Genomic DNA, 100,660 nt, shown 5'->3' with positions numbered 1-100,660 from the left:
GTTCCATAAATCGATGTAAACACACAAGAAAATGAGCTGGACTGCGATAACACAAAACTTGTAGGTCAGGACTCCGGATTTAGGGGGCCTAGCCGTTTTTACATTTAAGAAGCCCAAAGTGAGGGGATTTAGTAAAATGAACTGCACTTTTGCAGTTGGGAGCAAGATGCGAGCATGGAATGGATTCGTGCTCAAAAGCAAGGATGTATAGAATTGGGCGTATGTGGAAAACCTTTCGAATAAGGGGGAGGTTTTCTCATGCGCCAATTTCATTTCTGGCACAAGTTTAGTACACGCTGTTTGCTTGCAGGATTGCTTGTATTTACGATGGCAGCAGATCTGCCGGCTGGGGGCTTCCAGCCGCAAAGCATATACGCCAACCAGCAATATCGGAATTACGCAGAATGGCTGGAGCTGAAGCAATCGCAGCAACTGCAAGCGGTAAGAACAACACGACAATACCAATATCAACGGGGCATCATGATGAATCCGGAACATAAACAGGCTGAACAAGCTCAGCCTGAACGCAAGAAAAAAGCGGTGGAAACCGTCAAAGTACTGGCAACCGGTTATACCGCCGGCTATGAATCCACCGGCAAGAAGCCCAACCATCCGCAATACGGCATTACGTATTCAGGTGTTCGGGTGCGGCGTGACAAAGATACCGTCTCGACGATTGCTGCCGACTTAAAGATTTTTCCAATTGGTACGATCCTTTATATTCCGGGGTATGGCTACGGTGTTGTTGCTGATAAAGGCTCAGCAATCCGCGGGCACAAAATCGACCTTTATTTTGACACCATCAAGCAGGTTTATAAGGAATGGGGCAAAAAAGAGGTTGAGGTCCAGGTGGTCCGCAAAGGAGACGGCAAGTTAACCGAAGAGATGCTGAAGGAGCTTGGCAAAGCGATGGAAGTGAACAAGGAAATTCCCGAAAACCTTTGGGATAAGGCGATTTAAGCTTCGCTCACTTTCGCTTTTTCGCTCGCATAATTCATCTTCCCAGTTCGCATAATAAGGTTCGTGGTCCACGACTAGGGGCTGCGAAAACGCCGACGAATCCACAAAATTGGCGTATGCGAGAGGGAGGTGAAGAATCATGGCAAATCAAAAGAAAGCCGCTTCTCCAGGTTACAAAACACCGAACGAGAAGTTTAATGAGGAATTTGCTGAAGAAAGCACAGCAACCGTTGCTCAGAAAGCGAAAGCTTCTCGCAATGCAACGACTCCAGTGAACAAACAACAATAATGATCGCATAGAGCGAAAAGAGCGTCCCGATAAGGGGCGCTTTTTACATATATTCCCTTTCTCCTCGGTCTCGAGACCGATCAAGCTTTCCATCCCGCGCCGCTGTTCATCACCTTATCCTTCAGGTAAACTGGCATTAGTAAGAGGCAGTCCATTGGAGGTTACGATATGAGAAATGGGTTATTTGGAAGATTAATTGGAGGGATGGTGCTGGTCGGGATCGGGGGCGTGTTTCTTCTGAATCAGCTCGGAGTGACCGATTTCAGCATCGGTGAAATATTCGCGACTTACTGGCCCTTGTTTTTGATATTAGGAGGGTTAGCGAACTTAACTAACGGCGGCTGGCGGGGCGGTAACTTTATCGGCAGTGTCGTATTACTGCTCATTGGCGGGTATTTTCTGGCTCGCAATCTGAATTTTATCGACTTAAGTCCGGGCGACTTTTTCCGCTTCTTCTTCCCGGTGATATTAATCATCGGCGGGTTGTTCGTCATATTCAAACCGTGTGATCCGGATCGGCGCAAACGGCGCGACGATTTTCCGCCGCCTCCGATGCCGCCGCTTGATCCACCGCCGCCAACATTCCATCCGGAGATGGAGTCTCCGCTGGATTCGATTTTCGGCTCGATGGAGAAGGAGAAAGAGAAGGAAGAAGCAGCGAAGCAGGAAAAATCGCGGTTTTCCTCTCCGAATTTCGGACACCACCAGCAGGATAGCGGTTTAGGAGGTCATGGACCGGTCATCCAGAAGAGTGGTTTTATCGGTGATGTTCACTTGGGTCAGGATTATTTCCAACTGAAACCGATGAATATCTCTCATTTTATCGGCGATACGATTATTGACCTGACGAAGGCACAAATTCCTTACGGGGAAACCAAAATTAACGTTTCGTCCTTCATCGGCGATGTAAAAGTGTTCATCCCTGACGATATGGATATCGGGATTGTGGCCACTTCCAGCGCGTTCATCGGCGATTTGAAAGTGCTGACGCAGAAGCAAGGCGGCTTCATGAGCAGCGTCACCGCGGAATCTCCGTATTATGGCGAAGCCAGCAAGCGGATTAAGCTGATTGTCAGCGTATTTGTCGGCGACGTTAAAGTGAACATGGTAGGGTAACCTGATGATTGTGCGGCGGATCTTGATGAATACGAAGTGGGAGCTGTTGTGTTATTTCTTGCTCACCGGCAGCCTGACGGCGGTTGCCTTCTATATCGGAACGACGACCGGGGTCATCGTAGTTAGCGATTCCTCGGTGTGGATTTACGATATGGCAGGCATCGTCGTTTTGGCGCTGATTATTGGCTATATCGCTGGTCGGCGCATCCAGGGGAAGATCGATCACTTGCACCTGAACATGCTGCAGGTCGCCAAGGGGAACTTATCGGTGCGGATGCCGGAAACGGCAGATCAGACCTTTAACGGAGTGTATCAGGAATTTAACAACATGATAGAAGCCATGGAGAAAAAAATGCAGCTGCTTCAACAGCTCGGCGAGCAAGAGGTTGTTGAGAAGGAGCAGGCTGCAGAAAAAGCGGTGCTGGAGGAACGCAGACGGCTGGCCCGCGATTTACACGATACCGTCAGCCAGCAGCTCTTTGCCATTCATATGGCGGCTTCCTCTTTGCCGAAGGTGCTGGAAAACAACGCAGCCCAGGCCGAAACGGTGCTGAATCAGCTGATCCAGATGTCGAATACGGCGCAAAAGCAGATGCGTGCCCTCATCGCCCAGTTACGTCCAATGGAGCTGGTTGGCAAATCATTGGCTGAGGCGTTGGATCAGTGGTTTCCTGACTATTGCCGGCAGAACGGACTCAAAGGGATTAAGGATATGGACATCCAGGGGGATATGTCGGAAGCGAAAGAACATCAGCTGTTCCTTATCATCCAGGAAGCGATGGCGAATATTGTAAAGCATGCCGGAGCCAGCATGGTCAGCCTGTCGTTGCGAGAGGGTCCGCGTCAAGTGGTGCTGAGTATCAGTGATGACGGGCTAGGCTTTAGCAACACGCATCAAAAACAGGGCTCCTACGGGTTAACGACAATGAAGGAGCGGGCGGAGAAGCTTGGCGGCCATGCGGAAATCATTAGTAAGCCTGGAGCAGGAACGACAATTCGGGTGCATATTCCGAAGTTTGAGGAAGGAAAAGGGGGAGCTGCGGATGAGCAAGATCAAGGTGATGATCGTTGATGACCATGACATGGTACGAATGGGGTTAAAGACGTATTTGATGCAAGACCCGGGGTTTGAGGTGATCGCCGAGGCCGGAGACGGGCGTGAGGCGGTAGAGATGTTGGAACGCGGATTGCCGGAGGGGCTGCCCGACATCATTCTGATGGATTTGATGATGCCGGAAATGAACGGAGCCGAAGCAACCAAGGAAGTGCGGAATCGGTTTCCGGATATGAAAATCGTAATTCTCACCAGCTTCCTGGAGGATGATCTCGTTGTGCAGGCGGTTGAGGCCGGCGCGGTCAGTTATGTGTTGAAGACCGTCTCCGCCGAGGAGTTGATCTATGCGTTGCAAGGAGCCTACCGCGGGATGCCAGTAATGACTGGCGAAGTGGCCCAGGCTCTCACCCGCGGCCTTCGTCAGCGTACCGTACAAGGGGATGACTCGGGGATGACCGAGCGGGAGAAGGAAGTGCTGCTGTTAATTGCTGAGGGAAAAAGCAACAAGGACATCGCCGAGGAGCTGCATATCAGCATTAAAACAGTCAAAACCCACGTCAGCAACCTGCTGATGAAATGCGAGCTGGAGGACCGCACGCAGTTGGCAATCTATGCCCACCGGCAAGGTTGGGTAGGGCGTTCATAGATTGATTATACGGAAATAGCGCCTGATGGGGCGCTATTTTTTAATCTGTAATGCACCATTCTAGCTTTTATCTCCTTTTTAATTGTTTTTAATGTATGTTTAAGGTTTCTGGTACAGAATAAAAATCAAGAAAGCAAGAAAAACAAGTTACCCCTGAACCACTCGGGGGAAGGAGGTCAATCAAGATGGATGATCAAAAAAATAAATCGAGCCAACCTTTTGAAGAGGACACGAACAACACCAATGAACCGAAGCGTCAAGAATCTTCGGAGTCGAGCTCTTCCTATTATTATTCTTACGGACCTTTTCAATCCTATGGAAAAAACAACGAGGAGTCTGGACAATCAACTGGATACTCGCAGAGTCAACCTGAAGAAGTAGAAGTGACGAAACCGCAGCCGCTGAAACCTTATCCTTCTTCCTATGAAATGATTCGCAGCGCGGCTGAATCCACAAGCGGATCAAATGGAGATGGACGCAGCAGCTTGCCGGCTGCCAAAAGTGCGAACTGGCAATACAACACTAAACCGCAGCGTAAATCCTCCGTTCGTTCGGTGATCGCCGGTGTCTTAGCCGGCATGCTGATCATGACCGGCGCGATGTTTTATGCGGACCGTGCGAACTTGTTTACCCCGGATCAGGCGGCATCCTCTTCGGTACCGGCATCAAGCAATACATCCAATAGCAGTGGTTCCGATTTGTCCGGCAAAGCAACGGCTGCACTGTATCCGGTAACGGATTCAGGTGAGGTGACGAAAGTTGTGAACCAAGCAGGTCCGGCTGTTGTTAAAATTGAAACGTTAACGGATGCCAGCAAGCAAAGAAGCAGCAACCCGTACAGCAACGATCCTTTTTACCGTTACTTCTTTGGCGATGACTTCTTTGGCTCTGGCGGCAATGGCAGCAACAACGGCGGTTCCTCTTCGGGTTCGAGTCAACTGGTGCCGACAGGGATCGGATCGGGATTTATTTTCGATAAAACGGGCTACATCTTAACGAATGAACACGTGGTGCATAACGCCGACGTGGTGCAGGTTACCGTCCAAGGTACAGATAAGCCTTATGAAGCTAAAGTGCTGGGTACCAGCTATGAGCTGGACTTGGCCGTACTGAAAATCGATGGTGATAATAACTTCCCTTCGATTCCGTTGGGCAACTCGGACAACACGCAGGTTGGGGAGTGGCTGGTTGCGATCGGGAACCCGCAAGGCTTTGACCACACGGTAACGGCCGGGGTGCTGAGCGCGAAGGAGCGCGACATTAAGATCGCCGGAGAAAACGGCGAGAAAGACCGCGAGTACGAGCATTTGCTGCAAACCGATGCTTCGATTAACCCGGGGAACTCCGGTGGTCCGCTCTTGAACCTGAACGGTGAAGTCATTGGGATTAACGTCGCCGTCAGCTCGGATGCACAGGGGATTGGTTTTGCAATTCCAACCAGCACGGTGACCGAAGTGTTGGAAAAACTGAAAAACAACGAGAAAATTCCGCAAAAACCGGTACCATTCATCGGAGCAACTTTGATGACGATGACCGAGGAAGTTGCGAAGCAAATGCAAACCGACGTGAAGGAAGGCTCCATTGTGACGGATGTGGTATTCAAATCGCCTGCATATAACGCCGACCTGCGTCCGTACGATATCATTACCGGAGCGAACGGAACGAAATTTGCGACCAAAGAGAAATTGATTGAGTTTATTCAAAAACAACAAGTTGGTGCGAAAGTCACGCTCAACGTCGTGCGTAACGGCAAGAACATTGACCTTGAAGTTACGATTGGCGATAAGAACGAGTTTACCAACGTAAACTAATTCGCACAGGAAGCAGCCAAGGCGGTAGAGGCGGCAGGAGCAACCTGCCGCCTTTTTGGCTTCCAGATGCGGGTTAGCCGTTCGATTTGGTACAATGGAGAGAGTAGAGCTTGCTGCATGGCAAGCGGAAGGCAAAGGAGAGATAGCTCGTGAGATCGGCGATTTTGGTCATAGATGATGATGAGAAAATTACGTCGATGCTGCGGCGCGGCCTCGCATTTGAAGGCTATGACGTGTATACAGCTCAGAACGGAGCGGAAGGACTGTCCATGATGCTGAGCGCCGACCCGGATTTGATTATTTTGGACGTAATGATGCCCAAGGTAGATGGATTCGAGGTCTGCCGTCGGCTGCGCGAGGGCGGAAGTACTGTGCCGGTGCTGATGTTAACCGCCAAGGATGAGGTCGAGAACCGGGTAAAAGGCCTGGATATCGGGGCCGACGATTATCTCGTCAAACCGTTTGCGCTGGAGGAGCTGCTGGCTCGGGTTCGGGCATTGCTCCGACGGAAGGACACGGGCGTCGGGTCCGGCAGCCAGCGTTTGATCTTTGAGGACATCATTATGGACCTGGATTCCCGGGAGGTGACACGGGCTGGTCAACGGCTAGAGCTGACGGCGAAGGAATTCGAGCTGCTCCATCTGTTCATGCAAAATCCGAAACGTCTGCTCACCCGAGATTTAATTATGGATAAAATTTGGGGGTACGACTACAGCGGGGAGTCGAATGTGCTGGAGGTCTATATTGCCATGCTCCGTCAGAAGACGGAGGAGCACGGCGGCAAGCGCGTCATTCAAACGATCCGCGGGGCCGGTTACATCCTGAGAGGAGAGGCTTAAGTATGTCGATCCGGCTGCGGCTAACTGCATGGTATACCGGAATTTTGGCCGTCACGTTGATCCTGTTCAGCGCTTCGATCTATGGACTGGTTAGATACAATACGTATCAGGAAGTGAGAAACCGGTTGGAGGATCAGGCCAATCGGATTAAGAACTCCCAAAGCTACAGCATCACCCAGGGGCTTGACTTGTATTTGGATCCGATGCAGGCGAATCGGTTGGAGGACGCCCAACTGTTTGTGCAGATCCACAATTATACGGACGGTCACACGCGCTATTCGCAGAACTTGCTGAATTGGAATATGAAGTTTCCGGTTCCCGCCGGGGATTCGGTGAGCAAAATTGCGGGCTTTAAACGAGTGCAGTTGTACAATCATTCCTTCTTGCTGTATCAGCTCCCGATCACCTTGGATAACCAATTGATTGGCTTAATTCAGTTAGCCGCTTATACGGGCGCTGAAGACAAGCTGATGGGCCGGATGAGCACCGTACTGCTATTTGGTTCGATCGTTACGATTCTCGCAGCCAGCTCGCTGGGGTATTTTCTGGCGCGCAAATCGATGGCACCTATCGGTAAGGTCATTGAGGCGGCCAACGGTATTCAGACCGGGAATGACTTGAGTGTCAGAATTGACTACGAGGGGCCAAACGATGAAATCGGCCAGCTGATCGGAACCGTGAATAACATGCTGGCCCGAACCGAAGGCTTCTACAGAGAGTTGGATGAAGCGTATTCGGCTCAGCGCCGATTCGTCTCGGACGCTTCCCACGAACTGCGAACGCCGCTGACGACGATACGCGGCAATGTGGATTTATTAAAACGGATGTGGTCCCAGGATGTGGAGCAGCGCAGTCCAAGCGAAGAAGAGCAGGTGCGCAGCTTCTCATTGGAAGCGGTGGACGACATCGCCGCAGAGTCCGAGCGGATGAGCCGACTGGTGAACGATTTGTTGTCACTTGCCCGGGCCGATGCAGGGCAGACGTTAACGAAGGAACACATCCAGTTGGCTCCGGTCGTGGAGGAAGTGGTCCGCCGGGCACAATTTTTGCCAAGGAAAGCGGAGTGGGTCCAAGGAGATCTGCAAGCGCTGGACGGCGTGACGGTAAATGGCAGCAAGGATTATTTGCAGCAGATGCTGTTTATTTTTATTGAAAATGCATTTAAATATACCGAGCAGGGCAGTGTCACGATCGATGCGATTCGATCCGGGGGGCAAATTGGCATCCGCATTGCGGATACGGGCATCGGAATGGATCGCAGCGAGGTACCGCATATTTTTGAACGCTTCTATCGGGCGGATCCGTCTCGCGGGATGATACAAGGGACTGGATTGGGCTTGTCGATTGCCAAGTGGATCATCGACGAGCATGAAGGCTCGGTGGAAGTGTTGACCAAACGCGGTGAAGGGACGACCTTTATCATCTGGCTCCCTATTGTCTTTAATGCTCTGCCGGAATAGTTTATAATAGAGTGGCTCCCCTCCGTCAGGAATCTGGGGGATTAGAAAGTAGGGATAAAGGATGGAAGTCATTAAAATTACACCGCGCGGTTATTGCTACGGCGTTGTAGATGCGATGGTTCTGGCTCGTCAGGCAGCGCAGAACCTGGATCTGCCGCGACCGATTTATATACTTGGCATGATTGTGCACAACAGCCATGTCACGAACTCCTTTGAGGACGAGGGAATTATTACGTTGGACGGTCCGAACCGTCTGGAGATTTTGAACAAGGTAGAGAGCGGGACGGTGATTTTTACCGCTCACGGGGTGTCTCCAGAGGTTCGCAAGCTGGCCCGGGAGAAAGGGCTCACCACAGTGGATGCCACTTGCCCTGACGTCACGAAGACCCATGTATTAATTGAGGAGAAGGTTGCCGACGGATATGAAGTCATCTACATCGGCAAGAAAGGACATCCTGAACCGGAAGGTGCGATAGGAGTAGCTCCAGGCAAGGTCCACCTGATCGAGAAGGAAGAAGAGATCGATCAGCTTCATCTCACCGCTGACAAAATCGTCATCACCAACCAAACGACGATGAGCCAGTGGGATATTAAGCATATTATGAAAAAATTGCTGGAGAAATATCCGAGCGCTGAGGTGCACAATGAAATCTGTCTTGCGACCCAATTGCGACAGCAGGCAGTTGCGGAACAGGCGGGTCAGGCTGACCTCGTGATCGTGGTCGGCGATCCGCGGAGCAACAACTCCAACCGCCTCGCTCAAGTGGCTGAAGAGATTGCCGGAGTGAAGGCGTACCGCATCGCGGACATTACAGAGCTGAAGCGTGAATGGCTGGAAGGGGTCCGCAAAGTAGCGGTCACCTCGGGGGCATCGACGCCAACGCCAATTACGAAGGAAGTCATTCAGTATCTGGAGCAATATGATCCGGAAGACCCGTCAACTTGGGAGATCGTTCGTACGGTAAATCTAGCGAAATTGTTACCTCCTGTGAAGGTCGGAGCACGAAACAAAGGTGAATAAACAATAGATTCATAGAGCTGAAAACCGCGTCCCATCGCGGTTTTCATGCATTTACCAACATTTATGGGGTTCAATAGAAGTCGATTCATGTTATACTCGTTGTAGAAAGGTTACAAAAATGTAACTAAGAGATTCACTACAACGAAGGAGATGATCGAATGAAATCGAATCGACTGAAGCGTTTGGTAACAGGTGGACTTACTGCAATGTTGGCAGCAGCAATCATTGTACCAGCATCGGCCTCGGCGGCCTCGAATACAATTACGACGAAAACCTATACGACCTATAAGGTATATACTACGTACGGCACGAATGCAAATACTTGGACGAACTACTTCACCATTCCTTGGAATCAATATTATCCAACGAAGCCGGTCCAAAGCGGTAACCAAGGCACTACGGGCGGCCAGACGCAATCTGGAACGAAGCAAGGCACGACTCAAGGTACAACACAAGGTACAACACAAGGTACTACGCAGGGCACTACCGGTAATACGCAGGGTGCGGTAACTGACAAGTCGCAATTTGCAACGGAAGTGATCCAACTGGTAAACCAGGAGCGTGCAAAGCAAGGCCTGAAACCGCTCACCGGTGATGCCGAGCTGAACAAGATGGCATTGGCGAAAGCGAAGGATATGAGCGATAACAACTACTTTAGTCATACGTCTCCAACGTACGGCTCCCCGTTTGACATGATGAAGAAGTTTGGCATTCAATTCGGCTATGCAGGCGAGAACATTGCCATGGGGCAAAAAACGCCGGCTGAAGTCGTCAACGCTTGGATGAACAGTGAAGGACACCGTGCAAATATTCTGAACGCGAACTACAACCTGATTGGGGTTGGCTATTACAACGGGTATTGGGCACAGGAGTTCGTCGGAAGATAAGCATCTTCACGAAAGACCGGAGAAGAGTTCTCCGGTCTTTTTGTTTTTGTCCGTGGGAGGGGCTAGGCGCCCTCTTATTTGCATTATCCCTTTTGATAAGGGGCAGAGATGAAATTGTATTAGAAGAAAGGTCGGCTTATTCCACATTTGCCTATAGTGATTAGGGTTGACGGGAGAGATGAATTCGGCTATAGTTACTTTAGTGGTTAAAAGCTTAAAAGCACACAAGCGTTCAAGCAAAACAGTGATTGTGCATTCGTATATTTGTTTTTAGCTCGTACACGCATCGCCTAATAGAAGAAAGGATGGGATCGAATTGATCGTTATTACTTCAAACCAAACCCCTGAGGAGCGCGTTCAGGAGATTATCGCTGTTATCGAGAAGGAAGGCCTGCAGACCCATGTATCACGTGGGAAAGATCGGACTGTGATCGGATTGATCGGTACGATTGAACCAAAGCTGGCTGAACATCTTCGGCAAATGAAGGACGTTGAGAATGTCATCAAAATTTCAAAATCTTACAAGCTGGCCAGCCGGGACTTCCATCCTGAAAATACGGTCATTTCGATCGGTGACGTTAAGATTGGCGGTGACGAGCTGGTTGTGATGGGCGGCCCTTGTGCCGTAGAATCGCCGGAACAAATCGATGAGATCGCGCGTCTCGTAAAAGCAGCCGGCGGACAGGTGCTGCGAGGCGGTGCATTTAAGCCGCGTACAGGTCCTTACAGCTTCCAGGGCATCGGTGTAGAAGGCCTCATTATGATGGCGGAGGCAGGCAAGAAGCATGGTCTGTTGACCATTACGGAGGTCATGACACCGGAATATGTGGACGTGTGCGCTGAATATGCCGATATTCTGCAGGTGGGTACGCGTAACATGCAGAACTTCGATTTGCTGCGCAAGCTGGGTACGATCAACAAGCCGGTACTATTGAAACGCGGCTTCAGTGCGACTTATGATGAGTTCCTGAACGCGGCCGAGTACATTTTGGCGGGCGGGAATCCGAACGTTATGTTATGTGAACGCGGGATCCGCACGTTCGAAACGTACACCCGTAATACGCTGGATCTGTCGGCAATCCCGGTGCTGCAGAACCTGAGCCATTTGCCGGTGATCTCTGACCCGAGCCATGGTACGGGCCGCCGTGAGCTGGTGGAACCGATGACGAAAGCCTCCGTAGCTGCCGGCGCAGACGGTCTGATTATCGAAATGCACACCGATCCGGACAACTCGATGACCGGTGACGGCGTACAGTCTTTGTTCCCGGACCAGTTCGCTGCGTTACTTCAAGATTTGGAGAAGTTGGCGCCATTGGTAGGTAAACGTTTTGATACCCCAAAAGCTGCACTTCGCGTGTAAGATAGGCCAACATGTGCAGCGCTTTCACAGATTTTATAAAATCCGAAAGCCCATTCCCCATGCGGTGAGTGGGCTTTTATACTATTTGTCTATTATTTTGTACTATGCGTAATAATACCTTATTTTGCGTGTAAAAATACCTTACATAACTATTGACGACTTCACCCCCATAGTCCTATAATGACGACATAATCATAATAAAGGATGAACGTTAAACGCAAAAATAAGATTTAATGTTCGTGATTTGGGGAGGAAAGATTATGTCAGCAGAGATCGTTTTAAAAACAATCAAGGAAAAGCAAATCGAGTGGGTAGATTTCCGATTTGTTGATCTGTCGGGACGTCAACATCACATTACACTTCCTGCGAGCCAAGTAACTGAGGAAACCTTCGTAAACGGCGTTGCATTCGACGGCTCCTCGATCCCTGGCTTCCGCGGTATCGAAGAATCCGATATGGTTATGATGCCAGACCATGGTTCTGTATTTGTTGATCCTTTTACCGCACATCCGACGTTGAACGTATTTTGCGATATCTATACGCCGGACGGCGACCGTTATGAGCGCGACCCGCGCAGCGTAGCAGTTCGCGCAGAAGAGTACCTGAAGCAAAGCGGCGTTGGTACCGCAGCATTTTTTGCTCCAGAATCCGAGTTCTTTATCTTTGACGATGTTCGCTATGAGAGCAGCATGAACAAAACGTTCTACTCGGTAGATTCCGAGGAAGCGATTTGGAACACGGGCCGTACGGAAGAAGGCGGCAACCTGGGTTATAAAGTGCCGGTTAAAGGCGGCTATGTACCGGTTGCACCAACCGACAAGCAACAAGACATCCGCAGCGAAATGTGCCGTTTGCTTGAAGAAGCGGGCATTCAAGTAGAACGTCACCACCACGAAGTAGCAACTTCCGGTCAAGCGGAAATTAACTTCCGTTTCGACACGCTGTTGAAAACGGCAGATAACCTGATGGTCTACAAATATATCGTGCATAACACGGCTGCTCAATTTGGTAAAACGGCAACGTTTATGCCGAAGCCGCTCTTTGGCGATAACGGCAGCGGGATGCACGTTCACCAATCGATCTTTAATGGCGATACTCCTCTGTTCTATGAAAAAGGCGCTTATGCCAACTTGAGTGAAACTGCTCTGCACTACATCGGCGGGATCCTCTACCATGCGCCGGCGATCATCGCCTTCACGAACCCAAGCACGAACTCGTTTAAACGCTTGGTACCTGGCTTCGAAGCTCCAGTAAACCTGGTATTTTCGAAGGGGAACCGTTCGGCTGCGATCCGGATTCCGGTTGCTGCCGTAACGCCAAAAGGCTGCCGTATCGAATTCCGTACGCCAGACTCCACGGCGAACCCATACCTGGCCTTCTCCGCTATGCTGATGGCTGGTCTCGACGGGATCAAGAACAAAATCGATCCGGTGAAACTGGGCTATGGACCGTTCGACAAGAACATCTACGAGCTGTCGGATGAAGAGAAAGCAACGATCCGCAGCGTTCCAGGTTCCCTGGACGAAGCGCTGAACGCTTTGGAAAACGACTATGAGTTCTTGACTCAAGGCGGGGTCTTCACGAAAGCGTTCATCGACAACTTCGTAGAAATGAAACGCGCTGAAGCGAGAGCCGTTGCAGTTCGTGTACATCCTTACGAATTTGGTCTTTATTACGATCTGTAAGTCGAATAAAGCTATCATACAAACAACCTCCCCATTCAAACGGATGGGGAGGTTTTATTTTTTGCGACTTGAAACCCTTTACAAACCGAGAGATAGATCAGATAATGAAGTTATCGAAACCGGTTTCGACCCTTTTTGAAATTGGTTTTTTTGAATTCAACGAAAGGGATGAGGGAAATGGCGACAAGCGGCTGGAGATTTGAGGGGAACGAGGGGGTGTTTCGGCTTGAGCAGCCTGAGTTAAGCAGTTATTTGTATTTTCCTTTGGTGAATGAAGCGGGGATGATGTCCTCGGTATCTCCCAATTTGCATGGGCAAGCGACAACCGGACATAATTCATTCCTGCTGGAACCGATCTCGGTGGAGAGCTTACATAACTCCAAAGCGGCTCGGAACTTTTGGATCTATGTTGATGGTTATGGGGCTTGGTCTGTAACGGGAAATTCCGCGCGTCAAAATGCGGCGTTATTTTCAGAGGAGAAAGAGAACACGTCGCTGGAAGCCGGGTTCCTATGGCATAAAATCACCCGGGAAAGCAATCGTCTAAATTTAAGAGCTGAAATCACCAGCTTCGTTCCTGTGACGGACGATAAAATCGAGCTAATGAAAGTTCGGCTGACCAATACCGGGGATCAGGAGCTCGCCATCACCCCAACTGCTGCGATTCCGCTGTATGCGCGTTCTGCTGACGATCTGCGGGATCACCGGCATGTGACCTCATTGCTCCACCGGATCTATACCTCCGCTTACGGCGTAGAGGTTCAACCGGCGCTGTCGTTCGATGAGCGCGGGCATCGTGTGAACAAAACGGCCTACGGCGTCTTTGGAGCTACGCAGGACGGTACCCCTCCGATTGGATTCTTCCCGGTGACCGAGGACTTCATCGGTGAGGGCGGGGCTTTAGACTGGCCGCAGGCGGTGGTTGACCATCGCCAGCCAGATGTTGAAGCAGGCGCAGAGATCGAGGGATATGAGGCGGTCGGCGCGCTCAGGTTCGCTACGACCCAGCTAGCACCGGGGGAATCGGTGGCCTATGTCGTAGCCATGATGATCGCTGATGACCGAATTGATACGAAACGCATGGCAGCTGCCTATTTGTCTGAGGCGCGATTTGATGAACTGCTGGAGGAGAACGAAGCTTATTGGCTGGGGAAGCTCGATACGCTCGCTTTTCATTCCGGGGATAAACAACATGATCTCTGGCTGAAATGGGTGACACTACAGCCGATTTTGCGCCGTTTATATGGAAACTCATTTCTCCCATATCATGATTATGGACGCGGCGGACGCGGCTGGCGTGATCTATGGCAGGACTGTCTGGCTTTGCTGGTGATGGAGCCGGATGAGGTGGGGCATTTATTGTATAACAACTACGCCGGCGTGCGGATCGACGGCAGTAACGCAACGATTATCGGCGCGAAGCCGGGCGAATTTATCGCTGACCGTAACAATATTCCGCGGGTATGGATGGACCATGGGGCTTGGCCGCTGTTAACGACGCTCTTGTATATTCATCAGAGCGGGGACCTCGGCTTTTTGCTGAAGCCGCAGACGTACTTCCGCGATATTTTCACTAAACGCTGTAAGGAACGGGATCTGTCCTGGACGCCGGAGCAGGGGAACAAGCTGTTGACTCAGGATGGGCGGACTTATGAAGGAAGCATTTTGGAGCATATCCTGCTGCAAAACATCGTGCCGTTCTTTAACGTAGGCGAAAATGGCAATATGAAGCTGGAAGGCGCAGACTGGAACGACGGATTAGATATGGCGCCGGAATGTGGGGAAAGCGTCGCATTTACGGCGTTTTATGCCAGCAATTTGCGGGAGCTCTCCGAGCTGCTTCCTCGATTAGCGCAAGCGCCGGGAGGAACGGACACGATTGAGATTGCCGAAGAAATCGCCGTGCTGCTGGATAGCCTTGACACGCCGGTGAACTATGACAGCATTTCGGCGAAGCAGAAGCTGCTGGAACGTTATTTTGATTCCGTTGTGCCTGCCGTTAGCGGGCGGAAGCGGAAGTTTAGCCTACAGCAAGTGGCAGAGGATCTTCGGCGGAAAGCGGATTGGGCGTTTGAACATTTACGGAAGCAGGAATGGATTCGCAGTGCGGAAGGGTTTGAGTGGTTTAACGGATATTACAACAACGATGCTGTACGGGTGGAAGGAGACCATCCCAACGGGGTGCGCATGACGTTAACCGGACAAGTGTTTACAATTATGGGCGGTATTGCGACCGAGGAGCAAGTTGGCAAAATCACAGCAGCGGTGGATCATTATCTCAAGGATGAACGCATCGGTTACCGGCTAAATTCGCGGTTTGGTGAAATTCAGCAGAATTTGGGGCGGGCGTTTGGGTTTGCTTTTGGCCATAAAGAAAACGGGGCGATGTTCAGCCACATGACGGTGATGTACGCTAATGCGCTATATAAGCGCGGGTTTGTCCAGGCTGGCAAGCAAGTACTGGATTCCGTTTACCACTTGTCCGCGGATTTTGAACGCAGCCGGATGTATCCCGGGATTCCGGAATATATTAACGAACGGGGCCGGGGCATGTATACTTATTTAACGGGATCGGCCAGCTGGCTGCTGTTGACGCTGCTGACGGAAGTATACGGGGTCAAAGGCGATTACGGCGATCTGCGTCTGGAACCGAAGCTGACGGCAGAGCAATTTGATGCAGCGGGAGAAGCGTCCGTGATTACCAGTTTCGCCGGACGTCAGTTGCAGATTGTTTACCGTAACCTGCAGCGTGCCGAATACGGGGACTATCGAATTGGTCAGGTTGCCCTCAATGGCGTAACACTGGATTCCAGTTCTCGTGAAGGGGGCTGCCTTATTCCGCGTCATGTGATCGAAGCGCTGCCGAAAGGAGCTGTTCACCGGATAGAAATAACGCTAACTGCGTAATAGATAGGAAGGGAATCCATGGCTTATTATTTAAAAAACGACCGATTGCTCGTTGAAATTGCCGAGCTCGGAGAAGCGTACCAAGGCACCAGGTTCGACGGGACCGGAATCATCACAGGCGTTAAGCTGGATGGACAACATCAATTCTGTGTGCCGGAAAGCTTGACGCCTGGAACCGGTACGGGAGGCATTGGAATTTGCAGCGAATTTGGCATTAAGGAAGCGATCGGATATGAAGACACCCGGGTGGGGGAGCAGTTCCCCAAGCTGGGTGTAGGCTTGCTCACACGGCCGGATGAAGCGGAGTACCTGTTTTATAGGGATTACGCCTGCCAACGGTTTGAGACTCAGGTGGAGCAAAGGGGCGAGCAGCAGATTTGTTTTACGACCGAGCCTGCGGAATGCCGGGGATACGCAGTACGTATGCAAAAAAACATCGAGATTTCCGATAATCTCCTGTCTGTGACCTACACACTGGAGAATACCGGAAGCCGGGTAATTACGACCGATGAATACAGCCATAACTTCCTTGGTATGGATGGGTATGTGGTAGGTCCAGATTACGTGCTGAAACTGCCGTTTGCTCCGGAGATCTGGAGCGATGATCCATCGACGCTAGAGGGCATAGTGTTTGAGGGGGATCAAATGAGCTGGGAACGTCGTCCAGAGAAGGACTTCTATTTCCGGATGACTCCCTTCGACGGACGTGAAACCCCTTGGCTATGGGAGCTCAAGCATCGGCCCAGCGGACTGACTGTGCGTGAGCGAAGCAAGCTTCCGTTAAGATCAGCCGCCGTTTGGGGGCATGGTCATGTCATTTCCCCGGAAATGTTCGTTGCGGTCCATGTGCCACCGGGAGAACGACAAAGCTGGACGCGGAATTACGAGTTTAGCAGTATTTGATAAATGATTGATCTTCGTATAGTTCACATGACCCATGAACAAAGAGAATCATAAAACGTTCATCTCTTTCCCTTGATGAAGCGTTAATGTGTCAATTCTGCAAAATAGTGAATTTTTGCGAAATAACGGGTTGCTGGGAGATCGAATAGTTGCTATGATAATCGATAATTATATTCGAAACCAGACATCGATTGTAAAGGGGAAGGATGGGAGAAATGAGTAACAGAGCTTATAACTTTAATGCGGGCCCAGCCGCATTGCCGCTGGAGGTCTTGGAACGGGCCCAGGCCGAGTTCGTTGATTTCCGTGGGACAGGCATGTCGATTATGGAGATGTCCCACCGGGGAGCCGTCTATGAGTCGGTTCATAATGAGGCAGCTGAACGGTTGCTGAAGCTGTTCGGCCAACCGTCCGGTTACCAGGTGCTGTTCCTGCAAGGCGGGGCTTCCACCCAATTCGCCATGCTCCCGATGAACCTGCTTACAGAAGGCAAGAAGGCCGGCTATGTAAAATCGGGCAGCTGGGCGAACAAAGCGATTAAGGAAGCCAAGCTCATCGGCGAAACGTTTGTTGCAGCATCCTCGGAGGAAGATAAGTACATGTCCCTTCCGGACCTCAGCAACCTGAATCTGCCGGAGAACACCGCGTATTTGCATGTCACCTCTAACGAAACGATCGAAGGTACGCAATACCGCGAGTTCCCGGACACCGGCAGCGTTCCGTTGATTGCCGATATGTCCAGCGATATTTTGTGCCGTCCCTTTGATTTAACTCAATTTGGCATGGTGTATGCCGGAGCGCAGAAGAACCTGGGACCATCTGGCGTAACGGTGGTGATCGCTCGCGAAGAGCTGCTGCGGGAGTCTCCAAAGCATCTGCCAACGATGTTCCGTTACGATACGCATGCTGAGAATAACTCGCTGTACAACACTCCTCCATCCTTCTCGATTTATATGGTGAACGAAGTGCTGAAGTGGATTGAAGAGCAAGGTTCGCTTGAGGGAATCGAGAAGAAGAACCGGGACAAGGCTGATTCTCTGTATCAAGCGATTGATGCCAGCGGCGGTTTCTACCGTGGTTGTGTCCGGCCGGAGAGCCGTTCGATCATGAACGTGACCTTCCGCCTGGCGAACGATGAGCTGGAGAAGCTGTTCGTGAAGGAATCGGAGAAGGAAGGCTTCGTGGGGTTGAAAGGCCATCGCAGTGTCGGCGGCCTGCGCGCTTCGATTTATAACGCCGTTCCCAAAGCCAGCATTCAAGCTCTTGTCGAATTCATGGAACACTTCCAAAAAACGCACGGATAAAGTTCGCAGCAGGGTTTCCGTCAGATGCCCTCTGCTGATCCTAAGTACCCCCGACTTGTCTGCATGCAGGCGAGTTGGGGTTTTTTAGAGTCAAAATTTGATATAATGATCAAGTCCGGTTTATGACGCGGCCGGGTTTATTTTTTAATGACGAGGAGTTCGATCATCATGGCGTTACATATTGTGCTGGTGGAGCCGGAAATTCCGGCCAATACAGGAAATATCGCGAGAACGTGTGCGGCTACGGGCATACATCTGCATCTGGTACGTCCGCTTGGATTCCGCACAGACGATGCGACGCTGAAGCGGGCAGGCTTGGACTATTGGTATGCGGTGCATATTGAATACCACGATTCGTTTCAGGAAGTGGAGGAGAAATATGCGGGAAGCCGCTTTTTCTTCGCTACGACCAAAGCTAAGAAGCGTTATACGGATTTCAAGTTCCAGGATGGGGATTTCTTTGTGTTCGGTAAAGAGACGAAGGGCTTGCCGCCGGAGATATTGGAAGCCCATCCCGACACGACGATGCGTATGCCCATGACCGACAAGGTCCGTTCGTTGAACTTGTCTAACTCGGCGGCAATTATTGTGTATGAAGCGCTGCGCCAGCTGGATTTCCCCGGGATGCAATAATTCCGATTCGGGGAAGGAGCCTTTGATGAGGGCGTGGAGCCGGCGGTTGCTTGGCTCCTGAACCCTTGGGGTGATGGGGAAGAAGGCTGATGCGGGAAGAATCAACCTTCGCTGACATGCAAATCGGTGTAGGATAGAAAGTAGAGGATGAATCTAGGCAAAGTTGCAGGGAGGACGGCTGAACGTCGATCGATTCTCCCTCAGCTTAAGTGCCATCGACACTACACGGGGAATGGGGCGGTGGAGCAGTTATTGGTGAAGTACCATAGTTAAGGTCGTGCAGGCAAGCCGGAAAAAAATTAAAAACATGGAACTTTAGCAGGAATCCTAAAAAAAATAGCGAAATATAATAGATTAGGTATTTGGTTCTATTTTTACATAACTAATTTTTCAGGAGAGGTGTACAATTTTATGAAACCTGCTGGTGTGGTCCGTAAAGTGGATCAACTCGGGAGAATCGTGTTGCCTAAGTCACTTCGCAAGAGATATCAAATGAACGAGGGAGATCCCGTCGAGATTTTGGTTCAAGGGGATCACATCATTTTGGAGCGTTACCGGCCGAAATGTGTATTCTGCGGATCGATGGAACACGTTAGTGACTTCAAAGAGCGGTCCATCTGCAATCAATGCCTGGTCGAAATGAGCCAACTGTCCTAGTCTCGATCCAGGACATTTGATGGGTTTATCGGCCTTAGAGCGTAAGCCTAAATGAGCTTCCTGTGCGGGAAGCTTATTTATTTTGTCGAAGTTGCTCGTATGGGGGCGGTTTTGATATTCAATTGGGCCCTAACGGACCGTAGAGACCTTATTTGGCGATTTCCCGGTTATTTCCCGTTGTAACGGACCCTAATGACCTTATTCGCCTATCTGAGCAGGGATGGCGGGATTTTTCTGCAAAATAAGGGCTTCTCAGTCCGTTAGAAATCGGAATGTTCGCAGAAGGGAGTAATAACGTCTCTGAGGTCCGTTAGCATGGGGACGTCGGAGCAACATGAGACGATTTGAAAACAACGGAAGGCCCGGCTGAATCCAAGATTCGAAGCCAAGCCTTCTGCATTTGAAATAACTTCGTGATGGGAAGTCGCCCTTTTGAGTGACCGGTAAAATGAAGAGTCAAAAGGGCGGGTTATCAGCACCGAGAAGGTTGGAAGAAGCTTAGGGACTGAGTAGCGGAGCGTAGCAAGGGGCTACGAGAGCAACGGAAGGCCCGGCTGAATCCAAGATTCGAAGCCGAGCCTTCTGCATTTGAAATAACTTCGTGATGGGAAGTCGCCCTTTTGAGTGACCTCTTAAAGGCCTTTGGTTTTATCGTCGTTATAGGCTGCAGTCAAAATCCCGCACAAAAACATCGCCAAAACGAGTGCAATAATCCAGAACGTTAAAGAGAATGACAAGCCGAACACCTCCACGTTGTACTCCTTCCCCTATTATACCCGGCAATCGTCCAAAAATAAATCAAAATGTGATGGATTTCATAGACAAGTTGCTTGTGGAAGAAGACGTTGGTAGCGGCTCATTTAAAAAACAAGAAATGCGTGGGCACAGGCCGAAGTGCGCCGTCGGACGGGTGGTTGATCACCCGGCCATTGACAACCAGGGAGGAGGAGCCTCCGCCGTCCAGGTTGTAGGCGTCCTGTACGCCCAGGTTCGCCAGTTTGTTTTGCAATTCTTCCAGCGTTGCGCCGGAACGGCCCTTTTCATTATCGCCGTCGACGACCAGCACCAGCAGCTGATCATCCTTGTAATTTCCGATCACCGTGCGCGGCGCCCGCAGCGGGGAGGTCTTCCACTTATCCGGGATCGGGAGCTTAACTCCATTTTGCAGCAGGATGGGGACAAAGGAAGCGCCGAACTTTGGTTGCAGCTTGTCCAGGCTCTCCTTGTTCTTAAATTTGCCGCCGATCAATTGCCCCGACTGATTTAGTCCAACGAAAAATAAATCCTTATAAGAAGGCTCAAAGCCGTTCACGTATTGCCCGTTGAGGACCGTAGTGCTCAAGGGGTAGCGTTGCCCGCGGGAATCGGCAAATCCGCCGGCGTTAATGCCGGCAACCGCTCCGTAGCGCTGCACTGCTTGCTTCGTCGTTTCCGCCCCGCCCAGCCGATCTTTGCCCAGCGTCATTTTCATGGCATCCGGTGACTTGAGTCGAATCTTCATCGCATACCCGCGGTACGTGCCGGGGTTCACTTTGTAGAGCTCGATGCGAATCCGGTCGCTTTGGATCGTCTCAAATGGTACCCCTAACTTGGAGGTGATCCGCCGATCGTAGATGGATTCGGGTTTGGCGGATACCGTCTTGGCATTTTTGACGATGTCGCTCATGGTTTGGGTAGTCTTCTGGTAGAGCTCGGCCGTCTTTCGGATGGAGGAAATGGTCGTCTTGGCGTCTTTCTCCGCTTTCGTTAATCCTTCCGCGATGGAGGCGGTGGTTTGGAAGACGTCCGCTTCGGGCGTGATGGGGTGCGGTGACCGGTTCCATTGAATCGCGGCCCCGCTGACGAAGAGAGCAATCAAGAGTCCGATCAAAGGTCCAGTAGCCAGCAGAAAAAAACGGTTGATTTGTTTAACTGGTGTGATCATTTCAGCAGATCCATCTTTTTCTGTAGTGCGGCCAACTGTTCCTTGACCTCGCTTAATTGCGAGAACAATTTGTTGCTGTTATCCGTTTTTTCGCTGGTGTTGTCCTTGGTGAATTCAAGCAATTCGTTGAACGCTTGCACTTTGTTTTGCAATTCCTGAACTTCCTCGGACAAAGCGGTGAGCTGGGCAGTATAATCGGCTTTCATGAGCTCGGCTTCGCTTTGCCATTTGGCGTCCAGCTGGTCAATCATCGATTGCTTCAAATGGTTGCTATACATATAGGCCGCAGTGACACCGGCACCGATCAGCAGGATCCAGATCAGAATAATCAGGGCTACGGAAGGCCGCCGTGTTCTCCTGCTGCGACTCGTTTCGGTGACGGTTGCAGATTCCGTAGAGTAAGGCATGGAGATTCACCTCTAAACATAGTTTCGTACGTTTTGTGCAGCTTTCATTCTATCATGTCGACACGAGGTTCGCAAAAATGATAGATTTGCCAATTCTTCGCCAAAATCAAGCACGACGCAGGGTTTGGCTCCTGTTGTCTGGGAAATTTGTCCTGCAGTACAATTGCAGATACAAGTGAAATGGAAACGGGGTGTTCTTGTGGACACGGGCTTGGAAATGCTAAAACGTCGGCTGCCGCCGGTCTTTGCCCAGGAAATCGAGGATGGGGTGCGGGGGGGCCGCCTCATTTCATTAGCAGGGCTGCATGGGAACGGGGGCGGCGTGCGGCTGGAAGGGATCTCCGCTGCGGACGACCAAGGACAAAGCGGATCGAAGGAAGGGCGCCGCGATGCTGGCGCCTTGCTGGAATGGTTGGCTGAGGCCTATGAAGAGGCCGAAGGCATCCGCACGGACCCGCAGCAATGGTTGCTGGCTGAAAGCGCTGATGGGGCGCTTGATTTGCTGCTGCGGGTGTTGGTGCCGGGCGGCGGCACGGTGCTCGTCGAGACGCCGGCCGCCCCGGAGGCGCTGGAGCTGATGCGCCGCCGCGGAATCCGCGCGGTCCCGGTAGCCTGTGACCGGGACGGCATGCTGCCGGACGATCTGCGGCGGAAATGCGAGCCGTCCGGAGGGCGGCCCGCTTTCATCTATGTGACGCCGCATTTTGCCAACCCGTCCGGCCGGGTGTGGAGCCGGCAGCGCAAGCTGGCGTTGCTGGAGCTCAGCGAGCGGCTGGGGGTGCCGATCGTCGAGGATGATACGGCGTGTTTGGTGCCGCTCGCGGAGGGGGTTTTTGCCACGGGAAGGGGAAAGCGGATGAAGGTGTCCGCTGCAAAGGCAAGTACGAAACCGGAGGAGGGGATCCATAAGGACGGAGAGGCAAAGCGAGATGCGGGAAGTCATCCCATTTCGGGTGCGGCGGAGACCAAGGACGGGGTTGGGAAGCGGCGTGAAACGGAAAATAAGCCTGAGGCAGACAATCTTAGAGGGGCGGGCTATCAAGAAAACCGAGTTGAACCTGCGGCAGAAGATACGGGGATGAATAGTAGTGAAAGTCCAGGAAAGGGGGGTGCCAAGAGCAGCGGCCTACGCGGGGAGCTGGGCGTGGGACCGAGGGTGGAAGTGAGGGGCGAGCCGGACGTAGACCTGAAGTCAGAATTGCTGGCAGAACAAAGCGGTGTAAATGAAGGAGTGGCTGAGGGTAAGAGCCTGGCCGTCAGGCAGGTTGAGAGGGAAGCCGAGGGACACCGCCGAGTCGAGAATTTGGGCGAGGCTGGGGCTGGTGCGGATACCACGTCGCTGTATGCGCTGCGCCAGCAGGCGGGACTGTGGGGAGCCGAGATCGTCAGCCTCGGCTCTCTGGAGCGGACGCTGACGCCGCAGTTGCCGCTGGCCTGGCTGCGCGGCGAAGCGAAAACGATGGAACGGCTGCGCCAAGTTCCATCGCCCGGCAGCTCCAGCGCCGCGGGTGCGGCCGTGGCCGAGCGAGCCCGGCGGCTTCACGCCTGGCTCGCCCAGCCGCCGGGGCGCGGGCGCGCCGCCGCCGCCGCAGCTGCGGCGGCGTATGCCGCGCGGCGCGCGCTCGCGCTGGAGCTGCTGCAGGCGCCCGCTTGGCGCGGCGCCTGTGTGGAAGACCCCGGCGGCGGGCTGTTCCTCTGGCTGCGCCTGCCCGCCGGGGTCTCCAGCGAAGCGCTGCTGCGCGCTTCGCTGTTGGAAGGCACAGCGTTCCTGCCGGGGACGCTGTGCTATGCCAAAGAGCCGGATGATCGCTTCATCCGGCTGACCGTTGCCGCGCATGATCCGGCGCAGCTGCGCGAAGGGCTGGCGCGTCTTACCGCCGCTCTCGCCGAGTTCACGGTGCGTTCTGTGGACTAATCCAGAACCAAACCACTGAATCGCTCTTATCTCTGTTCCTTTTCTGTGGTCGCTGCCGCCCGCCGCCAACTGTCCACGACATGGGCGTACTGGCGAAGCCCTTCTTCGCCAGCCGGTGTCAACGCATATCGCCCGCGCACCACGCGGCGGAACCAACCGTAATAATCGCGCTGCAGGATCGCGGCGGCGCTGCCAACGCCGCTGCGGTCGCGCGCGTCCTTGGGCGACATTTCACCGCCGCCTTCTTCAATGGCGAGCGCCACGCGCAGCGCCCGTTCGCGGTAGGCTGTCACCAACTTGGTGCCGGTACTGCCGCCAACGTTGTAGTCGCCGCTGCGCTCGTGGAACTCGTGAAGCAGCTTCTCCACTCGGCGCTTAACCACCTTCGGCCCCGGCAAGTATAGGGCGCCGTCCCCCGGCTGACACAGGACTTCCACGAAGGCAGGTTTTGTTTTATATCGAGTGACCGTGATCAACCCGAGTCCCAACCTGCGGCATAGCATCGTAATTTCGCTCCATCGCTGGTTGTGCGCCCCTTTTTTGGCGCGATTCCGCTCTACGGCTAGATACACATCGGAGCTTAGGCGCTGTCTCTCCAACCCCTGCAGCAGCAGGGGAAGATTAAACGTCTTTTTGATCTCCACAATCAGCGGCTCATCGCGATCCGGCCGAACGCCAACCAAGTCGCAATGCCGCACTTCCCCCTTAATCACATACCCTCGCTCCTCAAAAAAAGCCTTCAACGGAGCGTACAATTCCGTCTCATGCTGTACCGCCATGACGATCCCCTTTTCCTCTTCGTTCCCATGATCCTGTTCAAGATTATATCACAAAGCAAAATCCCTACTTTTTCCATCTGAATATTTTCATCGGAAAAAAGGTCAACTTCTCTCTCCCCAGCGCATAGGTATGTAATACACTTTTTTATCGTGGATGCTCCATATCTGGTCACGCAAGTTCTAAAGATCGGGGACGCGGGAGAACCCCTAAAGCGGGAGTACAGGAGGTACCTAACATGGACATTTTTGAGCGAATAGCGGCTTATCGGGCGGAAAGCGACTCCTTGTCGTGGAGCGGCACATTTAAAGATTATGTTGAACTGTTGGCCAAAGACCCTTCGCCGGCGATGACCGCCCATGCCCGGGTTTATGAAATGATTAAATCCTACGGCATTGAAGAAGTAGACGGCCGAAAAAGGTATAAATTTTTTGAGCAGGAAATCTTCGGTCTGGATCGGGCCATCGAAAAGCTGGTCGAGGAGTATTTTCACTCCGCTGCTCGTCGGCTTGACGTACGCAAGCGGATTTTGCTGCTAATGGGGCCGGTCAGCGGGGGCAAGTCCACCATTGTAACGCTGCTGAAGCGCGGGCTAGAGAAGTTTTCCCGGACCGATAAAGGGGCGGTGTACGCCATCGCCGGGTGCCCGATGCATGAGGACCCGCTGCACCTCGTTCCGCATGAACTCCGGCCGGAAGTTGAGCAAACGCTGAAGGTTAGAATCGAAGGCAATTTGTGCCCGGTGTGCCAGATGCGACTGAAGACGGAGTATGGCGGCGACATCGAGAACGTCAGAGTCGAGCGGGTGCTTTTGTCCGAAGAGGAACGGGTGGGGATCGGCACGTTTAGCCCCTCGGATCCGAAATCCCAGGATATCGCTGATTTGACTGGCAGCATCGATTTTTCCACCATCACCGAATATGGTTCCGAATCCGATCCGCGGGCCTACCGCTTTGACGGTGAGCTGAACAAGGCCAATCGCGGCCTGATGGAGTTCCAGGAAATGCTGAAATGCGATGAGAAGTTTCTATGGAATCTGTTGTCGCTGACCCAGGAAGGGAATTTCAAGGCGGGGCGGTTTGCGTTGATCTCGGCGGATGAGCTGATTATCGCGCACACCAACGAAGCGGAGTACAAAGCGTTTATTGCCAATAAGAAAAATGAAGCCTTGCAGTCGCGGATGATCGTCATGCCGATCCCTTATAACCTCAAGGTGTCCCAGGAGGAGAAAATTTACGCCAAGCTGATCGCCCAGAGCGATATGAATCACGTTCATATTGCGCCGCATGCTCTGCGGTCCGCCGCGATTTTCTCCATCTTAACCCGGTTAAAGGAGACGAAGAAACAAGGCGTCGATCTGGTGAAAAAGATGCGGCTCTACGACGGAGAAGAGGTTGAAGGATACAAAGACGCCGATTTGAAGGAACTGCAAAACGAGTACCTGGAAGAAGGCATGTCCGGCGTCGATCCGCGTTACGTCATCAACCGGATTTCCAGTGCGCTGATTAAGCAAGATTTGCATTGCATGGGCGCACTTGATATTTTGCGGGCTATCAAGGACGGTCTCGACCAGCATGCTTCGATTACAAAGGAGGAACGCGAGCGTTACTTGAACTTCATCAGCATCGCCCGTAAGGAATACGACGAGATTGCCAAGAAAGAAGTGCAAAAAGCGTTCGTCTACTCGTTTGAGGAATCGGCGCGTACGTTGTTCGAGAACTACCTCGACAACATCGAGGCGTTCTGCAACTGGACCAAAATCCGCGATCCCCTTACCGACGAGGAGATGGATCCTGACGAGCGGCTGATGCGCTCGATCGAGGAGCAGATTGGCATCTCGGAGAACGCGAAGAAGGCGTTCCGGGAGGAAATTTTGATCCGGATCTCTGCGTATTCGCGGAAAGGGAAGAAATTTGAATATAATCACCACGACCGGCTGCGGGAAGCGATCGAGAAGAAGCTGTTCGCCGACCTGAAGGACATCGTTAAGATCACGACTTCAACCAAAACGCCGGATGAAAATCAACTGAAACGCATCAACGAGGTCAGCAAGCGGCTGATCGACGAGCACGGCTACTGCCCGGTGTGCGCCAACGAGCTGTTGCGTTATGTCGGCAGTTTGTTGAACCGGTAAAGCGCAGCAGTTGCAAGGTGGAGGGAGATCCCTCCACCTTTTTTGGCGTGCTTGGGGGTGTATAGCAAGTTACTTCACGTCCACCGTGCGCGCTTGCTCACTACTCGATCGAATCATGCCTCACCACGTCGCATTCACCTAGTAACTATTTAGATTCAAGCTCCGTCACGTCGCATGCCCCCACCAACGAAACTAGATTCGTATCCCTGTCGTCTCTCCCCACACCAACTAACTGGATTTTCTACCGTTAATTTTGAGCAGGGAAGGCGATTTGAACCAATTAACTGGAAAAAGTACCGCTAATATCGCCTCAAACCCGCCAATCCAATAAAATCGTCCAAATTAACGTTACTTTTTACCGCTAATCCTCTCCAAAGCGCAAAAAGAGCAAAATTAACGGTAGGATTTACAGCTAATTCCCCTTCGAGCCCCAGCCTAGCTCCAAGCGAGCCCCAAGTCGAGCACCGCGACGAGCTTCACGCTAACCATCACCGCCTACTGGGTATTCGCATACGATAATCTGAACTTGAAACGTTGGAGGCGAAGAACGAATGAGTGTTCAACCATGGGGTTATCCGCAGCATCAGGTCGTTTATCAGGCCAATCCGCAGCATGTTCAGCACTTGCGGACGGTTCGTAACCAGGTGCACGACATCTGCCGGCAGCATATGAATCAACGGGTGCGTATTGAAACGATGGATGGTCATGTGCATGTGGGCCGAATCGTGGGCTGCCAAGGCGGGTTATTGCAATTGGCTGTTCCGCGGCAAGGGGGCCAGCGCGCCTTTGGCGTTCCTTATTGGGGGCTTAGTCCCAGTGATGAGACCATTTTGACGCTGGTTCTCTACGAGCTGCTGGTCATCGCACTGCTGTCCTGATGGATTCTTAAGGGGGCATACCATACTGAGTGCTCCCCAGATCAAACAAGAGCCGCCAGATCAATTGATCCGTGCGGCTCTTTCTGTTAGTTTGAAACCATAGGGGGCGATACCTTGGAAAAGAGTAACCAACTTATGATCATCGTTGCTGCCATCGCAATCTTAGCATGCACCTTCTGGGCCGGATATGCGATTGGCTTGAAGCAGAGGGCACCTATGGATCCTTCTGCTGTTCAGCAAGCCATTCATTCCAGATGGGTTCAGGCTGACACGCCGCCTTCGCCTGCGGTGACCGTACAAGGAAAGGCCATCGAAGTGGTTAGGGGTGGTTACTCGTGGTGTAAGCGCGTATATTACAGCAAAGGCAGCTGTGTCAGCGTGGATTCCAGCATTCTTGAAACCGAGCCCGTTGAAGTACCCGCAGGCGCTCCAATCGATACCGAAGCGCCCAAGGGCATCAAGGAATTTACGCTAACGGGGGTGGATTCAGCAGGCGGGGCGCTCGAGCATCCCTACACGGTCCCGCAAGAGAAAGGAATCTATAAGTATCGCATCCATTGCGAATGGTTTCTGGATCAAGGCCAAAGTGACTTTTATTTCACCTTAAAAGTCACATGAACTCAAAGTATCTTCCTTACATGCTTCTGCCCGTCATAAGAGAAAAGCGCCCGTTTCTCCTCCACCACCGTCTCCAGATGCACCGGGCGGCCCCATAACTTGTATACGTAAGGGAGTGTATGCTCCAGATACTTCAGGTCCAGCTCAATTCCTTCATATTGATGCTTCAGCAGCAGCTCGCCGGAGCGCAGGTAGTCGCCGTCTTGGACAACGATGTAGGGCGAGCCGCCGTTGACGCGGGAGGCGATCAACTGGTCGCGGACATTTTCCCATGACTTGTCGGTGATTTTCCACTCCGGACCTTGCTTCTCGAAAATATACAAGTCCAGATCACGGACGAGATCCTTGGTCAAATAGCTGCGCAGGAAGGAAATATCCGAATCGAGCTCACGCACCTCGAAGATTTTCTCACGGCCTTTTCCAGGCTCCCGGCCAAAGCGGAGGCGTTCCTCTTCGGTCGGGTTATCCCAGCGGCGTTCGATATCCTCGAAGATCTTGAGCCCGAGGTAATACGGGTTCAGGCTTTGCCGCGACGGCTGGACGACCGAGGCGTTCAGCTTGGCGAATTCGACCGTTTCGTCGCTGGTGAGGTCCAGCTCACGGATGATGCGCTGATGCCAGTACGAAGCCCATCCCTCATTCATGATTTTCGTCTCCATCTGCGGCCAGAAGTACAGCATCTCCTCCCGCAGCATGCTCATGATGTCCCGTTGCCAGTCTTCCAACACTTCGGAATATTCCTGGATAAACCAGACGATATCCTTCTCCGGCTCAGGAGGGAAGTGGACGGCGGCCTCTTTAGCGTCGTCGTTTCGTCCGCTCGAAGGTTCATCAAGCGCCCAAAGATCGTCGTAAGGCCCTGCTTTCACCGAACCTTGCCGTCCTCCCTTTGCCCGCCGAATCTTTTCTTCCATCTGCTGCCGTTTATCATACCGCATCGGCTTGATCAGCTGCGGGTCGACGTGCTCCTGGATTGCCAGCACCGCGTCGATGAAGCTCTCCACCGTTTCCGCACCGTAGGCCAGTTCGTACCGGCTAATTCGCTCAGCGGTGGCGGCCATGCTCTCCACCATATCTCGGTTGGTCGCGGAGAAGCGCACGTTATTTTTAAAGAAGTCGCAGTGGGCGAGCACGTGGGCGATGATCAGCTTGTTCTGGATCAGTGAATTGCCTTCCAGCAAAAAGGCGTAACACGGATTCGAGTTAATGACAAGCTCGTAGATTTTGCTAAGTCCAAAATCGTATTGCATCTTCATCTTGTTAAACATTTTGCCAAAGCTCCAATGCGAGAACCGGGTTGGCATTCCGTAAGCACCAAACGTATATATGATATCGGCGGGGCAAATTTCGTAGCGCATCGGATAATAGTCAAGACCAAACGAGTCGGCAATTTCCATAATTTCCGCAATGGCATATTCGAGCTGTTCTAATTCGCTGCTCAACTGGCGGCACCTCCTTCGCGCTTGTGGAAGAACCGTTTTAACGCGTTGTAAACTTCGCCTTTTTCCTTAATGACGTAATACATGAACTTCTCTTGCTTGATCGTCCGGTAGGCAGACATCAAGGTGCTGCCGCGATTGTACTGGTTGACCTCCCCGTAGCCAAACATGTTGCTGCGCTTCATCAGCTCGCCAATCAGCTTGACGCAGCGCTCGTTATCGGAAGTTAGGTTATCCCCGTCGGAGAAGTGGAAAGGATAGATGTTGTAGCTGGACGGCGGGTAACGGGTGTCGATGATTTCCAGCGCTTTTTGATAGACCGAGGAACAGATGGTGCCGCCGCTTTCCCCGCGGGTGAAGAACTCTTCTTCGCTGACCTCCTTGGCCTCGGTATGATGGGCGAGAAACACAATTTCGACCTTCTCGTACTGACGCCGCAGGAATCGGGTCATCCAGAAGAAGAAGCTGCGCGCACAGTATTTCTCGAACGCCCCCATTGAACCGGATGTATCCATCATCGCAAGGATCACCGCGTTGGAGTGGGGCACAACGACGTCCTCCCATGTTTTGTAGCGGAGATCGTCCGGCGTAATGCCGTGGATGCCAGGAGTTCCGGCGGTGGCGTTACGGCGCAGGTTCTCCAGGATCGTACGTTTCTTGTCGATGTTGGACATGAGGCCTTTTTTGCGGATATCGTTAAAGCGGATAGATTCGGTTTCCAGATCTGCCTTGTCTTTTTCCTCGATATAAGGCAATTCCAACTCTTCGAACAGCATATCCTCCAGTTCTTCGATGCTAATCTCCGCTTCAACGTAATCGTAGCCCGGCTGATCACCGGCTTTGCCGCCTTTCCCGCCTTTTCCACTATCCTTCGGGCTGTCTTGGCCGAGTATGTCTCCCACCTCGCTGCTCCCGTCGCCTTGGCCAACGTGCTTATGTTTCTGGTAATTATGGATGAAGCGGTACTCTTCCAAATTGCGGAGGGGGACCTTAATGATCTGCTTGCCGTCAGACATGATGATATTTTCTTCGGTGACGAGATCGGGCAGATTTTGCTTAATGACCTCTCTCACTTTCTCCTGATGACGTTGTTGATCCTGATACCCTTTCCGGTGCAGCGACCAGTCCTCTTTGGAGACGACAAAGTTATATCGATCAGGCGTTGGCATAGATGAACACCTCCATATCGGGATTTCCCGGTACGCTAGATTTTGTGGATGTAAATAAAGTATATTCACGGAGAGGTGCGATATGTGAGCGAGCTTGCGCTCGTTTGGAACAATCAGACTGGAAAAAGGCAGAGATCCGGGTTAAGCTGGATATCAATGAGGGAGGCTGCCAAAGGAGGTCGCAACGGGTGCAAATCAATCAAGTTTGGCTAAACTTATATCAAGCTGCGGATCAATTTAAGAAGCTGGAGCCCTGGGTATGGCTGACAAACGTTCATTTGTTTGGCGTGCGCAGTCCACGGGATCACCGCATCGGATATTGCTGTGTAATGGGGAGCGGTAAGGAAATGTATGGACTGGCCGTTTATTTAGGAACGGGGGGCTTGCAGACGGTACTCGAGATGTTAAATGGGGAGTTCACCGGCGACCCGCTGTTTGCCCAGCATTGTTATATGCTGTCTTTTGGCAGCCGAGATGAGTTGTACCCAGAGGAATATGAACGGCTGAATGAGCTTGGTTTATCCTATCATGGCAAAACCGCCTGGCCGTCCTTCCGCCTCTACGAACCAGGATACGTGCCCTGGCCGCTGACTCAGCGGGACGATATGGTTTTCTTGACGGAGATCCTCCACCAAGCGATCGAGGTGTGCCTGACCTATCGACAGAATCCCGATGTTTTGTTAGCAGGTAATGGGGAACGGTTTCTCGTGCGAGTCCCGTTGACGGGGGGAGAAGGCGACACGATGCAGTGGAGAAGCGAATGGCAAAAGCCGGATCCAGCCGATCAATGGCAGCCCGCCGGACGAGCGGCCGTAGTGGACGAACTGCGGATGGTGAAAGCCCGGCGCGCGGTCACCGGCGATGCGGGGATCTGGGAGGTCGACAGCTTTTATATCCCGATGCCGATTGAGGAGGAAGGCCGGCCGTTCTACCCCACCTTGAACATCATTGCAGATCAAGAGACCGGGCAAATTCTGCACTACGGGTTAACTCCACGGAAGGAAGCGTCTGAGAATCTTGCAGAAGGCTTAATCGCGCTGATCGAGATGCATCGGGTGAAGCCAACGCGGCTTGCGGTCCGTACTTCGCAGATGGAGGAAGAACTGGCGCGGGTGATCGCAGGCTTTGGGCTGGTCAGCCGGATTGAACCGCATCTTCCGGCGATTGAGGAGTTTCAGCGATCGGTGGGCGGCAAGCTGTTCTAACTAGATATAATCAGATTGATCACCGGGATTCCAGCGTTGTTACTGAGAGTCCCGTTTTTTGTGCCTTAAGCGCCAAAAAGGAAGGCCGGGGAGAGTCCCTGGTCTTCCTTTTTATTTTGCATAAAACTTATGCCAGCTTCTTCGTATACAGGATACCGATCGTTTTGGCGCCGCAATGGCTGGAGATGACGCAGCCGGCATTGGACACCGCAACTTGGCGGGCGTTCGTCTTGGCTTCTAACGCTTCCTTCAGCACCTTCGCGTCCTCATCCGCCAAGGAATGCGTTACGAAGATGAGATCATCATCCATTTCAGATAGATGGCTAAGCGCATTGTTTAACAGCTGATCGAGCGCTTTGTCCCGGCTGCCGCGAATTTTGTATGCTGGCGTCATTTTGCCGTTCTCGACCTTGATCACAGGCCGAATTTTCAGCAGACTGCCAACGATGTTCTGCATACCCGAGCAGCGACCACCCTTATACAAATAATCCAGCGAATCGATGACAAATTCGGTTTCGACTTGCGGACGAACGGCAGTCAGCAGGGCAACGATTTCTTCAACGCTCTTGCCTTCTGCAGCAGCGTTAACGGCTTTCATCACCTGCAGACCGATGCCGCTCGATAAATTCAGGGAATCGAACACCGTCACCATGCCTTCGGCAAATTCGTCTGCGGCAATCAGCGCATTTTGGTAAGTCGAGGACAGCTCCGAGGACAAGCTGATATAGAGAATTTTCCGGCCTTCCTCAATATGTGGACGAAACGCCTCGATAAAATCTGCCGGTGACGGTGCCGCCGTCTTAGGCAGCTTGCCCGTCTCATCGACTTTCTTGTAGAGCTCAGGCACCGTCAGATCGATTCCGTCCTTGTAAGTTTGTTCCGAAAACGTCACATACAGAGGCACAATGCCGATGTCGTACTGCGCAATCCATTCAGCGGGGAGATCGCAAGTGCTGTCTGCAAAAATTTTAATGGAACCCATATAAATCCTCCTAAACGTCTTTGGTTATCTATGGGACTTATGAAGCCGCCGATTTTCTTGCATACATAATCGCGACGGTATGGGGGCCGCAGTGGCTCGAAATGACGCAGCCAGCTTCTGCAACAGCGACTTCTCGTACACCGGTCTGCTCCCGCAAAATCACGGATAACCGATGGGCCTCTTCCTCCGCGAGCGTATGTGCGACAAAGATCAAATCCTCATCCATCTGATCTTTGTCGGCCAGGGCATTATCAAGCATGAGCTGCACGGCTTTCTCCTTGCGGCCTCGTACTTTGTAAGCCGGGATGATGTTCCCGTCCACCATCTTCAGGACCGGACGAATCTGCAGCAGGCTGCCCATGATGTTCTGCATCCCGGAGCAGCGACCGCCTTTGTACAAATAATCCAACGTATCAATGACAAATTGTGTCTCCACTTGGGAGCGTAAGGCGGCAACTTGTCCAGCGATTTCTGCGGCTCCCCACCCTTGCTCAGCCAGGCGTACGGCCTTCATGACCAGCATCCCGATCCCGCTGCACAGCGTCAAGGAATCTACGATATGAACTCGACCCTCGGGATATTCCGCAGCTGCGATAAGCGCGTTCTGATAGGTGGACGACAGCTTGGACGACAAGCTGATATACACGATGTCCATTCCTTGATCGATGTAAGGGCCAAAGGCGCTCATAAAATCTTTCGGGGACGGTGCTGTTGTCTTGGGCAATTGTCCCTCGGCCTCCACTCGGCGATAGATATCGAGCGGGGTAATGTCGATGCCGTCCCGGAACGTTTCATTGCCGAATACGACGTAAAGCGGAACCAGGCCGATATCGTACCGTTCGACCCAGCCAGCTGGCAGATCCGAGGTACTATCCGCAAAAATTTTCACTTTAGACATAAACAGTCTCCTTGGTTAGTTGATCCAAATTCGATGTAATGTAAAGAAGAACTTTCATCCATTCTATCAAAAAGAACAAGACAAGGAAAAGCCCCAAGACCGACCAAAGACCCGCGGGGTTTGGGGCTTTCGGCAGTTGTCCGCGATGGACGCCGCCGATTCGAGGGAAAGCTTACATGGTACCGCGTTATCCTAGACCGTGAGGCTGCCAAGCACGATCAAAAAGATGAAGAGAACTAATGGCAAGACCGAAAAAATCGTGCCTAGTATCGCAAACACTTTCCTCCGATTTCGAATCGCCAGGCCTACGATGCCTAGAATCAATCCGACCAGATCCAATACGCCGGAAATGAGGAACAGCAAAACGCCAAGCACTGTCCCGCTTCGTTGCATCAGGTCTGCGGCGATGGCCTCCGCAGGCTGGTCCACGAGATCCATGGCTGTAGAAATAATCAGTGCCAGCGCAGCGATATAGCCAATTACGGCAAGTAAGCTGAGTACGAAGGAGGCGATGCCGGGGCCGGAGAATTTCATCCGGTTTGTTGGCTCGTGGGGGGCAAAATAGGGTGATACAGGATCTTGCTCCGATTGACGATAATCCATCCCAAAACTCCTTTAATTGACATTATGTAATGTAAACCTATTCAAGACCATCTTCAAATATCCTCCTGAAATTTGCAAGGATATTTTTGGTTGAAACGGTGGTGGAAATCAGGCAAAGCCCTGCGGTATGATGGACACGAAGGTGAATGGACATGATCAGAAAGGGTGAAATCAATAGTGCAGCGAAAATATGCGGGGATCGGAGCGATTGTCATGCTTCTCTCTGTAGCGTTTGGTGCGTTTGGCGCTCACATCTTGAAAGAGCGGATCGGGGAGGCTGCCATAAGCACGTTTGAGACCGGAGTCCATTATCAAATGATTCATGGCCTTGCCATGCTGCTGACCGCGCTATTTGCCGCGAAGTGGGGAGACTCTAAGCGGCTGTTGTGGAGTGGACGGCTGTTTCTGATCGGCGTGATCTTATTTTCTGGCAGCTTATACGGCCTTGCCGCCTGGGACTTGCGATGGCTTGGTCCGGTGACACCGCTTGGCGGCGTGTCATTTCTAGCTGGCTGGCTGCTGCTCGCGCTGGAAGCCTGGAAGGCAGCACCTCGGGCGGGGGCATAAAACTTAAGGAGATGCAAGATCGAAAAGGGCTGGCGCAACCTGCATCCACAGGAACGCCAGCCCTTTTGGCTGCATTGTTCAGATATTTTTTACGTATCCAAAAAATCGATGATCTCGCTTAGCTTCAGTGTGTAGACCTGCTTCTCGTCGACGTGGTATACACTCACAGCATAAGTTTCCGGAAGGAAGTTTAGGATTCGGCACGGCATACTCGTCCGCTTCCCGTTACGATTGACGTACAAACGGACAAGCTTATTGCCTGTAATGTAGCTTTGAATCCAGGCTTGGAATTCATCGCTTGTGGTCAACTCCTTGAAGTTGCTCGAAGCCGGCTCGCTTTTCTTCTTCTCCACCGCAGCGGATGGCTTCGTCGTTTCCTTACCGCTATTCTTGGCCTTTTCGGCTTGGGCGGTATCAATGCGGGACTGCTTACGAGAAGCCAAGGTAGATTCAATGATTCGTCCCAGCTCGATTCCGGAATTAATGCGGTAATCTATAATGTCAGGGCTGTCGTTCAGCAGCTTCATCAGCGCTTGCAGAGCCACCGGGTTCGTTGTCCCTTTGACTAGAATCTCGACGTTAAATAAATAGCCCAATTCGTCATCTTGTTTCTGATGTTGACCGGTTTGATTTTCCATAATTCCCCCACAGTTTTCAAGTTGGCAGAGAAAGGTCGTCCTTCTTCTGTTGAAAATCCTCAATAATAATAGCACCACTATGACAACAATCATAGCCCAAATTTCAAGAAATTTACACAAATCTATACATCTTATGGATCTTTTGTTTCGTCCTCCCGGAATCAGGGTAAAATAATGACAACTTTTAATTGAAGAAAGCAGGGGATAAGGATGAGCAAATCGGAAGCTAAACCGGCAAAGAATACGAAGAAATCCAGCCTGGAGCAGCTGCTGAATGAACAGGTTGCTAACCTCAACGTGCTTTATGTCAAACTGCACAACTACCATTGGTATGTTAAAGGGACGAACTTCTTTCGGCTGCACGCCAAATTTGAGGAGCTATATAATGAAGTTACTGAACAAATGGATGCCATTGCCGAGCGGATGCTCGCACTGAAGTGGAACCCGGCAGCTTCGCTGGAAGAGTATCTGGACCTGGCCACCATTCAGGAGGCAACCGGGAAGGAGGAGCCGCAGGCGATGGTTCAGCATGTGCTTGAGGACCTGGCGACCTTAACGGAGGCGTACAACGAAGGGATTGGTCTCGCGGATCAGGTGGAGGATAACGTCACCAGCGATTTGTTAACCGGTTATCTTGGCAAATGGGAAAAACAGATGTGGATGCTCCGGGCTTACCTGGATTGATAGATCTTCTCTGAGCCAAAGGCAGAGATCACGCATTCCAAGAGGGCTTGGCCGCAAGCGCGGGCCGAGTCCTTTTGCATTGTCTGGGATGACGATATTGCATAACAATGAACATCCGCCGTCATACGTTGCTTATGGATATAAAGTAGGTTAGAATGAAATGAGAATCAGTGAGAATCACTTAGAATTATTCTAATGTGATAATTGTTATGATATAATGGCAAGAACAAGGGCGGCGGCCCTAAGCAAATAACGTTAATTTTCGTGAATGGAAGGAGCAGTTACATGGCAACGCATTTTGTAGTTGAGGGTTTGAAAGCAACAATCGAGGAGAAGGAGATCCTGAAAGGGATTAACCTTGAGATAAAAGGCGGGGAAATCCACGCCATCATGGGACCAAACGGAACCGGGAAAAGTACGCTGGCTTCTGCGCTGATGGGCCATCCGAAGTATGAAGTTACGGATGGTAAAGTGACGCTGAACGGGGAAGACGTGTTGGAGATGGCCGTTGACGAACGCGCCCGCGCTGGGATGTTCCTGGCGATGCAATATCCTAGCGAAATCGCTGGCGTAACGAATGCAGACTTCCTGCGCAGTGCCATTAATGCCCGCCGCGGCGAAGGGAACGAAATCTCCCTGATCAAATTCATTCGTCAAATGGAAGAGCAAATGAAAGTGCTGGAGATGAATCCAGAGTTTGCGCACCGTTATTTGAACGAAGGCTTCTCCGGCGGGGAGAAGAAGCGGAACGAAATTTTGCAAATGCTGCTGCTGGATCCGAAGATCGTCATTCTGGACGAAATCGACTCCGGTCTTGACATCGACGCTTTGCGGATCGTGGCTAATGGTGTTAACTCCATGCGCAGCGAAGACCGCGGCTTCTTGATTATTACTCACTATCAACGTCTGTTAAACTACATCAAACCGGACTTCGTTCACGTGATGATGCAAGGCCGTATCGTGAAATCCGGCGGTCCTGAGCTTGCCGAACGCCTGGAAGCGGAAGGTTACGATTGGGTCAAAGAAGAGCTGGGTATCGTGGACGAAACAGTTGGTCAAGAAGCCTAATCGGAAGGAGGAGTAAAGAATGACGACACAAACCGTACTTCCGGTAGAAGCGGAGCAACTCAAACAACTGTCCGCGAAGCGCGGCGAACCGGACTGGCTGACCGACAGCCGGACGAAGGCGCTGCAGCTGGCGGCGGAACTGGAACTGCCCAAATTGGAGAAGACGCGGATTGACCGCTGGGATTTGAGCAACTTCGGAACCCTTGCTGAAGCTCGGGGTGAACATACGCAGCAGTTACCTGACAGCATTCAATCGCTGGTGGAATTGAATGAGCAGAGCAATCTGCTGGTTCAACGGAATGCAGATACTGTATTTACCAAGCTGGCACCGGAGCTGGCAAGCCAAGGCGTGATCTTCACCGATTTGGAGACCGCCGTGCGGGAGCATGGGGATCTGGTGAAGGCGCACCTGCACAGCGTGATCAAGCCGGATGAGAATCGCTTGGCCGCTTTGCATGCAGCTTTGTGGAATGGCGGAGTTTTTCTGTACGTTCCGAAGAACGTGGTGATTGATACGCCGCTGCAAACGATTTTCCTGTTGGATGACGCGAGCTCTTCGTTCACGCCTCACGTTCTGATCGTGGCGGACACGAACAGCCAAGTTACCTACGTGGATAACTATATTTCTGTAAATCTCAATGGAAGCATCGTGCATAACGGTGCAGCCGAAGTGGTGGTGAAGCCGGGCGCCAAAGTCCAATTCGCGACAGTGCACCATTTGGCTGAGCAAGCAACGGATGTGACCTATCGCCGTGCTGTTGTTGAGAATGACGGCAGCATCGAATGGATCATCGGCGAAATGAACAATGGCGATTCGGCGAGTGAGACACTGTCGATCTTGAAAGGGAACGGCTCGAACTCGGATGCGAAGGTCATCGCCGTTGGTTCGGGGAAACAACGTTTGAACTACACGACGAAGGCCGTCCATTATGGGAAGAGCTCGAACAGCCAAATGATTACCCGCGCCGTAATGCGGGAAGAAGCTACTGCGATTATTAACGGGATCACGAAAATCGAGAAAGGTGCCACGAAAGCGGACGGTCAGCAAACTGAGAAAGTGCTCATGCTAAGCCCGAAGGCTCGCGGTGACGCCAACCCGATTCTGCTGATTGACGAAGATGACGTTTCCGCAGGACACGCCGCTTCCGTTGGGCAGGTGAACCCAGAGCAAATTTACTACTTGATGTCCCGCGGGATTACCCGTGCAGAGGCGGAACGCTTGGTCATTTACGGCTTCTTGGCGCCGGTCGTTTCGGATATCCCGCTGGAACCGTTGCAGAAGCAACTGCAAGGTCTAGTGGAAAGGAAGCTGGGACAATGACTATCCATGCTGAAGAGCTGAAGAAGCAATTCCCCATTCTGCAGCAAGAGATAAACGGGCATCCGCTCGTTTATCTCGACAGTGCGGCTTCCTCGCAGAAGCCGACGGTCGTAATTGAAGCGTTAAAGCATTATTACGAATGGGATAATGCGAACGTGCATCGCGGCGTGCATACGCTGGGCAGCCGGGCGACCGATGCTTATGAGAATGCCCGCGAGAAGGTAGCCAGATTTATCGGGGCTGCGCGCCGGGAAGAAATTATTTTTACCCGTGGCACTACGACCTCGCTGAATTTGGTTGCATCCTCTTACGGAGCAGCGAATGTCGGAGAAGGCGACGAAATCGTTATTACTCCGATGGAACATCATAGCAATCTGATTCCTTGGCAGCAATTGGCGTTGAAGAAGAAGGCTGTATTGAAATATATCCCGCTGCAGCCAGACGGTCATATCGATTTGGCGGATGCGGAGAAGACGATTACCCCCAAGACGAAGATCGTGGCGACCGCTTACGTATCCAACGTCCTTGGCGTTGTGAATCCGATCAAGGAGCTCGCAGCCATTGCTCATCGCAACGGGGCGGTTATGGTCGTTGACGGCGCGCAAAGCACCCCGCACATGAAGGTTGACGTACAGGAGCTGGATGTTGATTTTTATGCTTTTTCCGGCCATAAGATGTGCGCACCGACTGGAATTGGGGTACTCTATGGTAAGAAGCAACTGCTGGAAGCCATGGAGCCGATCGAATACGGCGGGGAAATGATCGATGATGTCGGATTGTATGAATCAAGTTGGAAGGAGCTTCCATGGAAGTTTGAAGGTGGGACGCCGATTATCGCAGGTGCGGTTGGATTGGCGGCAGCCATCGATTTCCTTGAAGGCATCGGACTTGAGGAAATACACCGTCACGAGGCCAAGCTTGCCACTTATGCGATGAACCGCCTGTCTGAGATTGAAGGGCTGACTCTTTATGGACCGCGCGAGCGCGAAGTGGGACTGATCACCTTCAATCTGCTGGACATTCATCCGCATGACGTTGCGACCGTGCTTGACGCTTCCGGCATCGCCATCCGGGCCGGACATCACTGCTGCCAGCCGTTAATGCGTTGGCTTGAAGCCAGTGCAACGGCTAGAGCGAGTCTGTATTTATATAATACGGAACAGGATATCGACCGACTGGCGGAAGCTTTAATCCAAACAAAGGAGTATTTTGGATGATGCAACTAGACGACTTATACCGCCGTGTCATTATGGATCATTATAAAAATCCGCGGAACCGCGGGAAGTTTGAGGAAGGCGCGCTGACGGTTGATCTGAACAATCCGACTTGCGGCGACCGCATTTCCTTACAATTGATTGTGGAAGGAGACGTCGTCAAGGACGCCCGCTTTACCGGGGAAGGCTGCTCCATCAGCATGTCGTCGGCATCGATGATGACGGAGGCTGTCAAAGGTCGGACGATCCAAGATGCACTGGAGCTTGCTGGACGGTTCTCCCGGCTGATGATGGGAGAGACGGTGGAGTTTGACGACTATGAAGATCTTGAGGCCTTATCCGGCGTTAGAAAATTTCCTGCCCGCATCAAATGCGCTACATTAGCTTGGAATGCGCTGAAAAAAGGAATCCAAGCGGAAATCTAATCCCCTGAGGAGGTAGCCGAACATGGCCAAGAAAGCACCGGAATTAGAAGAGTATAAATACGGTTTCCGGGATGAACACAAGGCGATCTTTCAATCGGGTAAAGGTTTGACCCGTGAAATCGTAACGGAAATCTCCCGGATCAAAGGCGAGCCGGAGTGGATGCTTAACTTCCGCCTGAAATCGCTGGAGCAATTCGAGAAAATGGCGTTGCCGCGTTGGGGCGGTGACTTGAGCGAGCTCGATTTTGACGATATTCAATACTACGTGAAGCCATCTGAGAAACAAGGCAAGACATGGGAAGAAGTTCCGGCTGAAATCAAAGAAACGTTTGATAAGCTGGGGATTCCAGAAGCCGAGCAGAAGTTCCTGGCCGGTGTCTCCGCGCAATACGAGTCGGAGGTCGTATACCACAGCATTCAGAAGGACCTTGAAGATCAAGGGGTTATCTTCATGGATACAGATTCCGCATTGCGTGAGTATCCGGAACTGTTCAAAGAGTATTTCGGGACGGTAGTTCCTGCTGCGGACAACAAGTTTGCAGCTCTGAACAGCGCCGTATGGTCCGGGGGCAGCTTCATTTACGTGCCGCCAGGTGTGAAATGTGAAGTGCCGCTTCAGGCATATTTCCGGATCAACTCCGAGAACATGGGTCAGTTCGAACGTACGCTGATCATCGCCGATGAAGGCAGCTTTGTACACTACACCGAAGGCTGCACGGCGCCGATCTACAGCACGAACTCGCTGCATAGCGCGGTCGTGGAAATCATCGTGAAGAAGGACGCGCGCGTTCGCTACACGACGATCCAGAACTGGGCACCAAACATTTATAACCTGGTTACCAAACGTGCGGTAGCCGAAGAGAATGCTACGATGGAATGGGTTGACGGCAATATCGGTTCGAAGCTGACGATGAAGTACCCGGCAGTTATCTTGAAAGGCCGCGGCGCGAAAGGTAGCGTACTGTCCATCGCCGTTGCCGGCAAAGGCCAACTGCAAGATGCCGGTGCGAAAATGATCCACTTGGCGCCGGATACCACATCGACGATCGTGTCGAAGTCGATTTCCAAACATGGCGGCAAGGTCACTTACCGCGGTCTCGCTTCCTTCGGCCGTCAAGCGGAAGGCGCGAAATCGAACATCAAATGCGATACGTTGATACTCGATAACGAGTCGACGTCGGATACGATCCCGTACAACGAGATCATGAACGACAACATCACACTGGAGCATGAGGCGACCGTATCGAAGGTGTCGGAAGAGCAGCTATTCTATCTGATGAGCCGCGGTCTGACCGAAGAAGAAGCAACGCAAATGATCGTTATGGGCTTTATCGAGCCGTTCACGAAAGAGCTGCCGATGGAATATGCTGTAGAGATGAACCGCTTGATCAAGTTCGAGATGGAAGGCTCGATCGGTTAAAAATAAGACTGCTTAGAATCCGTAGAATTTTCTGCGGATTCTTTTTTTTATTTGCTCGAATCTGCCCTGGGTATGATATCAAAACAGTCCGAACGTTGTTAAGTCACAATGAAAAAGAGAAGCCCCTGAGCGAGACTTCTCCTTTTTGTACTTATTGACGGATCGTGACACTGGTTCCGATCGGCACGATCCGAGCGAGTTCGATGACGTCTGGGTTATACATTCGGATACAGCCGTGCGAGACCTCTTTGCCGATGGAGGAAGGATCATCAGTGCCGTGGATTCCGTAATGGGGTTTGGACAAGCCCATCCAGTAAGCGCCAAACGGCCCGCCGGGATTGGGAGCCTTGTTGACGATCGTAAACGTTCCTACTGGGGTTTGCGTAAGCATTTTTCCGATCCCTACCGGAAAGCCACGAACAACGATGTCGTTATCGAGCAGATACAGCATACGATCCGATAAATCAACGATAATGCGGTAATTGGGCATGTGAGCGCGCCTCCCGTTGTTTTATTGCTAATGTATGACGGGTAGGCAAGAGTGGATTGGGCGAATGCGTAAGCGTTCCTGATTCAAGAATTCTGGGTAAAATAAAACCCGGAAACCTATGCAGGCCCGGGAGAATTCCGTATTAGAGATATACTTCTGCGATTGAGGTTTCGCGTTCTTTGGACAGGTCGGCAAATCGGGAATCCGTCTTGACCAGCGGACGGAAGAAGTCCGTTTGATTCGTCATGACGATAGAACCGATCTCGCCGGTGCTCAGCATCACTTTCTTGCCGATGAAGTTCGGCAACAGATGACGGATTAATGCTTGTGTAGGCTCCGGGCTCAGCTGGCCGAAGCTGAGGCTGTTCAACTCGCGCAACACCGACAGCAGCTCTTGCTTCGAGCGATAGACTCGGTTGGAGGTCATCGCCGCATACACGTCTGCAACCGCGGCGATCTTGGCGAACGGATGGATATCCTTGCTTGTTAAGCCATGCGGATAACCGCTGCCGTCCTCCCGTTCGTGATGCTGCAGCGCCACCAAGGCCGAAAGCTCGTCTCCGGTAGAATTGAGAATAATGTCATGACCGTATTCGGAATGACGCTTCACTTCTTCGAATTCCTCCGGCGTCAGCTTGCCGGGCTTGGATAAAATGCTCTGTGGGACCTTGCTCTTGCCGATATCGATCAAGTAGCCGGCTTTCCCAGCCTTGTAGGCTTCTTCCTTAGGATACCCTAACCAGGAGGCGATATAATAACTGAGCATGCCGACTTGCATGGAATGATGGTAAGTATAATTGTCACCGTCACCAATCATCAGCAATAAAGAGACGACGTCCTTCTGGTTATCCAGTTCTGAGATCATCGGCTCTAACAGCTTGTCCACTTTCGCTTCGTCGATCGTCCCGTTCGTTAGCGCTTTCAGGAACAGTTCCTCGAAACCGTCAACGGCTTCATCCATATATGGCTTGGCCCGGAAGGCAGGATCCGAAGGGAATTCGGCGTCTAAGGTTTGCGGTTCGATATCTACGTAGTCGATCCCATGCTGCATTAGCTTAACGATGGAATCGCTGCTCAATTCACAGCCTTTCTGCAAAACAAAAACACCGAAATGATTAAATACATCATTTTGAAGACGGTCACCTGGACTGAGATCCATAATATGTACTTTCAAAGACGATGACACCTCGTAATCTTCCAGTTTTTCTTAATCATATCAGGAAACAACTGGCATGACAACGAATTTGTAAGGTTGTCAATCGCCCGAAAGGAGGTGTTCTCCCGGTACACGAGGGTCCCAAGGACCAAGACCGTGGCCCTTCCATCCGGAACCGTCTTCCCAGATTTCCTTCTTCCAGATCGGGACAATCTGTTTAAGGCGTTCAATAGCGTAACGGCTGGCATCATAGCATCCGGCCCGGTGCGGAGCGGATACGGCGATGACAACGCTGATTTCCGCGATATCCACGCGACCGATCCGGTGGCTGATAGCACAGCGAGTTCCTGGCCAGCGCTCTGCGATCTCATCACCGATTTGACGCAGCTTGGCTAGGGCCATCGGCACATACGCTTCGTATTCGAGATGTACGGTACGTTGACCTTGTGTCCATTCCCGGGTAGTCCCGGTGAATGTGAGAACGGCGCCATGGTCGGGACTGATGACCTTCGCCGTAATCTCCTCCACGGACAGCGGTTCTTCCGTGATAATGTAGAGTTGATCCTCTGCTGCGTCAGAAGCATCACCTGAACTTGATTCGCCGCCGGATACCGGCGGGATCAGCGCGATCTCGTCCTCCGCATGGATGGGGGTATCCCCTGCAGCGTACTCTTGATTGACCGCAACGAAGGAGGCGGAGATCAATGCAACTGCCGAAGGGTAAGCCTCAGCCAACGCTTCCTTTAATGAGGCTGCCGTAATTGGACGTTCTGGATAAGGATATACAAAGCTTAAGGTTGACGTACCGATCCGGTCCGCCAACCCGGCAAAAAGAGCAATTTGAATATTCATAGGAGTCTCCTCGGAATGGTTTGTTAGTAATATACATTATAACAAGACAACGATCAATTTTAAGGTATATAATACACATTGAACTCTAAAATTTAGAATAAGCCGAATAGATTGAGAGGGCAAGGAGGTAGTGCTTATGCCGGAGATGAACCAGGAAACGTTAACGATACTCTACACCAACGATATTCACAGCCATTTTGAAACGATGGGGCGCATCGCGGCGATGATTGATGAGTTGCGTGCCGAGGCGCCGGCTTCTACGCTCCTTCTCGATATCGGCGACCATATGGACCGGGCGGCGCTCGAAACGGAAGGGACTTTAGGACAGGCCAACGTGGACGTGTTGAACCTAACGGGATACGATGCGGTAACGATCGGCAATAATGAAGGGCTGACCTTTACGCCGGAAATGTTGGGCCAGGCTTACGCTGGCCTGCATAGTTCTGTCGTATGCGGCAATATCATCGAGATGCGGACAGGGCAGCCCCCGGCGTGGATGCAGAGTCGTCTCATTATACGCAAGCAGGGGTTTAAGATCGGGCTGGTGGCTGCGACAGCTGCGTTTGCCGAGTTTTATGAGCTGCTGGGCCTGGAATCCCTGAATCCGTTGGACACGATCGCCAGGGATGTAAGTCAGCTGCGCGATGAGGTCGATCTGGTTATCGTGATGTCCCATTTAGGCCTGCCGATGGATCGGCAGCTGGCTGAGACGGTTCCGGGCATCGACCTGATTATCGGCGGTCATACCCATCATCTGCTGGAGGAGCCGCTGCGTATCGGATCGACGGTGATCACGGCTGCCGGGAAGTTCGGCAACTACTTAGGTAAGGTTGTTGTTCACCGGGAGGCCGGAACCGGCCGTTTATCGATGGACGGCATTTGCCTGCCTGTCGGGGAAGGGCCGAAGCTGGAGCAGGTAGAGGCGGCCATCGCCCTGCAGCGAGAAGCAGCCAAGCTCCGTTTGAATCGCACGGTTGCGGTGACGGATCGCGAATTGCCGGTGTCTTATGAGGCGGAATCGCCGTTTGGTAATCTGCTGGCTCAAGCTGTGCGCCGCCATACCGGCAGCGAATTCTCGCTGGTGAACAGCGGTCAGCTGCTCGCCAGCCTGCCAGCTGGAGAGATCAGCGAAGGAATGCTGCATGAACGGTGCCCTTCGCCGATTAACCCATGTACGATGCGACTGTCCGGCGAAGATATTTTGGCGAGTCTGGAGGAATCGCTGCTTGAGGAGAAGATGGGCAAATTCATTATGGGATTTGGCTTTCGCGGGAAGGTGCTTGGCGGCATTTGCGTTGACGGATTGGAGATCGAATACAACCCTGACGCTCCTCCCTTCGAACGGATCATCCGGGCAAGCGTTGCGGGCAAGCCATTGCGGAGCGACCAGACGTATCTCGTAGGCACGCTGGATATGTTCACCTTTGGCGTCGGCTATGAACGATTAAAGCGAGGTACGGAGAAGCGTTATATGCTCCCTGAATTTTTGCGCGATTTGCTCCGCTTTGAGCTGCAGACGGCCGGTGCAGTGGATAACTGTTTTCAATCCCGTTGGAAAAAAGTAGAATAGCTATAGCGCGAAGTCACACTCGATCAGGAGGAACGAATGAGTTTTATTGTCTCGATTATTTTAGCCATTGTCGAAGGTTTAACCGAGTTTATTCCGGTCTCGTCAACGGGACATATGATCTTAACTGCCAAGCTGATGGGGTACGATGATCAGTCGCCGGAAATGAAAACCTTTGAAATCGTTATTCAGTTGGGTGCGATCTTGGCCATGGCCTGGGTCTACCGGGAACGGATTTTAAATCTTCTGGGCTTAAGCAAAAAAATAACGGTTGTGGACCTAAACGCCCCAAAAGGCCGTCTGAACTTGATCCATGTTCTGCTGGGGATTGCGCCAGCGTTGGTGGTCGGCTATATCTTCCGCGATTTTATCAAAAGCCTGTTCAGCTCGCAGACGGTATTGTGGGCGCTGGTTGTTGGCGGCATATTCATGATCTTTGCCGAATGGTTTAATAAGAACAAAGCGGTGGTTACCGCGCAAGAAATGGATCAGCTGACCTACAAGCAAGCGCTGCTGATCGGGTTGTATCAATGTATTTCCGTGCTCTGGCCCGGCTTCTCCCGGTCTGGATCCACGATCGCCGGCGGCATGCTGAGCGGTGCCAGCTACAAGGCGGCTGCGGACTTCTCGTTCTTTATTGCGATCCCAATCATGTGTGCAGTGTCCGCTTACGAAATGCTGGATTCATACCGCTATTTAACATCTGAAACGATCGGGTATTTCTTGATCGGTTTTGTGGTTGCTTTTGTGGTGGCCTATGTGGTTGTACTGGCGTTCTTAAAACTCATCCAAAAGGTACAGCTTCGCCATTTTGCTTATTATCGGTTTATTTTGGCGGCCTTGTTCTGGATCTTTATTATGCGTTAATTCTGTTCAAAGACCGACGATATTTCAAGCTGGAATGAAATCCAGGAAAAAGATTTATAATGAGGACGGGAGAAACGTCTTCTTACACAGTAGATATGTCCGCTTTTCGCTCTCCAGCTGGATTGCGGGAGCGGACGGATTAGAATGGTGGTAGTGGAAAATGAGAAAACAGACGATAGTGATAAATGAAGGCACTCGGCCAATCAGCCCGAGTTATGATCCGTGGGATCCGATTTTGTCCCTGCGGGAGTTCGGGCGGCATGCCTTAACCAGCGTTGAGCTGACGGTAACGAATCTGTGTAATATGCGTTGCGAGCACTGCGCGGTTGGTGACAGTCTCGTCCTGAAGGAGCCGGAGCAGCTTCCGCTGCCTCTGATACTGAAGGCGTTAGATGAAGTTGAGCATTTACAGACGATCAGCATCACGGGCGGCGAGCCGACATTTCGGCGCCAAACCGTGGAGGAGAAAATTATCCCGATCCTGAAATATGCCAAGGAGCGCGGGATTCGTTCGCAAATCAATTCCAATCTAACCTTAGACTATGAACGTTACGAGAAGTTGCTTCCTTATTTGGATGTGATGCACATCTCGTTTAACTATACAAGCGAACGCGATTTCCATGAGATCGGATTCGCCCGCAGCGGGCACCCGGTTAAGCCGGAGGTCGCTTATAAAATGTACGAGACGATGATTGAGAATACGCGCAAATTAAGCGATGCGGGCATGTTCGTGTCGGCCGAATCGATGATTAACTATCGAACGCACCGCAAGCTTCCAGAGATTCATCGTATGATTGTAGAAATGGGCTGCAAAAGACATGAGGTCCATCCGATGTATGCGGCCGATTTTGCTGAAGGGTTGCCGGTGCTCGCGTTAAGCGAGATGCGAGCGGCGATCCACTCGTTGCTGGACGCTCGGGATCCGGACATATGGATGCTGTTCGGAACGCTGCCATTCTTTGCTTGTAACGGGAATGAGGAAGACTTGGAGCTGCTGCGCAGACTGCGGAAAGAGCCCAACGTGACCGTTCGCAATGATCCTGATGGACGTAACCGTGTAAATGTGAATATGTTCACCGGGGATGTGTTTGTAACGGATTTTGCCGCCATCCCAGCCTTTGGGAATGTGCGAGAAGGGAAGCTGGATGAAATCTTCGACCGTTGGCTGACAGAGCATCCATTAAATCAGAAAGTCAACTGCCACTGCGATGCGGCCGGCTGCTGCGGTCCGAATCTCTTGGTCGCGGATATGTATTATCAAGACATTGATTTCAAATCGCGCAAAGCGGCTGCTCTATAAGGTAGAACTAAACTAGGAAAGAGGCGTATGACATGCCGGTAGCCATCGATGCTCATACCAATTTTGAAATCGGCAAGCTAATATGGAACTTACTGATCGTCCTGATTCTCGTCTTCTTAAACGGATTCTTTGTGGCTGCTGAATTTTCGCTCGTGAAGGTTCGCCAATCCCGGCTGACCCAATTGGCCCGGGAGGGCAACCGCCGGGCGAACTACGCGCTGAAGGTCAATAAACGGCTTGACACTTACTTGTCGGCAACACAGCTTGGCATCACGCTAGCTTCACTGGGTCTCGGGTGGGTCGGAGAACCCGCAGTGTCCGAGCTGTTAATTGAACCGCTGATGCATAAGATGGGCGCAACCGATCCTACCTTGATCTCCACGGTCTCGGTAGCGGTCGGTTTTGCGATCATTACGTTTTTACATATTGTTATGGGGGAGCTGGCACCAAAATCACTGGCGATCCAAAAGTCGGAAGCAACGTCCCTATGGCTGTCTTGGCCGTTGTTGATGTTTTATCGCATTTTCCTTCCTGTGATCTGGCTGCTGAATACGGCGGCGAACGGTGCGCTTCGGTTGATTGGAATTGAACCGGCCAGTGAGAGCGAAGCGGCGCATTCGGAGGAAGAGATCCGCATTCTCATGGATCAGAGCGCCAAAAGCGGCGTCATCGATCAAGATGAAATGAAGCTGATGGACAATATTTTCGACTTCTCCGACATGCTGGCCCGTGAGGTAATGCTGCCGCGGACGGATATGGACTGCTTATACACGAATTTGAGCTGGGAAGAGAATATGAACATCGTCGCCAACACGAAGCACTCGCGTTATCCGGTTGCCGTCGAGGATAAGGACCAGATCATCGGGTTCGTACATATTACCGACCTGCTGCTGCCTGATCCCGAGAAGCCGCTTCGTCTGGAGGAGATGGTCCGACCGATCCTGAACGTACCGGAGTCGATGGAGATCAGCCAGGTCCTTCGATTGATGCAGAAGAAGCATTCTCAGGTCACGCTGGTCGTCGATGAATACGGCGGAACAGCCGGCCTGCTGACGGCAGAAGAAATTCTCGAGGAGATCGTTGGCGATCTCCATGACGAGTTCGAGGATGAACGTCCGGATATCGAGAAAATCACCGACGATGTCTATTCGGTGGACGGCCGCTTGTTAATTGAAGAAGTTAACGAATTGGTTGGCAGCGACATCGAAGACGACGAAGTGGACTCCATCGGCGGCTGGTTGTTCAAGGAGTTGGAAGGAACCCCGGCCAAAGGTAAAAGAAAGCAAGTCGACCGCTTCTTATTTGAGGTTGAAGAGGCCAGCCGGTTGCGTATCACGCGCGTCAAGGTCATCCGTCTTGTCGTCGAGGAGCCGGATGAGGAAATTGAAGAGGAATAACGCCGGACAAGCTTCATCCGGCATCACGCTGTCTCTGGGTTCAGGGGCAGCGTTATTTTTTTTGTAAAAATACGTCTATTTCGGTTCATTATTTGGGCGATTGTCATATGTTATAGGTAGGATGCAGGGAAAATTTGGTGGCTTGCCTGCATGATCATGCTTGAAGTAAGGAGGAAGTTTCTTTGAACCATCCTCAGGAACGTGTGTGGACCCCGTTTATCGGCCCATTCGACCCGTGTCCGCCGATCACGCAAAAAACCTACAGCACCCCTCCGCAGCTGTTTATCCACTTCCAACCTCCGAATTTGCCGCAGTTTAGCCCGATGGACGCCTTAAGACACGGAACGTTATGGCCAGCTTTGTACAGCCCTTATGAATCCAAATGGGGAAAAGGACGGTGAGCCCATGTCGACAAATCCTAACAATCAACCGTTCGACCAGGAGTATTACGAGAAGCTTGAGAAGCTGCAAGCGCTGGACTTCGCACTGGTAGAGCTGAATTTGTATCTGGATACGCATCCGGATGATCTGGCCGCGATCCAGCAGTTTAATCAGCTGACCCAAGAGCGGACGCAGCACGCAAATCATTTTCAACAGTTGTACGGCCCGCTGCAAAACTTCGGGCGCGCGTATTCGAAATTCCCGTGGGAATGGTCGAAAAGCCCTTGGCCTTGGCAGGTGTAGCAACCTGCCTTCCATCTGTGACGGGAAGCTAAAGGAGGTTAAACAGGCGATATGTGGGTGTATGAGAAAAAGCTGCAATACCCGGTACGCGTCAGCAAATGCGATCCGCGGATGGCCAAACTGCTGATCGAGCAATACGGCGGTGCTGATGGGGAGCTGGCAGCAGCGCTGCGTTATCTGAATCAGAGATACACGATCCCTGATAAAGTGATTGGGCTCTTGAATGACATCGGGACGGAAGAGTTCGCCCATCTCGAAATGATCGCAACGATGGTCTATAAGTTGACCAAAGATGCGACACCAGAGCAGCTGAAGGCGGCGGGATTAGACCCGTATTATGTAAACCACGATAAGGCGCTGTTTTATGAGAACGCGGCAGGGGTGCCTTGGACAGCGTCGTACATCCAGGCCAAAGGGGATCCCATCGCCGACCTGTACGAGGACATTGCGGCCGAAGAGAAAGCGCGGGCTACATACCAGTGGCTCATCGACATGACCGACGACGTGGATATCCAGGACAGCCTGAAGTTCCTGCGTGAGCGGGAGATCGTGCACAGCCTGCGGTTCCGCGAGGCCGTGGAAATTCTGAAAGAGGATCGGGAGCATAAGAAAATCTTCTAGTTTCGGAAATGAACTTATTTTTTATCGTAGAAGGGGATGTGATGATGGCCAAAAACAAACGTGGAAAATCACTTTGGAATTTACCTTCGCGCGGTCGCGGCACTTGTCCGGTGTGTGGAAGCACGCGGATTAAGCTGTTATACGTCAAAAACACCAGCTCAGGGCAACAGCTGAAAGTTTGCAAGAAGTGCTCGAATGCCTCGCAGGCCAGAATTGATGCAGCCGGCCAGCAGGCAGGTTGAAGTGAAGAAGGAGCAGGGAATGAAATCGGAGAAGGGCGGCTATGTCGCTCTTCTCTTTTTGTATTACATTATCACTCATTATGGAAATACTAATATCTAACCCGCAGATGAGCAGCTGAAACTAAGGATATGTTAGCAGATCCGTGGTTTATTTAGAAGGTGGATGGTTTATACCGCTTTTTAACGAAATTTTTAAAAAAATGAGCCCAAACGAGGTTTGAGAAGTTTTGTGCTTTAACAAACTAGCAAGTATAATTATGGCGGAATATTTCTTACTTAATGTCAGTCGGTATAAAAAAGTAAGATATAAACTATTTATAAGTTGACTATATAAAAGAAAGGAACATGCCGGATGAAAGCAGCAATCATTCATGCAAAAGGGCAATCCCCGGTTTATGGTGAATTTGACACCCCAGTAGCGACCGATGGTAAGGTATTAGTTCATGTGAAGGCTTCAGCGTTAAGTAATTTGAGCAGAGCTCTCTCAGAAGGGAACCACTACAGTGCAGATGCCGTTTATCCTAAGGTTGCAGGTGCCGAAGGGGCTGGAATTACGGCTGATGGTCAACGTGTTTATTTCTTATTGCCAGAAGCTCCATATGGTGCACTGGCCGAGCAGACCCTTGTTCGACCAGATTACATGGTGAAGATCCCCGATACAGTCGATGATATTACAGCAGCTGCCATTCCGAATCCAGCCATGTCAAGTTGGGTCGCATTGAATGACCGCGCCCATTTACAACCGAATGAAACGGTTTTGATTAACGGTGCTACAGGCACTGCGGGGCGGCTTGCTGTTCAAATTGCGAAGCATCTTGGTGCCAAGAAAGTTATTGCAACGGGTCGAAATGAACGTGAACTTCAAGAGCTACATGCTTTAGGTGCTGATGTCGTTGTCCCATTTCAGTTGGATGGCACGGAGGGTGTTCAGAAGTTTGAAAAGGCATTAGAGGAACAGTTTGCTGAAGGTATCGATGTGATTATCGACTATTTGTGGGGAGAAAGCGCTAGATCCATTATCATGACTGTTTATAAGTGTATTCCTAAGGGGCATATCGTACGTTTTGTGAATGTTGGCGCGTCTAGTGGCCAAGAAAATATTGATTTGCCAAGCTCAGTGCTTCGTTCATCAGCTGTCCAAATACTGGGTAGTGGTCTGGGGAGCGTAATCATGCCTAAGTTTTTTGAGGCAATTCGAAATGTTTATGAAATAGTTAAGACAGCAAATCTACAAGTTAATACAAAGGTTGTACCACTTTCATCGGTTGAGAGTGTTTGGGGTGACTCTTCTGGTAAACCGCGTATTGTGTTTACCATCAATTAAGCTAATCCGGCATTTCGATTTCAGAGATAGGAGAAGACGGCTAGGGCCGCTCTTCTCCTATTTTAGATAGCGGAACTTTTCAGTCGAAATCCCCCATTTTATCTCCTTTTTCACAAAATAATGCCATAAAAGTCCTCTATTTTCTCGATTTACAAACGCACGTGAGAAATAAGGCCAATTTTTACCGCTAACAGGAATTTAACGTCCCCTCAATCTTGATCGATCGGGTGTCATTCCAACGAATTTTATTTTTGATCTGAAAACCAATAATATAGAATAGAGAACTTATTCACAACGAATTATACAAAGATAGGTGATGATGAATGAATTTGTTGGAAAGGTGGACACGTGGAGCAAAGTTTGTTTTGATTCTGCTGGCCATCGTGTATGTATTCTCCCTTGTGAGGCCGTTTTTTCGTCCAATGGAGGCTGTGATCGGGGCCCTGATGATTCCGATCTTGCTGTCCGGTTTCTTTTACTATTTGCTTCGTCCTCTCGTTCAGTACATGGAGAAGCATAAGATACGTCGGTCTTTGGCGATTCTGATCCTTTATGTCGTCTTGGCGATCTTGGCGATGGCCTTTATCGCGGTAGTCTGGCCGATGTTGCAAGCCCAATTGATTAATTTAGTACAAAACATCCCTCAGTTTATCAGCTTGCTTGAGGAGCGATTGCAGGAATGGGGAGATCTGCCGTTCCTAGCGTCCATTCTTCCTTCTGACTCCGGATTAGCCGCTGATTTTTCGAAGTATTTGAGCCAGGGGATTACCTTCTTGACTAATTACTTGAGCAGTTTCTTCACTTTCCTGTCCCAGTTTGCGATTGTGATGTTTACGTTCCCGATTCTGCTCTACTACATGCTGAAGGAAGGCCATCGCTTCAAACGCAGTCTGGTCAAGCTCTCGCCCATTCGCTATCGGAAAGAAGTGTATCGTGCTGCCACTGAAATGGACAAGGCGTTAAACGATTATATTATCGGCCGGGTGATCGTCAATGCCGCATTGGGTGTGCTGATGTTTATAGGCTTCTTGATCATCGGACTGCCGTATGCGCTGTTATTGACGACGATTGCGGTGATTATGAATTTTATCCCCCTGTTTGGGGCGATTATCTCGGCGATTCCGATTGTTATTATCGGTCTCATTGAGTCGCCGTCTACCGGCATTTGGGCGTTGGTGATCATTTTGGTGGCGCAGCAGATTCAGGATAATGTGATCTCCCCCTACGTGTTTGGTAAAAAGCTGGACATCCATCCGGTAACAACGATTTTGCTCGTATTGGGGAGCGGTAATTGGTTTGGCATCATTGGAATGTTGATCGTCATTCCGGTGTATATGCTGCTGAAAATTGCCTGGAGGCGGATTTACAAGCTGTTCCTCCGATCACAATGGGAAACATTGTGAGCCACTGGATCGAGTTCATATAGGCTCAATTGAAATACTTAGCTCAGTCATAAAGGTCTAGACGATAGAGATATCGCTTTGGCCTTTTTTTATTTGGGTTAAATAAGGGACGAACCAGGAAAAGGAAGGATAAAAAAGCTCTTTATGATAACCGGTTGACATATATTGTGTCAACCGGTTATCATAAAGGTGCGCAAATCGTGAAGGCGCATACAAAAGATGATTAGGAGGAAGGGTCTTGAAGAAATCAAAAGGGTTAAAATTGACGGTTTGCCTCGTGCTGCTGATGTCTCTTTTAGCAGCATGCTCAAAGGGCAGCGATGCTAACAACAATACTCCAGTTGCGGCAAACAACCAGGGTGGAAAACAAACGGAAAAAGAAGTGAAGCTTACCTTCTTTAACACCTCGGCTGAGGTAAACGAAGTATTCGAGAAGTTGTTCCAAACGTACCATGAGCTTCACCCTAACGTTACCGTTGAATTGATTCCGACGCCGATCGGCGGAGCGCAAATTGAGAAATTCCAATCCCTGTTGGCTTCCGGCAATCCGGCTACCATTGCTAATCTTGATGCGGGTACTATTTTGCAGTATAAAGATTCGTTCCTGGACTTGGAATCGGAGAAGGCCAAATATGAAGGGCTGACCAAACCCGGCGCAGTAGAAGGGGCGCTGCTGGATGGGAAATTCCTCGGCATCCCGTGGACCGCGCAAGGCTACGGTTTGCTGTATAACAAACGGGCGGTAGAAGAAGCGATTGGGGTAGCCTTTGACCCGGCTTTGATCAAAACCCGTGATGATCTGGAGGCGTTGTTCCAAAAGATTGAAGCGGCAGGCAAAGCGCCGGTAATGATCCATGGAGCGGATTGGTCGCTCGGGGCGCATTATCTGGGGCTGACATATTCCTTACAGTCTGCTAGTGTTGACGATAACCGGAAATTCATGGAGTCCTTGCAGAGCGGTGAAGTGAAGCTGATTGACAACCCGCAATTTAATGGGCTCATGGATACCTTCGACTTACTGAAGAAATATAACGCCCGGAAGAATGACCCGCTCGTGGCGGACTACAACAAAGACAGTGCAGATTTTGCCAAAGGTGATGCCGCATTCTACTTCATGGGTGATTGGACCTGGGCGGTAATAGGGCCGCTTGAAGGACGCGATCAAGAATTCGGCGTGATTCCGGTTCCAATTAGCAACAATCCAGACGACTATGGCAACAGCCAGATCGCATATAGTGAGCCGAAATTGTTTGCCATTGATAATTCTGGATCGACGCCGGAACAGCAGGAAGCGGCAAAAGCGTTTATCGAATGGATGGTCACCAGCGATCAAGGGCAGGAAGCGATCATTTCGCAGATGGGATTGTCTATGCCATATAAGGATGTCAGAGTGAAGGGCAGCAACATCATCTCAGATGCAGTATCTCAATATGTTGATCAAGGTAAAGTGATAAACATCGGCGTGATTAACTACCTGCCGCAGGATTACTGGGCTAAGACAGGTGCAGCAATGCAAAAATACCTTGTCGATAAAGTCGATCGCAAGGGCCTGGCAGACGAAGTTCAAGAATACTGGGAATATCAAGGAAAAAAATAAAGATTTGTTGATGGACAGAAGAAATGGCGGGAGGAGGCCTAGCCTTTCCCGCCTCATTTATCGATTAAAATAAATGCACTTCATAAAAAGGGGCGGCAACATGAAAAAGAAAACCGTGTTATCCAATGCCGGAACGTTCCTGCTGTTTGGCGGGCCCTCTATTTTTGCTTTCGCTGCCGTCGTTGTGATTCCGTTTCTCGTCGGCTTGTATTTAACGTTTACGAATTGGGATGTTCGAACGGCCAATAGCGAACTTATTGGATTTGCAAATTACTACGAAGTGTTCAGCGATAAAGTGTTTATGGGCCAGCTATGGTTTACACTTAAATATGTATTTTTTACGGTTTTGATTGCCAATGGGGCGGCCTTCTTCATCGCGCTAGCGTTGACTTCGGGTGCGAAGGGGGAGCAATGGCTGCGGACTGGCTTCTTTACGCCAAATCTAATCGGCGGGATTGTCCTGGGTTACTTGTGGCAAACGTTATTCTCCCAAGTACTCCCTTATCTAGGCAAAAAATATGGATGGTCCTTGTTCTCGACTTCCTGGCTGACGGATACGAATACCGCCTTTTGGGCGCTGGTGATCGCGACGGCTTGGCAGTTGATCGGTTACCTGATGATTATTTACATCGCTGGCTTTTCCGGGGTATCGGGGGATGTGCTGGAGGCTGCAAGTATCGACGGAGCCAATCGTTCGGCGGTCATCCGGAAGATCATTCTTCCGCTGTCCATCCCAGCCACCGTGATCTGTATCTTCATCTCCATTTCCCGTTCCTTCTTGACTTACGATATCAACTTGGCTTTAACCAAGGGGGGGCCCTTTAACTCTACCGAGCTGGCTACTTATCATATTGTGCAAAAGGCCTTTCTGTCTAACCAGTACGGGATAGGCCAAGCAGAAGCGGTGGTATTGTTTGCGGTTGTCGCCGTCATTGCGTTAACGCAATCTTACCTACTCAAGAAACTGGAGGTGGAATCGTAATGAAGGCTCGATCTATTGTCGCAGGGATGAAAACAGCACTCCTTTACATTATTCTGCTTATGTTTCTGACCCCGTTTCTGTTAATCGTCATGAACTCGTTCAAGACGACCCAGCAGTTCGTTGAAAACCCGTTATCCCTGCCAACCCGCTTCCACTTTGGAAATTATACGAGCGCGATAGGTAAAATGAATTTTCTGCACGGCTTTTTGAATTCTATGATCATCACGGTCGTGGCGGTTTTCATCATTCTGATCTTCTCGGCGATGACAGGGTATTTGTTTGTACGATTCAAATGGAAGGTGAATTCGTTCATTTTCTATGTGATGCTAGCTTCACTCACCCTTCCATTCCAAGTACTTATGATTCCATTGGTCATGCTGTACGGTAATCTGGGTCTGTTAGACTCAAAATTGACCTTATTATTTATGTATCTGGGATTTGGTGTACCGTTCGGGGTGTTCACGTTCCACGGTTTCATTAAAGGTGTTCCTTTCGAATTGGAGGAATCCGCGTTTCTTGAAGGCAGCTCACGGCTGCGGACGTTCTTCCAAATTGTATTGCCGTTGCTAAAACCGGTATTCGTGACGCTGATCGTCCTGGATATCCTCTGGATCTGGAACGATTATCTGCTTCCCAGCTTGGTACTGCTGTCTCCTGTACACCGAACCTTACCACTATCCACATTCAACTTTTTCTCTTCTTATTCCGTGGACTTTGCGCCACTGATGGCTGGACTGATTATGACCGTCATCCCGGTACTGGTGCTTTATCTATTCCTTCAAAAGCAGATCATTAAAGGGATCACGGAAGGTGCCTTAAAATAAGCTGACCTCCACAGCCTATCTGCAAAAAACGGAATAAACCGGGTATAATTGTTTATAAAAAGAGCAAGGTGGAATTTTATGCCCAGAATCGAAGATGTGGCGGAACGAGCCGGGGTTTCCGTAACTACCGTTTCTCGTGTACTCAACAATCGGGGATATATCAGCGAGAAGACACGTAATAAAGTGCATCAGGCGATGAAAGAGTTAAACTACCAGCCTAATGAAATGGCGCGTGCCTTGTTTCGCAGAAAGTCGAATATGATCGGATTAATTATTCCAGCAGTATCCCATCCCTTTTTTAGCGAGTTGACTTATTACCTAGAGTATTATGCTGATCAATATGGATATAAGCTGCTGCTCTGCAACTCAAATCGAAATATTGCCAAAGAGCGGAAATATATTGAAATGCTGAAGAAAAATCAAGTGGATGCCATTATTATGGGCAGTTCGGTTTTGGATATAGAGCATTATTTGAATTTGAAGTTACCCATTGTCTCCTTTGACCGTACCGTAGCTGAGGATATTCCAATTGTCACTTCTGATAATTACTTGGGAGGTAAACTCGCTGCCAAGTTGTTCATCGACAAGGGGTGCCAATATCCCGTATACATTTACCGAGGTATCGACGGACCACTTCATGAGGCTTTGTTAGCCAATGCACGTGCGCAAGGGTACGAAGAGGAACTAAAGTCCGTGGGTCTAAAGCCGATTCAACTGCAACTGGAGATTACTGATGACGATCAGCCACGCAATCCATGTGAGGTCGTTCGTTTTCTGAGCGAACATCCGCAAGTAGATGGGATATTTGCCAGCAGTGATGTGATCGCAGCCGAGGTCATTCAAGCCTGCCGCCAGTTGAACAAGGCTATTCCTCGTGACATTAAAATCATCGGCTACGATGACGTCAAAGTGGCTACATTGGTTTCGCCGCAGCTAACCACGATCCGACAGCCGATTCGTGATATGGGTGAACGGACCATCGAGTTGGTCGTCAAGCAATTAGATGGGGAGGAAGTGCCCAAAGTGAATTCGTTCCCGGTTGAATTGATTGAACGAGAGACGACTTAACCGGGCGGGGACCTAACCGGCAAGCCAAAACTTCAAGACGAAGCCGCCAAATACGACAGCGGCTTTTCATTTGTTCGACATGTCAACCGGTTATCACAATTTTTCAGCAGGAAAGGATACTTCCATGAAATCATTACCACGAAGCAAACCGGAGATGCAAGGCGTCTCTTCCTCTGGCATTTTGTCTTTCCTGGAGGAAATCAAGCAACGTAAGCTGGAGCTTCATGGCTTTATGTTCTTACGGAACGGCCATGTCCTGGCCGAAGGATGGTGGAAACCGTATCATCCGGCGATTCCACATGCCGTCTACTCGTTAACCAAGAGCTTTACGTCTCTTGCGGTCGGCTTCGCCGTTCAAGAGGGCAAGCTCACTTTAGACCAGCGGGTTCTTGCGCATTTTATGGAGATGGATCACGGCGCGATAAACGATAATTTAGGAGATATGAGCATTAGGCATCTATTGACTATGACGACCGGGCATGAGATGGACACCGCCCGCTTTGGAACTGACGGGTACTTTCTTCAATACAAGACGTTTGCTCGGGTTGGGGACCGGAGCGACCATGACTATATTCGAGGATTTATGGAGCTTCCTGTTACAATGGCCCCCGGCACTCATTACCTATATAACAGCGGCGCAAGCCATGTGTTGGGTGCGATTGTAGAGCGGGCTACGGGAAGTCGTCTAGTGGATTATTTACAGCCTCGCCTGTTTGCGCCTTTAGGGATCAACCGGCCGACTTGGGAGCGAGCACCGCAAGGCGAAAATACAGGGGGGTGGGGGCTCAAGCTATGTACCGAGGACATCGCCAAGTTTGGTCAATTCCTTCTGAACAAGGGCGAATGGAATGGGCAAAGATTGATCTCTGCCGAATGGATCGAACAAGCTGTCTCTACCCAGGTCGATAATAGACCGGTTAACTCTCAGAAAGGACAGCAGATCAACATCGATTGGATCCAGGGTTATGGATACCAATTCTGGAGATGCCGTCACAATGCCTATCGGGGAGACGGGGCATTTGGCCAATATTGCATCGTACTGCCTGATCAGGATGCGGTCATCGCGATGAATGGCGGCCTGCAAGACATGCAAGGGGTGCTGGACGCCGTTTGGCGGCATTTACTCCCTTCCATGAACGAGCCTTACCCGACAATAGATCCAGCTGAAAATGGCCGACTCGTCAGCAAGTTGGCTTCGTTGGAGCTCGGAGAACATGGGGGCTTGGGGAGCTTGCCTTGGGATGTCTCCCGCAAGCGTTATTCGATCCATACCAATGAACATGGCGTAAAGCGAATCGGTTTGACGTTTTCGGAGAAGCGTTGCGTCTTTCAATGGTGGGATACTTTGGGAGAGCATCAGATGATTGTTGGCATCGAGGATTGGAACATCAATAACCGGGGTGGCGATAAAGTCGCAGTTCGAGGCGTATGGTTGGATCACGGCCGATTTGAAATTTATGTCTACCCTCTTGACTCCCCGCATTACGATCGGCTCACCTTCCATTTCCAAGGGAACGGGGTAATCCTGCAGCACGAGCATCTAAGTTTTACCCCTTTGAAACACGAATTTATCGGTTTTGAGGAGAAATGAGAGATGAAGATGAGATTTATAGAGAGAGTTGCTCCAGAGTTGAAACAAGGCTTAGCGTTAAATCCGCAATTTCAACTGCCTGAGGATCTTGCAAAAGCCAGGACGATTCCGCCGAATGATGTGACCCAATCCCAACAGGTAAGGATCACGAATCGCCAAATCCTGGGGGCGGACGGGCAGTCTATGTTATTGCGGGTATACGAGCCGGCGGATAAAGACGAGGACGCCCTTCCAGCCTTGCTGTGGCTGCACGGCGGAGGGTATGTGCTTGGCAATCCCAGCGTGGATGATGGAATCTGTCAAAACTTTGTGGAATCCGCAGGTTGTATCGTCTTTTCGCCGGATTACCGCCTCGCTCCGGAGCATCCGTTTCCGGCGGGATTAGAAGACTGCTATGCGACGCTAGTCTGGGTTGCTGGAAATGCGGCTGAGCTTGGTATTGATGTACAGCGAATAGCCATCGGCGGACCAAGCGCCGGAGGGGGGTTGACGGCGGCATTAGCACTGCTGGCACGCGACCGCGGCGGTCCTGCTATTTGTTTTCAAATGCCGCTTTATCCGATGATTGATGATCGTAACATCACCCCGTCCAGCTATGAGATCACCCATCCAGCCGTGTGGAACCGAGCCAATAATCTGGCGGCCTGGAAGATGTATCTGGGTGAGCATGCAAATGGAGAGATTTCTCCGTATGCGGCCCCAAGCCGAGCTCAAAGCCTGGCTGGACTTCCACCAACGTATACCTGTGTCGGCCAGCTGGATCCATTCCGGGACGAGACATTAGAATATGTGGCGCGTTTGGCACAGGACGGTGTTGACGTGGAATTCCAGTTGTATCCTGGAGGCTACCATGCTTTTGAGCATAGTGTACCCGACGCAGAAATTAGTAAACGCACCAAAGACGGTTATTTGAACGCTTTGGTAAGGGCTTTCCGGGGCCAATCAAGGAACTCGGGGGGGAACTAACATGATACATCTTGAGGATAAATTCACATTTAAAGTTGCACCCAATGACCTCTTGACCATCGGCGAGTTTCTCGTTGACATGATATCCAATGAGTACGGGGAGGAGTCCCAGGGAGACGGATACACCCGGTTTCCTGGCGGCTCGCCCTCAAACATCGCAATTAATGCCAGCAAGTTGGGGATCCGGTCCCAGATGGTCTCCGCCGTTGGAAAAGATGGGCTGGGAACATATTTAACCAAGCACTTGGAAGCGGCTGGCATGAACACGGACGGAATTCAGCGTGTGGATGCCGCAACAAGCCTGGTTGTGCTGACCAAGAGTCAAGCTACGCCGATCCCGATCATATATCGGGATGCCGACTTTCGTCTGACCTATGACGCGAAGCTTGAGCAGTTCCTGCAACAATCCAAAGTAGTTCATTTCTCGTGTTGGCCAATTTCACGGGAACCCTCCCGGCGCGTCATCGAAAGAGTGATGGAAGAGGCCAAGAAAATGGGGCTACTGATAGGTTTTGATCCGAACTATCACCGGATGATTTGGGAGCCAGATGAGGACGGTGTAGAGTATGTGAAATCGATCATCCCCAAAGTGGATATCGTTAAGCCTTCGGAGGATGATGCGGAGCGATTGTTTGGCAAGGCGAATCCGTTTAAACAGATCGACCGATTTTTATATCTAGGCGCTGGGCTAGTTATCATGACGTTGGGGGAACAAGGGGCGATCGTATCCAACGGGAACGAGACGATCAGCTTCCCAACCATGGCAACCGAGGTTGTTGACACGACGGGAGCCGGGGATGCCTTTTGGTCTGGATTTTATGCGGCTTTACTCCAGGATTATACTGTCAGGGAAGCGTTGAAGTTAGGTTTTGCCGTGAGCGCCTACAAACTGAAGCGTTTAGGTGCTGTGGTCGATCTTCCGAAGCTTGAATCGATTAAAGCTCAGTTTGGATTATAGGAGGAATTAGCGTGTCGCTGAAAAATAAAGTTCAATTGATTACGTACCCCGATTCTATGGGGGGGGATCTTAGGACGTTAAACGCAATCCTGTCGGAGCATTTTCTCGATGTCTTTACGGGAGGCGTCCATATCCTGCCACCGTTCCCCTCGTCCGGAGACCGCGGTTTTGCACCGCTGACGTATCTGGAGATTGAGCCCCGCTTCGGGACGTGGGAGGACATTCGTGCGATCGGGGAGAAGTTTGATATTTTGATTGACTTGATGGTAAATCATATATCTAGGCAATCGCTTTATTTTCAGGATTTTCTGGCGAAGGGACGGTCGTCCGAGTATGCTGATTTGTTTCTGACGCTGGATAAAATATGGGAGGATGGGGTGCCGATTCAGGAGGATATCGATAAAATGTTTCTTCGTCGCCCTCTCCCTTATTCAACTTTTGAAGCTGGCGGCAAACAGGAGCGCGTGTGGACAACATTTGGCAAGACAGATCCATCGGAGCAAATCGATTTGGATGTCTGTTCAACTCAGACAAGGCAGCTCTTACGCACTTTTTTTGAAAATTTTAAGCGACAAAATATCAAGATTGTACGACTGGACGCGGTCGGATTTGTCATTAAAAAGCTGGGAACCAGTTGTTTCTTTGTAGAGCCGGACATCTGCGAGTTTCTCGATGAGGTCAAGGCATTAGCTGATTCGCTCGCCCTCGAGCTGTTACCGGAGGTTCATGCGCATTACTCGACACAATTCAAACTGGCAGAGCGTGGCTTCTGGATTTACGACTTTATCCTGCCTTATCGCATTCTCGAAGCGATCCTTACGAAGAATGCTACCGAACTTAAACGATATCTGACCATTCGGCCGCACAAACAATTTACGATGCTGGATTGCCATGACGGAATCCCAGTCAAGCCGGATTTGGATGAGCTTATCAACACCGAATTGGCGCGAAAGGTTGTAGATATTTGCGTGCAAAGAGGTGCAAACCTAAGTCTGATCCTCTCCGACGAGCATAAGGCAGAGGACGGCTTTGACGTTCACCAGATCCGTTGTACTTACTACAGTGCACTGGGGGAAGACGATGATGCTTACCTTGCTTCAAGAGCAATTCAGTTCTTTACTCCCGGGATTCCACAGGTTTACTATACAGGATTATTTGCGGGTGTGAACGATTTGAACCGCGTGAAGGAAACGGGGGAAGGCAGGGAGATCAATCGGCATAATTATACCGTAGAGGAAATAAACCTGGCATTAGGGGAGGAAGTTGTACAACGACTGTTAAAGCTCATTCGTTTCCGTAATACCTATCCGGCGTTTGACGGGGAATTTCAAGTGCTGGAATCGCCGGACAGTGAAATTCGACTGCGCTGGAGCAAGGCGGACAAGAGCTGCTTGCTCATCGTTGATTTGAGTAGTAAACATTCGGTGATCCAATATATCGACAAGCATGGGCTGTTGGCTGATTACCGGATTTGATTTCTGAAAAAGTAGGAACAGCAGCATGGCTGTAAAACTGGCCCCTCGTGAAGGACACTTTGAAAAAAAGCACCAGAGGACTCACTGCGAGAATCAGCCACTCCAATAATTCCATCGCGATCACAGGCCTCCCTCTATCGGTACTACCAGTATTCAAAAAGGTCTCCACAGCCTAAACACCTTTTTTCAAAGTGTCTAGTCTATGGGGACCAGTTTATTAGAGGGTCTTTTTTTGAGGGCCGACGTCTACAACAAGAGAATGGCACCGCCCAGCATGGGAGTGAGCACCATGCACGTTTTGAGCCAAGCCGCAGGTACGCGCTTCGTGAACTTGGCGCCAATATACGCGCCGGTCATCGTACCGATGACAACGGCGGCGAGCAAATGCACATCCAAGTAACCGATGGTAAAGTAACCGGCCCCTCCGGCGAGGGCAATCGGCATGATGACCAGCATCGTTGTACCGGCGGCATATCGCATGGACATTCCAAGGAGTAACATCAGCCCCAGTTGGATGAAAGGGGTTGACCCGATGCCGAACAGCCCCGATAAAGCGCCGGTCAGGAAGCCAACGAGCGGTGCATTCACCCAGAACCGCCAGCCTTTGACGGAGGAGGCATTCATGCTCTCGGGCGTCTGCGGTCGCCGGGAGACATAGGCCATGCGAAACCATAGGGCGAATCCGGAAGCAAACAGCATGCCGGAGGTCAAGTATCCCAGCCGATCTTCGGGAATCAGGGAGGACCAACCGGAGCTGATCCACGCACCCGCCGCACCGGTTAAGCCGACGACCACCCCAGGACGCAGCTTCATATTCCCTTCCCGGTAATGGCTGATCGAACCGGAGAAGGATGAGAAAAACATGGCCGCGAGTGCAGTCCCTAGCGCTGTATGAATCGGGTAACCGAACACGACGGTTAGAATTGAAATAATAAAACCCGATCCGCCGGCGCCTACGAAGCCAAGGAGCAGGCCAAGCGCCAACATGACCAAGGCAACTTCGAGCAGCGGAATCAAGGCATCCTCCAAACCGGGTGAGGAACGCAGATCCCCGCAGGAGCCGGCAAGTCCTGATGCACAGAGCTTAAGAGGTCCAGCACCATGGTGGCATGATTTGCTCCGTAGACAGGCCATGTTGGTAAAAGTTCCGTATTCGGGTCACCATTGCGGATAAAAGCACACCAAGCCGCCCTCATCCCGCGGGCAAGTCCATTCATTTCAGCTGTCACCAAATACGGATCGTCGGAGGGGAGCGCAGGGATGGAGCCGGGGTCACCTGCGGCTAAGGCCGTTTGGATCAGGCTTCCTTCAAACCCGTGGATCGCTCCCAGTCTTCCGCCGCACCGAAGCCGGTACATCCATACGTGCGCTCCCGCTGAAGCTACCGCTTCCGCAAACTGCATGGCCCCGATGGCGTACAGGTGCTCGGTTAACGTTCGATTCCATGCAGCTTCTGGTGTCATCAATGTCTGGTAGTGCTGATAAGCCATCCATGCCACTTCCGCATTGATTCCAAATAATCTCTCCAACGTCTCCCGGTCCGGAGATCTTAGCAACGGATCATTATGGATAAAAATCGCTGCCTCATCCTCGTTGGACCCGATCAAGAGCGGTGGCAGCCCCTCACTACCTTCAAGACTCGCCAGCGGATCCATAGGGATCATGAACCCATCGGCCACTGGGCCAAACATATGCAGACCGCGCGAGGTATCGAAGCCAACCGCCGATTGGGCTTCAATTAATTTCTCTGCGGGAAGCTCGAGCAATCGGTGCGCATCTGCCGGTGATATGTTTAGCTGCTCCAGTAGTCTTCGGGTTGTTATGTTAGCCGTCTTGCGATCGCGTATCGCTTGCGTGGCTCCGCTTTGGGCGATGGCTCGGTGAAACAGGCTGCGCGCCTTGGGCATGACGTACAGCGAAGCCACGCATTTGGCGCCAGCGGAGTTCCCGATCACCGTGACGCGCGATGGGTCGCCGCCGAATGCGGTGATGTTGTGCTGAACCCACCGCAGGGCAGCAACAATATCAAGCATGCCGTTATTGCCCGAGCTCACGTATTCTTCGCCCAGTAACTCACTCAACTCCAAGAAACCCAATGCCCCCAGCCGATAGTTGATCGATACATAGACGATCCCTTCCTCCGACGCGTATTTGGAACCGTCACAATCCGCGCCGGTTCCCCCTACGAATCCGCCGCCGTGAATATAGACCATTACGGGCTTCAGCTCATCGCCGAAGTCCTCCGGCATCCATACGTTCAGAACCAAGCAATCTTCGGACTGCGTTAGCTCCGATAGAAGGCCTTCCTGTGCCGGATTCTGAGGGGCGGCATGACCATACCGATCACATCGCCGTACGCCTTGCCAGGGAAGCGGGGGAGCCGGCGGCTTGAATCTTCGTGATCCTCCCGTTGGAGCGGCATAAGGAATGCCACGGAAAACGTAGGCGCCATCCAGTTTGACGCCCTCAACTTTGCCTGATAACGTCTGTACAATCAAGAGGATTCTCTCCTGTCCTGTCGTAGTTGTGACTATTATAGCTTGCTTATGTTGATGAACCATAATATATATTTGTTTATAAAGATCATAACTGATTGGTTATGAAGCAGGAGGCCAGATCGGAGTGGAGTTGTTGCAGCTGAAGTATTTTCAGACAGTGGCTCGCTTGGAGCATATGACGAAAGCAGCTCAAAGCTTGCATATCTCGCAGCCGGCACTAAGTAAAATGATTGCATCCCTGGAAGCGGAGCTTGGGACCGAGCTGTTCCACCGGGAACGCAAAACAATCCGCTTAAACGAGCATGGCAGAAGGTTTCTTCAGCAGGTAGATCTTGCTTTGGATGCGCTCGAGGATGGGAAGCGCCAGCTGCAGGATGCCAGCGGACTCGCCTCTCCCGTTCTTACGCTGGACGTTCGGGTATCCTCGCATTTGCTGCCAGACTTGTTGGCGGATTTTCGCGCGGAATGTCCACAGGCTCAATTCAACTTGCTGCAGCATGTTTCTCCGCTGGACACTCGGACGAATTACGATTTATGCCTTTCGGACGGAGCGGAGTCCCCTCCGGGAGCCGCAACGGTCTCCTTGCTGGAAGAAGATATTCTGGTGGCCGTTCCGGTTGACCATCCGCTCGCTCAGCGGCAGCAGGTAAGCTTAAAAGAGCTTCGGGAGGAAGATTTCATCATGCTTCCTTCCGGCAAGTCGTTGCGGGAAACGACGGATGCCTTCTGCCGGCTGGCCGGATTCAAGCCCCGGATTCGGTTCGAAAGCGACGATCCGGCCACCGTACGCGGACTCATTCGTGCGGGACAAGGTGTGGCTTTCCTGCCCGCCCTTACTTGGGCCGGATCCACTGGTACGGGGGTCCGCTTGCTCAGACTCGAAGAAAGCTGGTGTAAGCGAACCATTTCCTTGTCCTGGCCGAAGGATCGCTATATGAAGCAAATCGCGGCCAGATTCCGTGATTTTACCATTCGATATTTCGCGAGGTTGGCTGAAGCTGGGGGAGCTGGGACACATTACACTCCATAATGGAGTTCATTTAAGAACTTTTTTACTCGAACGAAATGCCACTGGAAAGGAATTGTTCTGATGAATCTAAACGAAATTTTTAATATCAGGCCCTCGAGCAGGCAGCTTTCTTGGCAAAAGTTAGAGTTTTACGGGTTTATTCACTTTGGGATGAACACGATGACCGGCAGAGAGTGGGGGACGGGTCATGAGGACCCGGTGCTGTTTAACCCGAAGCAGCTCGACGCCACGGAATGGGTGGCCATCTTAAAACAAGCCGGCATGAAAGCCGTCATACTGACCTGCAAACATCATGACGGCTTCTGCCTCTGGCCCAGCCGATACACGAAGCATACGGTCGCATCCAGCCCGTGGAAAGGCGGCAAGGGGGATGTGGTTCGCGATGTTGCGGACGCTTGCCAGAAGGCCGGGCTGAAATTCGGAGTATATCTGTCGCCTTGGGATCGGACCGAAGCCAGCTACGGGGAAGGGGCCGCGTATGACGATTTTTACGTGAATCAACTGACGGAGCTGCTTACTCAATATGGCGAGATTAGCTGCGTGTGGCTGGACGGCGCCAACGGAGAAGGCCCCTCCGGCAAGCGGCAGCAGTACGATTGGGACCGTTACTATGAGACGATTCGCCGGCTGCAGCCGCAATGCGTGATCAGCGTATGCGGCCCGGATATCCGCTGGGTTGGCAACGAGGCAGGGCATACGCGGCGGGAAGAATGGAGCGTTGTACCTCGGGCTTTGCAAGATGCGGAGAAAACGGCGGAAAAATCGCAACAAACCGATGACCCGTCCTTCGCTCGTTCGATCAACTCGATGGAAGAGGATCTGGGCAGCAGGCGGGCGATTGCTCGGTATGGCGGAGAATGGGTGTGGTATCCGGCTGAAGTGAACACGTCCATCCGTCCGGGGTGGTTCTACCATGCCGAAGAGGACGGGCAGGTGCGGAGCGACCGTGAACTGTTCGACATCTACTTGAAATCCGTTGGCGGTAATGCCATGTTCCTGCTTAACATCCCGCCTAACCGGGATGGGGTGATCGCAGCGCCGGATCGTGAAGTTCTGGCCAAGCTGGGACGCCGAATCCAGGAATTAAATGATCCAAGGCTGAACGAAGGGGCCGTATGGATAGGATCGAGTGCCGCTTCCCAGGAGGAGGCGGCCGAAGCTCTTGCCGAGGCCACACCGGATCGCGCTTGGAGACCGTCTGCGTCGGATGCTGAGCCTTGGGTACAAATCGTTTTACCGGAGGCGAGGGCATTTAACGCGGTTATTTTACAGGAACAGATTGAACAAGGACAGCGGGTAGAGGCGTTTGAGCTGTGGGCATCGGAACTTACCGAGGATAAGTCCAACGAGGAAACTGCACTTCTCGGTGAATGGCGTTTGATTGGAGAAGGTTCGATAATCGGTTACAAGAAGATTGTGATCCTTCCGGTTACGACAGCCCGGAGGGTGAAGGTTGTTTTTAAACAGTATCGTGAGTATCCGACTTTGGCGGCAATCCAACTCTCATTATTAAGCGAGTAACGATATAGTGACTGGAATCGAAAGGACCCCCTCATTCACATCACGTGATAGGGGGTCCTTTCGATTTGCACACGTTACGCCAAAGCTCCAAGAAACATGGCCATATCTTCCTCTACATTCGTAATGCCCCCGATGCCAAACTTGTCGATCAGGACCTTCGCTACGTTGGGGGACAGGAAGGCCGGCAAAGTAGGGCCGAGGTGAATGTTCTTGACACCGAGATGGAGCAGAGCGAGCAGGACGGTGACGGCTTTTTGTTCATACCAGGCAACATTGTACGATATCGGCAGCTCGTTGATATCCTCAAGACCGAACAATTCCTTTAGTTTCAGTGCAATGACGGCGAGTGAATAGGAATCATTACATTGACCCGCATCAAGGACGCGGGGTATCCCGCCAATATCCCCCAGGTCCAGCTTATTGTATTTGTACTTGGCACAACCGGCGGTCAGGATCACGGTATCCCGAGGAAGTGCCTTAGCAAACTCGGTGTAGTAGTTCCGCGATTTCATTCGTCCGTCACACCCCGCCATAACAAAAAACCGTTTGATCGCACCGCTCTTCACTGCCTGAACGATCTGATCCGCCAAACGAGTCACGGTATGATGGGCAAAGCCGCCGACAATATGCCCGCTTTCGAGCTCGGTTGGCGGCGGACAATTTTGGGCATGCGCGATGAGTGCTGAGAAGTCCTTTGGCTTCCCGTCCTTGCCATCCGGAATATGACGTGCTCCAGGATAACCGGTGTTCCCCGTTGTGTAAAGTCGATCCCGGTAACTATCCTTTGGCGGCACGATACAGTTGGTCGTCATGAGAATCGGACCGTTAAAGGCTTCGAATTCCCTCGTTTGCTGCCACCAGGCATTGCCGTAGTTGCCGACGAAATGGCTGTATTTTTTGAATGCCGGATAGTAGTGGGCTGGGAGCATCTCACTGTGAGTGTATACGTCCACGCCGGTGCCTTCCGTTTGGAGCAGCAGCTCTTCTAAATCCTTCAAATCATGACCACTGATCAATATACCTGGGCGATTCCGTACACCGAGATTGACCTGGGTTACTTCCGGATGACCATAGGTGCTTGTATTGGCTCGATCCAACAAGGACATGGCTTCGACGCCATGTTTGCCCGCTTCCAGGACCAAGGCGACAAGATTATCGGTTGTTAAGGTATCGTCCAAGGTTGCAGCCAGCGCCTGGCGCATAAAGTGATGAATCCTTCCGTCGGTATAACCCAATTGATAGGCATGGTAGGTGTAAGCGGCCATCCCCTTAAGTCCGTAGGTTAATAGTTCACGTAAGGAACGAATATCTTCGTTGGCGGTAGAGAGGACCCCGACCTGTTGGGCTTTACCTGCGAACTGGCTTTCATCTCTAGGCTCCCAGAGCGCGGCATCGGGTAAGACAGCCTCATCGTCAGAGTGCTTCTTCATCCAGTAGCTTCTAACAATATCTCGCAAGGCAAGAGCCTCCCGGATATGGCTCACGAAATAGTTGCGATCAAAATTAGCGTTCGTTATTGTCGCAAACAAGGAGTTCATGGTAAATACGGATAGCTGCCGGTCAAGCGGCTCCGGCAGGTCGCTGTCTAAGGCAAGGAATGACGCCCCCTTGAGGACATAGACCAACAAATCCTGCAGATTCGCAACCTCCTCAGACTTTCCGCAAACACCTGTGATGGTGCAGCCCGTTCCACCCGCGGTCTCTTGGCATTGGTAACAGAACATGGACGGCTCGTGACGCGTATCGGTTGGGATTTGACTTTGGTTCATCGAGAAACCTCCTTGATTGATTTCGAAGACAGGAGGTGCTGAAGGTTGTGTTGATTTTCACGTAGTTAGATTTGAGACACTGCACCTCCGTTTCTGCCAGAAGCATATCGCTCGATCGGCAGCGATTGAGTGACTGGGATCACAGTCATTTCCACAAAATAGCAAACAAATAACAGAATCTCTTTACCTAGGAAAAATATGCTATAATCCAATTAATAATAGATAAGGGGGGATATGGAAATTGGTAAAAAAGATCATGAAATCAATCCTTTGGGGACTATTGGGTATAGCGATCTTAGGTATTGTGATCGGGTTTGCCACAGACCATTTTACGTTGGCTTACCGAATTATGTTGGTGTTGTTCCTCGTTTTCAGCGGATGGGGTACCTTCTACTATGTAAAAAATCATGAGCGGCAGTATTTAGACGATTATCGGCGGTATAACCGTTCATACGATAACATCACTCGAGAAGATGACTTATTAAGATAAACGAATTTCGGATCAACTTCGGTTTGAGGCTTGATCATTGTGGGAGCGAGATCTATCTCGCTTCTTTTTGCATTTAGGTTCGTGTTCCTCTTTGCAGTACTCAAGTCACCGTGATGTTCTTCCTAGACGAAGTGTGATGAAAATTATACAATACGGGAAGTTAACCACGAGCTGCGTGAACTTTCAAATGAGGTGAAACGATGCAACGAACACAGAAATGGCGCAAACGGGCTGTACTTTTCGGCTTGACGGCAATGCTGACGATCCTCTTATCCGGGTGCGGAGGCGAGGCGAATCCGAAGGACAAAACGGCGGCCGCAGAGCCGACCTCAAGACAATATTATATTTTTGATACGGTGGTTAACATCAAATTGTATGAGGACCCGAAGGGCGAAGAGCATTTGGATCATATCGATGCGATGTTGAAAACGTTGGACGAGGAGCTTAGCCGGACTTTGGAGACAAGCCAGCTCTACAAAGTGAATCAGGAGGCAGGCGTAGAGGCGGTTGAAGTATCCGAAGATACGATAGAGGTATTAAAACGCTCGCTGAATTATGCCAAGGAGACGGATGGGCTGTTTGACCCAACCGTTGGCGGATTGGTTGATCTTTGGGATATTGGACATGAAGATGCCCATGTTCCGGCTCCGGAGGACTTGCAGCGGGAGCTTAGCTTGGTTGGTTATCAAAATGTGGTGATGGACGAAACCAAGCGAACGATTTTTCTGAAAACACCGGGGATGATTCTGGATCTCGGCGGCATCGGAAAAGGGTATGCGGCAGACAAAATCGCAGCTTATCTTCGTGAAGAAGGCGTAAAGAGCGCATTAGTTGACCTTGGCGGCAGCAGTATCATCGTGGTTGGAAGCAAGCCGAACGGTGACGACTGGATCGTTGGACTTCAGGATCCTGACAGCTCGCGCGGGACGACGATGGGGACTATTCGCTTAAACGATCAGGTGATTAATACCTCGGGAGTCTATGAACGGTATTTTGTTGAGGACGGGGTGATGTATCACCATATTCTTGACCCCAGAACTGGCGCGCCAGCGCAAAACGAGCTGAAGAGCGTAACCATCTTAACGGATAATGCGACGGATGCCGATGCGCTATCTACTGTGGTTTTTGTGATGGGCTTGGAGAAAGGGATGGAGTTTGTTGAAAATTATAATGAGGTAACGGAAGCCTTGTTCATCACGAAGGACGACAAAATTTATGTCACATCGGGACTTAAGGATCAGTTTAAAGTGACCAACGAGCTGTATACGCTGATCCAAGAATAGTGAACTCTGGACGTTCAAGCGATTGGACGTCTTTCTTGTCTTTCTTGCTTATCGGGCGCTGTCTTTGACGAGAAGCGCAGTGAAGATAAGAGATAACAGCAGGATCATTCCCATACCGACCATCTGAAGGATATTGGCATAAGGATCAGGAAACGTTAGCACTGCAAACAGAACATCCTTAAGGAGGAAAAAGAATATCTTCCATATGCCCCAAAAGACAAGAAGGATCACCGCCCATTTTTTGAAGGACTTCATGCAAGGTACCTCCGATTGATCAAGATTTCGATTGTATTTAGCCAGATGTTCTTCCTTATATACTAAAACGAAAGAGATAAGGAGTTGGTTTCGATGAAATTGATGTTGATTTCGGATATTCACGGATCAAGCGCTTGGCTGGACCGGGCGATGGCCAAAGTAGCCGAGGAGCAGCCAGACCAAATCATTATGCTGGGGGATTTCCTGTATCACGGACCGCGAAATCCGCTGCCTGACGGTTATGATCCCAAGCGGGCTGCGGCGACGCTGAACGAACATAAGCATCAACTCATCGCTGTGCGCGGGAACTGTGATGCGGAAGTGGACCAGATGTTGCTGGAATTTCCGATGATGGCGGATTATGCCATGCTCTACTTGGAGGGACGACGTATTTACGTCACGCATGGGCACGGATACAGCATCGATCAGCTTCCGCCATTGGCGCCGGGCGACGTGTTTATTCAGGGGCATACGCATGTGCCAGTAGCCGATATCAAAGACGGCATCTACGTCCTGAATCCGGGGTCCATCGCATTGCCGAAGGAGAACTTCCCCAATTCCTATGGCCTCTTGGAAGCAGGAGCGTTTAGGGTAAAAGACTTTACTGGTAACGTCATCAAACGGATTGAGCTTGCTCCATGACCAACGAACGGATCGAGCTGCAGCTTCGCACCCTTCCAGCAGCGCCGGGGGTTTATTTGATGAAGGACGCGGCAGGAGGCGTCATTTATGTTGGCAAGTCGAAGAACTTGCAGCAACGGGTACGTTCTTATTTTCATGTCTCCCGTCACCGCTCCAAGAAGGTCGAGAGATTGGCGCATAATGGGAAGGATCTGGAAATCCGCAGGACTGACACCGAATTTGAAGCGCTGATGCTGGAGTGCCGGCTGATTCAAGAACTGAAGCCGATATATAACAAAAAGATGAAGAGTCCACTCGGTTATGTTTATTTAGCGATCTGCGACACAGACGGGATCTGGGACCTGGAAGTTGCTGATGTGCCGGACGCCCCGGGAACCCGCCAAGTTTATGGACCGTATTCGGCGAGTCGGTATGCTGTTGAGGCGGCTGTCCAAAGCGTTCGCGAAGCTTTGCGTATCGCTTGCAGCCGTCCACGATCAGCGCCCATTGGATTTCCCTGTTTGAACCATTCGCTGGGCTTATGTCTCGGCGCATGCTTAGGCGGGGAAGCGGTTGAGCGCAACAACCGCATGATGGATCGGTTTACTGCGCTGCTGGATGGCTCGGATTCCAGCCTCCGGGAGGAGTTGGAGAGACGGATGCGGGACGCCTCTGAACGATTTGATTTTGAAGCCGCAGCCAAGCTCAGGGATGCTCTTCATGCCATCGATCTGTTCGCGAGGCAGGAGGAGATTGCCGGATTTATAGAGCAGAACGAGAATTTCGTAGTTGTGGAGCGTCTGAGTGAGCGGGAGACCAAATGGTTCATCTTGAAGCGAAATACGATTCTGTATAGCGAGAAAGTTGAGCTACTAGGAGAAAGCTCCCAAGCCTCTATGTCTCTGGAAATGGCGGAGCAGACAGTGGTCTATCTAAGTCAGAGTTCTTTTCTGACAGGCAAACCTACTCGGGATGAAATTGATGAGGCGCGGATCATCTACCGTTATTTACAAAGCAGCGACTGCCGCTATGCGCAGATTCCACAGGCATGGATTGATGCTCTGGATAAGGCGCGGATTGCACAGCTGATCGAAGAGATTCTCTAACAAAATCTATGAAATCATCTTCCTATTGACAGCGTTTACAATAATAGTTTATGTTTGATATGGAAATATAAACCATTATTGTAATTAAGGGGGATTTGTGATGATCATGAACCAACCGAATGCTGTCCGTGACATCCAGAGATTACTCCGAACCATCCTACTCACGGTGCTACTTACTGCAATGACCTTAAGTAACTCAATGTTTGCACCTTCGGCTCAAGCTGCGGAGGGAGATTCCAGTACGAACGTGTCAAGAATCGAGCAGAGCGGCTTCCTGAAAGCTAGTGGTGCGGTGCTGCGGGACAACTATGGCACAGGGAATATCGTCAATCTGCGGGGGACCAATCTTGGCGGCTGGCTGTTGCAGGAGAGCTGGATGTCACCGCTGGGCGTGAAGGATGAATGGACGCTGCGCGAAACGTTAACGAACCTGCACGGCGCGCAAACGGCGGAAAGCTTGATCAAAACGTATCAAGACGCCTGGCTGACTACACGGGATTTGGACAATATCAAAAACATGGGGATGAATATGGTCCGCGTGCCGATTCTTTACCTGGAGCTGATGGACAAGTATGGCAACTGGAAGGCGGATCCGTGGAGCAAGCTGGATTGGCTCGTCCGTGAAGCGGGGGAACGGGGCATTTATGTCCTGCTCGATCTGCACGGTACGTTTGGCGCCCAGAACACCTTTGATAACTCCGGTGAGGTCAACTCGGACCCGCAGCTCTGGAAGAACCAGCAATACCAGGACCGTACCGTTCGGTTGTGGGAAGGGATTGCCGCCCATTTTAAAGGTAATCCGACCGTGGCAGGTTACGATCTGTTAAACGAACCTGACCGGGTGAGCAAGGAGCAGTTAAACGCTTTTTATGACCGACTGTATAAGGCGATCCGCGCGATCGACCCTGATCATACGATTTTTATCGAAGCTGCTTGGAACTGGAACCAGCTCTATGACCCGGACACCTTTGGTTGGACCAACGTAGTGTACGAAATGCACTATTACGCGATGGCCGGCAACGAGGCTTCGGATTGGAATGCGCAGAACCGTCTGGTGAATACCGCCTTGCAAGGCTTGCGCGACCACCAAGCCCGGTGGAACGTACCGGTGTATGTCGGAGAATTTTGCCTGTTTGATTTTACCGATCTGTGGGAGAAGTTCCTGGCCGGAATGAACGCCTCCAACATTTCCTGGACGAACTGGACGTATAAGGTCAGCTCGAACTACGGGAACTGGGGGTATTTCAACAACAACCCCAATCCGGTACCTAACATCTACAGCGACAGTCCAGAGACAATCGCCGCTAAATGGAGCAAGTTTAATACGGAGAATTTTAGACCGAACACGACCCTGCAAAATTTGGTGAAAAAATATACGACGGGCACAACACCGTCGCCGACGCCTACCGGGCTCGTCTATTTGATCTCGGAAGCGAATAAGAAGATTGTCAGCGCAGAGAACGCTGGCAGCGCTCCTTTGGTCGCCAATCGCGATACCGCCCAGGATTGGGAGCTGTTCGAAGTGATCAACAATAGTGATGGAACGATTTCGCTTAAATCCAAAATCAATGGAAAATACGTCACCGCAGACTTGAACGACGGCGGCAAGCTGATCGCCCGCGGCGAGAGCATTCAACTCTGGGAGAAGTTCCGGAAGGAACAGCTGCCCGACGGGGCGATCGCCCTGTTCGCTTTGGCTAACAACAAGTACGTGAGCGTGGAATTGAATAACGGAGCTGGACTGGTGGCGAACCGGGATCAGGTCGGGGGGGCTTGGGAGGCCTTTTGGCTGATTACCCAGTGATCGGCAGCCTAAGCTCTGACAAAGGCAACGGGGAAGAATAGGTGTCCCCGTTGTCTTTTTTATGCATAATCAGGAAAGGTTCATTGATAAATTTTGCTTGAATTGGGAATAACATATCCAGACCCTTTGGTGAAAGGAGGAATTCCCTTGCAGATCAAGGAAAGCCTTCATTCTTCAGTTGATGAGAATATCGCATTATTCAAAAGCATCTTTCCCAATGATTCCACCATCAAATTTCGTAGATTTCAACACCCTCAAGTGAAGTCGTTATGCGGCTGTTTAATTCATATTGAAGGTATGGTCAGCACGGAGACGTTAAGCAACTACATCCTCCGGCCGATCTTTCATTTCCAGCCTTCCGAGGAAAACCGTGGTATTCCCTATTTACAGCTCTTGATGGAGGGGATCATCGAGGTCAGCATGCTCGAATTATCAAACGACATGAATGCCCTCTTAAGCGAGCTGCTGAATGGCAATACCTTGTTGTTGCTGGAGGGGCATGATCAGGCGCTGCTCATTGAGACGCAAGGCTTACAAACCAGAGGAGTTTCGGAACCGGGAACGGAAAAGTCGGTGATTGGGCCTCGCGAAGGGTTTACCGAAACGTTGATTACCAATTTGTCGCTGATCCGTCGACGGGTGAAAAACCCAAAGTTAAAGTTTGAATTCATGGAGCTGGGGGAAACAACCAATACGTCGGTTTGTCTATGTTATCTGGAGGACTCGGTTTCCCTGAAAATCTTGGAGGAGCTGAAGAAGCGCTTGGCGCGGATTCAGATCGATGCCCTTGTCGATTCCGGGGAACTGCAGGAATTGCTTCGGGATGACATCCTGACTCCGTTTGAGACAGTGGGCAATACGGAACGCCCTGATACCGTGGCAGGCAAAATTATGGAGGGGCGTATTGCTGTGCTGGTGGATGGGAGCCCGTTTGTACTCACGGTCCCGTTTTTATTTAATGAATACTTCCAGGTGAGTGAAGATTACTACAGCAACTACTTGTTTGGTTCGTTTAACCGGATGATTCGGTTCATTGGCGAATTTCTAGCGGTCAGCGTTCCGGCCATCTACGTGTCCTTGGTGACTTACAATCAGGAGATGATCCCAACTCCACTGCTACTCAGCATTTCAGCAGCTAGACAATCCGTTCCGCTGCCGACGGTGGCGGAATGCTTCTTGATGTTACTCGTGTTTGAAATTCTCCGTGAAGCAGGGACCCGAATTCCCAACTCCATCGGTCAGGCGGTCAGTATCGTTGGAGCTTTGGTTCTGGGGCAAGCAGCCGTAGATGCGAGAGTTGTCAGTGCTCCGATGGTGATTGTCGTTGGTATTACCGGGATCACAACGTTGATTAACGTCAAGATGAAAGCCGCCTCTATTTTTACACGTTTCACTTTGCTGACATTAGCCACGTTTATGGGGATCTACGGATATTTATTTGGCTTAATAGGTGTGGTCGTCCACTTGATGAGCTTGCGGAGTTTTGGTGTGCCTTACATGCTCACCATAGGTTCCATCAAGGATGATGACATTCAGGATACCTTAATCCGAGGCCCTTGGTGGGCATCGAGGGTGGGAACCCTCCGCATCCAAACGAAACGGCGGATTCGTAAGGTTATGAGGTGAGAACGATGTCGATCAAACTTGGGGCCAAGCTGCTGACCGTGATGTTGAGCAGCCTGATGGTTTTATCCTTAACCGGCTGTTGGAATTATCGGGAAATCGAGAAAATGACCACCATCGCCGGAATTGCAATTGACAAAGGCGAGAAGGAGGGGGAAATTCGGCTCACGCTCGAGACGGTCGACGGGTCCGGCGGACAAGACGTGCTGATGGTTGGTTATAGTCATATTTCTTTAACAGGCGAGACGATGTTTGACATTGTACGTCGAATGATTGCGGAGACGGGCAGAAAATTGTACTGGGCGCACGCCAAAGTGATTATTTTGAGTCAGGACATCGCACGGGAAGGAGCTGCCAAAGTTATTGATTGGTATATCCGCGATACAGAGACGCGGGCGGATATCCATATTCTGGTATCCAAAAATGAAAACGCTGCTGACGTGCTTCGAAGCGACAGCTACATGGATATGCCGTTGTCCTTTAAGCTGAATGAAATGCTGGATAATGAGAAATTGTTTTCCTCCGCCCCGGTCATGGAGTTGTTTGATTTCGCTGATACGGTGAATACGCCTGGCATAAGCAGCATACTTCCGCTGATTTACCTGAAGGAGCATGAGAAGGGGAAGATGGCATCGATTGGCGGATTGGCTGTGTTTGACCGAGATCGGATGCTCGGGACGATCAGTGAGGAAGATACCAAATATGTGTTGTTTCTACGCGATGAAATTCGTGGAGGCGTCTTAACGCTGGGCGGATATAATCATCCGCCGGGCATTTCCTTGGAAATTGTCAGGAGTAAAACAAAAGTAGAACCGGTCCTCGTGGATGGAGAGGTCGAAATCCGAGTCAAGACGCACACCACTACCTTCATAGACGAAGCGCAAGAGAACATGGTCGATTTTCTATCGGCTAAAGGGCGGGTAGAGTTGGAACAGCGGATGGAAGAGAAGATGGTCAAAGAAATGGAGAAAGTCATTCAGATCGCCCAAAAACAGTATCAACAAGATATCTTCGGATTTGGCAATCAGATTCATAAGAAGTTCCCAAAATTGTGGAAAAGGTTAGAGCCGGACTGGGACGAGCATTTTTCCAGATTAAAGGTGACGGTACAAGCGGACGTGCTCATCAAAGGCACGGCATCCACCAAACATTCGCTGAAAATGGAGGAAGAGATTCGATGATCCTGCTTACGATTCTCTTATACGCCGTTATCGTATTGTTGGATCAAGTTCAGACTTATAGAACCGCCCCCAAGAAGGATTTTATCTTTAGCTGCGTACTTGGGTTATTGTCGTTCGCAGCGGCATTGGTGGTGTCCACCGGTGAGCGGCTGCCGAGTCCTTCACCGTTAATTGAACGCATGGTGAGTTTGCTACTTGATTTGTAATACGGAGGTGTACTTGCGATGAGCAATGAAAGGATCAGCGGAGGTGAAGCTCGGGCGATTCTGATGCTATATGTCATGGGCAGCACGATGATTATGGGGGCTGCGAGTAATGCACTTAATGATGCCTGGCTCGCCATCCTGATCGGCATTATCCTAACCGTACCACTCGTGTTGATCTATGCGCGTTTGCTCGCCCTTTATCCTGGGCAAAATTTGTTCGACATCTGCTTACAGGTATTCGGGAAGTGGGCTGGGCGAGTGTTGATCCTGATCTACGTTTGGTATGCTCTCCATTTGGCGGCGCTCGTACTTCGGAATTACGGCGAATTTATGGAATCTGAAGCGATGCCGGAAACGCCGATGCTCGTCCCGATGCTGCTCGTTGCCTTGCTGTGCATCTTCGCCGTGATCAAAGGCATTGAAACCATGGGGCGAAGCGCAAGGCTGTTATTTAACATCTGTATAGCTACGGTGATTTTCGTGTTGTTGCTGACGATCGGACGAATTGAGGTGGAAAATATTTTTCCAATAATGGACCATGGCTGGATGCCGATTTGGAAAGGCGCGTTTTCTGCCTTTTCGTTTCCTTTTGCCGAAACGGTATTGTTAACCGGGATATTTTCCAATGTAAAGGATGGAAAATCGTTTGTTCGGATCTTTTTGTATGGCTTGCTCATTAGCGGGGCACTGGTTGTGTTTATTACGTTTCGTAACATTTGCGTATTAGGGACCTACACGATGAGCAACGCGTCCTTCCCCTCTTATGCTGCGGTAGGTCGGATCAATGTCGGCTCGTTTATTCAACGGATCGAAGGCACGGTGTCCATCGTATTCGTCATTTGTGTTTTTATGAAGGTCAGCGTATGCTTGCTTGCGGCAAGTCAAGGGATCGCCAAGCTGTTTAACCTACAGACATACCGGAGTGTGGTTCTCCAATTAGGGCTCTTAACGACGTATTTTGCCTACTCGTTATATGACGACATTATGGAAATGTGGAATTTTGCCATGAAGACCTATGCTTTCTACGCATTTCCGTTTCAGGTGATCTTCCCGATTCTGTTGCTGCTTGGGGCCGAGATCAAGAGACGCCTAAGAACTCAGGAGAAATCAGGATAAGGGTTCGGTTTACAAGGAATGCCGATTGACATATCATGAGGCTATATCATACATACGGAAGGAATGTGGAGATGGAGAGACAGGCTGTCAAACTTTCTAAGCCGGAAGCGATGATTTTTGACATGGACGGGACGTTGTTCAAAACGGAAACCTTGCTCGTCCCAGTTTTTCATAAGGTGTTTGATCAATTGCGTAAAGAAGGTCTGTATACCGGGGATACACCGCCGGAAGAGCTGATCCTTAGCTGCTTGGGGATGCTGTTGCCGGACATTTGGCGTCGAGTCATTCCGGACCATGATGAGCAGGTGCACCGCCGGGCCGATGATCTGCTGCTGGAATATGAACTGGAAGGTCTGCAACAGCTGGCGACCGAGCTGTATCCCCAGGTGGCGGAAACGCTGCGGGAGCTTAGTGCCAGAGGTGTGCGGCTGTTCGTGGCCAGCAATGGGTTGGAGCATTATGTCAAGGGCGTGGCCAAGGCGCATGGAATTGCTTCGCTGTTTGAAGGACTCTATAGCGCAGGGGAGTTCCAAACGGCAACGAAAGTCGATCTCGTGAAGCTGCTTCTGGATCAGCACGGCATCACCCGCGCATGGATGGTTGGGGATCGTTCCTCGGACGTTGAAGCGGGCAAACGGAACGGACTCGTTGCAATCGGCTGCGCTTATGCCGGCTTCGGAGATGATCGGGAGCTGGCCGGCTCCGACGTGCGGATTCACACTTTCGATGAATTGATCTCGTTGTATGAGCAGGCGGAGGAAGTGAAATAGCCAAACCTCCCATGGAGCATAACAAAAGCCGCTGCCCTCCTAATTGGAGGGGGAAGCGGCTTTCTGTTTATGCAACCATAACGCATACTCCAGCGGCCTGACGATCGCTGCGCGGTACGCTTGGGAGTCACCCGATTGATGGAACACTTCGCGGGCAGGCTTGGGATTCACCTCAAGCAGGTAGATCTGTCCGTGGCGGTTGATGGCCAAGTCCAGCGCCAGCTCACACAACGCCCCAAACGTATTCTCCAGGTAGGCGGCGACCTCCAGACTGAGCTTCTCCGCCGCCCGGCGCACTTCCTGCCGCCGTTCTTCATTTGAGATCCACTGCTTTAGCAGCGTATTCATCGCTACGGCATGACCACCGCCGTGAAGATTGGACGTGACACTGCGGGGAGGACCGACCCTGGCAGCGCAGCCAGTCACTTCCCACTCTCCTTCACCGTTCTTCTGTACCAGCATCCGATAGTCGTGTACGCGGCCGTTGGGCAGCTTAATCTGGATCCCTTGCTGGGCGATGAAGCGTCCGCTTCCTTTCCAGCTTAGCAGGAACGTACCCAGCCGGGATTTATGGATTTTTTGCGGAGCGATGATCCTGCGGTTCTGTCTCCGCCCTTGGATCAGGAAGTGATCGCTGTCCAGGCGTTCTACGCGCAGGATGCCGCGGCCCCCTGTGCCGTTAATCGGCTTGACATAGACGGTGGAATACTTTTTGAGCAGGTGAAACACATCGCTGCTGCTCTGAAATAATACCGTCTCCGGGAGGTTGGATCGGAATCGGCTTTTGCGAGACAATGTTTGATATATCGTCCATTTATTGCGCAGCGGCCGGTTAAGGAAAGTCAGATGACGATAACGCGCCCGGAACTTCAGCAATTGCTCGAACCGCTTGCTGCGCTGGATTCGGCAGCGATCGAAGATTAGGTCGGGGAAGCTGCGCCATTTGCGAAACCATCTCTTGCCCTTGGGGTCATACTCGAGGGCGAGAATCTGCTTTTTCTGGTCATTCACGTCCATTGGGGTGAACACGAAAATGTCCAGGCCCATTTTTTTTCCCTCTGTGATCATGCGCTGGTAGATATGGCGTTCCTCCAGCAGCTTCTTGTCATTGAGGTACAAGGTTAGGATGCCCAGGACGGGTTGTGACAACGATATCACCTTCTTTGCTGGTATGGGAGACCGACGCTGCAGGCGTTGGGGAAACGGGCCGGGTCTCCAGCAAAAGCAGCGGTTTCCCGTTTGGATCCCGGGTCAGGCCCGAAGCGTACATCCCTGCACGAAAACACAGGCGCAAGCTCTGAATCTGATTTAACGCCACCTGGCAGCTAAGCTGCTTAAGCCGAGTCTGCTGGGCTTGAAGCAGCCCTGCGCCGAGCCCACAGCCGCGGTACAGGGGATGGACAACGACAACGCACAGGGTGCGGCCGTAATCCATGACGCAAGAGACGCCGGCCAGCCGCTCTCCATCCTCCGCCCGGATGCGGGCAACGAACATGGAGCCCCCCGGCTGCAGTAAGTCGCTTGGCGTCAACCGGAGCAGATTCCGAAGGACGGTGGGCGGAACGCGGCCGGAGTTATATTTACGAATGAAAGCTAAGATTTCGCTGTGCTGCAGCTCCCAAGGAGTCTCATCGTCCACGGTCACGGCTCGGATCTCCATCACGACCGTCCTCCTTTCGTGTTGATATTCGTTCGTTTCAAGGTTTGTGTTTCGGTTGGCGGTATAAATATTGGCTGTATTGAAAAATCCGCTCCAGCGATTTCTTGCGAATATGCGGCTCATCGAACTTCATCGGCTTAGCGTTCGCTTCGAAAAACCACAGGCGTCCGTCGGTGTCCACCCCAAGATCCATGGACATCTCCCCAAGCAGGAAGCCCGATTCCTTCTCGATTTGCTTGGCGATCAAGAGGGCGCTGGACTTAATCCGGCTGAGGAGCAGTGTCGTCATATCGGACCCGAAGGCGGGGAGAAGCATCTTCTCCGGGTCTTCAATGCTGCCGCCTTGCGGAACATGGGTTGTAATCCGTTTCGGTCCGGCCAGACGGGCGCCGATCCCGGTCACCATCCAAATGCCTTTGCCGTTCTTTTGCACGAGCACGCGCATGTCGAAGTGGCGGCCGTGATAGGAGGTCAGCTCGATGCCCTCCTGCATGATGTAGGGCGTTGCGCCAGCCTCCTTTTTAATTCTTTTCCACAGCAAGGGCAGCTTAGCGGTTCGATAAATGATGTTTCGGCGCTTCTTCCCTTGGATCGTCAGCCGGTATGGTCTCGGATGATTTACATCCAGCCGCAGCAGCATAATGCCTTTTCCGGCTTTGCCGCTTTCCGGTTTAAGGTACAGGGAGCCGTATTTCTCCAGCATCGTGGTTAGCGTTTTGGGCCCTAACATTTTTTTCGTGTCCGGCACCAGCGTTTTAGTCGCCCGTCCTTTCTTCAGCCATTCGAAGAGCCGTCGTTTGTTGAAGAAAAAAGGATTAAATAGATGAATCGATTCATGTTGGATGACCTCATCGATTTTGCGTCGTACCTCCGGCTTCTTCTCATCCTCCCGGAGGGGAATGCGGTTGTAGATGACGTCGGGCAAGGGGAACCAATGTTTCTTCCACGTCTTCTCCTCCGGGTGGAACAAGTATCCTTGAACGCGTTTGGCGCTAAGCTTCAAGTCTTTGGCTGTCAGAACATACACGGGACAATCCAGCTCTTGCCCGGTTTTGACGAGATCTCTGAAGTTGCTGCGATTCCCGCGGAACATTCGGACGTTATCATCCACGGTCAGTACGGCGACAACGGGCTTCTTCTCGCTCAATACTGGATTGATCATGAGCCATCTCTCCTCCGGAATTTGCTCAAATAGAGGCAATGATCCAGGATGTGATCGACCGATGCCTTCCCTTCAGCCCGAAGCGAAGGGTGCTTAAAGATCGAACGGCCTGGCTTGGCGTTGGCTTCGAACATCCAAATCTTCTCATCCCGGTCGATCCCGATATCAAATCCGATCTCGCCGATCAGATGCTGTTGATGGGATTCAATCGCTTCAGCTAACGTGATCGCAACGGATTTCGCGTTCCGCAGCACTTCATCGGCACGCGAGCCAAATGCGCGGGAAAGCGCCTGCTCTGGCGTAAGCAGGGAGCCGCCGTTCTTCAAGTGCGTGGTGACGCTGCCTTTGCCGGCTTTTTTCGCACCGATCCCCACGACAACCCATTGGTTCTTCCCGTTCTTATGCATGTGGAAGCGGAAATCGATCGGGCAGTTGTCGATTTCGATGAGACGAATCCCCTGCTGGGCCACGTATCCGCGGAGCGCCCGACCGTGTCTGGCTTGCAGCGTACGCATCAGGCTGTTGAAGGAAGAGAAGCGCAGCAAGGCGTTCCGTCCGTTTTTCCGATACCTGGCATAATAACCGCTTCTCGGAATATAGGATAAACGATAGATCCCGTTGCCCAGGCTGCCGCTGTTCGGCTTATAGTAGACCAGAGAGTGCCGATCCAGCATCTCCTTGATTTGCTCCGGCGTCGGACTCATGATCGATTCCGGAACGTAGCGGCCCACTGTGGGGTCTTTTTCCAGCAGACGGTAAATATCGGATTTATTAAAAAAACTCCAGTTAAAGAAAGGGATCCTCCGGCGGACGAACCGTTCCCGAAGCTGACTGATTGAGCTGGTTGTTTCGGCTCGGCGGCTGGGGAGACGGTTATAAACCACGTCAGGCAGCGGTACCCGCTTCCGCACGAACCGCCCCGCTTCGTTCAGAAAATAGCCGTTCACCGTTTCGTCTTCCCAATGGATATCCCGCGGGGTGAACGCAAAGATATAGGAAACTCGGCTTCCCTGCCGAAGGAGTTGCTTGATGAATGCGGTGCGCGAGCCAAAAGGGTTCGTTGGTGAGGACGTGGGTCCGTCGGACAGCACGCCGATGAGCGGGCCGATCTGCACTTCTCCCTCTTGCTGGCTGCGGAGGTAGACGCCGCCGGGTTTGGGGATTTTAATGCCTCTGCGAACGCCGCTGGCAAGGTACAAGTGGTTTCCCGCTTTATTAATCCGTTTAATGGCGGCGGGGACCCGTTCCCCCCCGAGTCTCAGATGAACCGACTTTCTTCCGGATAGCTTCAGATTCTTCATAAGAGCCCCTGACACGTAAACCACCCGGTCGGGGGCTTGCGTGAAATGGACGTTGCAAAAAGTCAAACTCATGGATTTTATCCTCCTAAAAGTGATCAGGGTTTGCTCAGCAGTAAATAGCGGGCATAGCCTATCGGATTTTCCAGCGACCTTCTGGCGGTTTCCGGATCGCCGATCCGAAAGAACGAGGAGCGCCCCGGTTTGGAGTTGACCTCCAGCACCCATACACGGCCTTGGCGGTCAACGCCGAAATCAAGGCCCAGCTCCGCCAGCCTGCCGAAACGGGTCTCCAGATAGGCCGGAATCAAGAGTGACAGTTTGCGGATTGCGGCTTCAGCGGCTTTGCCTTCAGACTTCCCGAGTTCGCGAATGAGATAAGGCAGTGCCCGATGGGCGGTACCGCCTCCATGCAAGTTGGAGGTGAGTGAATCTTTACGGCCCGCGCGGACCGCCATCCCCGTCAAGCTCCACTCGCCTTTGGCGTCTTTCTGCATGAGGACGCGGACATCAAAGGGTTCGCCGTCCGAGCTGTTCAACTGCAAATACGGCTGAACCAGGAACGGCTGTCTCCCGGTAAAGCGGTCAATCCAAACCAGCCCTGCTTGCTTGGTGGAAAAGCGACGCCGAAAGATCGTATTCCGCCCGCTGCGACCGACAACCCTGACTTCATCACGCGGCAGATGCCATTTAACGTATAGCGTCCGTTTGCCGTGCGTGCCGTTCCGCGGCTTCAGGAAGGCTTCCCCGTCATGGGCCTGCAGCCATTGGTCCAGCTGAGCCCGCCCTTGGTACAGCGCCGTTTCTGGTAAATGTTCGGCAACCTCCGGGCATTCCAGCAGAGCTTGGTATACCGCCCATTTTCCCGCAAGGCCCCGGGCCAAATAAACGAAGGGATGCTCATTCGCCAGCCGTTCGAGCAAACGGTGCTTGCGCAGCTGCTGCTTGCGGTCATGGACCAGGCAGCGATCGTAAATGATGTCCGGCCGGGGGCACCATTTGCGAATCCAGGTTCCGCGTTCGAAGGTATAGGCGGGAATGCCGGCAGCGTTCCCCGATGCGATCCAGCTCAGGCAGAAGACATACACGTGAAGCCCATGCCTTGCCCCGATGATGCATAATCTGCGGCAGAACGCAACTTCCGCGAAAGGGAGCGGTCCGCTGCTTTCGGAGACCAGGATGCCGACGTTTCCTTGTGGTGTTTTGTACATGGCAGATTCCCTCCTTCCAAGAGGCCCTCCAGGGGCAACCTCTAAAAGCCGGACAAATATCGGGTATATTCGATCACTTGCTTGACCGATGGGCGGATCTTCCCTTCGCCGATCGGGGTATTGTCGTTCTTGGACGGCTTGGAGTTGACCTCCAACAGCCACACTCGCCCGCTCGTTTCCACCGCCAAATCAATCCCGAACTCCCCGAAATGAGCCGGGATTTGTGCATCGACGCTCTGGGCGATATCCAAGGCAGCCTTCTTCAGCTTTAAGGCGAGCTTGCTCTTGATTCCCGCTGGCAGCGAGCTTCGGGCAATCGCGTCCTTCACCTTGCTCAGCGAGCCGCCGCGAGCCAGATTGGACACAAAATGATGGTTGCCGGCGATCCGGGCCACGATGGACGTCGTATTCCATTTGCCGTACAGGTTCTTCTGAACCAACGCCCGAAAATCAACTGGCCGGTGATCCACCTCAATCAAGTTCAGCCCTTGCTGGATTTGGTAGCGAGTTGTTTTCATTTTGCCGGACAATGCGTTGAACAGCTTCGCAAGGCTCGGATAAACTTGGCGCCGTGCGCCTCCAACCTGAGTCGATAGGGTCTGGAAGGCCCCGCCTTCAAGCCGCGAGATCCGGATGATGCCTTTGCCCAAGCTTCCCTTGATTGGTTTCAGGAAGACGACGGGATATTTGCTGCACATCGCTTTCAGCATCGCGTAGTTGCGAAACAGATGCGATTCCGGCAAATAACGCTGCACGGAGGCATCTCGGCTAAGCGCGTCGAACACTTCGGTTTTGTCGAGATATTTCTCGTTAAAAAAATGGCTCCCGTAGCGGGATTTTACTTCTTTCATAAAATGCTGTACGCTAGGTTTGTTCTCCAATTTCCGCGAATTCAGCCGGTTGTAGAATACATCTGCGGCGGGCAGCTGGGTTTGCTTCCACCCGTTGCCATAGACCCAGCCCGAGACCTGGCTTGCGCTGTTGCCGATATGATTGGGGGTAAAGAAATAAACGAATACCCCTTGGCGCGAGCAAGCGTTCACGAGCTCTCTGCAGAACAAGGTCATTTGGCCAAACGGCCGTTCCGGATTCCCGGGGAAATCCTGACTGAGCAGAACTCCTAACAGCGGACCCAGTTGAAGGGTCGAGGATTGCGGCCGATAGATGAGTCGCAGCGGCGACCGCGGTTGGATGCCCATTTTTCTGGCCAGACCCGAGCTCATCCGAACTCCATCGGATCTGGATAAGGGGATGACCTTCACGCGGTGCCGAAATGATCCGAAAGTGAGTAGAAGCGGAAGATGCGTTGGGATTTTCCATTGTTTGATCAGCATGTCTCCGAGCACGATCATGTCGTCTTCAAGAATGCCCGGACTCATGATTTGTACCGTAATTTTTTTGGAGGGCATGAATGCGGATCTCCTTCCAAGCTAAGCTAGAGTCTTGGATGCAAGTAAAGATCATCTGCGTAAAATGCATGTAATGCATCATATGAGGACATAGAATCCTTGGTGATTAACCTATGCCCGTTTTCGGCGGCATCCGGGCGAAGGAATGAAGCGTTCTACTCCTTGCCGGGCGCGGGCCGAGGACGGATATCGCGGAAGATAGTTAGGGCAGCAGCCTAAGAGAAAGAAGGAGGAAGAGAGGGTGCCCGATTGGCTTTACGTGTTGGTAAGCGTTGCAGTGGCTGCTTTTGTCGGCGGCGTAACCAACCATTTTGCAATTAAAATGTTGTTTCATCCGCGCAAACCTATACATATCGGCAAATTTCATGTTCCCTTTACGCCGGGACTAATCCCAAAACGCCGTGACGATATCGCCGCATCACTGGGGCAGGTGGTAGCTGAGTATTTGGTAACGGCCGAAGGACTGCAGGAAACGGTGTTGCGTCCGGCGTTCCGGAATAAAGCGGAGGACACGTTGCGCGGCTTCGTGGAACGCATCAGTTCCAGCGAGTTAACGCTTCGGAAAGCGGCACTCCGGGTGTGGAGCGAGGAGGAGTTCGAAGCACTGAAGTCTAAGCTTACGGCAGGGGCAAGGGCTACGGCGATGCGGAGTCTGACGCGCTTATGGGAGCAGGCGGACCTTAGCAGCCTGCCGGTGAAGCGGCTTGTTCCCGGTTGGTCCGAGGAGAACCGCAAAGCCTGGAGCGCCGCGCTGGCCAGCGCGCTATTGGGTGTCGTGGAGGAGGAACTGCTGTCGGCGAGCGGCCAGCGTATGCTGTCGAAAATGGCGGCAGGGCTGATGGACCGAGCCGGCGGATTCCTGGGCACGATGGCCGCGATCTTTGTGGATGAGGACAAGCTGGTGCAAAAAATGACCCCAGCGCTCGTTCAGACGCTGCGGGGCGAGGACGCTTTAAACAAAACCGCCCACGCGATCGAGACGCGGCTGGAGCTGTATGGCGAGAAGCCGGTGGCGGAGCTGCTGGCGCTCTTAACCGGCGAAGAGGCGCTAGGCTGGCTGAACGGCAAGCTTGAGCAGCTGCCGCTGGAGCGTTGGCTCGAGCAAGCGGAGAACCGGCCGGTTCGCTCGTTGATCGAGCCGTGGAAAGCGTCGGTGCTGGGCTTCATTCCGGTGCTGACCGAGCGAACGCTGCGCCTGATTGCCAAAGGCATTCCGGCGGCGATGCAGGCCGTGGATTTGCCGGGTCTCGTCGAGGAACAGGTGTCGAGATTCCCGATCGAACGGCTGGAGGAGGTTATCCTCAGCGTCTCCGGCAAGGAGTTTCGCGCCATTACTTGGCTTGGCGTGGTACTTGGCGGGATCATCGGCTTGTTGCAGTCGTTGTTGCTGCTATTGGGCGGGGTAGGCTGATGGCTAGCGGCTGTCGGTTGTCGGTTGTCGGTGTAGGGTCTGACGGTTGTCAGTTGTCTGCTGTCGCGGGCCATGAGTCCTCGCGGTACTTCTTCTAACGCTTGTGAGGAGCGCTATTGGCGCCGAAAAGAGGGAAATGAAATTCTAACGCTTGCCACAGAGCTTATTTCTCGTAATTTGCGCTAAACAGCGATGTTTTCGGGTCGATAAGCTTTGTGATCAGCGTTAGAATTTGGATTCCTTGTTTTTGAAGCAAATAAGGTTCCTGATCAGCGTTAGAGTGAAGCAGGTTGCTCTAGCGCTTATGAGCAAGGGTGAGCCAGGCCGAGCAACTTCTTCTAACGCTTGTGAGGAGCGCTATTGGTGCCGAAAAGAGGGAGATGAAATTCTAACGCTTGCCACAGAGCTTATTTCTCGTAATTTGCGCTAAACAGCGATGTTTTCGGGTCGATAAGCTTTGTGATCAGCGTTAGAATTTGGATTCCTTGTTTTTGAAGCAAATAAGGTTCCTGATCAGCGTTAGAGTGAAGCAGGTTGCTCTAGCGCTTATGAGCAAGGGTGAGCCAGGCCGAGCAACTTCTTCTAACGCTTGTGAGGAGCGCTATTGGTGCCGAAAAGAGGGAGATGAAATTCTAACGCTTGCCACAGAGCTTATTTCTCGTAATTTGCGCTAAACAGCGATGTTTTCGGGTCGATAAGCTTTGTGATCAGCGTTAGAATTTGGATTCCTTGTTTTTGAAGCAAATAAGGTTCCTGATCAGCGTTAGAGTGGGAAAGAAAGTTAGCAAGTCAGCAAGTAAGGCAAGTTAGCAAGCAAGTTTGCAGAAAAGTGAGTAAGTAAGTTAGTACAAGCAAACAAGTAAGTTGCCAGCAATCCGAAGTCAAGCAATTTTCATGCACCAGCAAGCAAGGGACAAGCCCGCCTTACGCCCGCTTGGATCCCACTAAAACAAATTTGGAGGTTTAATTTAATGAACATTTACGACAAAGCACATGAACTGGCGGCAGCCTTGAAGGACAGCCAGGAGGTAGCCGAAATTACAGCAGCAATGAAGCTAGTGGAGGCCGATCCTGAAAGTAAACGGATGCTGGACGATTTCCGGATTCGCCAAAATGAAGTTCAGCAGCGGATGATGACCGGAGAGATGCCGACGCAAGAGGAAATGGAGCAAATGGAGAAGCAGTTCGAGGTGCTGAGTCTGAACTTGAATATCCGTCGCCTGTTTGATGCTGAACGCCGCCTTAGTGTGATCATTCAGGACGTCAACAAGATTATTACGGACAGCCTGGCCCATCTGTACGGAGCGGGGATCTAACTTCGCGCTTTAGACGACCGCATTCTTGGATTCACAAGTTTCTATCATATTTCTGCAGCCCCGTTCATAGAGATAGAAGAGACAAGGGGAAGACCTAATCAACGGTTCTCGTAATCTATGAAAATAAAGGAGCTGCAGAGGATGAAAGTCGTAAAAAAACCAAGCAAATGGAAGCATGCCGTTTATCTGATTCTGGCATTAGCGATGCTCGTTTATGCCTTGCCGATGATTTCGTTTGAGCCTGGAGCCGGCTGGGTTTCGGTGTTTGGCGCAGTGTGGGCAGGGTTTGCCTTCCTCGTCATCGGGGCTCACCTCCATTTTCTTCTTGGAGTCAATGAAGAGAAGCAGCGGGAGCTGGACCGAATCCGGCGGGAGAAATACCGGGAATGGGAGCTCCAATGGGGCGCGGACGGAAAACACGGTGAACAAGCATAAGCCTGTGCCCAAAATGGACAGGGGCGGTTCTGGAAGGTTGATGATCTTCCGGAACCGTCTTTTTTTCGTCTAAGCTCGCTGAATACGCGGTACTACTTCTCGTCTTCGCCGGTCAGCATTTGATCGTTGCTGGCTCCAGGCGGGACCATCGGGTAGACGTTTTGCTCCTCCCGTACGTTAAATTCCATCAGAACGGGGCCGGGGTGCGTTAGCGCCTGCCGGATCACGGCATCGGCTTCCTCCGGCGTTTGCGCCCGCAGCCCGGGTACTCCGTAGGCGCCGGCAAACGCTACAAAATCCGGCGAAGTGAGGTGGACGGAGGAGTAGCGCCGTTCATAGAACAGCTGTTGCCATTGCCGCACCATCCCCAAATAACCATTGTTCAGGATGGCGATTTTGATCGGTAAGCCGTAATCCACGGCTGTCATCATCTCCTGCAGGTTCATTTGGAAGCTGCCGTCCCCGGTGATGCAGACAATCGGCGGAGCGGACGGACCTTCCAACGCGATGGCGGCACCGATGGCGGCGGGGAAGCCAAAGCCCATGGTTCCAAGTCCACCGGAGGTCAGGAAAGAACGGGGCCGGGAGAACTGGTAGTGATGGGCGGTCCAGATTTGATGCTGACCTACATCGGTTGCCACCACAGCATGGCCTTGGGTATGCTTGTCGATCAGCCGAATGACCTCCTGCGGATTCAGCGATCCTGGAGCCACCGACTCGTTATAATGCGGCACCTTTCGCTGCCATCCGGCCGTCTCCTCAGCCCAGCGGGTCGACTTGGGCGGGATCGCGCACGCATTTAACTTCCGCAGCAGGTCCCCGATATCTCCGCACAGCCCCAGATCAACAAGAATGTTCTTGTCCAGCTCAGCATCATCAATGTCCACATGGATCTTCCAGGCATGGGGAGCGAACGACTTAGCCTTGCCGGAAAGTCGGTCGTTGAGCCGCGTTCCTAGACATATCAGCAGATCGGCGTGATGCACCGCCCGGTTGGCGGCATACGTGCCATGCATCCCGAGCATCCCGAGATAGAGCGGATGGCGGGCAGGGAAGGCTCCGATGCCCATCAGCGTAGTCGCAACCGGAATTTGCGCGGTTTCTACAAGCTGGAACAGCGGCTCGGCCGCACCGGATGCCACGGCGCCGCCCCCGACAACGAGCACCGGGCGCTCGGAGCTTTCGATCTTGCTCGCAATCAGCCGTACGGCCTCCTCATCGATCTGGGTTGAAGGCACGTAACCGCGGATGTGGATTTCGGCAGCCGGACTCAAGTTGGTTTGAGCGGTCATGATGTTCTTGGGCAGATCGATCAGGACCGGCCCCGGTCGTCCCGTAACAGCGAGATGAAAAGCCTCTTTGATGATTCTAGGCAACTCGCGGATATCCATCACGGAATAATTATGCTTGGTCACGTCCATCGTCATGCCAAAAATGTTGACCTCCTGGAAGCTGTCCCGACCGATCAGATCAGTCGACACCTGACCGGTCAGCACGACCATCGGGACCGAGTCCATGTAGGCGTTGGCGATCCCTGTGACCGCATTGGTTGCGTCTGGTCCGGAGGTGACGAGCGCAACCCCCGCCTTCCCCGTCACACGGGCGTAGCCGTCCGCCGCGTGTACGGCTGCCTGCTCATGCCGGGTCAGAATATGCCGGATCTCTCGGCAATCGTACAGCGCATCGTAAATAGGAATCACTGCCCCGCCCGGGTATCCGAAGATCGTATCGACCTGTTCCGCAAGCAGGCAATCGATTAACAGCTCCGCTCCGCTTCGGGCGGAGGTTAACTTGGATTCTTGGATGTTTCTCATTAGGTCAGACCTCCCGGTGGAATTTTGACTATTTTATCGCGGGAGATTCGCTTGTGGAGTGATCCCAGTCATAATTCGTGGGACGCCTTGGCCGGAGGAAGCAGAGAGGCAGCGCCCAAACGTAAAGATCTGCTCGGCCGCTCGCCGAAAGGTGTAAATGACGGAGACGGGTTCGTCTTCATTAGTCACATTGGCGAGGTGTATCCAAGCGGGTTCCTGCCTGTTAGCTGCGGGAATGTCCGGAACGCTTCATTGGTGGATATTTATCGGAACTCACCGATCCTTCGGGAGCTGAGGGACAAATCCTTGCTGAAGGGAAAATGCGGCGTCTGCGAATTTAAGGTGCTGTGCAGAGGTTCAAGAGCGAGGGCTTATGCGGTTACCGGCGATTATTTGGAGAGCGATCCGTATTGCGCATATATTCCACGAGGATTTTCACAACAACAAAAATAATAAGGAGGCCGAGCGGCCTCCTTTTCTTGTTCTGCAAAAACTTAAGCTTGCATCGGTTCAAATGTCACCTTCCAATGATCTTCTGCCAGCTGCTCGCATTCATGACGGTAGCCCTTACCTTCAAGCACCTTCAGAAGCGGGACCGGCTTCATTGTGGCGTGCAGAACCAAGCTGTCGCCTTCCTGCAGCTTCCCAACGGTGTCCATGATGACGCTGAACGGCTCCTCGCCGCGGCGAAGAATCGGCCGAACGTCGAGTTCAACGATTTGGTTGGCCATTATAGATTCACCTCCAGGTCCGTCCGTTCTGCGGCAAACGCTTGGCAGAGCCGAGCTGCGCCGCTAAGTCCCTTCATGCCGCCGTACAGCGTATAGAAAAACGAATCCGGCGCATCCAGCGAGAAGGACAAATACTGCTTGGGATCGATCCCCAGCATTTTTTCAAACAAAGCGGAGGTGTCGTAGGCATAGAAACAGAAATAGGTATATTGAAACTCCGGCATTTTTTCGGCGATGGTGAGGATCTCACTGGCATAGCGTTCCAGATTGCTTTCGGCTTCCTCGATCATCCTTAGCGCATCCTCAAGCTCGACGGCGATCTGAATCGTTTTCTCATCGACAACCGTAATTGTTGCCATAGGGCATTCCCCCCGTTTAGTTTTTGCCGATTTTCACCTGGAACATCTCCGGTCCTTGCTCAATGTACTCCCAAGTAAAGCCGCCGGGATGCATGGCCTCGAACTGAAAACGGAGCGGTACCGGGTCATGGTCATTAATCAGCAGCATCGCTTCCCCCGGCTCCAGAGAATTAAAGGTTGCGAAAATGGTCTTATGCTTGAGCTGGGGCGGATATTCGGTGGCGTTGACAGTAGCTTTGAATTGACTCATGGGAAGTCCTCCTAAATGTTTAAAATTTGCGATTCGCCCCCATTATAGCAACGGACCGAGGCGGGATTGTGATATCAATCACAAGATGAGAACCCGCCAAAAATTTCTCGGCGGATTTGTCCGGAAGCTGCCATGAATCAAGTGATTTCTGTCACTTAGGTGCTGATGCCCAGCGATTATAATGTGCGTAATTTGAAGTTGACGGCTCACGATGAGAAGGAGGAACTGATAACATGCGCGTCCGTGATTACATCCCGAATCAACATGGTGCCTGGGCTATGCTGATCGTTCCGTTTCTGTTTGGCATGCTCGCCTCTACCCCCGGGGCGATCCACAGTTTGTTGTTTGTGTGCTGGCTGCTTATTTATCTGTTTATGTTTCCTTTGCTGCAATGGATTCGGATGGGAACAGCCAAGACCAAGGTCAAAGCCGACCGATACCGCAAGCCTTTGCTGTTCTATGGTGCGCTGTTGGTCCCTGCGGCGCTCGCATTAATCCTGCTTCGGCCCGAGGTGCTGAAATTGGCTCTGCTGTTCGTGCCGCTGTTTGTGGTGAATGCCATCTATGCCAAGCAAAAGCGTGAACGTGCATTATTGAACGACATTGCGGCAATTGTGCAGTTCAGCTTAATGGTGTTTATCTCGTATCAGCTTGGAGGAGGTACCGATTTTAGGCTCGCCACGGAACTGTTCCTGATCAGCACGTTGTATTTTGTAGGCACTGCTTTTTACGTGAAAACCATCATTCGCGAACGGAATAATAAGCGATTCTATGTTTACTCCGTAGCCTACCATGTTCTGCTGTTGGCCTTGGCCGTATGGCAGCTCCAACCGGCGCTGTGGATTGCCGCATTGATCCTGCTGGCCAGAGCGGCCTGGTTCCCGAGAACGGGGATTACCGCCAAGCAGTCCGGCATGCTGGAAATTGTCTATTCTGTTATCGTTCTTGCCGCCTTCTGGATGACCTACGCCTGAATGTGTATAATGAATACAGAATAGTACAGATTCGGGCAGGGGGGTATAACAGTTGGAGGGACCGGAAGAAAGCGTAACAAAGCACGAACAGCTACTCCAACATATCGAAGGACTTAAGATTGGAACGAAAATCTCCGTGCGCAAGCTGGCCAAAGCGCTGGGGGTAAGTGAAGGCACCGCCTACCGGGCGGTGAAAGAAGCGGAAAATCTCGGGATCGTGATCACGAAGGAACGGATCGGCACCGTTCGCGTGGAGAAGAAGCCGCGCAACATCTCGGATCAGCTGACCTTTGGCGATGTGGTGGAAATCGTCGAAGGCCATGTGCTGGGCGGCGGAGAAGGACTCAACAAAACGCTGAACAAATATGTCATTGGCGCGATGAAAATCGATGCCATGGCCAGATACATCGACGCTGGCAGCCTGCTGATCATCGGGAACCGCGACAATGCCCATTCGCTGGCCTTGGAACAAGGCGCCGGGGTATTGATCACCGGTGGCTTCGGAACGAGTCGTGAAGTGAAGACGCTGGCGGACAAGCTGGCCTTACCGATCATCTCCTCGCGCCACGACACGTTTACCGTCGCATCGATGATTAACCGGGCGTTGTTCGACCGTTTGATCAAGAAGAAAATTATGCTGGTCGAAGACATCGTCAGCCGCAAGCCGCGGGTGAGTATGCTGAAGGCGACCAGCAGCATTTCTGATTTTGACCAGTTGTCATTGGAGACGGGACATCAGCATTTTCCGGTGGTGGACGAGTGGAACCGAGTTATCGGGATCGTCAGCCGCAAGAACGTCGAAGAGCTAAGCGGCGATCAGCCGATTGAGAAATGCATGACCCGCCATCCGATCACCGTTGGCCTGCAGACCTCGCTCGCTTCCGCCGCGCAAATCATGGTCTGGGAAGGGATCGACTTCTTGCCTGTCGTGGACCGTAACCGGAAGCTGGTCTCGTCGGTGACGCGCCGCGAGGTGCTGCAAGCGATGCGGGACGTACGAAATCAGCCGCAGCTGGGCGAAACGTTTGAGCACTTAATGTGGAACGGGTTTGCCGAGGAACGGGACGAAGAGGGGAAATTGTTCTTCCGCGGAATGATTACACCACAGATGGCCACCGATTTGGGGACGATCTCGCATGGGGTCTTGACTTCGCTGATGACGCAAGCCGGACTTCGTGCGGCCAAAGACGCCAGTGGCGGCGACTTTGTGGTCGATAACCTGACGACCTATTTCGTTCGCCCGGTACAAATTGAAAACCCGGTGGTCATCACCCCTGTGTTATTGGAGATGAGCCGCCGGGCTTGCAAACTGGAGATTATATTAACCTATCAGGATTCGCTGGTCTCGAAGGCGGTCATGACGCTGCAGTCCATTGACCATGCCTGAGCAGGAGAAGCGAAGGATCCTGCAGTACAAAGAGGGATAGCCTGACGGCTTGGGCCGCAAGGTTATCCCTCTTTGCGTCGGGCATATAAGCCATGGTTACGGATGCCGGCGAAAATGTTAAACGCCCCCAGCACCATAAACACAGCGCCGATGACAACCCGCAGCGTCGAACCGCTAAACAGGAACATTTGAATGAGGGCCAGGACGATCAACATCAAACCCATGCAGATGTTCATTTTGGCAGCCGCCATTCCCCGCGTCTTCGGATCAAGCGAACGCCGGGACTTAAAGCTGAAGAAGACCGAGCCTACACAGCTGATGATCAAAATCACGTAAAGAATGGTTTGGATCGTTTGGATCATAAGAGGTCCGTACTCCTTTAATCAATAGAGTGGATACGTGCTTGGACAGCAACACACGTCGATTCCTGCAAAACTTGCTGTCTCAAGTGAAATCTCTCTTATTTTAGCATGATTTACTAGAGACGAATATAGGGCCGCATGTCCACCCAAACCTGAAGTACCCCGTCACTCACCAGCATCGTCTTGATTTGAATGGTGTATTCCTTGTCACGAACGACATAGATTTTCCGGTTCAACAGCGTGCGGGCCATTTTGGCATCCGAGTCGATGTCAAAAATATTCCGCCCCCGCAACACCTCCAGCTCGTTATGAAGCTGCTCGGTGACCTCCTTTACTGCCAGCGAATCGAGCGGCGGATCACGTTCCTCCACACGCACCTTGATCTCTTTGATGACCGTGGAACGGTTGTTGTATTTTTTGAGCGTCCGAATATCCTCTTCGGCTTGATGCAGCTGGATCGTCAGGTCTTTGTTCTGGATCCACAGCAAATTGTAGCTGGTCTGATAAATGACGTTATATACGATACTGCCGGTAACCATGCCAAGAATAAACACGGCGGTGAGTTGCATAAACCTGCGAAAGCCCGTAAGCTTCGGTTGTTTCGCGTCGTCCTTCATTCATCCCCGTCCTCCCCCGCACATCCAGCGCACCAATTCCGAACCCATATGCGCCCCAAGAAAGGCGAACAACAGGTACAAGATCTGCTTGATGGCCGGAGACAGGTTCCCGTCAAAAAAATTGCTTTCAATGACCCGCATCGGGTCGATGGTTCCGCCAACTGCGGCCGCCAGCGCCCATATTTTAATGCGGTCGGCAATGTCCAGCATCGTCTGCGTCGGAGGCTGCAGGGATACGACTGCGCCAATGCCGCCAACCATGGCGCCTCCCACCACAATTCCGAAGGCGATAAAGAAATCCATGACCGCTTTGGTCAAAAACGTGCTCATGCGCGCTTGCCCCTTTCCGAGGTTTGTCCGGTCTTTCTACCATTCTATGGGCGGGCAATGCCTATGTATGATAAAATATTAGAGATAAATCGATGGAAAGGAAGGGATCGCATGGACAGCTTTGTTCATTTGCACGTACATAGCGAATACAGCTTGCTGGACGGAGCAGCCCGGCTTGAGGATCTCGTCGCCAAGGCGGCGGCATCCGGCATGAAGGCGCTGGCGCTGACGGATCATGGGGTCATGTACGGCGCGGTTCCTTTTTATAAATTGTGTAAAAAACACGGCATCAAGCCGATTATCGGCTGTGAGGTCTATTTTACGGCAGGCTCGCGCAAGGAACGGGGGAGCCGGCAGGATCAGCCGATCCATCACTTGATTTTGCTGGCTAAGAATGAAACCGGCTACCGCAATCTGATGAAGCTGTGCTCGATCGGTCATCTCGAAGGCTTCCACTATAAGCCGCGAATCGACTGGGATGCGCTGCAGCGGCATCGCGAGGGCCTGGTCTGCCTCAGCGCTTGCTTGGGCGGGGAAGTTCCGTTCCATCTGCTGCGCGGTCATTATGAGGAAGCGAAGAAAGCGGCGCTGCGTTATCAGGCGGCGTTTGGCGAGGATTTCTACCTGGAGCTTCAGGATCACGGCATCCCGGAGCAGAAGAAGGTGAATCCGCTTCTAGTCCAACTGGCGGGAGAAATCGGTGCCGAGCTGGTTGTCACCAATGACGCCCATTATCTAAGTAAAGAAGACGCCGAGGTTCAGGACGTGCTCATTTGTGTAGGTACAGGGAAAACGGTGGATGACGAGGACCGGCTCAAAATGCACACCAATCAGCTCTATCTGAAAACCGCGGAGGAAATGGCTCAGTTGTTCCCTCACTTGCCGGAGGCGTATGCCAATACCGCGAAAATTGCCGATTCCTGTGAGCTGGAGTTGGAGTTCGACCGACATATTTTGCCGGCATATCGACCGATTCCGGAAGGGCATACCGCAGGCAGTTACTTGGCAGAGCTATGTCAACAAGGATTGGTGGACCGCTATGGCGAGCTGGATGTTTGGCGTAACCCGGCGGAGCGGGAGAAGCTGGAGCAACGGTTGCGGTACGAGCTGGAGATCATCGCCAGCATGGGGTTCTCGGATTATTTTCTGATCGTGTGGGACTTCATCGCCTTCGCTCACCGGAACGGGATCGCCACTGGTCCGGGACGGGGCTCGTCAGCGGGCAGCTTGGTAGCCTACGTGCTGCGGATTACCGATGTGGATCCGATCAAATATAATCTGCTGTTTGAACGGTTTTTGAACCCGGAACGGGTGACGATGCCGGATATCGATATCGACTTCAGCGACGAGCGGCGGGATGAAGTCATTGCCTATGTGGTTGACAAGTATGGGGCAGAGCATGTCGCGCAAATTATCACGTTTGGTACGATGGCGGCGCGCGCGGCGGTCCGCGATGTAGGGCGGGCGTTGAATGTACCGTTTGGCGAAGTGGACAAGGTGGCGAAGCTGATTCCCGGCCATCTGGGCATGACGATTGAGCGCGCGTTGAAGGAAAGCCCGGATCTCAAAGCGATGTATGACGGGTCTGAGCGGGTGAAGCGACTGCTGGACATGGCGATGAAAGTCGAAGGTATGCCGCGGCACGCCTCGACCCACGCCGCCGGGGTGGTCATCTCGCGCGATCCGTTAACCGATGCCGTTCCGCTGCAGGAAGGCAGCGAGCATACGGCGTTAACGCAATATTCGATGGAAAACTTGGAAGCGATCGGTCTGCTGAAAATGGACTTCCTGGGCCTTCGCACCTTATCCATCATCGAGCGCTGCATGAACTGGATCAGGGAGCAGTCGGGGGATGCCCCTGATTTCCGGCTGGTTCCGGACAACGATCCGGCCACGTACGAGATGCTGGGGCGCGGGGAGACGACCGGCGTATTCCAGTTGGAGTCTACGGGCATGCGCCGGGTGCTGAAAGAGATGAAGCCGTCGGTGTTCGAGGATATCATCTCTCTGCTGGCATTGTATCGCCCGGGGCCGATGGAGTTTATTCCGAAGTACATCGCTGGCAAGCACGGGCAAATCTCCGTGGAATATCCGCATCCGGATTTGGAGCCGATTTTGAAAGATACGTATGGCATCATCGTCTACCAGGAGCAGATCATGCAGATCGCTTCTCGCATGGCCGGCTTCTCACTGGGTGAAGCGGACCTGCTGCGCCGTGCCGTCTCTAAGAAGAAGCGCGAGGTGCTCGACGAGCAGCGCGGGCATTTCGTCAGCGGCAGCGTACAGCAGGGCTATACCGAGGACGAAGCAAACGTCGTTTATGACATGATCGTTCGGTTCGCCGATTACGGTTTTGCGCGGGCGCATGCGGCGGCCTATGGCGTGCTGGCGTTCCAAACGGCGTACCTGAAGGCGCATTATCCGGTGCAGTTTATGGCGTCGATGCTGACTGCGGTTACCGGCAGCCACCGCAAGGTGGCGGAGTACATCGTAGAATGTCGGCGAATGGGGATCGTCGTGCTGCCGCCGGACGTGAACGAGAGCAACGTGCTGTTTACCCCGCAGGTTGGGGCTGGTTCTGCGGAAGCGGTCCTTTCGAGCGATGCGAAGGACGGCCACGCTGGATCTGGACAGGAGGCGCCGGCCCTTGGGGTCATCCGCTTTGGCCTTGCCGCAATCAAAAATGTCGGCACGCAGGCAATTGAGAGTATTTTGCGCGAGCGGAAGGAGCGTCCTTTCGACAGCTTGCTCGATTTTTGCCGGCGGGTAGATTTGCGGACGTGCAATAAGCGGGTGATCGAGTCGTTGATCCAAGGCGGAGCGTTCGACTCCTTGCCGGGGCATCGGGCGCAGCTGCTGGCGATGCTGGACGAGACGGTCGATGCGGCGCTGAAGTGGCGCAAGGAGAGGGATGATCTGCAGATCCAGCTGTTTGATTTTGTGGAATCGCCGAACTGGGACATCGAGTACCCGGATGTCCCGAAGTTTACGGCGGCCCAGCAGCTGGATTTGGAGCGTGAGCTGCTGGGGCTGTATTTGTCCGGCCATCCGCTGGACGATTTCGATGCCTTGCTGGAGGGCGAAGGCGTCGATCGGCTGATGGATTTGGCCGAAGCCCCGGACGACACCCGCACCGTTGTGGCGGGGATGGTCGTGTCCGTGAAGACGATCACAACCAAGCAGGGGAAAGCGATGGCGTTCATGGAGCTGGAGGACCAGATCGAGCGCTGCGAGGTTGTGTTGTTCCCCGAAGTGTGGCGGCGCTCGGCCGCCCACGTCGAGAAGGGGGCTTTGCTCGCGTTGCGCGGCGTCGTCCAGCAGCAGGACGAAGGCTTTAAGCTGCTGGCCGACGAAGTGGCTCCGCTGAGCGAGCAAAGCCTGGCCCGGCTGCGCCGCGGCCTTGCGCGCGGGCGCGGGCCCAGCGCCGCCGGCGGCACCGGCGGCGCACGCGGTTCGGCCGCGGGGGCTCGCGCGGCCGA

The 100,660-nt window shown here is 51.9% G+C and carries 93 protein-coding genes and 1 pseudogene; 65 read left to right on the top strand and 29 right to left on the bottom strand.

Going from position 1 to position 100,660, the window contains the following annotated elements:
* The first annotated feature begins 258 nt into the window (after positions 1–258).
* From C812_RS12080 to C812_RS12005, 17 genes are all read left to right on the top strand, one after another.
* Positions 259–960, top strand: a complete 702-nt coding sequence (locus C812_RS12080) for a 3D domain-containing protein (protein ID WP_016312939.1) — start codon at positions 259–261, stop codon at positions 958–960.
* 139 nt (positions 961–1,099) lie between these two features.
* On the top strand, positions 1,100–1,249 hold the full coding sequence (locus tag C812_RS22560) for a hypothetical protein (RefSeq protein ID WP_016312938.1): 150 nt from the start codon (positions 1,100–1,102) through the stop codon (positions 1,247–1,249).
* 168 nt (positions 1,250–1,417) lie between these two features.
* Positions 1,418–2,365: a cell wall-active antibiotics response protein LiaF gene (liaF, locus tag C812_RS12075; protein ID WP_016312937.1), complete on the top strand. Its 948-nt coding sequence runs from the start codon at positions 1,418–1,420 to the stop codon at positions 2,363–2,365.
* A gap of 4 nt (positions 2,366–2,369) precedes the next feature.
* On the top strand, positions 2,370–3,437 hold the full coding sequence (locus C812_RS12070) for a sensor histidine kinase (RefSeq protein ID WP_036625127.1): 1,068 nt from the start codon (positions 2,370–2,372) through the stop codon (positions 3,435–3,437).
* The gene (locus C812_RS12065; RefSeq protein ID WP_016312935.1) at positions 3,409–4,065 is read left to right on the top strand and encodes a response regulator; all 657 of its coding nucleotides are present in this window, start codon (positions 3,409–3,411) and stop codon (positions 4,063–4,065) included. Before C812_RS12070 ends, C812_RS12065 begins: the two co-directional genes overlap by 29 nt.
* A gap of 185 nt (positions 4,066–4,250) precedes the next feature.
* Positions 4,251–5,876 (top strand): S1C family serine protease, encoded by a 1,626-nt coding sequence (locus C812_RS12060; protein WP_016312934.1) that lies wholly within the window; start codon positions 4,251–4,253, stop codon positions 5,874–5,876.
* A gap of 149 nt (positions 5,877–6,025) precedes the next feature.
* Positions 6,026–6,715 carry a response regulator transcription factor gene (locus tag C812_RS12055; RefSeq protein ID WP_016312933.1) on the top strand — a complete coding sequence of 230 codons (690 nt, stop codon included), beginning with the start codon at positions 6,026–6,028 and terminating at the stop codon, positions 6,713–6,715.
* A 2-nt stretch (positions 6,716–6,717) separates the two neighbouring features.
* Complete coding sequence (locus C812_RS12050) at positions 6,718–8,175, top strand: sensor histidine kinase (RefSeq protein ID WP_016312932.1); 1,458 nt, start codon at positions 6,718–6,720, stop codon at positions 8,173–8,175.
* Between the two features lie 61 nt (positions 8,176–8,236).
* The gene (locus C812_RS12045; RefSeq protein WP_016312931.1) at positions 8,237–9,196 is read left to right on the top strand and encodes a 4-hydroxy-3-methylbut-2-enyl diphosphate reductase; all 960 of its coding nucleotides are present in this window, start codon (positions 8,237–8,239) and stop codon (positions 9,194–9,196) included.
* Positions 9,197–9,354: 158 nt separating this feature from the next.
* A complete protein-coding gene (locus C812_RS12040) occupies positions 9,355–10,083 on the top strand; it encodes a CAP domain-containing protein (protein ID WP_016312930.1) in 729 nt (242 codons plus the stop codon).
* A 316-nt stretch (positions 10,084–10,399) separates the two neighbouring features.
* Positions 10,400–11,443: a 3-deoxy-7-phosphoheptulonate synthase gene (gene aroF / locus C812_RS12035; RefSeq protein ID WP_016312929.1), complete on the top strand. Its 1,044-nt coding sequence runs from the start codon at positions 10,400–10,402 to the stop codon at positions 11,441–11,443.
* Positions 11,444–11,703: 260 nt separating this feature from the next.
* Positions 11,704–13,128: a type I glutamate--ammonia ligase gene (glnA, locus tag C812_RS12030; protein WP_016312928.1), complete on the top strand. Its 1,425-nt coding sequence runs from the start codon at positions 11,704–11,706 to the stop codon at positions 13,126–13,128.
* A 150-nt stretch (positions 13,129–13,278) separates the two neighbouring features.
* Positions 13,279–16,035, top strand: coding sequence for a GH36-type glycosyl hydrolase domain-containing protein (locus tag C812_RS12025; RefSeq protein WP_244268311.1), 2,757 nt, complete (start codon positions 13,279–13,281; stop codon positions 16,033–16,035).
* A gap of 18 nt (positions 16,036–16,053) precedes the next feature.
* Positions 16,054–16,938, top strand: coding sequence for a hypothetical protein (locus C812_RS12020; protein ID WP_016312926.1), 885 nt, complete (start codon positions 16,054–16,056; stop codon positions 16,936–16,938).
* Positions 16,939–17,153: 215 nt separating this feature from the next.
* On the top strand, positions 17,154–18,242 hold the full coding sequence (serC, locus tag C812_RS12015; protein ID WP_016312925.1) for a 3-phosphoserine/phosphohydroxythreonine transaminase: 1,089 nt from the start codon (positions 17,154–17,156) through the stop codon (positions 18,240–18,242).
* Between the two features lie 168 nt (positions 18,243–18,410).
* Positions 18,411–18,875 carry a tRNA (uridine(34)/cytosine(34)/5-carboxymethylaminomethyluridine(34)-2'-O)-methyltransferase TrmL gene (gene trmL, locus C812_RS12010; protein WP_009227014.1) on the top strand — a complete coding sequence of 155 codons (465 nt, stop codon included), beginning with the start codon at positions 18,411–18,413 and terminating at the stop codon, positions 18,873–18,875.
* Positions 18,876–19,286: 411 nt separating this feature from the next.
* Positions 19,287–19,532, top strand: a complete 246-nt coding sequence (locus C812_RS12005) for an AbrB/MazE/SpoVT family DNA-binding domain-containing protein (RefSeq protein ID WP_016312924.1) — start codon at positions 19,287–19,289, stop codon at positions 19,530–19,532.
* A gap of 856 nt (positions 19,533–20,388) precedes the next feature.
* Here C812_RS12005 and C812_RS12000 read toward each other — a convergent pair.
* Complete coding sequence (locus C812_RS12000) at positions 20,389–21,456, bottom strand: phosphodiester glycosidase family protein (RefSeq protein ID WP_016312922.1); 1,068 nt, start codon at positions 21,454–21,456, stop codon at positions 20,389–20,391.
* The gene (locus C812_RS11995) at positions 21,453–21,863 is read right to left on the bottom strand and encodes a hypothetical protein (protein ID WP_016312921.1); all 411 of its coding nucleotides are present in this window, start codon (positions 21,861–21,863) and stop codon (positions 21,453–21,455) included. Before C812_RS11995 ends, C812_RS12000 begins: the two co-directional genes overlap by 4 nt.
* A gap of 199 nt (positions 21,864–22,062) precedes the next feature.
* Here C812_RS11995 and C812_RS11990 point away from each other — a divergent pair, with 199 nt between their 5' ends.
* Positions 22,063–23,778 (top strand): aminotransferase class I/II-fold pyridoxal phosphate-dependent enzyme, encoded by a 1,716-nt coding sequence (locus C812_RS11990; RefSeq protein WP_036625124.1) that lies wholly within the window; start codon positions 22,063–22,065, stop codon positions 23,776–23,778.
* Between the two features lie 26 nt (positions 23,779–23,804).
* On the opposite strand, the gene C812_RS11985 is transcribed toward C812_RS11990, so the two are convergent.
* Positions 23,805–24,557, bottom strand: a complete 753-nt coding sequence (locus tag C812_RS11985; RefSeq protein ID WP_016312919.1) for a DUF2161 domain-containing phosphodiesterase — start codon at positions 24,555–24,557, stop codon at positions 23,805–23,807.
* A gap of 236 nt (positions 24,558–24,793) precedes the next feature.
* Here C812_RS11985 and C812_RS11980 point away from each other — a divergent pair, with 236 nt between their 5' ends.
* From C812_RS11980 to C812_RS11970, 3 genes are all read left to right on the top strand, one after another.
* On the top strand, positions 24,794–26,689 hold the full coding sequence (locus C812_RS11980; protein WP_016312918.1) for a PrkA family serine protein kinase: 1,896 nt from the start codon (positions 24,794–24,796) through the stop codon (positions 26,687–26,689).
* Between the two features lie 551 nt (positions 26,690–27,240).
* Complete coding sequence (locus C812_RS11975) at positions 27,241–27,567, top strand: hypothetical protein (protein WP_016312917.1); 327 nt, start codon at positions 27,241–27,243, stop codon at positions 27,565–27,567.
* Positions 27,568–27,681: 114 nt separating this feature from the next.
* Positions 27,682–28,185, top strand: coding sequence for a hypothetical protein (locus tag C812_RS11970; protein ID WP_016312916.1), 504 nt, complete (start codon positions 27,682–27,684; stop codon positions 28,183–28,185).
* Between the two features lie 2 nt (positions 28,186–28,187).
* Here the strand turns inward: C812_RS11970 and C812_RS11965 are convergent, their stop codons facing one another.
* Together C812_RS11965 and yhbH are read right to left on the bottom strand one after the other, a co-directional pair.
* Complete coding sequence (locus C812_RS11965) at positions 28,188–29,582, bottom strand: SpoVR family protein (RefSeq protein ID WP_244268332.1); 1,395 nt, start codon at positions 29,580–29,582, stop codon at positions 28,188–28,190.
* A 41-nt stretch (positions 29,583–29,623) separates the two neighbouring features.
* The gene (yhbH, locus tag C812_RS11960; RefSeq protein WP_016312914.1) at positions 29,624–30,793 is read right to left on the bottom strand and encodes a sporulation protein YhbH; all 1,170 of its coding nucleotides are present in this window, start codon (positions 30,791–30,793) and stop codon (positions 29,624–29,626) included.
* Between the two features lie 188 nt (positions 30,794–30,981).
* On the opposite strand from yhbH, the gene C812_RS11955 reads away from it, so the two are divergent.
* Entirely contained in the window at positions 30,982–31,998 is a 1,017-nt protein-coding gene (locus C812_RS11955; RefSeq protein WP_016312913.1) for a DUF7309 domain-containing protein, read from the top strand.
* A gap of 127 nt (positions 31,999–32,125) precedes the next feature.
* Here the strand turns inward: C812_RS11955 and C812_RS11950 are convergent, their stop codons facing one another.
* The 3 genes from C812_RS11950 to C812_RS11940 all read right to left on the bottom strand — a co-directional run bounded on the left by C812_RS11950 (position 32,126) and on the right by C812_RS11940 (position 34,481).
* Positions 32,126–32,980 (bottom strand): DegV family protein, encoded by an 855-nt coding sequence (locus C812_RS11950; RefSeq protein WP_016312912.1) that lies wholly within the window; start codon positions 32,978–32,980, stop codon positions 32,126–32,128.
* Between the two features lie 37 nt (positions 32,981–33,017).
* A complete protein-coding gene (locus C812_RS11945) occupies positions 33,018–33,878 on the bottom strand; it encodes a DegV family protein (RefSeq protein ID WP_016312911.1) in 861 nt (286 codons plus the stop codon).
* Positions 33,879–34,070: 192 nt separating this feature from the next.
* Complete coding sequence (locus C812_RS11940) at positions 34,071–34,481, bottom strand: hypothetical protein (RefSeq protein WP_016312910.1); 411 nt, start codon at positions 34,479–34,481, stop codon at positions 34,071–34,073.
* A 177-nt stretch (positions 34,482–34,658) separates the two neighbouring features.
* Here C812_RS11940 and C812_RS11935 point away from each other — a divergent pair, with 177 nt between their 5' ends.
* On the top strand, positions 34,659–35,048 hold the full coding sequence (locus tag C812_RS11935; RefSeq protein WP_036625121.1) for a DUF423 domain-containing protein: 390 nt from the start codon (positions 34,659–34,661) through the stop codon (positions 35,046–35,048).
* 89 nt (positions 35,049–35,137) lie between these two features.
* Here C812_RS11935 and C812_RS11930 read toward each other — a convergent pair whose 3' ends face one another.
* Positions 35,138–35,686, bottom strand: coding sequence for a hypothetical protein (locus C812_RS11930; RefSeq protein ID WP_016312908.1), 549 nt, complete (start codon positions 35,684–35,686; stop codon positions 35,138–35,140).
* A 210-nt stretch (positions 35,687–35,896) separates the two neighbouring features.
* Here C812_RS11930 and C812_RS11925 point away from each other — a divergent pair, with 210 nt between their 5' ends.
* The 6 genes from C812_RS11925 (at position 35,897) to sufB (ending at position 41,818) form a co-directional block, all read left to right on the top strand.
* Complete coding sequence (locus C812_RS11925; RefSeq protein ID WP_016312907.1) at positions 35,897–36,370, top strand: Dps family protein; 474 nt, start codon at positions 35,897–35,899, stop codon at positions 36,368–36,370.
* Positions 36,371–36,655: 285 nt separating this feature from the next.
* Positions 36,656–37,438: a Fe-S cluster assembly ATPase SufC gene (gene sufC, locus C812_RS11920; protein ID WP_016312906.1), complete on the top strand. Its 783-nt coding sequence runs from the start codon at positions 36,656–36,658 to the stop codon at positions 37,436–37,438.
* A gap of 19 nt (positions 37,439–37,457) precedes the next feature.
* Positions 37,458–38,759, top strand: a complete 1,302-nt coding sequence (sufD, locus tag C812_RS11915; RefSeq protein WP_016312905.1) for a Fe-S cluster assembly protein SufD — start codon at positions 37,458–37,460, stop codon at positions 38,757–38,759.
* Complete coding sequence (locus tag C812_RS11910) at positions 38,756–39,976, top strand: cysteine desulfurase (protein ID WP_016312904.1); 1,221 nt, start codon at positions 38,756–38,758, stop codon at positions 39,974–39,976. Before sufD ends, C812_RS11910 begins: the two co-directional genes overlap by 4 nt.
* The gene (gene sufU, locus C812_RS11905; RefSeq protein ID WP_036625386.1) at positions 39,976–40,398 is read left to right on the top strand and encodes a Fe-S cluster assembly sulfur transfer protein SufU; all 423 of its coding nucleotides are present in this window, start codon (positions 39,976–39,978) and stop codon (positions 40,396–40,398) included. The genes C812_RS11910 and sufU overlap by 1 nt, the downstream gene beginning before the upstream one ends.
* Positions 40,399–40,420: 22 nt before the next feature.
* Positions 40,421–41,818, top strand: a complete 1,398-nt coding sequence (gene sufB / locus C812_RS11900; protein WP_016312902.1) for a Fe-S cluster assembly protein SufB — start codon at positions 40,421–40,423, stop codon at positions 41,816–41,818.
* A gap of 151 nt (positions 41,819–41,969) precedes the next feature.
* Here the strand turns inward: sufB and C812_RS11895 are convergent, their stop codons facing one another.
* The 3 genes from C812_RS11895 to C812_RS11885 form a co-directional block, all read right to left on the bottom strand.
* Positions 41,970–42,308, bottom strand: coding sequence for a L,D-transpeptidase (locus C812_RS11895; protein ID WP_016312901.1), 339 nt, complete (start codon positions 42,306–42,308; stop codon positions 41,970–41,972).
* Positions 42,309–42,450: 142 nt separating this feature from the next.
* Complete coding sequence (locus C812_RS11890) at positions 42,451–43,482, bottom strand: HD-GYP domain-containing protein (protein ID WP_016312900.1); 1,032 nt, start codon at positions 43,480–43,482, stop codon at positions 42,451–42,453.
* Positions 43,483–43,563: 81 nt separating this feature from the next.
* The gene (locus tag C812_RS11885) at positions 43,564–44,316 is read right to left on the bottom strand and encodes a molybdenum cofactor biosynthesis protein (protein WP_016312899.1); all 753 of its coding nucleotides are present in this window, start codon (positions 44,314–44,316) and stop codon (positions 43,564–43,566) included.
* A gap of 136 nt (positions 44,317–44,452) precedes the next feature.
* Here C812_RS11885 and C812_RS11880 point away from each other — a divergent pair, with 136 nt between their 5' ends.
* The 18 genes from C812_RS11880 to gtfA all read left to right on the top strand — a co-directional run bounded on the left by C812_RS11880 (position 44,453) and on the right by gtfA (position 63,182).
* On the top strand, positions 44,453–45,886 hold the full coding sequence (locus tag C812_RS11880; RefSeq protein WP_016312898.1) for a bifunctional metallophosphatase/5'-nucleotidase: 1,434 nt from the start codon (positions 44,453–44,455) through the stop codon (positions 45,884–45,886).
* Between the two features lie 36 nt (positions 45,887–45,922).
* The gene (locus C812_RS11875) at positions 45,923–46,750 is read left to right on the top strand and encodes an undecaprenyl-diphosphate phosphatase (protein ID WP_016312897.1); all 828 of its coding nucleotides are present in this window, start codon (positions 45,923–45,925) and stop codon (positions 46,748–46,750) included.
* A 160-nt stretch (positions 46,751–46,910) separates the two neighbouring features.
* Positions 46,911–48,050: a radical SAM/CxCxxxxC motif protein YfkAB gene (yfkAB, locus tag C812_RS11870; RefSeq protein ID WP_016312896.1), complete on the top strand. Its 1,140-nt coding sequence runs from the start codon at positions 46,911–46,913 to the stop codon at positions 48,048–48,050.
* Between the two features lie 44 nt (positions 48,051–48,094).
* Positions 48,095–49,447, top strand: coding sequence for a hemolysin family protein (locus C812_RS11865; RefSeq protein ID WP_036625381.1), 1,353 nt, complete (start codon positions 48,095–48,097; stop codon positions 49,445–49,447).
* Positions 49,448–49,629: 182 nt separating this feature from the next.
* Entirely contained in the window at positions 49,630–49,848 is a 219-nt protein-coding gene (locus C812_RS11860) for a spore coat associated protein CotJA (RefSeq protein ID WP_016312894.1), read from the top strand.
* Between the two features lie 4 nt (positions 49,849–49,852).
* Positions 49,853–50,131: a spore coat protein CotJB gene (locus tag C812_RS11855; protein ID WP_016312893.1), complete on the top strand. Its 279-nt coding sequence runs from the start codon at positions 49,853–49,855 to the stop codon at positions 50,129–50,131.
* A gap of 51 nt (positions 50,132–50,182) precedes the next feature.
* Positions 50,183–50,752: a manganese catalase family protein gene (locus tag C812_RS11850; RefSeq protein ID WP_016312892.1), complete on the top strand. Its 570-nt coding sequence runs from the start codon at positions 50,183–50,185 to the stop codon at positions 50,750–50,752.
* A gap of 44 nt (positions 50,753–50,796) precedes the next feature.
* Positions 50,797–50,994: a hypothetical protein gene (locus tag C812_RS11845; RefSeq protein ID WP_036625379.1), complete on the top strand. Its 198-nt coding sequence runs from the start codon at positions 50,797–50,799 to the stop codon at positions 50,992–50,994.
* Between the two features lie 352 nt (positions 50,995–51,346).
* Positions 51,347–52,318 (top strand): quinone oxidoreductase family protein, encoded by a 972-nt coding sequence (locus C812_RS11840; RefSeq protein ID WP_016312891.1) that lies wholly within the window; start codon positions 51,347–51,349, stop codon positions 52,316–52,318.
* A 323-nt stretch (positions 52,319–52,641) separates the two neighbouring features.
* Entirely contained in the window at positions 52,642–53,721 is a 1,080-nt protein-coding gene (locus C812_RS11835) for an AI-2E family transporter (protein ID WP_016312890.1), read from the top strand.
* Between the two features lie 238 nt (positions 53,722–53,959).
* Positions 53,960–55,318 (top strand): ABC transporter substrate-binding protein, encoded by a 1,359-nt coding sequence (locus C812_RS11830; RefSeq protein ID WP_016312889.1) that lies wholly within the window; start codon positions 53,960–53,962, stop codon positions 55,316–55,318.
* Positions 55,319–55,418: 100 nt separating this feature from the next.
* Entirely contained in the window at positions 55,419–56,300 is an 882-nt protein-coding gene (locus tag C812_RS11825) for a carbohydrate ABC transporter permease (RefSeq protein ID WP_016312888.1), read from the top strand.
* A complete protein-coding gene (locus tag C812_RS11820; protein WP_016312887.1) occupies positions 56,300–57,124 on the top strand; it encodes a carbohydrate ABC transporter permease in 825 nt (274 codons plus the stop codon). The genes C812_RS11825 and C812_RS11820 overlap by 1 nt, the downstream gene beginning before the upstream one ends.
* Positions 57,125–57,202: 78 nt before the next feature.
* Positions 57,203–58,192 (top strand): LacI family DNA-binding transcriptional regulator, encoded by a 990-nt coding sequence (locus C812_RS11815; RefSeq protein WP_016312886.1) that lies wholly within the window; start codon positions 57,203–57,205, stop codon positions 58,190–58,192.
* A gap of 124 nt (positions 58,193–58,316) precedes the next feature.
* Complete coding sequence (locus C812_RS11810) at positions 58,317–59,783, top strand: serine hydrolase domain-containing protein (RefSeq protein ID WP_016312885.1); 1,467 nt, start codon at positions 58,317–58,319, stop codon at positions 59,781–59,783.
* A 9-nt stretch (positions 59,784–59,792) separates the two neighbouring features.
* Positions 59,793–60,749 carry an alpha/beta hydrolase gene (locus tag C812_RS11805; protein WP_036625376.1) on the top strand — a complete coding sequence of 319 codons (957 nt, stop codon included), beginning with the start codon at positions 59,793–59,795 and terminating at the stop codon, positions 60,747–60,749.
* A 1-nt stretch (position 60,750) separates the two neighbouring features.
* A complete protein-coding gene (locus C812_RS11800) occupies positions 60,751–61,707 on the top strand; it encodes a carbohydrate kinase family protein (RefSeq protein ID WP_016312883.1) in 957 nt (318 codons plus the stop codon).
* A gap of 11 nt (positions 61,708–61,718) precedes the next feature.
* On the top strand, positions 61,719–63,182 hold the full coding sequence (gene gtfA, locus C812_RS11795; RefSeq protein ID WP_016312882.1) for a sucrose phosphorylase: 1,464 nt from the start codon (positions 61,719–61,721) through the stop codon (positions 63,180–63,182).
* Between the two features lie 246 nt (positions 63,183–63,428).
* Here the strand turns inward: gtfA and C812_RS11790 are convergent, their stop codons facing one another.
* Both C812_RS11790 and C812_RS11785 read right to left on the bottom strand, forming a co-directional pair.
* Positions 63,429–64,169, bottom strand: coding sequence for a sulfite exporter TauE/SafE family protein (locus tag C812_RS11790; RefSeq protein WP_036625374.1), 741 nt, complete (start codon positions 64,167–64,169; stop codon positions 63,429–63,431).
* Positions 64,170–64,195: 26 nt separating this feature from the next.
* A complete protein-coding gene (locus C812_RS11785; RefSeq protein WP_016312879.1) occupies positions 64,196–65,680 on the bottom strand; it encodes a carboxylesterase/lipase family protein in 1,485 nt (494 codons plus the stop codon).
* Positions 65,681–65,804: 124 nt separating this feature from the next.
* On the opposite strand from C812_RS11785, the gene C812_RS11780 reads away from it, so the two are divergent.
* The gene (locus C812_RS11780) at positions 65,805–66,710 is read left to right on the top strand and encodes a LysR family transcriptional regulator (protein ID WP_016312878.1); all 906 of its coding nucleotides are present in this window, start codon (positions 65,805–65,807) and stop codon (positions 66,708–66,710) included.
* A 150-nt stretch (positions 66,711–66,860) separates the two neighbouring features.
* Positions 66,861–68,231: an alpha-L-fucosidase gene (locus tag C812_RS11775; RefSeq protein ID WP_244268310.1), complete on the top strand. Its 1,371-nt coding sequence runs from the start codon at positions 66,861–66,863 to the stop codon at positions 68,229–68,231.
* A gap of 74 nt (positions 68,232–68,305) precedes the next feature.
* On the opposite strand, the gene hcp is transcribed toward C812_RS11775, so the two are convergent.
* Positions 68,306–70,000 carry a hydroxylamine reductase gene (hcp, locus tag C812_RS11770; RefSeq protein WP_016312876.1) on the bottom strand — a complete coding sequence of 565 codons (1,695 nt, stop codon included), beginning with the start codon at positions 69,998–70,000 and terminating at the stop codon, positions 68,306–68,308.
* A 690-nt stretch (positions 70,001–70,690) separates the two neighbouring features.
* Here hcp and C812_RS11760 point away from each other — a divergent pair.
* Positions 70,691–71,773: an FAD:protein FMN transferase gene (locus C812_RS11760; protein ID WP_016312874.1), complete on the top strand. Its 1,083-nt coding sequence runs from the start codon at positions 70,691–70,693 to the stop codon at positions 71,771–71,773.
* Positions 71,774–71,821: 48 nt separating this feature from the next.
* On the opposite strand, the gene C812_RS11755 is transcribed toward C812_RS11760, so the two are convergent.
* A complete protein-coding gene (locus C812_RS11755) occupies positions 71,822–72,028 on the bottom strand; it encodes a hypothetical protein (protein ID WP_016312873.1) in 207 nt (68 codons plus the stop codon).
* Positions 72,029–72,121: 93 nt separating this feature from the next.
* On the opposite strand from C812_RS11755, the gene yfcE reads away from it, so the two are divergent.
* The 8 genes from yfcE to C812_RS11715 all read left to right on the top strand — a co-directional run bounded on the left by yfcE (position 72,122) and on the right by C812_RS11715 (position 80,455).
* On the top strand, positions 72,122–72,670 hold the full coding sequence (gene yfcE / locus C812_RS11750; protein ID WP_016312872.1) for a phosphodiesterase: 549 nt from the start codon (positions 72,122–72,124) through the stop codon (positions 72,668–72,670).
* On the top strand, positions 72,667–73,755 hold the full coding sequence (locus tag C812_RS11745; protein ID WP_016312871.1) for a GIY-YIG nuclease family protein: 1,089 nt from the start codon (positions 72,667–72,669) through the stop codon (positions 73,753–73,755). Before yfcE ends, C812_RS11745 begins: the two co-directional genes overlap by 4 nt.
* A gap of 100 nt (positions 73,756–73,855) precedes the next feature.
* Positions 73,856–75,559, top strand: a complete 1,704-nt coding sequence (locus tag C812_RS11740) for a cellulase family glycosylhydrolase (protein ID WP_016312870.1) — start codon at positions 73,856–73,858, stop codon at positions 75,557–75,559.
* Between the two features lie 129 nt (positions 75,560–75,688).
* Complete coding sequence (locus C812_RS11735; protein ID WP_279626220.1) at positions 75,689–77,185, top strand: spore germination protein; 1,497 nt, start codon at positions 75,689–75,691, stop codon at positions 77,183–77,185.
* A gap of 5 nt (positions 77,186–77,190) precedes the next feature.
* On the top strand, positions 77,191–78,363 hold the full coding sequence (locus tag C812_RS11730) for a Ger(x)C family spore germination protein (protein WP_016312868.1): 1,173 nt from the start codon (positions 77,191–77,193) through the stop codon (positions 78,361–78,363).
* A complete protein-coding gene (locus C812_RS11725) occupies positions 78,360–78,569 on the top strand; it encodes a hypothetical protein (protein ID WP_016312867.1) in 210 nt (69 codons plus the stop codon). Before C812_RS11730 ends, C812_RS11725 begins: the two co-directional genes overlap by 4 nt.
* Before the next feature lie 18 nt (positions 78,570–78,587).
* Positions 78,588–79,685: a GerAB/ArcD/ProY family transporter gene (locus C812_RS11720; RefSeq protein ID WP_016312866.1), complete on the top strand. Its 1,098-nt coding sequence runs from the start codon at positions 78,588–78,590 to the stop codon at positions 79,683–79,685.
* Between the two features lie 71 nt (positions 79,686–79,756).
* Complete coding sequence (locus C812_RS11715; RefSeq protein WP_016312865.1) at positions 79,757–80,455, top strand: HAD family hydrolase; 699 nt, start codon at positions 79,757–79,759, stop codon at positions 80,453–80,455.
* Between the two features lie 39 nt (positions 80,456–80,494).
* On the opposite strand, the gene C812_RS11710 is transcribed toward C812_RS11715, so the two are convergent.
* From C812_RS11710 to C812_RS11685, 6 genes are read right to left on the bottom strand one after another with little or no spacing between them, the layout of a single operon-like run.
* Positions 80,495–81,604: a YheC/YheD family endospore coat-associated protein gene (locus C812_RS11710; RefSeq protein ID WP_016312864.1), complete on the bottom strand. Its 1,110-nt coding sequence runs from the start codon at positions 81,602–81,604 to the stop codon at positions 80,495–80,497.
* Positions 81,561–82,115: a GNAT family N-acetyltransferase gene (locus C812_RS21535; protein ID WP_016312863.1), complete on the bottom strand. Its 555-nt coding sequence runs from the start codon at positions 82,113–82,115 to the stop codon at positions 81,561–81,563. The genes C812_RS11710 and C812_RS21535 overlap by 44 nt, the downstream gene beginning before the upstream one ends.
* A gap of 37 nt (positions 82,116–82,152) precedes the next feature.
* Complete coding sequence (locus C812_RS11700) at positions 82,153–83,277, bottom strand: YheC/YheD family endospore coat-associated protein (protein WP_016312862.1); 1,125 nt, start codon at positions 83,275–83,277, stop codon at positions 82,153–82,155.
* Positions 83,274–84,650, bottom strand: a complete 1,377-nt coding sequence (locus C812_RS11695; protein ID WP_016312861.1) for a YheC/YheD family endospore coat-associated protein — start codon at positions 84,648–84,650, stop codon at positions 83,274–83,276. The genes C812_RS11700 and C812_RS11695 overlap by 4 nt, the downstream gene beginning before the upstream one ends.
* Before the next feature lie 23 nt (positions 84,651–84,673).
* On the bottom strand, positions 84,674–85,786 hold the full coding sequence (locus C812_RS11690; RefSeq protein WP_016312860.1) for a YheC/YheD family endospore coat-associated protein: 1,113 nt from the start codon (positions 85,784–85,786) through the stop codon (positions 84,674–84,676).
* 41 nt (positions 85,787–85,827) lie between these two features.
* Positions 85,828–87,195, bottom strand: a complete 1,368-nt coding sequence (locus C812_RS11685; RefSeq protein ID WP_009227037.1) for a YheC/YheD family endospore coat-associated protein — start codon at positions 87,193–87,195, stop codon at positions 85,828–85,830.
* A 241-nt stretch (positions 87,196–87,436) separates the two neighbouring features.
* Between C812_RS11685 and C812_RS11680 the strand changes: the two genes are divergently transcribed.
* The 3 genes from C812_RS11680 to C812_RS11670 all read left to right on the top strand — a co-directional run bounded on the left by C812_RS11680 (position 87,437) and on the right by C812_RS11670 (position 90,357).
* Positions 87,437–88,606 carry a DUF445 family protein gene (locus C812_RS11680; protein ID WP_016312859.1) on the top strand — a complete coding sequence of 390 codons (1,170 nt, stop codon included), beginning with the start codon at positions 87,437–87,439 and terminating at the stop codon, positions 88,604–88,606.
* A gap of 971 nt (positions 88,607–89,577) precedes the next feature.
* Positions 89,578–89,922: a YlbF/YmcA family competence regulator gene (locus C812_RS11675; RefSeq protein ID WP_016312858.1), complete on the top strand. Its 345-nt coding sequence runs from the start codon at positions 89,578–89,580 to the stop codon at positions 89,920–89,922.
* Positions 89,923–90,063: 141 nt separating this feature from the next.
* Positions 90,064–90,357 carry a hypothetical protein gene (locus C812_RS11670; protein WP_016312857.1) on the top strand — a complete coding sequence of 98 codons (294 nt, stop codon included), beginning with the start codon at positions 90,064–90,066 and terminating at the stop codon, positions 90,355–90,357.
* Positions 90,358–90,449: 92 nt separating this feature from the next.
* Here the strand turns inward: C812_RS11670 and ilvB are convergent, their stop codons facing one another.
* The gene (ilvB, locus tag C812_RS11665; RefSeq protein ID WP_016312856.1) at positions 90,450–92,171 is read right to left on the bottom strand and encodes a biosynthetic-type acetolactate synthase large subunit; all 1,722 of its coding nucleotides are present in this window, start codon (positions 92,169–92,171) and stop codon (positions 90,450–90,452) included.
* A 117-nt stretch (positions 92,172–92,288) separates the two neighbouring features.
* Between ilvB and C812_RS11660 the strand changes: the two are divergent.
* Positions 92,289–92,624 (top strand): annotated as a pseudogene (locus tag C812_RS11660) (SPASM domain-containing protein); the annotation flags it as partial.
* 41 nt (positions 92,625–92,665) lie between these two features.
* Here the strand turns inward: C812_RS11660 and C812_RS11655 are convergent.
* From C812_RS11655 to C812_RS11645, 3 genes are read right to left on the bottom strand one after another with little or no spacing between them, the layout of a single operon-like run.
* Positions 92,666–92,902 carry a DUF2249 domain-containing protein gene (locus tag C812_RS11655; RefSeq protein ID WP_016312855.1) on the bottom strand — a complete coding sequence of 79 codons (237 nt, stop codon included), beginning with the start codon at positions 92,900–92,902 and terminating at the stop codon, positions 92,666–92,668.
* Complete coding sequence (locus C812_RS11650) at positions 92,902–93,261, bottom strand: hypothetical protein (protein WP_016312854.1); 360 nt, start codon at positions 93,259–93,261, stop codon at positions 92,902–92,904. The genes C812_RS11655 and C812_RS11650 overlap by 1 nt, the downstream gene beginning before the upstream one ends.
* 16 nt (positions 93,262–93,277) lie before the next feature.
* Positions 93,278–93,511: a DUF2249 domain-containing protein gene (locus C812_RS11645; protein ID WP_009226733.1), complete on the bottom strand. Its 234-nt coding sequence runs from the start codon at positions 93,509–93,511 to the stop codon at positions 93,278–93,280.
* 233 nt (positions 93,512–93,744) lie between these two features.
* Here C812_RS11645 and C812_RS11640 point away from each other — a divergent pair, with 233 nt between their 5' ends.
* Positions 93,745–94,485: a YwiC-like family protein gene (locus C812_RS11640; protein WP_016312853.1), complete on the top strand. Its 741-nt coding sequence runs from the start codon at positions 93,745–93,747 to the stop codon at positions 94,483–94,485.
* 52 nt (positions 94,486–94,537) lie between these two features.
* On the top strand, positions 94,538–95,872 hold the full coding sequence (locus tag C812_RS11635; RefSeq protein ID WP_016312852.1) for a DRTGG domain-containing protein: 1,335 nt from the start codon (positions 94,538–94,540) through the stop codon (positions 95,870–95,872).
* Positions 95,873–95,934: 62 nt separating this feature from the next.
* Here the strand turns inward: C812_RS11635 and C812_RS11630 are convergent, their stop codons facing one another.
* The 3 genes from C812_RS11630 to C812_RS11620 all read right to left on the bottom strand — a co-directional run bounded on the left by C812_RS11630 (position 95,935) and on the right by C812_RS11620 (position 97,181).
* Complete coding sequence (locus C812_RS11630) at positions 95,935–96,234, bottom strand: YtpI family protein (RefSeq protein ID WP_016312851.1); 300 nt, start codon at positions 96,232–96,234, stop codon at positions 95,935–95,937.
* A 116-nt stretch (positions 96,235–96,350) separates the two neighbouring features.
* Positions 96,351–96,851, bottom strand: a complete 501-nt coding sequence (locus C812_RS11625; protein WP_016312850.1) for a sporulation membrane protein YtrI — start codon at positions 96,849–96,851, stop codon at positions 96,351–96,353.
* Positions 96,852–97,181 carry a YtrH family sporulation protein gene (locus tag C812_RS11620; protein ID WP_009226738.1) on the bottom strand — a complete coding sequence of 110 codons (330 nt, stop codon included), beginning with the start codon at positions 97,179–97,181 and terminating at the stop codon, positions 96,852–96,854. It lies immediately after the preceding gene.
* Positions 97,182–97,292: 111 nt separating this feature from the next.
* Here C812_RS11620 and C812_RS11615 point away from each other — a divergent pair.
* Positions 97,293–100,660, top strand: a 3,368-nt coding sequence (locus C812_RS11615; RefSeq protein WP_016312849.1) for a DNA polymerase III subunit alpha, incomplete at its 3' end; no start/stop codon positions are given.

Origin of the sequence: Paenibacillus barengoltzii G22, from assembly GCF_000403375.2 — a bacterium.
In the GTDB taxonomy this organism is placed as follows: domain Bacteria; phylum Bacillota; class Bacilli; order Paenibacillales; family Paenibacillaceae; genus Fontibacillus; species Fontibacillus barengoltzii.
The sequence above is the reverse complement of the archived record's forward strand: the minus strand, read 5'-3'. Positions and strand labels throughout refer to the sequence as shown.

Coding starts and splice junctions, on each gene's coding strand:
- C812_RS11985 (WP_016312919.1), bottom strand. CDS start 24,557: ATGGCGGTACAGCATGAGACGGAATTGTACGCTCCGTTGAAGGCTTTT.
- C812_RS12020 (WP_016312926.1), top strand. CDS start 16,054: ATGGCTTATTATTTAAAAAACGACCGATTGCTCGTTGAAATTGCCGAG.
- C812_RS12005 (WP_016312924.1), top strand. CDS start 19,287: ATGAAACCTGCTGGTGTGGTCCGTAAAGTGGATCAACTCGGGAGAATC.
- C812_RS11745 (WP_016312871.1), top strand. CDS start 72,667: ATGACCAACGAACGGATCGAGCTGCAGCTTCGCACCCTTCCAGCAGCG.
- serC (WP_016312925.1), top strand. CDS start 17,154: ATGAGTAACAGAGCTTATAACTTTAATGCGGGCCCAGCCGCATTGCCG.
- C812_RS11975 (WP_016312917.1), top strand. CDS start 27,241: ATGAGTGTTCAACCATGGGGTTATCCGCAGCATCAGGTCGTTTATCAG.
- C812_RS11930 (WP_016312908.1), bottom strand. CDS start 35,686: ATGGAAAATCAAACCGGTCAACATCAGAAACAAGATGACGAATTGGGC.
- C812_RS11675 (WP_016312858.1), top strand. CDS start 89,578: ATGAACATTTACGACAAAGCACATGAACTGGCGGCAGCCTTGAAGGAC.
- yfcE (WP_016312872.1), top strand. CDS start 72,122: ATGAAATTGATGTTGATTTCGGATATTCACGGATCAAGCGCTTGGCTG.
- C812_RS11755 (WP_016312873.1), bottom strand. CDS start 72,028: ATGAAGTCCTTCAAAAAATGGGCGGTGATCCTTCTTGTCTTTTGGGGC.
- C812_RS21535 (WP_016312863.1), bottom strand. CDS start 82,115: ATGGAGATCCGAGCCGTGACCGTGGACGATGAGACTCCTTGGGAGCTG.
- C812_RS11825 (WP_016312888.1), top strand. CDS start 55,419: ATGAAAAAGAAAACCGTGTTATCCAATGCCGGAACGTTCCTGCTGTTT.
- C812_RS11880 (WP_016312898.1), top strand. CDS start 44,453: ATGCCGGAGATGAACCAGGAAACGTTAACGATACTCTACACCAACGAT.
- C812_RS11720 (WP_016312866.1), top strand. CDS start 78,588: ATGAGCAATGAAAGGATCAGCGGAGGTGAAGCTCGGGCGATTCTGATG.
- C812_RS11740 (WP_016312870.1), top strand. CDS start 73,856: ATGATCATGAACCAACCGAATGCTGTCCGTGACATCCAGAGATTACTC.
- C812_RS11790 (WP_036625374.1), bottom strand. CDS start 64,169: ATGTTGGCGCTTGGCCTGCTCCTTGGCTTCGTAGGCGCCGGCGGATCG.
- C812_RS11855 (WP_016312893.1), top strand. CDS start 49,853: ATGTCGACAAATCCTAACAATCAACCGTTCGACCAGGAGTATTACGAG.
- C812_RS11945 (WP_016312911.1), bottom strand. CDS start 33,878: ATGTCTAAAGTGAAAATTTTTGCGGATAGTACCTCGGATCTGCCAGCT.
- C812_RS11895 (WP_016312901.1), bottom strand. CDS start 42,308: ATGCCCAATTACCGCATTATCGTTGATTTATCGGATCGTATGCTGTAT.
- C812_RS11835 (WP_016312890.1), top strand. CDS start 52,642: ATGAATTTGTTGGAAAGGTGGACACGTGGAGCAAAGTTTGTTTTGATT.
- trmL (WP_009227014.1), top strand. CDS start 18,411: ATGGCGTTACATATTGTGCTGGTGGAGCCGGAAATTCCGGCCAATACA.
- C812_RS11650 (WP_016312854.1), bottom strand. CDS start 93,261: ATGGCAACAATTACGGTTGTCGATGAGAAAACGATTCAGATCGCCGTC.
- liaF (WP_016312937.1), top strand. CDS start 1,418: ATGAGAAATGGGTTATTTGGAAGATTAATTGGAGGGATGGTGCTGGTC.
- sufU (WP_036625386.1), top strand. CDS start 39,976: ATGCAACTAGACGACTTATACCGCCGTGTCATTATGGATCATTATAAA.
- C812_RS11620 (WP_009226738.1), bottom strand. CDS start 97,181: ATGAGCACGTTTTTGACCAAAGCGGTCATGGATTTCTTTATCGCCTTC.
- C812_RS11820 (WP_016312887.1), top strand. CDS start 56,300: ATGAAGGCTCGATCTATTGTCGCAGGGATGAAAACAGCACTCCTTTAC.
- ilvB (WP_016312856.1), bottom strand. CDS start 92,171: ATGAGAAACATCCAAGAATCCAAGTTAACCTCCGCCCGAAGCGGAGCG.
- C812_RS12065 (WP_016312935.1), top strand. CDS start 3,409: ATGAGCAAGATCAAGGTGATGATCGTTGATGACCATGACATGGTACGA.
- C812_RS12045 (WP_016312931.1), top strand. CDS start 8,237: ATGGAAGTCATTAAAATTACACCGCGCGGTTATTGCTACGGCGTTGTA.
- C812_RS11715 (WP_016312865.1), top strand. CDS start 79,757: ATGGAGAGACAGGCTGTCAAACTTTCTAAGCCGGAAGCGATGATTTTT.
- C812_RS11760 (WP_016312874.1), top strand. CDS start 70,691: ATGCAACGAACACAGAAATGGCGCAAACGGGCTGTACTTTTCGGCTTG.
- C812_RS11840 (WP_016312891.1), top strand. CDS start 51,347: ATGAAAGCAGCAATCATTCATGCAAAAGGGCAATCCCCGGTTTATGGT.
- C812_RS11645 (WP_009226733.1), bottom strand. CDS start 93,511: ATGAGTCAATTCAAAGCTACTGTCAACGCCACCGAATATCCGCCCCAG.
- C812_RS11980 (WP_016312918.1), top strand. CDS start 24,794: ATGGACATTTTTGAGCGAATAGCGGCTTATCGGGCGGAAAGCGACTCC.
- C812_RS11630 (WP_016312851.1), bottom strand. CDS start 96,234: ATGATCCAAACGATCCAAACCATTCTTTACGTGATTTTGATCATCAGC.
- C812_RS11805 (WP_036625376.1), top strand. CDS start 59,793: ATGAGATTTATAGAGAGAGTTGCTCCAGAGTTGAAACAAGGCTTAGCG.
- glnA (WP_016312928.1), top strand. CDS start 11,704: ATGTCAGCAGAGATCGTTTTAAAAACAATCAAGGAAAAGCAAATCGAG.
- C812_RS11690 (WP_016312860.1), bottom strand. CDS start 85,786: ATGTACAAAACACCACAAGGAAACGTCGGCATCCTGGTCTCCGAAAGC.
- yfkAB (WP_016312896.1), top strand. CDS start 46,911: ATGAGAAAACAGACGATAGTGATAAATGAAGGCACTCGGCCAATCAGC.
- C812_RS11950 (WP_016312912.1), bottom strand. CDS start 32,980: ATGGGTTCCATTAAAATTTTTGCAGACAGCACTTGCGATCTCCCCGCT.
- C812_RS11810 (WP_016312885.1), top strand. CDS start 58,317: ATGAAATCATTACCACGAAGCAAACCGGAGATGCAAGGCGTCTCTTCC.
- C812_RS11730 (WP_016312868.1), top strand. CDS start 77,191: ATGTCGATCAAACTTGGGGCCAAGCTGCTGACCGTGATGTTGAGCAGC.
- C812_RS11815 (WP_016312886.1), top strand. CDS start 57,203: ATGCCCAGAATCGAAGATGTGGCGGAACGAGCCGGGGTTTCCGTAACT.
- C812_RS12060 (WP_016312934.1), top strand. CDS start 4,251: ATGGATGATCAAAAAAATAAATCGAGCCAACCTTTTGAAGAGGACACG.
- C812_RS11775 (WP_244268310.1), top strand. CDS start 66,861: ATGAACACGATGACCGGCAGAGAGTGGGGGACGGGTCATGAGGACCCG.
- C812_RS11965 (WP_244268332.1), bottom strand. CDS start 29,582: ATGGAAATTGCCGACTCGTTTGGTCTTGACTATTATCCGATGCGCTAC.
- sufB (WP_016312902.1), top strand. CDS start 40,421: ATGGCCAAGAAAGCACCGGAATTAGAAGAGTATAAATACGGTTTCCGG.
- C812_RS12000 (WP_016312922.1), bottom strand. CDS start 21,456: ATGATCACACCAGTTAAACAAATCAACCGTTTTTTTCTGCTGGCTACT.
- yhbH (WP_016312914.1), bottom strand. CDS start 30,793: ATGCCAACGCCTGATCGATATAACTTTGTCGTCTCCAAAGAGGACTGG.
- C812_RS22560 (WP_016312938.1), top strand. CDS start 1,100: ATGGCAAATCAAAAGAAAGCCGCTTCTCCAGGTTACAAAACACCGAAC.
- C812_RS11700 (WP_016312862.1), bottom strand. CDS start 83,277: ATGATCAATCCAGTATTGAGCGAGAAGAAGCCCGTTGTCGCCGTACTG.
- C812_RS12080 (WP_016312939.1), top strand. CDS start 259: ATGCGCCAATTTCATTTCTGGCACAAGTTTAGTACACGCTGTTTGCTT.
- C812_RS11875 (WP_016312897.1), top strand. CDS start 45,923: ATGAGTTTTATTGTCTCGATTATTTTAGCCATTGTCGAAGGTTTAACC.
- C812_RS11625 (WP_016312850.1), bottom strand. CDS start 96,851: ATGAAGGACGACGCGAAACAACCGAAGCTTACGGGCTTTCGCAGGTTT.
- C812_RS11800 (WP_016312883.1), top strand. CDS start 60,751: ATGATACATCTTGAGGATAAATTCACATTTAAAGTTGCACCCAATGAC.
- C812_RS11995 (WP_016312921.1), bottom strand. CDS start 21,863: ATGCCTTACTCTACGGAATCTGCAACCGTCACCGAAACGAGTCGCAGC.
- C812_RS11695 (WP_016312861.1), bottom strand. CDS start 84,650: ATGAGTTTGACTTTTTGCAACGTCCATTTCACGCAAGCCCCCGACCGG.
- C812_RS11940 (WP_016312910.1), bottom strand. CDS start 34,481: ATGGATTATCGTCAATCGGAGCAAGATCCTGTATCACCCTATTTTGCC.
- hcp (WP_016312876.1), bottom strand. CDS start 70,000: ATGAACCAAAGTCAAATCCCAACCGATACGCGTCACGAGCCGTCCATG.
- C812_RS11725 (WP_016312867.1), top strand. CDS start 78,360: ATGATCCTGCTTACGATTCTCTTATACGCCGTTATCGTATTGTTGGAT.
- C812_RS11910 (WP_016312904.1), top strand. CDS start 38,756: ATGACTATCCATGCTGAAGAGCTGAAGAAGCAATTCCCCATTCTGCAG.
- C812_RS11685 (WP_009227037.1), bottom strand. CDS start 87,195: ATGCCCTCCAAAAAAATTACGGTACAAATCATGAGTCCGGGCATTCTT.
- C812_RS11670 (WP_016312857.1), top strand. CDS start 90,064: ATGAAAGTCGTAAAAAAACCAAGCAAATGGAAGCATGCCGTTTATCTG.
- C812_RS12040 (WP_016312930.1), top strand. CDS start 9,355: ATGAAATCGAATCGACTGAAGCGTTTGGTAACAGGTGGACTTACTGCA.
- C812_RS12070 (WP_036625127.1), top strand. CDS start 2,370: ATGATTGTGCGGCGGATCTTGATGAATACGAAGTGGGAGCTGTTGTGT.
- C812_RS11925 (WP_016312907.1), top strand. CDS start 35,897: ATGAGCAAATCGGAAGCTAAACCGGCAAAGAATACGAAGAAATCCAGC.
- C812_RS11885 (WP_016312899.1), bottom strand. CDS start 44,316: ATGAATATTCAAATTGCTCTTTTTGCCGGGTTGGCGGACCGGATCGGT.
- C812_RS11655 (WP_016312855.1), bottom strand. CDS start 92,902: ATGGCCAACCAAATCGTTGAACTCGACGTTCGGCCGATTCTTCGCCGC.
- C812_RS11845 (WP_036625379.1), top strand. CDS start 50,797: ATGGCCAAAAACAAACGTGGAAAATCACTTTGGAATTTACCTTCGCGC.
- C812_RS12050 (WP_016312932.1), top strand. CDS start 6,718: ATGTCGATCCGGCTGCGGCTAACTGCATGGTATACCGGAATTTTGGCC.
- sufC (WP_016312906.1), top strand. CDS start 36,656: ATGGCAACGCATTTTGTAGTTGAGGGTTTGAAAGCAACAATCGAGGAG.
- sufD (WP_016312905.1), top strand. CDS start 37,458: ATGACGACACAAACCGTACTTCCGGTAGAAGCGGAGCAACTCAAACAA.
- C812_RS11640 (WP_016312853.1), top strand. CDS start 93,745: ATGCGCGTCCGTGATTACATCCCGAATCAACATGGTGCCTGGGCTATG.
- C812_RS11850 (WP_016312892.1), top strand. CDS start 50,183: ATGTGGGTGTATGAGAAAAAGCTGCAATACCCGGTACGCGTCAGCAAA.